112 protein-coding genes are annotated in these 113,262 nt (G+C 71.5%); 81 read left to right on the forward strand and 31 right to left on the reverse strand.

All coding sequences use genetic code 11. The features are described 5' to 3' along the window. The first annotated feature begins 153 nt into the window (after positions 1-153). From HHX30_RS27705 to truA, 38 genes are all read left to right on the forward strand, one after another. On the forward strand, positions 154-4,029 hold the full coding sequence (locus tag HHX30_RS27705) for a DNA-directed RNA polymerase subunit beta' (protein ID WP_169985147.1): 3,876 nt from the start codon (positions 154-156) through the stop codon (positions 4,027-4,029). Between the two features lie 572 nt (positions 4,030-4,601). Next, positions 4,602-4,976, forward strand: a complete 375-nt coding sequence (gene rpsL, locus HHX30_RS27710; RefSeq protein WP_030508316.1) for a 30S ribosomal protein S12 — start codon at positions 4,602-4,604, stop codon at positions 4,974-4,976. 1 nt (position 4,977) lies between these two features. Then, a complete protein-coding gene (gene rpsG / locus HHX30_RS27715) occupies positions 4,978-5,448 on the forward strand; it encodes a 30S ribosomal protein S7 (protein WP_142616379.1) in 471 nt (156 codons plus the stop codon). 84 nt (positions 5,449-5,532) lie between these two features. Then, positions 5,533-7,581: an elongation factor G gene (gene fusA / locus HHX30_RS27720; protein WP_211592653.1), complete on the forward strand. Its 2,049-nt coding sequence runs from the start codon at positions 5,533-5,535 to the stop codon at positions 7,579-7,581. Positions 7,582-7,751: 170 nt separating this feature from the next. After that, complete coding sequence (tuf, locus tag HHX30_RS27725; RefSeq protein ID WP_169985150.1) at positions 7,752-8,945, forward strand: elongation factor Tu; 1,194 nt, start codon at positions 7,752-7,754, stop codon at positions 8,943-8,945. A 245-nt stretch (positions 8,946-9,190) separates the two neighbouring features. Further along, positions 9,191-9,499 (forward strand): 30S ribosomal protein S10, encoded by a 309-nt coding sequence (gene rpsJ, locus HHX30_RS27730; RefSeq protein WP_012887830.1) that lies wholly within the window; start codon positions 9,191-9,193, stop codon positions 9,497-9,499. A 13-nt stretch (positions 9,500-9,512) separates the two neighbouring features. Further along, positions 9,513-10,169, forward strand: coding sequence for a 50S ribosomal protein L3 (gene rplC / locus HHX30_RS27735; protein ID WP_169985152.1), 657 nt, complete (start codon positions 9,513-9,515; stop codon positions 10,167-10,169). Continuing rightward, positions 10,166-10,816: a 50S ribosomal protein L4 gene (gene rplD, locus HHX30_RS27740; protein ID WP_169985154.1), complete on the forward strand. Its 651-nt coding sequence runs from the start codon at positions 10,166-10,168 to the stop codon at positions 10,814-10,816. The genes rplC and rplD overlap by 4 nt, the downstream gene beginning before the upstream one ends. Next, on the forward strand, positions 10,816-11,118 hold the full coding sequence (rplW, locus tag HHX30_RS27745; protein WP_139573662.1) for a 50S ribosomal protein L23: 303 nt from the start codon (positions 10,816-10,818) through the stop codon (positions 11,116-11,118). The genes rplD and rplW overlap by 1 nt, the downstream gene beginning before the upstream one ends. A 130-nt stretch (positions 11,119-11,248) precedes the next feature. Then, the gene (gene rplB, locus HHX30_RS27750) at positions 11,249-12,085 is read left to right on the forward strand and encodes a 50S ribosomal protein L2 (RefSeq protein ID WP_169985156.1); all 837 of its coding nucleotides are present in this window, start codon (positions 11,249-11,251) and stop codon (positions 12,083-12,085) included. Between the two features lie 11 nt (positions 12,086-12,096). After that, positions 12,097-12,375, forward strand: coding sequence for a 30S ribosomal protein S19 (rpsS, locus tag HHX30_RS27755; RefSeq protein ID WP_055506384.1), 279 nt, complete (start codon positions 12,097-12,099; stop codon positions 12,373-12,375). 33 nt (positions 12,376-12,408) lie between these two features. Continuing rightward, positions 12,409-12,762, forward strand: coding sequence for a 50S ribosomal protein L22 (gene rplV / locus HHX30_RS27760; RefSeq protein ID WP_036328517.1), 354 nt, complete (start codon positions 12,409-12,411; stop codon positions 12,760-12,762). Beyond that, a complete protein-coding gene (gene rpsC, locus HHX30_RS27765) occupies positions 12,762-13,610 on the forward strand; it encodes a 30S ribosomal protein S3 (RefSeq protein WP_169985158.1) in 849 nt (282 codons plus the stop codon). The genes rplV and rpsC overlap by 1 nt, the downstream gene beginning before the upstream one ends. A 2-nt stretch (positions 13,611-13,612) precedes the next feature. Next, entirely contained in the window at positions 13,613-14,032 is a 420-nt protein-coding gene (gene rplP / locus HHX30_RS27770) for a 50S ribosomal protein L16 (RefSeq protein WP_030508327.1), read from the forward strand. Continuing rightward, complete coding sequence (gene rpmC, locus HHX30_RS27775; RefSeq protein ID WP_169985159.1) at positions 14,032-14,268, forward strand: 50S ribosomal protein L29; 237 nt, start codon at positions 14,032-14,034, stop codon at positions 14,266-14,268. Before rplP ends, rpmC begins: the two co-directional genes overlap by 1 nt. Beyond that, a complete protein-coding gene (gene rpsQ / locus HHX30_RS27780) occupies positions 14,261-14,545 on the forward strand; it encodes a 30S ribosomal protein S17 (RefSeq protein WP_169985161.1) in 285 nt (94 codons plus the stop codon). Before rpmC ends, rpsQ begins: the two co-directional genes overlap by 8 nt. Positions 14,546-14,734: 189 nt before the next feature. Continuing rightward, on the forward strand, positions 14,735-15,103 hold the full coding sequence (rplN, locus tag HHX30_RS27785) for a 50S ribosomal protein L14 (RefSeq protein WP_030508330.1): 369 nt from the start codon (positions 14,735-14,737) through the stop codon (positions 15,101-15,103). A gap of 8 nt (positions 15,104-15,111) precedes the next feature. Beyond that, positions 15,112-15,411, forward strand: coding sequence for a 50S ribosomal protein L24 (gene rplX / locus HHX30_RS27790; protein WP_249350538.1), 300 nt, complete (start codon positions 15,112-15,114; stop codon positions 15,409-15,411). After that, positions 15,411-15,980 (forward strand): 50S ribosomal protein L5, encoded by a 570-nt coding sequence (gene rplE / locus HHX30_RS27795; protein ID WP_169985165.1) that lies wholly within the window; start codon positions 15,411-15,413, stop codon positions 15,978-15,980. The genes rplX and rplE overlap by 1 nt, the downstream gene beginning before the upstream one ends. 2 nt (positions 15,981-15,982) lie before the next feature. After that, positions 15,983-16,168, forward strand: a complete 186-nt coding sequence (locus tag HHX30_RS27800) for a type Z 30S ribosomal protein S14 (protein ID WP_030451489.1) — start codon at positions 15,983-15,985, stop codon at positions 16,166-16,168. A 110-nt stretch (positions 16,169-16,278) separates the two neighbouring features. After that, complete coding sequence (rpsH, locus tag HHX30_RS27805) at positions 16,279-16,677, forward strand: 30S ribosomal protein S8 (protein WP_111699902.1); 399 nt, start codon at positions 16,279-16,281, stop codon at positions 16,675-16,677. An 18-nt stretch (positions 16,678-16,695) separates the two neighbouring features. Next, entirely contained in the window at positions 16,696-17,238 is a 543-nt protein-coding gene (rplF, locus tag HHX30_RS27810) for a 50S ribosomal protein L6 (RefSeq protein ID WP_169985166.1), read from the forward strand. A gap of 2 nt (positions 17,239-17,240) precedes the next feature. After that, positions 17,241-17,624 (forward strand): 50S ribosomal protein L18, encoded by a 384-nt coding sequence (gene rplR / locus HHX30_RS27815; RefSeq protein WP_169985168.1) that lies wholly within the window; start codon positions 17,241-17,243, stop codon positions 17,622-17,624. A gap of 64 nt (positions 17,625-17,688) precedes the next feature. Beyond that, positions 17,689-18,321 (forward strand): 30S ribosomal protein S5, encoded by a 633-nt coding sequence (gene rpsE, locus HHX30_RS27820; RefSeq protein ID WP_030508336.1) that lies wholly within the window; start codon positions 17,689-17,691, stop codon positions 18,319-18,321. A 2-nt stretch (positions 18,322-18,323) separates the two neighbouring features. Further along, complete coding sequence (gene rpmD / locus HHX30_RS27825) at positions 18,324-18,506, forward strand: 50S ribosomal protein L30 (protein WP_169985170.1); 183 nt, start codon at positions 18,324-18,326, stop codon at positions 18,504-18,506. Positions 18,507-18,508: 2 nt separating this feature from the next. Further along, on the forward strand, positions 18,509-18,964 hold the full coding sequence (gene rplO / locus HHX30_RS27830) for a 50S ribosomal protein L15 (protein WP_169985172.1): 456 nt from the start codon (positions 18,509-18,511) through the stop codon (positions 18,962-18,964). A 182-nt stretch (positions 18,965-19,146) separates the two neighbouring features. Continuing rightward, on the forward strand, positions 19,147-20,454 hold the full coding sequence (gene secY, locus HHX30_RS27835) for a preprotein translocase subunit SecY (protein ID WP_169985174.1): 1,308 nt from the start codon (positions 19,147-19,149) through the stop codon (positions 20,452-20,454). Further along, positions 20,454-21,107 carry an adenylate kinase gene (locus tag HHX30_RS27840; protein WP_169985176.1) on the forward strand — a complete coding sequence of 218 codons (654 nt, stop codon included), beginning with the start codon at positions 20,454-20,456 and terminating at the stop codon, positions 21,105-21,107. Before secY ends, HHX30_RS27840 begins: the two co-directional genes overlap by 1 nt. Before the next feature lie 86 nt (positions 21,108-21,193). After that, positions 21,194-22,021 (forward strand): type I methionyl aminopeptidase, encoded by an 828-nt coding sequence (gene map, locus HHX30_RS27845; protein WP_169985178.1) that lies wholly within the window; start codon positions 21,194-21,196, stop codon positions 22,019-22,021. 69 nt (positions 22,022-22,090) lie between these two features. Beyond that, on the forward strand, positions 22,091-22,543 hold the full coding sequence (locus HHX30_RS27850; protein WP_169985180.1) for a DUF1707 domain-containing protein: 453 nt from the start codon (positions 22,091-22,093) through the stop codon (positions 22,541-22,543). Between the two features lie 416 nt (positions 22,544-22,959). Next, positions 22,960-23,181 (forward strand): translation initiation factor IF-1, encoded by a 222-nt coding sequence (gene infA, locus HHX30_RS27855; protein ID WP_030508344.1) that lies wholly within the window; start codon positions 22,960-22,962, stop codon positions 23,179-23,181. Positions 23,182-23,227: 46 nt separating this feature from the next. Next, positions 23,228-23,341 (forward strand): 50S ribosomal protein L36, encoded by a 114-nt coding sequence (rpmJ, locus tag HHX30_RS27860; protein ID WP_003956441.1) that lies wholly within the window; start codon positions 23,228-23,230, stop codon positions 23,339-23,341. A 224-nt stretch (positions 23,342-23,565) separates the two neighbouring features. Continuing rightward, a complete protein-coding gene (gene rpsM, locus HHX30_RS27865; protein WP_169951815.1) occupies positions 23,566-23,946 on the forward strand; it encodes a 30S ribosomal protein S13 in 381 nt (126 codons plus the stop codon). Positions 23,947-23,980: 34 nt separating this feature from the next. Continuing rightward, the gene (rpsK, locus tag HHX30_RS27870; protein ID WP_020542285.1) at positions 23,981-24,385 is read left to right on the forward strand and encodes a 30S ribosomal protein S11; all 405 of its coding nucleotides are present in this window, start codon (positions 23,981-23,983) and stop codon (positions 24,383-24,385) included. A gap of 20 nt (positions 24,386-24,405) precedes the next feature. Next, entirely contained in the window at positions 24,406-25,032 is a 627-nt protein-coding gene (gene rpsD / locus HHX30_RS27875) for a 30S ribosomal protein S4 (protein WP_142563118.1), read from the forward strand. Positions 25,033-25,187: 155 nt separating this feature from the next. Next, a complete protein-coding gene (locus HHX30_RS27880) occupies positions 25,188-26,204 on the forward strand; it encodes a DNA-directed RNA polymerase subunit alpha (RefSeq protein WP_030508347.1) in 1,017 nt (338 codons plus the stop codon). Between the two features lie 147 nt (positions 26,205-26,351). Beyond that, positions 26,352-26,882, forward strand: coding sequence for a 50S ribosomal protein L17 (gene rplQ, locus HHX30_RS27885; RefSeq protein WP_169985182.1), 531 nt, complete (start codon positions 26,352-26,354; stop codon positions 26,880-26,882). A gap of 82 nt (positions 26,883-26,964) precedes the next feature. After that, entirely contained in the window at positions 26,965-27,855 is an 891-nt protein-coding gene (gene truA / locus HHX30_RS27890) for a tRNA pseudouridine(38-40) synthase TruA (RefSeq protein ID WP_169985183.1), read from the forward strand. Between the two features lie 214 nt (positions 27,856-28,069). Here the strand turns inward: truA and HHX30_RS27895 are convergent, their stop codons facing one another. The 3 genes from HHX30_RS27895 to HHX30_RS27905 form a co-directional block, all read right to left on the reverse strand. After that, the gene (locus HHX30_RS27895) at positions 28,070-31,681 is read right to left on the reverse strand and encodes a hypothetical protein (protein ID WP_169985185.1); all 3,612 of its coding nucleotides are present in this window, start codon (positions 31,679-31,681) and stop codon (positions 28,070-28,072) included. Between the two features lie 106 nt (positions 31,682-31,787). Continuing rightward, positions 31,788-32,969, reverse strand: a complete 1,182-nt coding sequence (locus tag HHX30_RS27900; RefSeq protein ID WP_169985187.1) for a hypothetical protein — start codon at positions 32,967-32,969, stop codon at positions 31,788-31,790. A gap of 41 nt (positions 32,970-33,010) precedes the next feature. Then, positions 33,011-33,736, reverse strand: a complete 726-nt coding sequence (locus tag HHX30_RS27905; RefSeq protein WP_169985189.1) for a CAP domain-containing protein — start codon at positions 33,734-33,736, stop codon at positions 33,011-33,013. A gap of 338 nt (positions 33,737-34,074) precedes the next feature. Here HHX30_RS27905 and rplM point away from each other — a divergent pair, with 338 nt between their 5' ends. The 6 genes from rplM (at position 34,075) to HHX30_RS27935 (ending at position 41,136) form a co-directional block, all read left to right on the forward strand. Beyond that, on the forward strand, positions 34,075-34,518 hold the full coding sequence (gene rplM / locus HHX30_RS27910; protein ID WP_030508353.1) for a 50S ribosomal protein L13: 444 nt from the start codon (positions 34,075-34,077) through the stop codon (positions 34,516-34,518). A gap of 30 nt (positions 34,519-34,548) precedes the next feature. Further along, positions 34,549-35,070, forward strand: a complete 522-nt coding sequence (rpsI, locus tag HHX30_RS27915; protein ID WP_169985190.1) for a 30S ribosomal protein S9 — start codon at positions 34,549-34,551, stop codon at positions 35,068-35,070. Beyond that, complete coding sequence (gene glmM, locus HHX30_RS27920; RefSeq protein ID WP_169985192.1) at positions 35,070-36,455, forward strand: phosphoglucosamine mutase; 1,386 nt, start codon at positions 35,070-35,072, stop codon at positions 36,453-36,455. The genes rpsI and glmM overlap by 1 nt, the downstream gene beginning before the upstream one ends. 105 nt (positions 36,456-36,560) lie before the next feature. Then, positions 36,561-39,368, forward strand: a complete 2,808-nt coding sequence (locus tag HHX30_RS27925; RefSeq protein ID WP_169985193.1) for a LuxR family transcriptional regulator — start codon at positions 36,561-36,563, stop codon at positions 39,366-39,368. A 97-nt stretch (positions 39,369-39,465) separates the two neighbouring features. Beyond that, complete coding sequence (locus tag HHX30_RS27930) at positions 39,466-40,056, forward strand: sugar O-acetyltransferase (protein ID WP_169985195.1); 591 nt, start codon at positions 39,466-39,468, stop codon at positions 40,054-40,056. Between the two features lie 234 nt (positions 40,057-40,290). Next, entirely contained in the window at positions 40,291-41,136 is an 846-nt protein-coding gene (locus tag HHX30_RS27935) for an alpha/beta hydrolase (protein ID WP_169985197.1), read from the forward strand. Between the two features lie 45 nt (positions 41,137-41,181). Here the strand turns inward: HHX30_RS27935 and HHX30_RS42860 are convergent, their stop codons facing one another. From HHX30_RS42860 to HHX30_RS27950, 4 genes are all read right to left on the reverse strand, one after another. Then, a complete protein-coding gene (locus tag HHX30_RS42860; RefSeq protein ID WP_283246904.1) occupies positions 41,182-41,304 on the reverse strand; it encodes a hypothetical protein in 123 nt (40 codons plus the stop codon). Positions 41,305-41,350: 46 nt separating this feature from the next. Then, positions 41,351-41,587 (reverse strand): hypothetical protein, encoded by a 237-nt coding sequence (locus HHX30_RS40900; protein ID WP_211592634.1) that lies wholly within the window; start codon positions 41,585-41,587, stop codon positions 41,351-41,353. Positions 41,588-41,601: 14 nt separating this feature from the next. Further along, positions 41,602-42,945: an AAA family ATPase gene (locus HHX30_RS27945; protein WP_169985198.1), complete on the reverse strand. Its 1,344-nt coding sequence runs from the start codon at positions 42,943-42,945 to the stop codon at positions 41,602-41,604. A 201-nt stretch (positions 42,946-43,146) separates the two neighbouring features. After that, entirely contained in the window at positions 43,147-43,935 is a 789-nt protein-coding gene (locus HHX30_RS27950) for an AraC family transcriptional regulator (RefSeq protein WP_249350525.1), read from the reverse strand. Between the two features lie 30 nt (positions 43,936-43,965). Here HHX30_RS27950 and HHX30_RS27955 point away from each other — a divergent pair, with 30 nt between their 5' ends. Beyond that, entirely contained in the window at positions 43,966-44,214 is a 249-nt protein-coding gene (locus HHX30_RS27955; RefSeq protein WP_211592697.1) for a putative quinol monooxygenase, read from the forward strand. A gap of 49 nt (positions 44,215-44,263) precedes the next feature. After that, complete coding sequence (locus tag HHX30_RS27960) at positions 44,264-45,229, forward strand: alpha/beta hydrolase (RefSeq protein ID WP_169985200.1); 966 nt, start codon at positions 44,264-44,266, stop codon at positions 45,227-45,229. On the opposite strand, the gene HHX30_RS27965 is transcribed toward HHX30_RS27960, so the two are convergent. The 6 genes from HHX30_RS27965 to coaA form a co-directional block, all read right to left on the reverse strand. Further along, a complete protein-coding gene (locus HHX30_RS27965) occupies positions 45,226-45,942 on the reverse strand; it encodes an ABC transporter permease (protein ID WP_169985202.1) in 717 nt (238 codons plus the stop codon). The two genes, HHX30_RS27960 and HHX30_RS27965, sit on opposite strands and share 4 nt — an antisense overlap. Beyond that, positions 45,939-46,892 (reverse strand): ABC transporter ATP-binding protein, encoded by a 954-nt coding sequence (locus HHX30_RS27970; protein WP_310742199.1) that lies wholly within the window; start codon positions 46,890-46,892, stop codon positions 45,939-45,941. The genes HHX30_RS27965 and HHX30_RS27970 overlap by 4 nt, the downstream gene beginning before the upstream one ends. Next, positions 46,889-47,755, reverse strand: a complete 867-nt coding sequence (locus HHX30_RS27975) for an ABC transporter permease (RefSeq protein ID WP_169985203.1) — start codon at positions 47,753-47,755, stop codon at positions 46,889-46,891. Before HHX30_RS27975 ends, HHX30_RS27970 begins: the two co-directional genes overlap by 4 nt. Then, positions 47,752-48,678, reverse strand: coding sequence for an ABC transporter ATP-binding protein (locus tag HHX30_RS27980; protein WP_169985204.1), 927 nt, complete (start codon positions 48,676-48,678; stop codon positions 47,752-47,754). Before HHX30_RS27980 ends, HHX30_RS27975 begins: the two co-directional genes overlap by 4 nt. Before the next feature lie 76 nt (positions 48,679-48,754). Further along, a complete protein-coding gene (locus HHX30_RS27985) occupies positions 48,755-49,690 on the reverse strand; it encodes a DUF389 domain-containing protein (protein WP_169985205.1) in 936 nt (311 codons plus the stop codon). Between the two features lie 9 nt (positions 49,691-49,699). Beyond that, positions 49,700-50,641 (reverse strand): type I pantothenate kinase, encoded by a 942-nt coding sequence (gene coaA / locus HHX30_RS27990; protein WP_169985206.1) that lies wholly within the window; start codon positions 50,639-50,641, stop codon positions 49,700-49,702. Positions 50,642-50,746: 105 nt separating this feature from the next. Here coaA and HHX30_RS27995 point away from each other — a divergent pair, with 105 nt between their 5' ends. From HHX30_RS27995 to tsaD, 10 genes are all read left to right on the forward strand, one after another. Beyond that, positions 50,747-51,097, forward strand: a complete 351-nt coding sequence (locus HHX30_RS27995; protein WP_310742200.1) for a holo-ACP synthase — start codon at positions 50,747-50,749, stop codon at positions 51,095-51,097. 134 nt (positions 51,098-51,231) lie between these two features. Beyond that, the gene (locus tag HHX30_RS28000) at positions 51,232-52,734 is read left to right on the forward strand and encodes an NAD(P)H-hydrate dehydratase (RefSeq protein ID WP_169985208.1); all 1,503 of its coding nucleotides are present in this window, start codon (positions 51,232-51,234) and stop codon (positions 52,732-52,734) included. A 54-nt stretch (positions 52,735-52,788) separates the two neighbouring features. Continuing rightward, positions 52,789-53,934, forward strand: a complete 1,146-nt coding sequence (gene alr, locus HHX30_RS28005) for an alanine racemase (RefSeq protein ID WP_169985209.1) — start codon at positions 52,789-52,791, stop codon at positions 53,932-53,934. 24 nt (positions 53,935-53,958) lie between these two features. Next, positions 53,959-55,011 (forward strand): alpha/beta fold hydrolase, encoded by a 1,053-nt coding sequence (locus HHX30_RS28010; RefSeq protein ID WP_169985210.1) that lies wholly within the window; start codon positions 53,959-53,961, stop codon positions 55,009-55,011. Next, positions 55,008-55,469 carry a tRNA (adenosine(37)-N6)-threonylcarbamoyltransferase complex ATPase subunit type 1 TsaE gene (gene tsaE, locus HHX30_RS28015; RefSeq protein ID WP_169985212.1) on the forward strand — a complete coding sequence of 154 codons (462 nt, stop codon included), beginning with the start codon at positions 55,008-55,010 and terminating at the stop codon, positions 55,467-55,469. Before HHX30_RS28010 ends, tsaE begins: the two co-directional genes overlap by 4 nt. 224 nt (positions 55,470-55,693) lie before the next feature. Next, the gene (locus tag HHX30_RS28020) at positions 55,694-56,335 is read left to right on the forward strand and encodes a hypothetical protein (RefSeq protein ID WP_169985214.1); all 642 of its coding nucleotides are present in this window, start codon (positions 55,694-55,696) and stop codon (positions 56,333-56,335) included. Positions 56,336-56,337: 2 nt separating this feature from the next. Then, positions 56,338-56,892 (forward strand): class F sortase, encoded by a 555-nt coding sequence (locus HHX30_RS28025; RefSeq protein WP_169985216.1) that lies wholly within the window; start codon positions 56,338-56,340, stop codon positions 56,890-56,892. Positions 56,893-56,968: 76 nt separating this feature from the next. Beyond that, positions 56,969-57,691 (forward strand): tRNA (adenosine(37)-N6)-threonylcarbamoyltransferase complex dimerization subunit type 1 TsaB, encoded by a 723-nt coding sequence (gene tsaB / locus HHX30_RS28030; RefSeq protein WP_169985218.1) that lies wholly within the window; start codon positions 56,969-56,971, stop codon positions 57,689-57,691. 19 nt (positions 57,692-57,710) lie between these two features. Then, positions 57,711-58,187, forward strand: coding sequence for a ribosomal protein S18-alanine N-acetyltransferase (gene rimI / locus HHX30_RS28035; RefSeq protein ID WP_396705553.1), 477 nt, complete (start codon positions 57,711-57,713; stop codon positions 58,185-58,187). 133 nt (positions 58,188-58,320) lie between these two features. Further along, positions 58,321-59,358 carry a tRNA (adenosine(37)-N6)-threonylcarbamoyltransferase complex transferase subunit TsaD gene (tsaD, locus tag HHX30_RS28040; protein ID WP_169985220.1) on the forward strand — a complete coding sequence of 346 codons (1,038 nt, stop codon included), beginning with the start codon at positions 58,321-58,323 and terminating at the stop codon, positions 59,356-59,358. Positions 59,359-59,394: 36 nt separating this feature from the next. Here the strand turns inward: tsaD and HHX30_RS28045 are convergent, their stop codons facing one another. The 3 genes from HHX30_RS28045 to HHX30_RS28055 form a co-directional block, all read right to left on the reverse strand. Further along, on the reverse strand, positions 59,395-60,417 hold the full coding sequence (locus HHX30_RS28045; RefSeq protein ID WP_169985222.1) for a hypothetical protein: 1,023 nt from the start codon (positions 60,415-60,417) through the stop codon (positions 59,395-59,397). Between the two features lie 157 nt (positions 60,418-60,574). Next, positions 60,575-61,768 carry a THUMP-like domain-containing protein gene (locus tag HHX30_RS28050; protein ID WP_311922893.1) on the reverse strand — a complete coding sequence of 398 codons (1,194 nt, stop codon included), beginning with the start codon at positions 61,766-61,768 and terminating at the stop codon, positions 60,575-60,577. Positions 61,769-61,909: 141 nt separating this feature from the next. Then, positions 61,910-62,488, reverse strand: coding sequence for a MarR family winged helix-turn-helix transcriptional regulator (locus tag HHX30_RS28055; protein WP_169985224.1), 579 nt, complete (start codon positions 62,486-62,488; stop codon positions 61,910-61,912). Between the two features lie 139 nt (positions 62,489-62,627). On the opposite strand from HHX30_RS28055, the gene HHX30_RS28060 reads away from it, so the two are divergent. From HHX30_RS28060 to HHX30_RS28080, 5 genes are all read left to right on the forward strand, one after another. Further along, positions 62,628-63,470 (forward strand): NAD-dependent epimerase/dehydratase family protein, encoded by an 843-nt coding sequence (locus HHX30_RS28060; RefSeq protein ID WP_169985226.1) that lies wholly within the window; start codon positions 62,628-62,630, stop codon positions 63,468-63,470. Positions 63,471-63,637: 167 nt separating this feature from the next. Then, positions 63,638-63,952, forward strand: a complete 315-nt coding sequence (gene groES, locus HHX30_RS28065) for a co-chaperone GroES (protein WP_111699864.1) — start codon at positions 63,638-63,640, stop codon at positions 63,950-63,952. Positions 63,953-64,018: 66 nt separating this feature from the next. After that, positions 64,019-65,644 carry a chaperonin GroEL gene (groL, locus tag HHX30_RS28070; RefSeq protein ID WP_169985228.1) on the forward strand — a complete coding sequence of 542 codons (1,626 nt, stop codon included), beginning with the start codon at positions 64,019-64,021 and terminating at the stop codon, positions 65,642-65,644. 353 nt (positions 65,645-65,997) lie between these two features. Next, positions 65,998-66,624: a sigma-70 family RNA polymerase sigma factor gene (locus tag HHX30_RS28075; protein ID WP_169985453.1), complete on the forward strand. Its 627-nt coding sequence runs from the start codon at positions 65,998-66,000 to the stop codon at positions 66,622-66,624. Next, positions 66,621-66,836, forward strand: a complete 216-nt coding sequence (locus HHX30_RS28080; RefSeq protein WP_169985230.1) for a hypothetical protein — start codon at positions 66,621-66,623, stop codon at positions 66,834-66,836. Before HHX30_RS28075 ends, HHX30_RS28080 begins: the two co-directional genes overlap by 4 nt. Here HHX30_RS28080 and HHX30_RS28085 read toward each other — a convergent pair. Together HHX30_RS28085 and HHX30_RS28090 are read right to left on the reverse strand one after the other, a co-directional pair. Further along, the gene (locus HHX30_RS28085) at positions 66,797-67,174 is read right to left on the reverse strand and encodes a DUF5319 domain-containing protein (RefSeq protein WP_169951881.1); all 378 of its coding nucleotides are present in this window, start codon (positions 67,172-67,174) and stop codon (positions 66,797-66,799) included. The two genes, HHX30_RS28080 and HHX30_RS28085, sit on opposite strands and share 40 nt — an antisense overlap. A gap of 143 nt (positions 67,175-67,317) precedes the next feature. Continuing rightward, positions 67,318-68,322 carry a LuxR family transcriptional regulator gene (locus HHX30_RS28090; RefSeq protein WP_169985232.1) on the reverse strand — a complete coding sequence of 335 codons (1,005 nt, stop codon included), beginning with the start codon at positions 68,320-68,322 and terminating at the stop codon, positions 67,318-67,320. A 579-nt stretch (positions 68,323-68,901) separates the two neighbouring features. On the opposite strand from HHX30_RS28090, the gene guaB reads away from it, so the two are divergent. Both guaB and HHX30_RS28100 read left to right on the forward strand, forming a co-directional pair. Continuing rightward, complete coding sequence (gene guaB / locus HHX30_RS28095; RefSeq protein ID WP_169985234.1) at positions 68,902-70,383, forward strand: IMP dehydrogenase; 1,482 nt, start codon at positions 68,902-68,904, stop codon at positions 70,381-70,383. 33 nt (positions 70,384-70,416) lie between these two features. Further along, a complete protein-coding gene (locus tag HHX30_RS28100; RefSeq protein WP_169985236.1) occupies positions 70,417-71,535 on the forward strand; it encodes a GuaB3 family IMP dehydrogenase-related protein in 1,119 nt (372 codons plus the stop codon). 90 nt (positions 71,536-71,625) lie between these two features. Here the strand turns inward: HHX30_RS28100 and HHX30_RS28105 are convergent, their stop codons facing one another. Then, positions 71,626-72,288 (reverse strand): response regulator transcription factor, encoded by a 663-nt coding sequence (locus HHX30_RS28105; protein ID WP_169985238.1) that lies wholly within the window; start codon positions 72,286-72,288, stop codon positions 71,626-71,628. Continuing rightward, positions 72,285-73,400, reverse strand: coding sequence for a sensor histidine kinase (locus HHX30_RS28110; RefSeq protein WP_169985240.1), 1,116 nt, complete (start codon positions 73,398-73,400; stop codon positions 72,285-72,287). Before HHX30_RS28110 ends, HHX30_RS28105 begins: the two co-directional genes overlap by 4 nt. 218 nt (positions 73,401-73,618) lie before the next feature. Here HHX30_RS28110 and HHX30_RS28115 point away from each other — a divergent pair, with 218 nt between their 5' ends. Then, positions 73,619-74,041 carry a DUF6223 family protein gene (locus HHX30_RS28115; RefSeq protein WP_169985242.1) on the forward strand — a complete coding sequence of 141 codons (423 nt, stop codon included), beginning with the start codon at positions 73,619-73,621 and terminating at the stop codon, positions 74,039-74,041. Positions 74,042-74,069: 28 nt separating this feature from the next. Here the strand turns inward: HHX30_RS28115 and HHX30_RS28120 are convergent, their stop codons facing one another. After that, positions 74,070-75,089 carry a LysR family transcriptional regulator gene (locus HHX30_RS28120; protein ID WP_169985244.1) on the reverse strand — a complete coding sequence of 340 codons (1,020 nt, stop codon included), beginning with the start codon at positions 75,087-75,089 and terminating at the stop codon, positions 74,070-74,072. 71 nt (positions 75,090-75,160) lie between these two features. Here HHX30_RS28120 and HHX30_RS28125 point away from each other — a divergent pair, with 71 nt between their 5' ends. Next, positions 75,161-76,219 (forward strand): SDR family oxidoreductase, encoded by a 1,059-nt coding sequence (locus HHX30_RS28125; protein ID WP_169985245.1) that lies wholly within the window; start codon positions 75,161-75,163, stop codon positions 76,217-76,219. Between the two features lie 79 nt (positions 76,220-76,298). Here the strand turns inward: HHX30_RS28125 and nagA are convergent, their stop codons facing one another. After that, on the reverse strand, positions 76,299-77,447 hold the full coding sequence (nagA, locus tag HHX30_RS28130; RefSeq protein WP_169985247.1) for an N-acetylglucosamine-6-phosphate deacetylase: 1,149 nt from the start codon (positions 77,445-77,447) through the stop codon (positions 76,299-76,301). Positions 77,448-77,616: 169 nt separating this feature from the next. On the opposite strand from nagA, the gene HHX30_RS28135 reads away from it, so the two are divergent. Beyond that, positions 77,617-78,363 (forward strand): class I SAM-dependent methyltransferase, encoded by a 747-nt coding sequence (locus HHX30_RS28135; RefSeq protein WP_169985249.1) that lies wholly within the window; start codon positions 77,617-77,619, stop codon positions 78,361-78,363. A 110-nt stretch (positions 78,364-78,473) separates the two neighbouring features. Continuing rightward, a complete protein-coding gene (locus HHX30_RS28140; protein ID WP_169985251.1) occupies positions 78,474-80,234 on the forward strand; it encodes a glycerol-3-phosphate dehydrogenase/oxidase in 1,761 nt (586 codons plus the stop codon). An 18-nt stretch (positions 80,235-80,252) separates the two neighbouring features. On the opposite strand, the gene HHX30_RS28145 is transcribed toward HHX30_RS28140, so the two are convergent. Together HHX30_RS28145 and HHX30_RS28150 are read right to left on the reverse strand one after the other, a co-directional pair. Beyond that, entirely contained in the window at positions 80,253-81,731 is a 1,479-nt protein-coding gene (locus HHX30_RS28145) for an ATP-binding protein (RefSeq protein WP_211592638.1), read from the reverse strand. A gap of 62 nt (positions 81,732-81,793) precedes the next feature. After that, positions 81,794-83,734 (reverse strand): beta-propeller domain-containing protein, encoded by a 1,941-nt coding sequence (locus HHX30_RS28150; RefSeq protein ID WP_169985253.1) that lies wholly within the window; start codon positions 83,732-83,734, stop codon positions 81,794-81,796. 116 nt (positions 83,735-83,850) lie between these two features. On the opposite strand from HHX30_RS28150, the gene HHX30_RS28155 reads away from it, so the two are divergent. The 7 genes from HHX30_RS28155 to HHX30_RS28185 all read left to right on the forward strand — a co-directional run bounded on the left by HHX30_RS28155 (position 83,851) and on the right by HHX30_RS28185 (position 92,458). Then, positions 83,851-84,444: a TetR/AcrR family transcriptional regulator gene (locus HHX30_RS28155; RefSeq protein WP_169985255.1), complete on the forward strand. Its 594-nt coding sequence runs from the start codon at positions 83,851-83,853 to the stop codon at positions 84,442-84,444. Next, positions 84,441-85,292, forward strand: coding sequence for an alpha/beta fold hydrolase (locus HHX30_RS28160; RefSeq protein WP_169985257.1), 852 nt, complete (start codon positions 84,441-84,443; stop codon positions 85,290-85,292). The genes HHX30_RS28155 and HHX30_RS28160 overlap by 4 nt, the downstream gene beginning before the upstream one ends. Before the next feature lie 63 nt (positions 85,293-85,355). Then, a complete protein-coding gene (locus HHX30_RS28165; protein WP_169985259.1) occupies positions 85,356-86,912 on the forward strand; it encodes a succinic semialdehyde dehydrogenase in 1,557 nt (518 codons plus the stop codon). 13 nt (positions 86,913-86,925) lie between these two features. Next, positions 86,926-88,644 carry a GMC oxidoreductase gene (locus tag HHX30_RS28170; RefSeq protein ID WP_169985261.1) on the forward strand — a complete coding sequence of 573 codons (1,719 nt, stop codon included), beginning with the start codon at positions 86,926-86,928 and terminating at the stop codon, positions 88,642-88,644. Between the two features lie 56 nt (positions 88,645-88,700). After that, positions 88,701-89,585 carry an SAM-dependent methyltransferase gene (locus tag HHX30_RS28175; protein ID WP_169985263.1) on the forward strand — a complete coding sequence of 295 codons (885 nt, stop codon included), beginning with the start codon at positions 88,701-88,703 and terminating at the stop codon, positions 89,583-89,585. Positions 89,586-89,627: 42 nt separating this feature from the next. Further along, on the forward strand, positions 89,628-91,175 hold the full coding sequence (gene guaA / locus HHX30_RS28180) for a glutamine-hydrolyzing GMP synthase (protein ID WP_169985265.1): 1,548 nt from the start codon (positions 89,628-89,630) through the stop codon (positions 91,173-91,175). Positions 91,176-91,237: 62 nt separating this feature from the next. Further along, positions 91,238-92,458 carry an acyltransferase gene (locus HHX30_RS28185; RefSeq protein ID WP_311922894.1) on the forward strand — a complete coding sequence of 407 codons (1,221 nt, stop codon included), beginning with the start codon at positions 91,238-91,240 and terminating at the stop codon, positions 92,456-92,458. Here HHX30_RS28185 and HHX30_RS28190 read toward each other — a convergent pair. Continuing rightward, positions 92,397-93,134, reverse strand: coding sequence for a polysaccharide deacetylase family protein (locus tag HHX30_RS28190; RefSeq protein WP_169985267.1), 738 nt, complete (start codon positions 93,132-93,134; stop codon positions 92,397-92,399). The two genes, HHX30_RS28185 and HHX30_RS28190, sit on opposite strands and share 62 nt — an antisense overlap. A gap of 219 nt (positions 93,135-93,353) precedes the next feature. On the opposite strand from HHX30_RS28190, the gene HHX30_RS28195 reads away from it, so the two are divergent. The 3 genes from HHX30_RS28195 (at position 93,354) to HHX30_RS28205 (ending at position 100,442) form a co-directional block, all read left to right on the forward strand. Further along, the gene (locus tag HHX30_RS28195) at positions 93,354-95,285 is read left to right on the forward strand and encodes a glycosyltransferase family 2 protein (protein WP_169985269.1); all 1,932 of its coding nucleotides are present in this window, start codon (positions 93,354-93,356) and stop codon (positions 95,283-95,285) included. Next, positions 95,282-97,003 carry a glycosyltransferase family 2 protein gene (locus HHX30_RS28200; protein WP_169985271.1) on the forward strand — a complete coding sequence of 574 codons (1,722 nt, stop codon included), beginning with the start codon at positions 95,282-95,284 and terminating at the stop codon, positions 97,001-97,003. Before HHX30_RS28195 ends, HHX30_RS28200 begins: the two co-directional genes overlap by 4 nt. Before the next feature lie 76 nt (positions 97,004-97,079). After that, positions 97,080-100,442, forward strand: a complete 3,363-nt coding sequence (locus HHX30_RS28205; protein ID WP_169985273.1) for a glycosyltransferase — start codon at positions 97,080-97,082, stop codon at positions 100,440-100,442. A 23-nt stretch (positions 100,443-100,465) separates the two neighbouring features. Here HHX30_RS28205 and HHX30_RS43445 read toward each other — a convergent pair whose 3' ends face one another. After that, positions 100,466-100,702, reverse strand: coding sequence for a DUF3592 domain-containing protein (locus HHX30_RS43445; RefSeq protein WP_311922899.1), 237 nt, complete (start codon positions 100,700-100,702; stop codon positions 100,466-100,468). A gap of 10 nt (positions 100,703-100,712) precedes the next feature. Further along, positions 100,713-101,555, reverse strand: coding sequence for a hypothetical protein (locus tag HHX30_RS43450; protein ID WP_169985277.1), 843 nt, complete (start codon positions 101,553-101,555; stop codon positions 100,713-100,715). A 126-nt stretch (positions 101,556-101,681) separates the two neighbouring features. On the opposite strand from HHX30_RS43450, the gene HHX30_RS28220 reads away from it, so the two are divergent. Together HHX30_RS28220 and HHX30_RS28225 are read left to right on the forward strand one after the other, a co-directional pair. Further along, on the forward strand, positions 101,682-104,609 hold the full coding sequence (locus tag HHX30_RS28220) for a bifunctional glycosyltransferase family 2 protein/CDP-glycerol:glycerophosphate glycerophosphotransferase (RefSeq protein ID WP_169985279.1): 2,928 nt from the start codon (positions 101,682-101,684) through the stop codon (positions 104,607-104,609). A 110-nt stretch (positions 104,610-104,719) separates the two neighbouring features. Further along, positions 104,720-106,270 (forward strand): glycosyltransferase family 39 protein, encoded by a 1,551-nt coding sequence (locus HHX30_RS28225; RefSeq protein WP_169985280.1) that lies wholly within the window; start codon positions 104,720-104,722, stop codon positions 106,268-106,270. Here the strand turns inward: HHX30_RS28225 and HHX30_RS28230 are convergent. Then, positions 106,237-107,817 carry a stealth family protein gene (locus HHX30_RS28230; protein ID WP_169985281.1) on the reverse strand — a complete coding sequence of 527 codons (1,581 nt, stop codon included), beginning with the start codon at positions 107,815-107,817 and terminating at the stop codon, positions 106,237-106,239. The genes HHX30_RS28225 and HHX30_RS28230 overlap by 34 nt on opposite strands. Positions 107,818-107,972: 155 nt before the next feature. Here HHX30_RS28230 and HHX30_RS28235 point away from each other — a divergent pair, with 155 nt between their 5' ends. Together HHX30_RS28235 and HHX30_RS28240 are read left to right on the forward strand one after the other, a co-directional pair. After that, positions 107,973-108,863 carry a CDP-alcohol phosphatidyltransferase family protein gene (locus tag HHX30_RS28235; RefSeq protein ID WP_169985282.1) on the forward strand — a complete coding sequence of 297 codons (891 nt, stop codon included), beginning with the start codon at positions 107,973-107,975 and terminating at the stop codon, positions 108,861-108,863. A gap of 125 nt (positions 108,864-108,988) precedes the next feature. Continuing rightward, positions 108,989-110,029, forward strand: coding sequence for a sulfotransferase (locus HHX30_RS28240; RefSeq protein ID WP_169985284.1), 1,041 nt, complete (start codon positions 108,989-108,991; stop codon positions 110,027-110,029). A gap of 12 nt (positions 110,030-110,041) precedes the next feature. Here HHX30_RS28240 and HHX30_RS28245 read toward each other — a convergent pair whose 3' ends face one another. The 3 genes from HHX30_RS28245 to HHX30_RS28255 form a co-directional block, all read right to left on the reverse strand. Further along, positions 110,042-111,136, reverse strand: coding sequence for a LacI family DNA-binding transcriptional regulator (locus HHX30_RS28245; RefSeq protein ID WP_169985286.1), 1,095 nt, complete (start codon positions 111,134-111,136; stop codon positions 110,042-110,044). Positions 111,137-111,148: 12 nt separating this feature from the next. After that, positions 111,149-112,048 carry a PfkB family carbohydrate kinase gene (locus HHX30_RS28250; RefSeq protein WP_169985287.1) on the reverse strand — a complete coding sequence of 300 codons (900 nt, stop codon included), beginning with the start codon at positions 112,046-112,048 and terminating at the stop codon, positions 111,149-111,151. A 100-nt stretch (positions 112,049-112,148) separates the two neighbouring features. Continuing rightward, complete coding sequence (locus tag HHX30_RS28255; protein WP_249350530.1) at positions 112,149-113,153, reverse strand: SIS domain-containing protein; 1,005 nt, start codon at positions 113,151-113,153, stop codon at positions 112,149-112,151. Between the last annotated feature and the right edge of the window lie 109 nt (positions 113,154-113,262).

The raw sequence follows: 113,262 nt of genomic DNA on the forward strand, positions 1-113,262 counted from the left end.
AGGTTCTCTCCAGCGACGGCATGTCGATCGAGATGAGGGATACCGACGAGGACGTCTTCCGCGCGGCGGAGGAGCTCGGCATCGACCTGTCCCGGCGCCCCCACGAGGGCGCGATGACCGTCGACGAGGTCTGATTCAAAAGGGGATTATCTAGTGCTCGACGTCAACTTCTTCGACGAGCTGCGCATCGGCCTCGCGACCGCCGACGACATCAGGCAGTGGTCGCACGGCGAGGTGAAGAAGCCGGAGACCATCAACTACCGGACCCTCAAGCCGGAAAAGGACGGGCTCTTCTGCGAGAAGATCTTTGGTCCGACCCGGGACTGGGAGTGCTACTGCGGCAAGTACAAGCGCGTCCGCTTCAAGGGCATCATCTGTGAGCGCTGTGGCGTCGAGGTCACGCGCGCCAAGGTGCGCCGCGAGCGGATGGGCCACATCGAGCTGGCCGCGCCGGTCACCCACATCTGGTACTTCAAGGGTGTCCCGTCGCGCCTCGGTTACCTGCTCGACCTCGCCCCGAAGGACCTGGAGAAGGTCATCTACTTCGCGGCGTACATGATCACGCATGTCGACTTCGAGATGCGTGACCGTGACCTGCCCTCGCTGGAGGCGAAGATCTCCGTCGAGCGGCAGCACATCGAGCAGCGCCGTGACGCCGACATCGAGGCCCGGCAGAAGAAGCTCGAGGCCGACCTGGCCGAGCTGGAGGCCGCCGGCGCCAAGGGCGACGCCCGCCGCAAGGTGCGCGAGGGCGCCGACCGTGAGATGCGCCAGCTCCGCGACCGGGCCCAGCGCGAGCTGGACCGGCTCGAGGAGGTCTGGAGCCGCTTCAAGAACCTCAAGGTCCAGGACCTGGAGGGCGACGAGCTGCTCTACCGCGAGATGCGCGACCGGTTCGGCCGCTACTTCCGCGGCGGCATGGGCGCCCAGGCCATCCAGGAGCGGCTGGCCAGCTTCGACCTGGAGGCCGAGGCGGAGAACCTGCGGGAGACCATCCGCAGCGGCAAGGGCCAGAAGAAGGCCCGCGCCCTCAAGCGGCTCAAGGTCGTCGCGGCGTTCCTCAACACCCGCAACTCGCCGAGCGGCATGGTCCTCGACTGCATCCCGGTGATCCCGCCGGACCTGCGGCCGATGGTCCAGCTCGACGGTGGCCGCTTCGCCACCTCGGACCTGAACGACCTGTACCGCCGGGTCATCAACCGGAACAACCGCCTCAAGCGTCTGCTCGACCTCGGCGCGCCCGAGATCATCGTGAACAACGAGAAGCGGATGCTCCAGGAGGCCGTCGACGCCCTGTTCGACAACGGCCGCCGCGGCCGCCCGGTCACGGGCCCCGGCAACCGTCCGCTGAAGTCCCTCAGCGACATGCTGAAGGGTAAGCAGGGTCGTTTCCGGCAGAACCTGCTCGGCAAGCGTGTCGACTACTCCGGCCGTTCGGTCATCGTCGTCGGCCCGCAGCTCAAGCTCCACCAGTGCGGCCTGCCCAAGCAGATGGCGCTGGAGCTGTTCAAGCCGTTCGTGATGAAGCGCCTGGTCGATCTCAACCACGCGCAGAACATCAAGTCCGCCAAGCGGATGGTCGAGCGGTCCAAGCCGGTCGTGTGGGACGTGCTCGAAGAGGTCATCACCGAGCACCCGGTGCTGCTCAACCGCGCGCCCACCCTGCACCGCCTGGGCATCCAGGCCTTCGAGCCGCAGCTGGTCGAGGGCAAGGCCATCCAGATCCACCCGCTCGTCTGCACCGCGTTCAACGCGGACTTCGACGGCGACCAGATGGCGGTGCACCTGCCGCTGTCGGCCGAGGCCCAGGCCGAGGCGCGGATCCTGATGCTGTCCACCAACAACATCCTCAAGCCGGCGGACGGCAAGCCGGTGACGATGCCCACCCAGGACATGGTCATCGGTCTGTACTGGCTGACCACCCAGAAGGAGGGTGGCCTGGGCGAGGGCCGGGTGTTCACCACGGTGTCGGAGGCCCTCATGGCCCACGACCGCCACGAGCTGGACATCCAGGCCAAGATCCAGGTCCGCCTCAAGGACGTCCCGCCGCCGCGCGGCTGGGAGGCCCCCGAGGGCTGGGAGACCGGCGACCCGATCCGGCTGGAGACCACGCTGGGCCGGTGCCTGTTCAACCAGACGCTGCCCGCCAACTACCCCTTCGTGAACTACCAGGTCGGCAAGAAGCAGCTCTCGGCGATCGTCAACGAGCTGGCCGAGCGGTACCCGAAGGTGGAGGTGGCCAACGCGCTCGACTCGCTGAAGGACGCCGGCTTCTACTGGGCGACCCGCGCCGGTGTCACGATCTCCATCGAGGACGTCGTGGCGCCGCCGAACAAGGCCGCCATCATGGAGTCGTACGAGAAGCGTGCCGACAAGGTCCAGCGGGAGTACGACCGCGGTCTGATCACCGACGAGGAGCGCCGTCAGGAGCTCATCGAGATCTGGACCCACGCGACGGCGGACGTCGAGACCGACATGGTCAACGCGTTCCCGGCGACCAACCCGGTCTGGATGATGGTCAACTCCGGCGCCCGCGGTAACCGCATGCAGGTGCGGCAGATCGCCGGCATCCGCGGCCTGGTGTCCAACACCAAGGGTGAGACGATCCCGCGGCCGATCAAGTCCTCGTTCCGCGAGGGCCTGTCGGTGCTGGAGTACTTCATCTCGACCCACGGCCAGCGGAAGGGTCTGGCGGACACCGCTCTGCGGACCGCCGACTCCGGTTACCTGACCCGTCGTCTGGTCGACGTCGCGCAGGACGTCATCGTGCGTGAGATCGACTGCGGCACCGACCGGGCCGTCCCGCTGCACGTCGGCGAGCGCGACCCGCAGGGCAACCTGGTCAAGGCCGAGAACGCCGAGAGCAACGTGCACGGCCGCATCCTGGCCGAGGACGTCGAGGTGGACGGCAAGCTCGTCGCGTCGGCGGGCGTCGACATCAACGACGACGTGGTCACGGCGCTGGTGAACGCCGGCATCGAGACCGTCAGGACCCGCAGCACGCTCGTCTGCGAGGCCAAGATCGGTGTCTGCGCGACCTGCTACGGCCGCTCCCTGGCCACCGGCAAGCTGGTGGACGTCGGCGAGGCCGTCGGCATCATCGCGGCCCAGTCGATCGGTGAGCCCGGCACCCAGCTGACCATGCGTACCTTCCACACCGGTGGTGTGGCGGGCGCCGACATCACCCACGGTCTGCCGCGTGTGCAGGAGCTGTTCGAGGCGCGCATCCCCAAGGGTGTCGCCCCGATCAGCGAGGTCGCCGGCCGCGTCCGGATCGACGAGACCGACAAGACCCGCAAGATCGTCATCACTCCGGACGACGGCTCCGAGGAGGTCGCCTACCCGGTGTCGATGCGGTCGCGGCTGCTGGTCTCTGAGGGGCAGCACGTGGACGTCGGCCAGCTTCTGGTCGCCGGTGCGCGCAACCCGAACGAGGTCCTGCGCATCCTCGGCCCGCGTGCCGTCCAGCTCCACCTGGTGGACGAGGTGCAGCAGGTCTACCGCTCGCAGGGTGTGTCGATCCACGACAAGCACATCGAGGTCATCGTCCGGCAGATGCTCAAGCGCGTGAACGTGCTGGAGTCCGGCGACACCGAGCTGCTGCCCGGCGAGCTGGTCGAGCGGCCGCGCTTCGAGGCGATCAACCGTCAGACCGTGGCGGAGGGCGGCCAGCCGGCCGCCGGCCGTCCGGTCCTGATGGGCATCACCAAGGCCTCGCTGGCCACCGAGTCGTGGCTGTCGGCGGCGTCCTTCCAGGAGACGACGCGAGTTCTCACCGACGCGGCGATCCACGCCAAGTCGGACTCGCTGCTCGGCCTCAAGGAGAACGTCATCATCGGTAAGCTCATCCCGGCCGGTACGGGCATGCCCCAGTACCGCAACATCCGGGTGGAGCCGACCGAGGAGGCCAAGGCCGCGATGTACACGGTCGGCGGCTACGACGGCTCGGCGGCGGACTACACCTTCGGCTCGGGCAGCGGCGAGGCCGTCCCGCTGGAGGAGTACGACTTCGGCCAGTACGGCCGTTGACATGTCGCCGCGGTGAGCGATCGCCGCGGCGGTGAACGCACGGAAGCGGCCCGGGGCATCTCGCCCCGGGCCGCTTCCCGTTGTCCACGCTCCGGGTGCAGGCGTGGTCTCCGGCGGCACGGGGCGGGGACGGCGCCGAAAGTGTGAGAAGCCGCTCGTGGGAGCGGTATGATAGGGGGCCGAGTCCTTCGGCGGTCCGGCTCGGGCCGGCGGCGAAGCGGCACGTCAGGACAGCGGGGCGCGTCCCTCCGGGGCGTCCTCCTCTGTTTTGACGTGTTGTACGGGGGCGGGTAGGCTTTACCTTCGTGCCCGTCTGTGGGCTCGCATGCGTGCGCTCAAATACCGCTTTTCGATGAGGAAAGCGTGTGGGGGGCGCCGTGTGACTCCTCCAGATCGACCGGGTCCGCCCGGGTGTGCTCTGACAAGAGCGCGACACGCCCGAGCGCGTGGGTCGAAGGGGATGGAAAACCAGCAGGTCATGACACCGGCAGTACCTGCAAGCCTGTGAGAGGCGGCATCGCCACCTCGATCGGGTCCTACGTATCACCGGCTAGGCACGAAACGGAGACGCGGTGCCCACCATTCAGCAGTTGGTCCGGAAGGGCCGGCAGGACAAGGTCAGCAAGACCAAGACTCCTGCCCTCAAGGGGAGCCCGCAGCGGCGCGGCGTTTGCACCCGCGTTTACACGACGACCCCCAAGAAGCCCAACTCGGCGCTGCGCAAGGTGGCCCGTGTTCGGCTCACCAACGGCATCGAGGTCACGGCTTACATCCCCGGGGTGGGCCACAACCTCCAGGAGCACTCGATGGTGCTCGTGCGTGGTGGTCGTGTGAAGGACCTGCCGGGTGTTCGCTACAAGATCATCCGTGGTTCGCTGGACACCCAGGCTGTCCGCAACCGCAAGCAGGCCCGCAGCCGCTACGGCGCGAAGAAGGAGAAGAGCTGACATGCCGCGCAAGGGTTCCCCTGGCCGCCGCCAGCTGGTCGCTGACCCGGTGCACAACTCGCCGCTGGTCACCGCGCTCATCAACAAGGTTCTCCTGGACGGCAAGCGCTCCCTCGCGCAGTCGATCGTCTACGGCGCCCTCGAGGGCTGCAGGGAGAAGACCGGCAACGACCCGGTCGTCACCCTCAAGCGCGCTCTCGACAACGTCCGCCCGACGCTCGAGGTGAAGAGCCGCCGCGTCGGTGGCGCCACCTACCAGGTGCCGGTCGAGGTCAAGGCCTCGCGCAGCACCACGCTGGCGCTGCGGTGGATCGTCCAGTACTCCCGGGCGCGCCGCGAGAAGACCATGACCGAGCGGCTCATGAACGAGCTGCTCGACGCGAGCAACGGCCTCGGCGCCAGCGTCAAGCGGCGCGAGGACACGCACAAGATGGCCGAGTCCAACAAGGCCTTCGCGCACTACCGCTGGTAGTGAGCACCGACGACGAGTTAAGGACGCGAAGAAGTGGCCACCACGACCGCTCTTGACCTGGCCAGGGTCCGCAACATCGGGATCATGGCCCACATCGACGCGGGCAAGACCACGACGACTGAGCGCATCCTGTTCTACACCGGCATCAACTACAAGCTGGGTGAGGTCCATGAGGGCGCTGCCACCATGGACTGGATGGAGCAGGAGCAGGAGCGCGGCATCACCATCACGTCTGCCGCCACCACCTGCAGCTGGCTTGATCACACGATCAACATCATCGACACGCCCGGACACGTGGACTTCACCATCGAGGTCGAGCGGTCGCTGCGTGTTCTCGACGGCGCGGTCGCGGTGTTCGATGGCGTCGCCGGCGTGGAGCCGCAGTCGGAGACGGTCTGGCGCCAGGCCGACCGGTACGGCGTGCCCCGCATCTGCTTCGTGAACAAGATGGACCGGGTCGGTGCGGAGTTCCACCGCTGCGTCGACATGATGATCAGCCGGCTGGGTTCCACCCCGGTGGTCATCCAGCTTCCCTGGGGCGTCGAGGCCGACTTCAAGGGCGTCATCGACCTGGTGAAGATGAAGGGCCTGCTCTGGAGCGCCGAGGCGGCCAAGGGCGAGATGTACGACACCGTCGACATCCCGGCCGACCACGCCGACGCGGCCCGCGAGTGGCGCGACAAGCTGGTCGAGACGGTCGCCGAGAACGACGACGAGCTCATGGAGCTCTTCCTGGAGGGTGTCGAGCCCACCGAGGAGCAGCTCGTCGCGGCCATCCGCCGGGCGACGGTCGCCGGCGCGATCAACCCGGTCCTGTGTGGCACCGCGTTCAAGAACAAGGGCGTGCAGCCCCTGCTCGACGCGATCGTCGCCTATCTCCCCGCCCCCACCGACATCCCGGCCTTCAAGGGCCACGCGGTGGGCAACGAGGAGGAGATCGTCGAGCGTCACGCGGACCCGAACGAGCCTTTCGCGGCGCTGGCGTTCAAGATCATGAGCGACCCGCACCTGGGCAAGCTCACCTACATCCGCGTCTACTCCGGAACGCTCGAGACCGGCACCACCGTGGTGAACTCGGTCAAGGGCAAGAAGGAGCGGATCGGCAAGATCTACCAGATGCACGCGAACAAGCGCGAGGAGCGCCCGTCCGCGACCGCTGGTCAGATCGTGGCCGTCATGGGCCTGAAGGACACCACCACCGGCGACACTCTGTCGGACCCGGTCAAGCAGGTCGTCCTCGAGTCGATGACGTTCCCCGCGCCGGTCATCAACGTCGCGATCGAGCCCAAGACCAAGGGCGACCAGGAGAAGCTGGGCACCGCGATCCAGCGGCTGGCCGAGGAGGACCCGTCCTTCCAGGTCCGCCGGGACGAGGAGACCGGCCAGACGGTCATCTGGGGTATGGGCGAGCTCCACCTGGAGATCCTCGTCGACCGGATGCGCCGCGAGTTCAAGGTCGAGGCGAACGTCGGCCGCCCGCAGGTCGCCTACCGCGAGACCATTCGCCGCAAGGTGGAGAAGGTCGAGTACACGCACAAGAAGCAGACCGGTGGTTCCGGCCAGTTCGCTCGCGTGATCATCAACCTGGAGCCGCTGGGCGAGGGCAACGACGGTTACGAGTTCGAGAACAAGGTCACCGGTGGCCGCATCCCGCGGGAGTACATCCCGTCCGTGGACGCGGGCGCGCAGGAGGCGGCCGAGTTCGGCGTGCTCGCCGGCTACCCGATGGTCGGCGTCAAGGTCACGCTGCAGGACGGTGCCTTCCACGAGGTCGACTCGTCGGAAATGGCCTTCAAGATCGCCGGCTCGATGGCCTTCAAGGAGGCCGCGCGCAAGGCGGACGCCGTACTCCTCGAGCCGATGATGGCCGTCGAGGTCACCACGCCCGAGGACTACATGGGAGACGTCATCGGCGACCTCAACGGTCGTCGCGGACAGATCCAGGCAATGGACGAACGGTCCGGCGCCCGTGTCATCAGGGCGCTCGTTCCGCTCTCCGAGATGTTCGGCTACGTGGGCGACCTGCGCAGCCGCACTCAGGGGCGGGCGAGCTACAGCATGCAGTTCGACTCCTACGCGGAGGTGCCCCCGGGCATCGCCAAGGAGATCGTCGCGAAGGCTCGGGGCGAATAGTTCCGCACCACTGTGGCGGGGCGCCGTAGAGATGGTCGCCCCGTAGCCAGAGGGGCTCGGGACGAAAAAGTTCCGCTCGCTGTAAGGTGGGGCGCTCTCGGGCGCCCCGCCGTACAGAGCCTGAGGTAGAAGACGCAAGTCAAGTCAGAAATCTCTAAGGAGACAGACCAGTGGCCAAGGCCAAGTTCGAGCGGAACAAGCCGCACGTGAACATCGGCACCATTGGGCACATCGACCACGGCAAGACCACTCTGACCGCGGCGATCACCAAGGTGCTTCACGACCGTTTCCCGCAGCTCAACGAGGCGACCCCGTTCGACAAGATCGACAAGGCGCCCGAGGAGAAGGCTCGCGGAATCACCATCTCCATCGCGCATGTCGAGTACCAGACCGAGAAGCGCCACTACGCCCACGTGGACTGCCCCGGTCACGCCGACTACGTGAAGAACATGATCACCGGTGCCGCCCAGATGGACGGCGCGATCCTGGTGGTCGCGGCGACCGACGGTCCGATGCCGCAGACGAAGGAGCACGTCCTCCTGGCCCGCCAGGTCGGCGTCCCCTACATCGTCGTGGCCCTCAACAAGGCCGACATGGTCGACGACGAGGAGATCCTGGAGCTCGTCGAGCTCGAGGTCCGCGAGCTGCTGTCCGCCCAGGAGTTCCCGGGCGACGACCTGCCGGTCGTGCGCGTATCGGCGCTCAAGGCGCTCGAGGGCGACGAGAAGTGGGGCGACTCGATCATCGAGCTCATGAACGCCGTGGACGAGAACGTCCCCGAGCCCGTTCGTGACACCGACAAGCCCTTCCTCATGCCGATCGAGGACGTGTTCTCGATCACCGGACGCGGCACCGTCGTCACCGGCCGTATCGAGCGCGGCATCGTCAAGGTCAACGAGACCGTCGACATCATCGGCATCAAGGAGAAGAGCACCACGACGACCGTCACCGGCGTCGAGATGTTCCGCAAGCTCCTTGACGAGGGCCAGGCCGGTGACAACGTCGGTCTGCTCCTGCGCGGCATCAAGCGCGAGGACGTCGAGCGCGGCCAGTGTGTCATCAAGCCGGGCACGACCACCCCGCACACCGAGTTCGAGGCGCAGGTCTACATCCTGTCCAAGGACGAGGGCGGCCGCCACACGCCGTTCTTCAACAACTACCGGCCGCAGTTCTACTTCCGTACGACTGACGTGACCGGTGTCGTGAACCTGCCGGAGGGCACCGAGATGGTCATGCCCGGTGACAACACCGAGATGACCGTCCAGCTCATCCAGCCGATCGCGATGGAGGAAGGCCTCAAGTTCGCGATCCGCGAGGGTGGCCGCACCGTCGGCGCCGGTCGCGTGACGAAGGTCATCAAGTAGCAGCACCGCTGGGCGGCGGTCGGGTCCACGAGGGCCTGACCGCCGCACCGCGCAGGGGCCGGAGACGACCCCCCACGAACGACGAGACCGTGATCTCGCAGTGCTTTCGGCCGCACTTCGACCGAAGCCACTGCCAGATCACGGAACACCGGACGGGATCCGGACGTCGGCCTCGTGGAAACCGACCTGCGGCAACAGGCCGCGTGAAGCTTTATAGGACGACAGCGAAGGACACCGAGGCCATTATGGCGGGACAGAAGATCCGCATCCGGCTTAAGGCGTATGACCACGAGGTCATCGACAGCTCGGCCAAGAAGATCGTCGAGACGGTGACGCGGACCGGCGCCAAGGTCGCTGGCCCGGTGCCGCTGCCGACCGAGAAGAACGTGTACTGCGTCATCCGGTCGCCGCACAAGTACAAGGACAGCCGCGAGCACTTCGAAATGCGTACGCACAAGCGGCTGATTGACATCATCGACCCGACGCCGAAGACGGTCGACTCGCTCATGCGTCTCGACCTTCCCGCCGGCGTGGACATCTCGATCAAGCTTTAAGGAACGCACTGACATGGCTAAGCAGATCAAGGGCGTCCTGGGCAAGAAGCTCGGCATGACCCAGGTCTTCGATGAGGCGAACCGGGTGATCCCGGTCACCGTCGTCGAGGCCGGTCCGTGCGTGGTGACCCGGGTCCGCACTCCGGAGAAGGACGGCTACTCCGCCGTCCAGCTCGGCTACGGGCAGATCGACCCGCGCAAGGTGAACAAGCCCCTGGGCGACTACCTGCGCAAGCACGACATCACCCCGCGCCGCTACTTCACCGAGGTACGCACCGACGACGCCTCCGAGTACACGGTCGGCCAGGAGCTCCTCGCCGACACCTTCGAGGCCGGCCAGTACGTCGACGTCACTGGCAAGAGCAAGGGCAAGGGCTTCGCCGGTGTCATGAAGCGCCACAACTTCCGTGGTCTGGGCGCTTCGCACGGTACCCAGCGCAAGCACCGCTCCCCGGGTTCCATCGGTGGCTGCGCCACCCCGGGCCGCGTCTTCAAGGGCCTGCGTATGGCCGGCCGGATGGGCAACGTCCGCACGACGGTCCAGAGCCTCAAGGTGCACGCCGTGGACGCCGAGAAGGGCCTCATCCTGATCAAGGGTGCGATCCCCGGCGCCAACGGCAGCCTGGTCCTCCTCCGCACCGCTGCCAAGAAGGGGGTTGCTGCGAAGTGACCACGACCATTGACGTCCTCGACGCCAGCGGCGCCAAGGCGGGGACCGTCGACCTCCCCGAGGAGGTCTTCGGCGCCAAGGTCAACGTCCCGCTGATCCACCAGGTGGTCGTCGCCCAGCTCGCCGCGCGCCGGCAGGGCACCCACGCCACCAAGACCCGCGGCAACGTCTCCGGCGGCGGCAAGAAGCCGTACCGGCAGAAGGGCACCGGCCGTGCGCGCCAGGGTTCGACCCGCGCTCCGCAGTTCGCCGGTGGTGGCGTCGTCCACGGCCCGCAGCCGCGCTCGTACGAGCAGCGGACGCCCAAGAAGATGAAGGCGGCGGCCCTCAAGGGCGCGCTGTCCGACCGCGCCGGCGGCGGCCGCGTCCACGTGGTGAGCAGCCTGGTCACGGGTGACACGCCCAAGACCAAGGCCGCCCTGGAGGCGCTGCGGAAGATCACGCAGGCCCGCAGCGTTCTCGTCGTGGTCGACGAGAACGACGAGGTCACCTGGCTCAGCCTGCGCAACGCGCCCGAGGTCCACCTGCTGGACGCGGGACAGCTGAACACCTACGACGTGCTGTGCCACGACGACCTGGTCTTCACCCGTGAGGCCTACGACCAGGTCGTGGCCCGGCTGGCGAACAGCGGGAAGGAAGAGGCCTGATGCAGAAGATCGCCGACCCGCGCGACATCATCCTCAAGCCGATCGTCTCCGAGAAGAGCTACGGCCTGATCGATGAGCACAACAAGTACACGTTCCTGGTGCGCAAGGGTGCCAACAAGACGCAGGTGAAGATCGCCGTCGAGCAGATCTTCGGTGTCAAGGTGACCGGCGTGAACACGATCAACCGCCAGGGCAAGCGCAAGCGGACCAAGCACGGCTACGGCCAGCGCCCGACCACGAAGCGCGCGATCGTGAGCCTGGCCGAGGGTGAGCGGATCGACATCTTCGGTCAGATCGGCTAGCACCTGCCGCAGCGGGGAGAGGGGCCCCTCGCCACCGTGCGAGGGACCGGCCCCGAGGAAGAAAGCACCGGGGGGACCGCCGTGAGGCGGACCCCGACCGGTACGAACCGACGAAGGATGAACGAAAAAGATGGGCATCCGTAAGTACAAGCCGACGACTCCGGGTCGGCGCGGCGCGAGCGTCTCGGACTTCGCCGAGATCACGCGCAGCACGCCGGAGAAGTCGCTGCTTGCCCCACTGCACAGCAAGGGCGGCCGTAACGTCCACGGCCGGGTGACCGCCCGGCACCAGGGAGGCGGGCACAAGCGCGCCTACCGGATCATCGACTTCCGCCGCCACGACAAGGACGGGATCCCGGCCAAGGTCGCGCACATCGAGTACGACCCGAACCGCACCTCCCGCATCGCGCTGCTGCACTACGCCGACGGCGAGAAGCGCTACATCCTCGCCCCGGCCGGCCTCAAGCAGGGGGACCGGGTCGAGAACGGCCCCACGGCCGACATCAAGCCGGGCAACTGCCTGCCGCTGCGCAACATCCCGACCGGTACCTTCATCCACGCGGTGGAGCTTCGCCCCGGTGGCGGCGCCAAGCTCGGCCGCAGCGCCGGCGCGCAGATCCAGCTGCTCGCCAAGGAGGGCATGTACGCGACCCTGCGTATGCCGTCCGGAGAAATGCGCCAGGTCGACGTGCGCTGCCGGGCCTCGGTGGGCCAGGTGGGCAACGCCGAGCAGTCCAACATCAGCATCGGCAAGGCCGGCCGCAACCGCTGGAAGGGCAAGCGCCCCACGGTCCGCGGTGTCGCCATGAACCCGGTCGACCACCCGCACGGTGGTGGTGAGGGCAAGACCTCCGGTGGTCGCCACCCGGTGAACCCGAAGGGCAAGCCCGAGGGCCGCACGCGGCAGCCGAACAAGCCGAGCGACCGGCTGATCATCCGTCGTCGGAGCAAGAGGAAGAAGCGGTAGGAGCAGCCGATATGCCACGTAGTCTTAAGAAGGGTCCCTTCGTGGACGACCACCTGCAGAAGAAGGTGGACGCCCAGAACGAGAAGGGCACCAAGAACGTCATCAAGACGTGGTCGCGGCGCTCCATGATCGTGCCCGACATGATCGGCCACACGATCGCCGTGCACGACGGCCGCAAGCACGTTCCGGTGTTCGTCACCGATTCGATGATCGGCCACAAGCTCGGTGAGTTCGCCCCCACGCGGACGTTCCGCAGCCACGTCAAGGAAGACCGCCGCAGCCGGCGGTAAGCGCCTTCAAGCCAGCAGTTAGAGGAGAAAGCGATGGAAGCCAGGGCACAGGCGCGGTACGCGCGCCACACGCCCCGGAAGGCCCGCCGTGTGGTGGACCTCATTCGCGGGCTGCCCGCTTCGGAGGCGCAGGCCGTGCTGCAGTTCGCTCCCCAGTCGGCGAGCGAGACCGTCTACAAGGTGCTCTCGAGCGCGATCGCGAACGCTGAGCACAACTTCAAGCTCGACCGGGACACGCTCTTCGTGAGCCGGGCGTGGGTCGACGAGGGCCCGACGCTCAAGCGCTTCCGCCCGCGTGCCCAGGGTCGTGCCTATCGGATCAACAAGCGGACGAGCCACATCACCGTGATCGTGGAGTCCCGCGAGCCGAAGGGAAGGACCCGCTAGTGGGCCAGAAGGTTAACCCGCACGGGTTCCGCCTCGGCATCACGACCGACTTCAAGAGCCGGTGGTACGCCGACAAGCTGTACAAGTCGTACGTCGCCGAGGACGTGGCGATCCGTCGCATGCTGCAGAAGGGCATGGAGCGGGCCGGCATCTCCAAGGTCGAGATCGAGCGCACGACCGACCGCGTCCAGGTCGACATCCACACCGCCCGGCCGGGCATCGTCATCGGCCGTCGCGGCGCCGAGGCCGACCGCATCCGCGGCGACCTGGAGAAGCTGACCAAGAAGCAGGTCCAGCTGAACATCCTCGAGGTGAAGAACCCCGAGATCGACGCGCAGCTCGTCGCGCAGGGCGTGGCCGAGCAGCTGTCCAGCCGCGTCTCGTTCCGCCGTGCCATGCGTAAGGCCATGCAGTCCGCCATGAAGAGCGGGGCCAAGGGCATCCGTGTCCAGTGCTCCGGCCGTCTCGGCGGCGCCGAGATGTCGCGCTCGGAGTTCTACCGCGAGGGCCGCGTGCCCCTGCACACGCTCCGGGCCGACGTGGACTTCGGCTTCTACGAGGCCCGCACCACCTTCGGCCGCATCGGCGTGAAGGTGTGGATCTACAAGGGCGAGGCCCCGACCAGCCGCTCCGAGCGGGAGGCGGCCGCGGCCGGCGCCCGTGCGAGCCAGCGTCGTGAGCGTGACGACCGTCGCGGTGGTGCGGGCGAGCGTCCGCGTCGTGGCGGCGGCGACCGTCCCCGTCGTGGTGGGGCGGGTCGTCCCGACCGCGCCCCCAGGACCGAGGCGGCCGCGCAGGCCGCCCCCGAGACCGGCCCGGCGGAGCAGCCGGGTGCTGAAGGGAGCTGACCATGCTGATCCCGCGCAGGGTCAAGCACCGCAAGCAGCACCGGCCCGACCGCAGCGGCGCCGCCAAGGGCGGCACCCGGGTCGTCTTCGGCGAGTTCGGCATTCAGGCGCTTGAGCACTCCTACGTGACCAACCGCCAGATCGAGGCCGCACGTATCGCCATGACCCGGCACATCCGCCGTGGCGGCAAGGTGTGGATCAACATCTTCCCGGACCGCCCCCTGACGAAGAAGCCGGCCGAGACCCGCATGGGTTCCGGTAAGGGCTCTCCGGAGTGGTGGATCGCCAATGTCAAGCCCGGCCGTGTCATGTTCGAGCTGTCCGGTGTCGCCGAGCCCGTGGCCCGCGAGGCCATGCGGCGCGCGATGCACAAGCTCCCCATGAAGTGCCGTTTCGTCAAGCGTGAAGTGGGTGAGGCGTGATGGCTAAGGGTCTGACCGCCGCGGAGCTGCGAGTCGAGGACCAGGAGGTCCTGGTCCAGAAGCTGAAGGAAGCCAAGGAGGAGCTGTTCAACCTCCGCTTCCAGGCGGCGACCGGGCAGCTGGAGAGCCACGGGCGGCTGCGCGCCGTCCGCCACGAGATCGCCCGCATCTACACCGTGATGCGCGAGCGCGAGCTCGGAATCGTCACGGTCGAGAAGGAGCCGAGCGATGTCTGAAGCAACCGAGACCCCGACCACTGAGACGCGGAACTACCGCAAGACCCGTGAGGGCCTGGTCGTCAGCGACAAGATGGACAAGACCGTCGTCGTCGCCGTCGAGGACCGCGTCAAGCACCCGCTGTACGGCAAGGTCATCCGCCGTACGACGAAGTACAAGGCCCACGACGAGCAGAACTCCTGCGGCGTCGGCGACCGCGTCCTCCTGATGGAGACCCGGCCGCTGTCGGCCACCAAGCGGTGGCGAGTCGTCGAGATCCTCGAGAAGGCCAAGTAACCTCACTTAGACGCGCCTCGTGGGGGGTGGGAGACCGCCCCCCACGACGGTGTCCAAGGGGCGGGGCCGGCTGTCGGCCCCGTCCGCCAGCGGCGGCGGTCGTACGGCTGTCGCCGAGGGAAAAAGACCACATCAGTTCGGCCAGGCTCACCACCAGGGTGAGAACCGGCACGACACACAGGAGTAGACGTGATCCAGCAGGAGTCGCGGCTCAAGGTCGCCGACAACACGGGTGCGAAGGAAATCCTTTGCATCCGCGTGCTCGGTGGCTCGGGTCGGCGCTACGCGGGAATCGGCGACATCATCGTGGGCACGGTGAAGGACGCCATTCCCGGCGGAGGCGTTAAGAAAGGCGACGTTGTCAAGGCTGTCGTGGTGCGCACCGTGAAGGAGCGCCGCCGCCCCGACGGCTCCTACATCCGCTTCGACGAGAACGCCGCCGTCATCATCAAGGACAGCGGCGACCCCCGGGGCACCCGCATCTTCGGCCCGGTGGGCCGTGAACTGCGCGACAAGAAGTTCATGCGCATCATCTCGCTCGCGCCGGAGGTGCTGTGATGCCGAAGCTGCACGTGAAGAAGGGTGACCTCGTCCAGGTCATCGCGGGCAAGGACAAGGGCGCCAAGGGCCGGATCATCGCCGCCTACCCGCGCGATGAGCGCGTGGTGGTCGAGGGCGTCAACATGATCAAGAAGCACTCCAAGGTCACCAACCAGGGACCGCGCGGCGCCAAGGAAGGCGGCGTGCAGACCATGGAGGCTCCCATCCACGTGAGCAACGTCAAGAAGCTCAAGGATGACGAGAAGAAGCCCGAGAAGAAGGCCGCCGCGAAGGGCGACGCCGAGGCGACGGGTGAGGACAACTGATGACCGCGACCACTGAAGAGCGGACTCTTCCGCGCCTCAAGCAGCGCTACCGCGAGGAGATCATCGCGAAGCTGCGCGAGGAGTTCGGCATCGAGAACATCATGCAGGTGCCCACGATCACCAAGATCAAGGTGAACATGGGCGTCGGCGAGGCCGCCCGCGACTCGAAGCTCATCGAGGGCGCCGTGCGCGACCTCACCGCCATCACCGGCCAGAAGCCGGCCGTCGCCCGCGCCCGCAAGTCCATCGCGCAGTTCAAGCTGCGCGAGGGCATGCCGATCGGTGCGCACGTGACGCTGCGCGGCGACCGCATGTGGGAGTTCCTCGACCGTCTGCTGTCCCTGGCGCTGCCGCGTATCCGGGACTTCCGCGGCCTGTCGCCGAAGCAGTTCGACGGCAACGGCAACTACACCTTCGGCCTCACCGAGCAGGTCATGTTCCACGAGGTCGACCAGGACAAGGTCGACCGGCAGCGGGGCATGGACATCACGGTCGTGACCACCGCGAAGAACGACGAGCAGGGCCGGGCGCTGCTGAAGCTCCTCGGATTCCCCTTCAAGGAGGCCTGATCATGGCGAAGACGTCGCTGAAGGTCAAGGCAGCGCGCAAGCAGAAGTTCGAGGTCCGGGCGTACACTCGGTGTTCCCGCTGCGGCCGTCCCCGCGCTGTCTACCGCAAGTTCGGGCTGTGCCGCGTGTGCTTCCGCGAGATGGCGCACCGGGGCGAGCTGCCCGGCATCACCAAGTCGAGCTGGTAAGCCCTCGCGGGCCAGCCGTACAGAAGTCTTATCAACCGGGCGCTGACCACAGCGCCCACGACCGCACCGAAGGTCCCATCGGGAAACCGCGGTGAGGAAGGCCACCGGCCATGACGATGACCGACCCGATCGCAGACATGCTGACGCGTCTGCGGAACGCGAACTCGGCCTATCACGACACCGTGAGCATGCCTTACTCGAAGATCAAGGCACACATCGCGGAGATCCTCCAGCAGGAGGGCTACATCCAGGGCTGGAGCGTCGAGGACGCGAAGGTCGGCAAGAACCTCGTGATGGAGCTGAAGTTCGGCCCCACCCGCGAGCGCTCCATCGCCGGCCTGCGCCGGGTGTCGAAGCCCGGTCTGCGGGTCTACGCAAAGAAGGACAACCTGCCCCGCGTTCTGGGCGGCTTGGGCGTCGCGATCATCTCGACGTCCGGCGGTCTGATGACGGACCGGCAGGCGAGCAAGCGTGGAGTGGGCGGGGAAGTCCTCGCCTACGTCTGGTAACGAGGGGAGGAACTCAGCATGTCGCGAATCGGACGGCTGCCCATCCCCGTACCGGCGGGTGTCGACATCACGATCGACGGCCGGGCGGTCCAGGTCAAGGGGCCCAAGGGCACGCTCACTCACACGGTCGCCGAGCCCATCGAGGTCTCGCGTGGCGAGGACGGCAACATCGCCGTCACCCGCCCGAACGACGAGAACAAGGTTCGTGCGCTGCACGGCCTGTCGCGCACGCTCATCGCCAACATGGTGGCGGGTGTCACGCAGGGCTACACGAAGACGCTGGAGATCGTCGGCGTCGGTTACCGCGTCGCGGCCAAGGGCCCGACGCAGCTGGAGTTCTCGCTGGGCTTCAGCCACCCGGTGATCATCGACGCGCCTGAGGGCGTCTCCTTCCGTGTCGAGAAGCCGACCCTGTTCCACGTGGACGGCATCGACAAGCAGAAGGTCGGCGAGGTCGCCGCGAACATCAGGAAGCTGCGCAAGCCGGACCCGTACAAGGGCAAGGGTGTGCGCTACCAGGGCGAGGTTATCCGCCGCAAGGTCGGAAAGGCTGGTAAGTAGGCATGGCTGGAAAGGCTGCGTACGGCAAGCACACGGCCGCCCGCACGGTCTCCCGGGCCCGCCGGCACAACCGCGTCCGCAAGAACGTGTTCGGCACGACCGAGCGTCCGCGTCTGGTCGTCAACCGGTCCACGCGTCACCTGTTCGTGCAGATCGTCGACGACACCCAGGGCCACACGCTGGTGAGCGCCTCCACCATGGACGCCTCCCTGCGCGGCGCCGAGGGTGACAAGACCGAGAAGGCGAAGAAGGTCGGCGAGCTTCTCGCTCAGCGGGCCAAGACCGCCGGGATCACCGCTGTCGTGTTCGACCGCGGTGGCAACCGCTACGCGGGGCGGATCGCCGCTCTCGCGGACAGCGCCCGTGAAGGCGGGCTGGAGTTCTGATGGCTCCGGTCCGAGGGTCGCGCCTCATGACCCGTCCCAAGAGCAACGAGAAGAGGAACCACTGATGGCTGCAGCTCCGCGTCGCGGTGCCGGCGGCGGTGGCGAGCGGCGTGACCGTCGTGATGACCGCCGCGGTGGCGCCGCAGACAAGGGCGTCTCGTACATCGAGCGCGTCGTAAAGATCAACCGAGTGGCCAAGGTCGTCCAGGGCGGCCGGCGCTTCAGCTTCACCGCGCTGGTCATCGTCGGCGACGGCAACGGCCTCGTCGGGGTCGGCTACGGCAAGGCCAAGGAGGTGCCTGCGGCGATCGCCAAGGGCGTCGAGGAGGCCAAGAAGCACTTCTTCAAGGTCCCGCGCATCCAGGGCACCATCCCGCACCCGGTGCAGGGCGAGGACGCCGCCGGCGTCGTCCTCCTGCGTCCGGCCTCGCCCGGTACGGGCGTCATCGCGGGCGGCCCGGTTCGCGCGGTCCTGGAGTGCGCCGGGATCCACGACGTGCTGTCCAAGTCGCTCGGCTCGGACAACCCGATCAACATCGTGCACGCCACCGTGGCGGCTCTCAAGGGCCTCAGCAGGCCCGAGGAGATCGCGGCCCGTCGTGGCCTGCCGATCGAGGACGTCGCTCCCAAGGCCATGCTGAAGGCTCGCGCCGAGGGTCTGGCCGAGGCCGCGGCTGCCGCGAAGGCGGTGAGCTAGCGATGGCTCGCCTGAAGATCACCCAGACCCGGTCCAAGATCGGCGGCCAGCAGAACCAGCGTGACTCGCTGCGTTCGCTGGGCCTGAAGCGAATCGGCGACGTGGTCGTCAAGGAGGACCGTCCCGAGATCCGGGGCATGGTCGCCAAGGTGTCGCACCTCGTCGTTGTTGAGGAGGTCGACTAGTCATGACCGAGAACGCTCCGCTCAAGATCCACGACCTCCGTCCGGCCCCCGGCTCCAACAAGGCCAAGACCCGCAAGGGCCGTGGCGAGGGCTCCAAGGGCAAGACGGCCGGCCGTGGCACCAAGGGCACCCGGGCCCGTACGGCAGTGATGCCGGGCTTCGAGGGTGGCCAGGTCCCGCTCCAGCGGCGGCTGCCGAAGCTGAAGGGCTTCTCCAACGCCCTGTTCAAGACGACCTACCAGGTCGTCAACCTGGACAGGCTCGGGGAGCTGTTCCCCCAGGGCGGCGACGTCACGCTCGACGACCTGGTGGCCAAGGGTGCGGTCCGCAAGAACCAGCCCGTGAAGGTGCTGGGCACCGGCGACATCTCCGTGGCGGTGAACGTGCAGGCGCACGCCTTCTCCGCCAGCGCGAAGGAGAAGATCGCCGCTGCCGGTGGCTCGGTTTCCGAGCTGTAGGCATGACGCTCCACGAGGCGCGGAGGTTCGTTATGAGCCTCCGCGCCCGTAGTGCGTTAGAGTTCGCCTGGCACGAGGCTCTGGCCCGTGTCTGACCAAGCACTCTGGCAGAAAGACATGTCGATGGACGCCTTGCGGGCCATCGCCGACCGTAACCGCGTCACTGGCGCGCAGGAGGGACCGTGCTGACCGCGATAACCCGGGCGTTCCGGACGCCGGACCTGCGCAAGAAGCTGCTCTTCACATTGGGCATCATCGTGCTGTTCCGGCTTGGCTCGGTGCTTCCCACTCCGGGCGTCAACGCCCAGAACGTGGCCCTGTGTCTAGAGCAGGCCCAGGCGGGAGACGCCGGCAACATCTACGGGATGGTGCAGCTCTTCAGCGGCGGCGCCCTGTTGAAACTTTCAGTGTTCGCGCTCGGCATCATGCCGTACATCACCGCGAGCATCATCCTGCAGCTGCTGACGGTGGTGATCCCCCGGCTGGAGGCCCTCAAGAAGGAGGGCCAGTCGGGAACGGCGAAGATCACGCAGTACACACGTTATCTGACCATCGGGCTGTCGGTGCTCCAGTCGACGGCCTTCGTCGCGCTGGCCCGCAGCGGGCAGCTCTTCCCCAGCTGTAACGAGCAGGTCCTGCTGAGCCAGGAGGTCTTCCCGCTCGTGACCATGGTCATCACGATGACCGCCGGTACGGCTGTGATCATGTGGCTGGGCGAGCTCGTCACCGACCGCGGCGTCGGCAACGGCATGTCGATCCTGATCTTCACTCAGGTCATCGCGGTGTTCCCGTCCGAGCTGGTGAACATCTACCGGCTCAGCCCCTTCAAGTTCGTCATCGTGATGATCGTCGGTGTCGTGATGATCGGCGTCGTCGTCTTCATCGAGCAGGCGCAGCGCCGCATCCCGGTGCAGTACGCCAAGCGGATGGTCGGCCGGCGGATGTACGGCGGCACCTCGACCTACATCCCGCTCAAGGTGAACCAGGCCGGCATCATCCCGGTCATCTTCGCCTCGTCGCTGCTGTACCTGCCGCAGCTTATGGTGACGCTGTTCGGCAACAGTCAGAACCCCAACGTCGTCGTCGACTGGCTTGCCCAGTACCTGGTCAGGGGCGACCATCCGGTCTACATGGCCACGTTCTTCCTGATGATCGTCTTCTTCACCTACTTCTACGTGTCCATCACTTTCAACCCCGCTGAAGTGGCTGACAACATGAAGAAGTACGGTGGGTTCATCCCGGGCATCCGCCCGGGCCGGCCGACCGCTGAGTACCTGAGCTACGTGCTCAACAGGCTCACGGCCACAGGTGCTCCGTATCTGGGTTTGATCTCGCTCATCCCGATCATCGCACTGGGGGTGGCCGGGGCGAGCCAGAACTTCCCGTTCGGAGGGACCAGCATTCTGATCATGGTTGGTGTTGGTCTGGACACGGTCAAGCAGATCGAGAGCCAGCTTCAGCAGCGCAACTACGAGGGCTTCCTGAGATAGTGCGCGTCGTCCTGGTTGGGCCCCCCGGAGCGGGTAAGGGGACGCAGGCCCAGTTCATCGCATCGCACCTGTCGATCCCGAAAATCTCGACAGGCGACATCTTCCGTGCCAACGTCTCCGGCGGCACGGAGCTCGGCAAACTTGCCAAGGAGTACATGGACCGCGGTGACCTCGTCCCCGACGAGGTGACCGTGGCCATGGTCCGCGACCGGTTGTCGGAGGATGACGCGCAGGAGGGCTTCCTCCTGGACGGCTTTCCCCGCAACGTGCCCCAGGCCGAGGTCCTCAAGAAGATGCTGGCCGAGTTCGGCACAGCGCTCGACGTGGTCCTCAACCTGGTCGTCGAGGACGACGAGGTCGTACGCCGCCTGGCCGGGCGCCGTACGTGCCGTTCCTGCGGCAAGGTGTGGCATGTGCTGTTCGACCCGCCTGCGGTGGAGGGCGTCTGCGACGCCTGCGGCGGGGAGCTCTTCCAGCGGGACGACGACCGCGAGGAGACCATCAGGCGGCGCCTGGAGGTCTACCAGGAGCAGACGTCGCCGCTCATCTCGTTCTACGCCGACGAGGGCATCCTGCAGGGGGTCGACGCGACCGGGCCGGTCGAGGAGATCACCCAGCGGGCGATGTCGGCGCTGCGACGGTTCGCCGACTGAACCATTACCGCGGCCGGGAACGCCACTCCACTCCATGGGGTGGCGTTCAGGCTTATATGGGACAATTTCGAGAGGGGGTGTATTGCGTGTTCAAGAAGAACCGGCACGGAATCCAGATCAAGAGCGCGGAGCAACTGGAGAAGATGCGCGCGGCCGGCCTGGTCGTCGGCCGGACGCTGGAGTTGCTCCGGACGTCGGTCCGGCCCGGGATGACGCCGCTCGACCTCGACGCCATCGCCGAGGAGGCGATCCGGAGCGAGGGCGCGATCCCGTCGTTCAAGGGTTACCAGGGCTTCCCCGCCACGATCTGCGCTTCCGTGAACGACGAGGTCGTCCACGGCATCCCCACCGACCGCCGCGCGCTGCGCGAGGGCGACATCATCTCCATCGACTGCGGCGCGATCCTCGACGGGTGGCACGGAGACTCGGCGATCACCGTCGGGATCGGGGAGGTGGACCCCAAGCTGACCGAGCTCATGCGGGTGACCGAGGAGGCCATGTGGCGGGGCATCGCCGCCCTGCGGGCCGGCGGGCACCTGAGCGACATCGGCCACCAGATCGAGCAGTACGTGCGGTCTCAGGGCCGCTACGGCATCCCCCAGGAGTACGGCGGGCACGGCATCGGCACCGAGATGCACATGGACCCCTGGGTGGCCAACCACGGCCGTCCGGGGCGCGGCCCCCGCTTCGAGGTGGGCATGTGTTTCGCGATCGAGCCGATGGTGAACCTCGGCACCGATCGGACCAAGGTGCTGGCCGACGACTGGACGGTCGTCACCCTCGACGGCCGCGCGTCCGCCCACTTCGAGCACAGCGTCGCGGTGACGGAGAACGGCCCGCTGGTCCTCACCGCGCTCGACGGAGGCGCCTCCCGCTTCTCCGGCGCCGGGGCCGAGGCGGGGGAGACCGCCTGACGGCTCCGCCCGTCCTGGCGGCACCTGCACCATAATGGTCATATCGCTCGAACAGCCGGGGAGATGGTGATGGCTGCAGCGCCGGAGATGCGGGCCTCGGACGGCGACCGGGACCGGGTCGCCGCGGCGCTGCGCGAGCACGTGGCCGAAGGCAGGCTCACCCTCGACGAGTTCAACGAGCGGCTGGAGCAGGTCTACCAGAGCCGTACGTACGGGGAACTGGCCACGCTCACCTCCGACCTGCCCGGCATCGACCTGAACCGCCTGCCGGCCGCCGTCGAGCCCGCGCGGGGGTCCCGGCCGGCCCGGCGTGACGCGAAGGCGCGGGCCGGTCTGCGGGCCGCCTGGTCCGCCTGGGCCGGCGCCAGCGGCGTGAACTGGATGATCTGGCTCATCGTCGGCCTGTCCTCCGGGCACTTCGTCTATCCGTGGCCGCTCTGGGTGATGGGCCCCTGGGGCGTCATCCTCCTCGTCAGCACGATCGCCGGCACGGCCGGGCAGTCCCGGGGACGCGACACCTGAGCGTTCTTTACCGGAGGGCCGCCGTCGCGGCAGCCGCGGGCGGGTAGATGTCCGGTGTCGCGACGTACGGCACCACTCGGGCCGTGCCCCCGCGGTGATCAGGCCGCACCCGCCCCGTCCCGGCATTTCGGCGGTGCCGGGCGGGCGGGTGTGGTGGTTCCCCCTCCTCCACGCGATCCGTCGGCGTGGGATTGGCCGTCGGCCTCCGCCGGGGGTACCCTGTGATCTGGTTGTGTCGGGACCCCTGCCGTCGTTTCGCAATTCGGCCCGGGTTGTCGTACACTCCTTTGTCGGTTCACTATGACCTTTGCGCCTAGGCGGCCTTGGCTGGTCGCCGCTCTCTGTAAGCGCCCGAAGGTCGCGGCTGCTTAGTGTTCCGAAGCCTCTGACGATCCGATCTGTGAAACGCGAGGGCCATGGCCAAGAAAGACGGCGCCATCGAGATTGAGGGCACTGTTATTGAGTCGCTCCCGAACGCAATGTTCCGGGTGCAGCTCGACAACGGTCACAAGGTCCTGGCCCACATCAGCGGGCGGATGCGAATGCACTACATCAGGATCCTGCCCGATGACCGGGTGGTCGTGGAGCTGAGCCCCTACGACCTGAGCCGCGGACGGATCGTCTACCGGTACAAGTAGCCCGCCCCGCCAGCGGGACGGGCCGTATGCGGAACGAATAAGGACTATGAAGGTCAAGCCGAGCGTCAAGAAGATCTGCGACAAGTGCAAGGTGATTCGCCGACACGGTCGCGTCATGGTGATCTGCGACAACCTGCGCCACAAGCAGCGCCAGGGCTGAGCCCAGCTCTCAGTACGTCGCCACCAGGCCCCTGCTGAGTCCGTCCATGTGACGGGCTCCACCCGCGTGAGGGCCGGAACAACGAAGTCGCGTCACACACCCGCGCAGGCGGCGCAAGCCGTACCACGCGGGAGACCCCCGGTCGGAGGCCGGGGCCCTCGCCCGGGCATGGGAGGGGAAGTGTGGCGCAAGACCTCCGCCACACTGAAGGAGAATGCCCGACCATGGCCCGCCTGGTTGGCGTCGACCTCCCCCGCGACAAGCGGCTGGAGATCGCTCTCACCTACGTTTTCGGAATCGGCCGCACCCGCGCCAAGGAGATCCTTGACGCGACCGGCATCAGCCCCGATCTGCGCGTCCACCAGCTCACGGACGCCGAACTCGTCCCGATGCGTGACTTCATCGAGGCGAACTACAAGATCGAGGGCGACCTTCGCCGCGAGATTCAGGCCGATATCCGCCGCAAGATCGAGATCGGCTGCTACCAGGGCATCCGGCACCGCAAGGGGCTGCCTGTCCACGGTCAGCGGACGCAGACGAACGCGCGCACCCGCAAGGGGAAGAAGAAGACCGTGGCCGGCAAGAAGAAGCCGGGCAAGAAGTAGTCCTTAGCAGCCACTGCCAGGAGATAGCGCTTAAATGCCGCCGAAGAGCCGCCAGGGCGCACCGAAGAAGGTGCGCCGCAAGGAAAAGAAGAACGTCGCTCACGGGCACGCCCACATCAAGAGCACGTTCAACAACACCATCGTTTCGATCACCGACCCGAACGGGAACGTGATCTCCTGGGCCAGCGCCGGCCACGTCGGGTTCAAGGGCTCCCGCAAGTCCACCCCGTTCGCCGCCCAGATGGCTGCCGAGAACGCCGCCCGCCGCGCCATGGAGCACGGCATGCGGAAGGTCGACGTCTTCGTCAAGGGCCCCGGCTCCGGCCGTGAGACCGCGATCCGTTCGCTGCAGGCGACCGGCCTCGAGGTCGGGTCCATCCAGGACGTGACCCCGGTTCCGCACAACGGCTGCCGTCCGCCCAAGCGCCGTCGCGTCTGAGCTCAGGAGAGTAGAGAGAAATGGCTCGTTACACGGGTCCGGACTGCAAGCTCTGCCGCCGCGAGAAGACCAAGCTCTTCCTCAAGGGCAAGAAGTGCGAGTCCGCCAAGTGCCCCATCGAGATCCGCCCGTACCCGCCGGGTGAGCACGGCCGCGGCCGTCCGAAGGAGTCGGAGTACCAGCTCCAGCTTCGTGAGAAGCAGAAGACCCGCCGCATCTACGGCGTCCTCGAGAAGCAGTTCCACAACTACTACGAGGAAGCCAACCGCAAGGCCGGCAAGACCGGTGAGAACCTCCTCCAGATCCTGGAGAGCCGTCTCGACAACGTGGTCTACCGCGCCGGCTTCGCCGAGTCGCGTGACGCGGCCCGCCAGCAGGTGCGCCACGGCCACTTCCTCGTGAACGGCAAGAAGGTCGACATCCCGTCGTACCGCGTCCGCGAGCACGACATCATCGAGGTCCGCGAGAAGTCGCGCAACCTGCTTCCGTACGAGGTGGCCCGCGCGACCGCCGGCGACAAGACCGTCCCGGCCTGGCTGGGCGTCTCCGCCGAGAACATGCGCATCCTCGTGCACCAGCTCCCGGTCCGCCAGCAGATCGACACGCTGGTCCAGGAGCAGCTGATCGTCGAGCTCTACTCCAAGTAGTAGGGCCCCGGCATTTAATGACGCCGTACGGCCGGTACACTCCCGGCCGTACGGCATCATGGTTGTAGGCGAGCGACGTCAAATAGCGGGCGTCGCCGTAACCCAGGGACCCCTCGTCCACGGTGGCGGGGCCGTCCCGGATCCAGGAGATCCAGATGCTCATCGCACAGCGCCCGAGCCTCCAGGAGGAGTCGCTCGAGGAGCACCGGTCCAGGTTCATCATCGAGCCGCTCGAGCCGGGCTTCGGCTACACCATCGGCAACTCGCTGCGGCGCACGCTGCTGTCCTCCATCCCGGGGGCGGCGGTCACCAGCATCCGCATCGAGGGCGTGCTCCACGAGTTCTCGACCGTGCCCGGGGTCAAGGAAGACGTCACCGACATCATCCTGAACCTCAAGTCGCTGGTCGTCTCCTCCGAGCACGACGAGCCCGTGGTCATGTACCTGCGCAAGCAGGGCCCCGGTGAGGTCACCGCCGCCGACATCGCGCCTCCGGCCGGTGTCGAGGTGCACAATCCCGACCTGCACATCGCCACGCTGAACGGCAAGGCGAAGCTGGAGATGGAGCTGACCGTCGAGCGCGGCCGCGGCTACGTCTCCGCCGCGCAGAACAAGCAGCCGGGTCAGGAGATCGGCCGGATTCCGATCGACTCGATCTACTCTCCGGTGCTCAAGGTCACCTACAAGGTCGAGGCCACCCGTGTCGAGCAGCGCACGGACTTCGACCGCCTCATCCTCGACGTCGAGACCAAGCCGTCCATGAAGCCCCGCGACGCGGTGGCCTCGGCCGGCAAGACCCTGGTCGAGCTGTTCGGCCTGGCCCGCGAGCTCAACGTGGAGGCCGAGGGCATCGACATCGGCCCGTCGCCGACGGACGCGGCTCTCGCGGCCGACCTGGCGCTGCCGATCGAGGAGCTCAACCTCACCGTCCGTTCGTACAACTGCCTCAAGCGCGAGGGCATCCACACCGTGGGTGAGCTCGTCGCCCGCAGCGAGCAGGACCTGCTGGACATCCGCAACTTCGGCGCCAAGTCGATCGAAGAGGTCAAGCAGAAGCTGCACGAGATGGGCCTGGCTCTCAAGGACTCCCCGCCCGGGTTCGACCCCTCCGCCGTCGCCGGCGGCGGGTACGACGACGAGGACGGCGGGTTCATCGAGACCGAGCAGTACTGATCGCCCGTTCTTCGAGCGACGCACCACCGTCTCGTGCCGCCCTCCGGGGCGGCATGAGGCGGCGATGACAAGTCACGACCGGTACGCCGGTCGGCCCGACCCCGGTACCTGACACGGCCGGAGCGGGTTATCCATGAGGAGCATGAAATGCCCAAGCCCACCAAGGGCGCCCGTCTCGGCGGCAGCCCGTCCCACGAGCGGCTGATCTTGGCGAACCTCGCCACGGCGCTGTTCCAGAACGGCCGGATCACCACCACCGAGGCCAAGGCCCGGCGACTCCGTCCGCTCGCGGAGAAGCTGATCACCAAGGCGAAGAAGGGCGACATCCACAACCGTCGCCAGGTGCTGACCGTCGTCCGCGACAAGGGCGTCGTCCACCACCTCTTCACCGAGATCGCCCCGACGTACGCCGAGCGTCCCGGTGGCTACACCCGGATCACCAAGCTCGGCCCGCGTAAGGGCGACGCTGCCCCCATGGCGGTCATCGAGCTGGTGACCGAGCAGCTGAACCCGGTCCGGGTCTCCCGCTCGGCTCCGGCCGCGCCCGCCGCCGAGGCCGCTCCGGCCCCCGCGGAGGTCGAGGAGACGCCGGCGGCGCAGGACGAGGCCGCCGAGAGCACCACCGCCGAGGCCTCCGAGGCCGCCCCGGCGGAGGGCGACAAGAAGGACGAGGCCTGATCCCAGGCTCCGTGAGCGGGCTCAGCTTCCCTTCGGGGGACGCTGGGCCCGCTCTTCGTTTGTGCACCGTACGAGGGATGTCGTGAGGCGAGAACTGCGGCTGAGGCTGGACCTGGGCTACGACGGGACGGACTTCTCGGGCTGGGCGCGCCAGCCCGGGCGGCGGACCGTGCAGGGGGAGATCGAGGACGCGCTCGGCCGGGTCCTGCGCCTGGACGCCCCGCCGCCGCTCACGGTCGCGGGCCGCACCGACGCCGGCGTCCACGCGAGGGGACAGGTGGCGCACGCCGACGTTCCGCTCGCCGCGCTGGCCGCCGCCGTCTCCGGGCGCGCCCCCGTCCCGGCGGAGCCGGAGGAGGCGTGGGAGGAGCGCGGCGCTGAGTGGCTCGCTGCGCTGACGAGGCGGCTGGCCGGCGTGCTGCCCCCCGACGTGCGGGTGCACGCCGTCAGCGTGGCCCCAGAGGGCTTCGACGCCCGGTTCTCCGCGCTGTCGAGGCGGTACGGCTACCGGGTGGCCGACGCCCCCGGCGGCGTCGACCCGCTGAGGCGGCGCGAGGTGCTGTGGTACGCCCGTCCGCTGGACGTGGACCTGCTGAACGCGGCCGCCGCCCGGCTGCTGGGCGAGCACGACTTCGCCGCCTTCTGCCGCAGGCGCGAGGGCGCGACCACGATCCGCGAGTTGCAGCGGCTCGACTGGGTAAGGGGCGAGGACGGAATCCTCCTCGCGACGGTGGTCGCCGACGCGTTCTGCCACTCGATGGTCCGGGCGCTGGTCGGGTCGCTGCTGACCGTCGGGGAGGGCAGGCGGCCGGTCGAGTGGCCGGTCGAGGTGCTGGCGAGAGCCGTACGGGATTCGGGCGTGCACGTCGCGCCCGCGCACGGTCTCACGCTGGAGGAGGTGCGCTACCCCGGGCCGGAGGAACTGGCGCGGCGGGCCGCCGCCACCCGCCGGGTGCGCACGCTGAGCCGCTGACCGTCGGCCGAGGGATCGGCGGGGTCGCCCCGCGGCATTCACCCCACAGCGCGCCGTGCCAAGGGCCGCTGCGCCATGTGCGCCCTTGGGGTGCCGAGCGCCGTATCCGTGCGCTGAGCCGCCGACGCCGCGCCGCGCGACGACGCTGCGCCGCCGCGACGACGCCGCGCCGCGGCGGCGCGCGGCCTCCCGCCGGGGCCGCGCGCCGGGATCGTCAGCGGCTCGCGCGCTTTTCGATCACCTTCGCCGTGTTGTCGCGGAAGGCGCCGCTGACCGGCCCGAGGTTCGCGTCGTCCGTCTGCGGCGTGTGCCCATCCGCGTAGGTGGCGTAGCTGAACACGATGTAGCGTCCCCACACCATGCCCGCGGCGTAGCCGCCGGAGATCGACACCTTGTCCGCGCCGCTCTTCTTGTCGCCGTCGAGGCCGCGGAACCACACGTTCGTACCGAGATTCTTCGTCTGGTCCACGGCGAGGGCCTCGGTCTTGCCGGGGAGCACGGCGATGCCCGTGGTCACGGCGTACTGGCGTTTGCCGTCGACGTACGTCGCCCTGAGCACCCTGCGGCACTGCTGCTCGGTGAGGGCCTGCGCGAACGCGCCCGCCGCCGCCTTGCCGCAGTCGTCGGTCACGTCGACCTTGACCCGGCGGTACGTCCGCCCGGCCAGCGTCACCTTCTCGTCCGGGAACGCCTCTTCCGGCTTGAGGGTCTTGGGGTCGGTCTGCTCCGAGTCGAGGATCGCGGAGGCGACCGTGGAACTCGGCTGCGGCTCGTCGGAGGGGGGCGCGGTGGTGGCCGCCGGTGTGCGGGCGGCCTGGTCGCCGCCCGGTTCGCCGGAGTAGGCGAAGTAGGCGGCGGTGCCGATCGCCCCCACGACGACCGCCGCTCCGGCGGCCATCAGGATCCGCTTGGCCTTCCCGCCGGACGGGGAAGTGCCGGTGGGCCCCAGCGTCGCCGGGAGGTTGCCCTGGGGGGACAGGCCGCCGGGGGTGGACGGATCCGGCCCGAATCCGGGCGGAGGCGCCGGCTTGCCCGCCTTGGCGGGCGTCACCGGCGTGAACGCGAACGGGGTCTCGTCGGTCGGCTGCGAGGGCGAACCGGTCGTGGGAGAGGTTGTCGCCATCTGTCCTGAATTGGGGGTAGGGGAGTCCGCCCCGTTGGCGCCGTCGCTCGCGGACGGGCCCGTGGGCGGCGTGTCGGATGACGCCGCGCCCGGGGGCACGGCGAATGGCGGGACATCCGCGAAGGACGCCTCGGACGGTGCCTGGGACGCCGTGTCGGCCGGCGTCTCGTCCTGTGTCCCCAGTGGTGTCCCGGACGGTGCGCTGTCCTGCGCCTGACTCGGGGCGCTCGGTGTGTGCGGGGGCGGCGGCGGGAGCAGCGGCTGTGTCGTCCTGTCGGGGGACGCGGGCTGCGGCTCGCCGTGCGCGGTGCTCGGCTCGGGGTACGCGGGATGGCGGTCCGGCTCGTGTGGTGCGCCGGGCGCGTGGAACCCCTCGGCCGGCGTCGCCGCATGGGTGATCTCGGCCCCGAATCCCGCGGGCGGTCCCGCAGGGCCCGGCGGGGGAGGATACGGCCCCGGCGCGCCCGGTGGCGGGACGCTCATTCCGGGCACGTCTCGCGGCGAATCGCCAGGTCCGGGCGCGTCCGTCCCCGTGGGCCCCTCGGACGCCCACTCCGTGGGAGCGGCGAGCGGCTCCCCACCCGGCCGCGCGTACGGGTTGGGGTCGGCCCCGGCTTCGGGGTGCCGGGTGGAGATGTCCGCGCTCGCGCCGCCCGGGAGCGGCTGCCCGGCGGACTCGCCGGTCCCGCCGGTTCCCCCGCCGGTAGGCGTACCGGCGTGATGCGGGGCGTCGGCGGGCGCGCCGGGGTGTCCGGGCGCGTCGCCCGGCGTTCCGCCGGACGGGGCCGCGGACGCCTGCGCGGTGCCGTGCTCGTTCTGGTAGGTGTCCACCGGGGGCCAGGAGGTGCCCGCGGGCAGCTCTCCCTGGGGATACGGCTCGCCCGGCAGCCGTGGCGGCCACACGGGGACGTCGCCGGGCTCCCCGGGACGGATCTGGTCCGGGGACGCGGCCCCCTGCGCGTGCGCCTGCGTGCCGGGGGGCTGCGGACCGGGCGGGAGCGGCGCCTGCGACGGGTCCGCCGCCGGATATCCCTGGTGGGGCGCCTGCGCCTGGGACCACGCCTCCCCTGCGGGCGGCTGCCCCGCGGCGGGGGCGGGCCCCCATTCGGGGAACGACGGCACGCCGGGCGCCGTTTCAGCGGGCGGGGCGGACTGTGGGGCCCCCGCGTTCTGCTGATCCGGGCCGTAGGGCGCCGGTGCCGTGGGGGTGCCGCCGTGGTGCGGCCAGGCGGACCCGGCGGGGTCCTGCCACGGCTGCCCGGGGGATCCGCCGTACGGCGTTTCCGCGCCGGTCTGTCCCTGGGGGCCCGTGTCGTACGGCGAGGGGGACCCGCCGAAGGCACCGGGAGCGGCCGGTTCGCCGGACGGCGGAGCCGGCCACGTGGTGGGGCCGGTGTCACCCGTCGCGGCCGGTGCGGGGCCCTGCTGCCACTGCGACTCGTCGCCCGAGTGGGGCCAGGAGCTCACGCCGGGCTGTGCGCCGTACTGCGGAACGGGCTGTGCACCGGGCTGTGCACCGGGCTGCGCACCGTATTGTGCGCCGGGCTCGCCGCCCGGGGCGGGCCACATGTGCGGGGCGCCGGGCGGGGGTGGCTCCTGCTGCCAGGGCTGGGGGGCCGCGCCCACGGGCGGTTCCCAGGCAGGCCCCGCGGGGCCGGGCGGCTGCCATGCCTGTGGGTTCGCGCCGGGCGGCGGCTGCCAGGCCGGGTTGGCTCCGTCCGCCGGAGGCTGCCAGGCGTGCGGCCCGGAGCCGTACGCGGACTGCTGCGGGGGCGGGGGAGTCTGCGGGTACGCGGGGCCGCCCGCGCTCTGGCCTGGCTGCCAGGACGGCGGCCCGGGCTGCCAGGAGGGTGCGCCGGGACCCGGTGCGCCCTCCCAACGTGGGGCGTTCGGATCCGCCGGCGGATGTCCGTAGGGGGCGGTGGGGCCGGCCCCCGCGCCAGGGCCCTCCTGCGCCCGGCCCACGGCCTCCGGAGCGGCCGGGGGCTGCCAGGACACCACTCCCTGGCCTTCGGGCTGCCAGGAGGGCGCTCCGGGACCCGGCGCCTGCTCCCATCGGGGGGCGTTCGGATCGGCCGGGGGCTGCCAGGGGGGTCCGGCCGGAGCGGGCGGCTGCCATGCGGGCGGGCCGTATCCCGGCTGCCGCTGGTCGCCCTGGCCGGGCTGTGGCTGGTCGCCCTGGCCGGGCTGCGGCTGCCACGTGTGGACACCCTGGCCCTCCGGCGGCTGCCAGGCGTGCGGTCCGGAGCCGTACGCGGGCTGTGGCGGCACGGCGCCGGGATACGGCTCGCCGGGCGCGGGCGAGCCGAGGCCCTCGTCGCCGGGCGGGCGCGGCGCGGGAAGGGGCCTGGCGTCCCCCGGCACACCGGAGGAGGGCGGCGGGGGACCGTACGCGGGAACGGCCCGGAATCTGTTGGTGCTCTCCGGGTCGTCGGCGGCCGGTTCCGGCGCCCTGAGACCGCCGGGGAGGCCATACCTGGTCGGGTAGGGAACGGCGGGCGGCGCGGGCCGGTCCGCCGCGCCGGCGGCGTCCTGGGCCCAAGCCGTGCCGTCGTCCGCGGGGGACTGCCCGGACCCGGGCGCCGGGGTCTGCCCGAAGCTCGGGGGTGGCGTCGGAGGTGTCGCCGAGCCCTCGGCGTCCGCCTCACGGTGGGCCCACGCCGTTTCGTGTTCGTGCTCGGAGCCGGAATCCTTGCCACGCATAGCCGGAAGCGTAACGGCGCGGGCGCGATCGGCGTGCCCCTATGGGCGTTTCGGTCCGTGCCGCCCCAGCTCGCCCACCGGCTCCCACCTCAGCGAACGCCTGGCCTCAGCTGGGGCCACCGGTCAGCGAGCGGGTGTCGAGGGCAGGGAAAACAGTCGCGTCGGTGACGTCCACCGCGGCCTGGTAGAGCCGCTTCTGCTCGGTCTTGGTCGGTTTGTGGCCGTCCTTGAACTGGAACCAGAGCAGCACCGCGTAGTGGCCGTGGGTCCAGCCGCCCGCGTACGCCTCGCCCGTGCCGAGGTGCTTGCTGGCCTCGTCCTTGCCCGGCAGCGGCTTGAGGTAGTCCTTGCGCTCGCCGCCGCCTCCGGCGGAGGCGACCTTCTTCGCCGAGGCGGAGGTCCGCAGGTTGGCGACGCCCACGGTGCCGATGATCGTGCCCTTGGCGTCCGCGAAGCTCGCCCGCAGAAGCTGCGTGCATCCGCCCGCTTTGAGCGCCTTTGTGATTTTGTCGCCGGTGACGCCGTCCGCGCATTTCTTCTCCCTGCGCACGACCGTGCGGACGTACGACCGCTTGTCCTTGAGGAATTTGCGCTTGGGGAACAACTCGCCGAGTGACAGCGGGCTTTTGTCGGTCGCCCGGGAGCCCGTGTAGCCGTACTTGCCGGAAGGGCCCTCGGAGACGAGCGGGGTGGACCGCTTGGTGGGCGCCGGAGCGGCCGCCGGCGGCTTCTCGTTGCTCGCGGCGTACCACAGGCCGGTGAACAGCGCTCCGATCAGGGCCAGCAGGCCGAGGCCGAGGGCCCAGGGGCGTCGCCACCAGGGGCCCTTCACGTCGGGATCCCACACCGGCTCCGGCGGCGCGGGCACCCGCGGCGCGGTGGGCTGCCGCCGCGCGTCCCAGCCGTCACCCGGCTGACCGGGCGGGGGCGGGTAGGGGCCCGGGCCCGACGCGAGCTCCTCCACGCGGTGCGGGCCCTCCTGCTCATACGGCCCGCGTCCGGCGTACGGCGGCTGCTCGGGCCGATAGGGCTGGTAGGGGGCCTGCTCGCGTTCGTACGGCGACTGCTCGCGTTCATATGGCGATTGCTCGCGGGCGTACGGCGACGGCTCGCGCTGGTAGGGCGGCTGCTCGCGTTGGTAGGGCGGCTGGCCCCCGCCGTACGGGGGCGCGTCGCGACGGCCGGCGAGGGGCGAGTCGTCCCCGCCGGAGTACGGAGGCAGGTCCCGCCTGCGGGGGTCCGGAGGCTGGTGCGGCGGAGGTGGTTGCTGGTCGCCGGGGTAACCCATGGCGCTGAGATTAGTCGGCGTTTCGGACAGACGACGAAGGGTCAGGAATACCCGAAGTCCTCGGTCCACCACGGGCCGCCGTCCCCCGTGCTCACGCCGACCCCGGTCGCGACCAGGCGGCAGTCGAGCAGCGTGGCACGGTCGCTCCGCCCGGCCATCCAGCCGCGTACGACCGCCGCGGCGGTCTGGTAGCCCCTCGCGATCGTTTCGGCTCCGCCCTGGGAGTAGCCCGCCGCGCCCATGCGGTCCCAGGGAGTGGCGCCGCCGGGCGAGCTGTGCCGGAACAGGCCGCTCGACGCCATCTCCGCCGAATGCGCGCGGGCGGACTCCACGAGGCGGGGGTCCACACGCAGGGGACGGCAGCCGTGCTTGCGGCGCTCGGCGTTGACCAGGCGCACGACCTCGGCCTCCATCGAGGCGGCCCGCATCGCGTCGGCGTCGTACGCGCCGCCGCCTCCGTCCGCCCCGGGGGTGAGGACGCTGTACGGCGAGCCGCCGCCGGAGCCGTCGATCACCGTGGAGGGCGGCTGTTCCTTGCGGGGCCTTTGCTGCGGCACCTCCCCGGGGGTGACCGGAGCCACAGTGCGCAGGACGTGGTCGAGGGCGGGCCGGTCGCGCGGCACCGCGCCCGGCGCGCTCGCGCGGGGCGACAGGGACGGCTCCGACTTACGGAGATAAACCTCGTCGACCTCGCCCGACCCGGCGCTCATCCGGCCGATCACGACGCCGGTGAGCAGAATGGCCACGGCGCACGCCAGCAGACCCATCTGAGTCCCCCGCAGGGGGCCACGGAAGGTGTGATTTTTGTGAGGGGTCTGCCACATACCGCAGTCAAATATAGGGATCCTCGCCATGGGGATGAAGGGGCGTTTGGGTATGGATTTGATGAACGTTCAAATGTGTCGTTCCAATGAGGCCCCCCTCTCGCTGTTTTGACCGGACGGCATCGGGTCGGTAGTCTGCTAGTTCGTTGTGTGTGGATCGGTCTGTCCGCAGACCGGTGCACGGCGCGTCCGGCGCCTTCTCCCGTACATGTGGAGACGGAGGTTGTCGCCGTGCCTGCGCAACCTACCGAGAGTTCACATTTCCGACAGAAGGCACTGCCGTGCGCACGTTCTCACCGAAGCCCAACGACGTCGAACGTCAGTGGTACGTCATCGACGCGACCGACGTCGTGCTCGGCCGGCTGGCCAGCCAGGTGGCGACCCTGCTCCGCGGGAAGCACAAGCCGATCTTCGCCCCGCATGTCGACACGGGTGACTTCGTCATCGTCATCAACGCCGACAAGATCGCCCTGAGCGGCAACAAGCTCGAGCAGAAGAAGGCGTACCGCCACTCGGGTTACCCCGGCGGTCTGCGCGCCGTCTCCTACGGCGAGCTCATGGAGAAGCGTCCGGACCGGGCCGTGGAGAAGGCCGTCCGGGGCATGCTTCCCAAGAACGCTCTCGGCCGGAAGATGGCCAAGAAGCTCAAGGTGTACGCCGGTGGCGAGCACCCGCACCAGGCCCAGCAGCCGGTGCCCTTCCAGATCACCCAGATCGCCCAGTAATCGCGAGCCAGGAAAGTTAAGAGGAGAACCGTGGCCGAGCCCACCGGTATCGAGACGCTCGTCGAGGGCGAGCCGGAAGACTACACCGCGGAGGAGTTCCCCTCCGAGTACACCACCGAGTCGGCCCCCGCCGGCGACGGCGCCGTCCGCAAGCCCGTCACCACGGGCAACTCGTACGGCACCGGCCGCCGCAAGGAGGCCATCGCCCGGGTCCGCATCGTGCCGGGCACCGGCAAGTGGACGATCAACGGCCGCTCGCTGGACAGCTACTTCCCGAACAAGGTCCACCAGCAGCTGATCAACGAGCCGTTCGTCGTGCTCGGCGCCGAGGACGCGTTCGACGTCATCGCCCGCATCGACGGCGGCGGCGTGACCGGCCAGGCCGGCGCGCTGCGCATGGGCCTGTCCCGCGCGCTCGCCGCGCTGGACGCCGAGGTCAACCGCCCGCCGCTGAAGAAGGCCGGCTTCCTCACCCGTGACGCCCGCGCCACGGAGCGGAAGAAGTACGGCCTCAAGAAGGCCCGCAAGGCTCCTCAGTACAGCAAGCGTTAATGTCGGGGGAGCCCGTAGGCGCCTCCTCACGGGGGCGCCTCTTCGGCACCGACGGGGTACGTGGGGTCGCCGGGCGCGACCTCACCGCGGAGCTGGCCATGGACCTGTCCGTGGCCGCCGCGCACGTGCTCGGCGATGCCGGGGCGTTCCACGCCAGCGTCGGGCGGCGCGGCCGCCCGATCGCCGTCGTAGGCCGGGACCCGCGGGCTTCAGGTGAATTCCTGGAGGCCGCCGTGGTCGCCGGCCTCGCGTCGTCAGGCGTGGACGTCCTGCGGCTCGGCGTGCTGCCCACCCCGGCGGTCGCGTACCTGACCAACGCGCTGGGCGCCGACCTCGGCGTCATGCTCTCCGCGTCGCACAACCCCGCGCCGGACAACGGCATCAAGTTCTTCACCCGCGGCGGCTACAAGCTGCCCGACGCGGTGGAGAACGAGATCGAGCAACGGCTCGGGGAGAAGTGGGACCGCCCGGTGGGCGCGTCCGTCGGCCGGGTCCGGGAGGCGTACGGCGAGGCCGACCGGTACGTCGCACACCTGCTGACCACCCTGCCCCACGGCCTCGACGGGTTGCGCGTCGTCATCGACTGCGCGCACGGCGCCGCGCACATGGTCGCCCCGGAGGCGCTGCTGCGCGCCGGCGCGACCGTGGAGACCATCGGCGCCGCCCCGGACGGGTTGAACATCAACGACGGGGTGGGCTCGACCCACCTGACGCCCCTGCGGGAGGCCGTCGTCGCGCGCGGCGCCGACCTGGGCATCGCCTACGACGGCGACGCCGACCGCTGCCTCGCGGTCACGGGTACGGGCGAGGAGGTCGACGGCGACCAGATCATGGCGATCCTGGCCCTGTCGATGCAGGCCGACGGACGCCTCGCCAAGGACACGGTCGTGGCGACGGTCATGTCCAACCTGGGGTTCAAGATCGCCATGCGGGAGGCCGGCCTGTCCGTGGTGGAGACCGCGGTCGGCGACCGGTACGTCCTGGAGGCGATGCAGGACGGCGGCTACAACCTGGGCGGCGAGCAGTCCGGTCACGTGATCATGCTGGATCACGCCACGACCGGGGACGGCCTGCTCACCTCGCTGCACCTGATGGCCGAGGTGGCCCGGCAGGGCCGCTCCCTCGCCGACCTCGCCTCGGTGATGACGAAGCTGCCGCAGGTGCTCGTCAACGTCCGGGACGTGGCGAAGTCGAAGGCGTCCGCGCCCGCACTGCGGGCGGCGGTGGCCGAGGCCGAGGCGGAGCTCGGGCAGACCGGCCGCGTGCTGATCCGGCCGAGCGGAACCGAGCCCATGATCCGGGTCATGGTCGAGGCCGAGTCGCACGACCAGGCCAGGGCCGTGGCGGACCGCCTCGCGGAGGTCGTCCGCACGGTCTGCGTCTGACGCCGCACGCGTCACGACTCCTGAGGACCCCGCCAGGCGCGTGCCCGGCGGGGTTCCTTATTGGAAGCCCTTCTCAATTGCGCAATGTGGGCGTAACACTGGTGCATGTCTTGTTTGACCGGTGTTCGGTCGGATGCGTTAAGAGGCCGTGAAAGGGAATCGGACGCGCTGCGCGCACTGACGGACCGGGCCCGAACCGGTGCGGGCGGATGCCTGCTCCTCCTCGGCGGACCGGGTGCGGGAAAGACCGCGTTGCTCGACCTCGCCGCCGCGCACGCGGCCACCGGCACCCCCGGCGAGCCGGGGTTCCTCGTGCTCCGCACCCAGGGCGTCGCAGGTGAGACCCACCTGCCGTACGCCGGGCTGCACGCGCTGCTCCGGCCGATCGCCGACCGGCTGGACACGCCGGCGGCCGATACGCGGGTGCTCGCCGAGGCGCTGCGGACCGGCGCGGCCGCGGGCGGCCTGGCGCTGCCGGCCGCGCTGCTGCGGCTCCTGCAGGCCGCCGGGCGCCCGGTGCTGGTGTGTGCCGACGACCTCCAGTGGCTCGACGCCCCAAGCCGGGAGGCGATCTGCTTCGTGGCCCGCCGGGTGGGGACGATCCCCGTCGCCGTGCTGCTGGCCTCCGCGCAGCCCGGCGCCGCCCCCGGCGACCTGCCGCCGCTGCCGCTCGCCCCGCTCGACGAGAGGGCGTCGCGGCAGGTGCTCGACGATCTCGTCCCCGAAGGCCTGCCGGGAGACCTGCGTACGGCACTGGTCCGGGCGGCCCGGGGCAACCCGCTCGCGCTGGTGGAACTCACCGGCTCGCTGACCGACGAGCACCGCAAGGGCGCGGCGCCGCCGCCCGAGACGCCGCCGCGCGGCGGCCGCCTGTGGCGGGCGTACGCCGATCGGCTCCGCGGCCTGCCCGCCGACACCGCCGACCTCGTCCTGCTGATCGCGGCCGATCCCGGCATCGACGCGGTCACGTTGACGCGGGCGGCGGACGCGCGGTCCGGGCTGGCGGCCCTGGAGGCGGCGGAGGCCGCGGACGTCGTGGTCGAATGGCCGGACGGCGGCTTCGACCTCGCCGACCCGCTCCTGCGCCACGTGGCCTACGCCGAGGCGTCCCTCGCCCGGCGGCGGGCCGTCCACCGCCTGCTCGCGGGCCTTCTCGGCGATGTTTCCGGCGATGTTTCCGGCGGTGCCATCGGTGGGGAGCGCCGGCGGCTGCGGCGGGCGTGGCACCGCGCCGCCGCCCTCGACGGTTCCGCGCGGGAGCTTGCCGAGGAGCTCGTACGGGCACTGGCGGAGGCGCCGAAGGCGACGTCGGCGGCCTTCCCGGAACCGTTCCGCGTCCTCGAACGGGCGGCCGAGCTCACCGGGCACGGCGAGGCCAAGGCCGCACGGCTGGCGGCCGCCGCCCAGCACGCCTGGCAGGCGGGACAGCCGCAGCGGGCGAGGTCGCTGCTGTCCAGGATCGACACGCTCGCGGCCGGCGCCGAGGTGCGCGGCCGGGCCGAGCTGCTCAGGGGCAGCCTGGAGCTGCGGGCGGGCAAGACCGACAGCGCCTGCGACACGCTGCTCGCCGCCGCGGAGCGGCTGCTGCGCACCGACCGCGAGCAGGCCGTACGCGCGCTGGTCCGGGCGGGTGAGGCGAGTTACCTGGCGGGGGACAACCGGCGGTTCCTGACGATCGCCCGGCGGGCCGAGACGCTGCGGCGGCCCGACGACGACCACGTCACGCGCATGGCGCTGGAGTATCTCGGGGGCATGGCCGCGACGTTCCGCGGCAGGCATCGGGAGGCGACCGCCTTCCTGCGCCGCGTCGCCACCGGGGTGATGGCGCCGCCCTCGGCCGGCAGTCCCTCGGCGCTCGTGTGGGGCGGCGTGGCGAACCTCCTGCTCGGCAACGGCGCCGCCGCGCTCACCCTGACCTCCCGGGCGGTCGAGCTCGCGCGTGCCCACGGCGCGGTCGCCCGCATGCCGCAGATGCTGGAGATCCTCATCCAGGCCCAGCAGTGGATGGGCCGTTACGACGCGGTGGCGGCCAACGCCATGGACGGCCTGCGCCTGGCGCAGGAGACGGGCCGTGCCGTCAGCGGCGCGCAGCACCTGGCCTGGCTCGCCTTCACCGCCGCCGTCGAGGGCGACGAGGAGACGTGCGCCCTGCGGGCGGCGCGCGCCGTCGAACTGGCCGCAGCCCACGGCGTCAGCGTGGCCGAGGCGCTCGGCACGCTCGCGCTGGCCCATCTGGACGTCGCGGCCAACCGCCACGCCGACGCCGTGAACCGCCTGCGCGCAGTGGCCCGCACGGGAGACCCCCTCGTCGTACGGGTGATGGCGACGCCGTTGCTCGTCGAGAGCGCCGTGCGGACGGGGGACGTCGCGCAGGCGCGGGACGCGCTGGTCGTGCTGGAACGCTGGGTGGACAGCACCCGCGACCCCGACCGGCTGGCGCTGGCGGCCCGATGCCACGCGCTGCTGGCGCCCCCGGACGAGGCCGGGGAGCGTTTCGCCCAGGCGCTGGAACTGCACCGGCAGGGGTCGTGCGCGTTCGAGACCGCGCGCACGCGGCTGTTGTACGGCGGCATGCTCCGGCGGTCGCGCCGCCCGGGCGCCGCCCGTGAACACCTGCACGGCGCGCTGGAGACGTTCGAACGGTACGGCGCCCGCCTGTGGAGCGCGCACGCCCGTGCGGAGCTGCGGGCGGCGGGGGAGTCGGTGCGGCCCACGGGCTCTCGTTCGGAGGCCGGCCGGCTGCTCACGGCTCAGCAGTTCCAGATCGCCACCCTGGTGGCGGAGGGCGCGACGAACCGGGAGGTGGCGGCCCGGCTGTTCATCAGCCCGCGAACGGTGGAGCACCACCTGAGGAACATCTTCGCCAGGCTCGGCGTGCGCTCCCGGGTCGAACTGGCCCGACTGCTGCCGTGAACCGGCCGTTGGAACCCGTGATATCCAGTTCTTCCCAACGCCCGCCCCCGGGACCGGGTGTCCCAAGGGCCTACCGACGATGAGCAAGGATCACGCAGTGACGCTTGACGCCCAGCGCGCGCATATTCTCTCGGGCCGGATGTACAACGACCTCACCGACGAACTCATCGAGGCACGCCGGCGCGCCGTGCTGCTGACCACCGAATACAACAACAGTTTCGGGCAGCCGCAGCACGACCGTGAGGTGATCCTGCGCCGCCTGCTGCGCCAGGTCGGACAGGACTGCCACTTCGAGCCGACATTCCGCTGCGAGTTCGGTTTCAACATCAGCATCGGTGACCACTTCTACGCCAACTTCGACTGCGTCATGCTCGACGGCGGGGGCATCACCATCGGCCACCACGTGCTCTTCGGTCCCCGCGTCGGCATCTACACCAGCAACCACGCCATCGACGCCGCGGAACGCGCGGCCGGCGCCTGCTACGCCAAGCCGGTGACGATCGGAGATCACGTCTGGATCGGCGGCGACGTCACCATCAACCAGGGCGTGACGATCGGCGACAACTCGATCATCGGTTCCGGCAGCGTGGTCACCCGCCCGATCCCCTCCGGCGTCATCGCCGTCGGCTCCCCCGCCCGGGTGCTGCGCACGATCACCGAGGCGGACAAGAGCGGCTACCGGCCCTGACCTCCAGAACCGGCTTCTGGTGAGCGCCTTCTGGGCCAGTGGTTCGTCGGGGCCCGTGGTCGGCGGGGACCGGTGATTACACCGATGCGCGCACGGGCCTGACGGCGCGACAGTGGCGGCAGGTCAGACCGTTCGCGGGAACCGGCCCGCGTGCCGTTCCCACTCCTACCCCCCAAGGAGTGCACCGACGTGCCGACACACCCCCCAACCCCATTCCCGCACCGGACATCCTCCATGGTCACGACGCTGGCGCTCGTCGTGCTGCTCGCGCTGGCCGGCGGTCTGCTCACCGCTCCCGCCGCCCACGCCGCCGTACACGGCCCGGACCCGACGGACGCGCTCCTCGAGGCGTCGCGCGGGCCGTACGCGACCGCGCAGACCGACGTGTCGTCGTTGTCCGTGAGCGGCTTCGGCGGCGGAACCATCTACTACCCGACCACCACGTCCGAGGGGACGTTCGGCGGCGTGGCCATCGCCCCCGGCTACACGGCCGACAAGTCCAGCCTCGCCTGGCTGGCCGCCCGGCTCGCCTCGCACGGCTTCGTGGTGTTCAACATCGACACGCTGACGCGGCTCGACCAGCCCGACAGCCGCGGCCGGCAACTGCTGGCCGCGCTCGACTACCTGACCCAGCGCAGCTCGGTCCGCGGCCGGGTGGACGCGACCAGGCTCGGCGTCATGGGCCACTCGATGGGCGGCGGCGGCACGCTAGAGGCCGTCGACGACCGGCCGTCCCTGCGGGCCGCGGTCCCGCTGACCCCGTGGAACCTCGACAAGACCTGGTCGGACGTCCGGACGCCCACGCTGATCATCGGCGCCGAGGCCGACACCGTCGCGCCGGTCGCCTCGCACTCCGTGCCCTTCTACACCAGCCTGCCCTCGTCGCTCGACAAGGCGTACCTGGAGCTGAACGGTGCCACCCACTTCGCGCCGAACACGACCAACACCACCATCGGCAAGTACGCCGTGGCCTGGATGAAGCGGTTCGTCGACGACGACATCCGCTACGACCGCTTCCTGTGCCCCGGCCCCGGCAGGAGCCTGGCCGTCGAGGAGTACCGCAGCACCTGCCCCTTCTGACACACCTCATGACGGCGGCCGCCCCCCAGCGGCCGCCGTCTCGAGTCATTCGTGCGCTTTGAGCTGCCCGTCGAGCGTCCATATCCCGACTTCGACGCCGGCTACGCGTCGCCTGTACATCTCCCGCTCGGTCAGGATGCACAGGTCGCCGAGGCCGAGCCCGCTCATCGCGTGATCCGCCAGCCCGATCCCCGTGCCACCGCCTCCGAGGAGTTCACGCAGAAAGGGTTCGCCCCACTCCACCGTGTGGCAGCACCCAGGGGGCTTCACCTCTGATGACCAGGTCGAGGAGCGCATGGAGCTTCTTCGCTCGATCCCGCCGGTCGTGTCCGTTGCCGAGCTGCGCGATGTATCGCTTCAGCCGCAGCTCCTCAACGGTCTTCCGCTGATGCTGGTTCTTGCCCGGTACGTCGAGGAGGTTGCAGAGAATCGACGTGTCCACGAACTCCACACGGCGAGCCATGATCACCCGATCCCCATAAGGCGGTCGAACTCGGAGAAGTCGCTGCGCCGCTCCTCGCTGAGCAGACCCGCGGTCACGACGGACCCCAGATCGCCCTGCGCCATCAGCCGGGGATACCCGTCCAACTCGGGCAGGGGGGTGAGCGTCGACTCCTGTGTTTCCGGGTCCCGCGAACAGACGACCACTGACTTGTGATCCTCGGCGGACAGCCCCGACAGCAGTGCGGGACTGTGAGTGGTGAACAGCACCTGAGCTCCGTCGTCCTTGACCGCCCTGCGTACGAGTTCGAGGGCCTTTCCTGCCTGTGAGGGATGCAGGCCGTTCTCCAACTCCTCGATCACGACGGTCACGGAGCGTTCGCGGTCCGGCATGCCGCCCAGATCCACATCCCGGCCATGAGTGATCAGGGTCGTCGCGATGGCCATGAAACGCAGGAGACCGTCGCTCATCTCCCGGGCGGGGGTGATGGCCCGGCCCTCGCGCAGCGCGAGCATGACGTCGTTCAGTTCGGACCGGACAACCTCGATGCCCGTCACCTCGTGTTCCACGAGATCGCGGACGAGCTCGACCAACTGGGCGAACTGATCAGGATCGCGCTCCGCCATCTGGCCAATGACGGCCGAGAGGTTCTCGCCGGTGCGCCGCAGCCGCACGTCGCGCCCCGGTACGTACTGCCGCATGAGATGGGGGACGGGATCGAGATGGAAGACGCCCTGAAGGGCTTCCAGCATGTCCTCCGCCGCCTGGACCACATGGCGTTCTGTTTCGGTGTCCTGGGCCAGCCGGAGCGGAAGCTGCGTCGTGAGCAGTCGGGTCGCACGGAAGGACGCCACTGGGCCACGTCCCCGGGTTCCCCGGTACCACGTGGCGTCGATGCTCCCGCTTCCCGGTGCCGGGTCACGGGTCGTCAGTAGTTTGTGCCAGATTTTGGAGGAGGGGTCCTTCGTGTTGCGCACTCTGCCGGACACGCCCGTTAGCGTCTCGCTGAGGATCTCCGGTTCCGGTCGTACCCGCACGGTCACATCGAGATCGATGAGAGCGTAGCCGCTGCCGGCCTGCTCGAGCGACACGACCGTGCAGCCAAGACGGAAGCGGTCGGTTCCGTGTGGGGGACAGCCCTCGATTCCTCCCCGGAGCGGCCCCTCGTCCCCTCGGCGGCTGTCGAGGGCCTCCACGAGGTCAGCCCCCGTCGCCAGCCGGGAGAGCACCTCCAGCCCGTCGAGGGCGTTGGACTTGCCGCTGCTGTTGCGCCCGATGAGCACGGTCATGCCGCCCAACCCCATCACCGAAGCACTGCGGAACGACTTGAACTCAGTGAGGCGGAGTTGCGCCAGGCGCGGTCTCATGTGTTCCACCGTAGCGACACTAAGGGGCGTCAGAGAGCGCGTCCGTGCCCCGCATCCGGCCGCGTGCCGAGTTCGGCGAGGCTGTCGGTCGTGGGGACGTCTTTGGTGGGGTTTGCCTCCGCCTGATCCAGGATCTCGCCCGGACCCGGCCGGCGTGCGTTCGCGATCGGCTTGGCGAGCGGGTACTCCTGCAGCGACCGGTCAGGGAAGGACGCCTGCGGGGTCGCGGACGCTCCGGCGCAGGCGCGCGGCGTCCTGGCTTGGAGGTGCGCCGAACTGGCGGCGGTACTCCCGGCTGAACTGTGACGGGTTGTCATAGCCGACGCGGTGGCCGACTCCGGTGACGTCGCCCGGGTGGGTGGCGAGCAGCAGCCGGGCCTCCTGCAGCCGGATCTGCTTCTGGAACCGGATGGGGCTCATCGCGGTCACCGCGTGGAAGTTGCGGTAGAAGGCGGACACGCTCATGCCGGACAGCCGCGCCAGGTCCTCGACCCGGAAGGGCTGCGCGTAGTGCTCGCGGATCCAGCGCACGGCCCGGGAGACATGGCTGAGGCCGCTGTCGGCGAGGCCGAGCTGGCGAACCGTCGCGCCCTGCTCGCCGGTGATCAGGCGCCACAGGATCTCGCGCTTGACCAGCGGGGCCAGCACGGCCCGGTCGCGGGGCTCGTCGAGCAGGCGCAGTAGCCGGACCACCGCGTCGAGCAGAGCAACCGGAGCGTCGCTGACGACGATCCCCGGCGCCGCGCCCCCACCGGTGGGGGGAGTGTCTCCGGGCGCGGCCCGCAGCAGCAACTCGGCGACGGCGGGCGGTTCCAGGACGAGACCGAAGCCCAGCGCCGGCCGCTCGGGATCCGCCTGGGTGAACTGCCCGGTGACCGGCAGGTCGACCGAGGCGACCAGGTACTGCCCGGCGCCGTACTCGAAGATCCGGTCACCGAGCGCGAGCCGTTTGGCGCCCTGGGCGATGACCGCCAGCACGGTGCCGGACATCGAGGGCGCCGGCGGGTCCGACCGGTCGACGTGCTGCTGACCGGCCTGGACGAGGGGAGCCCCGGCGCGAGCGAGCACTGCGTCGTCTACCTGGTCTCGCGTTCCGCGTCCGATCCCGACGTCGTCCATGTCATCGAGGGCTGGACCAGCGAGGAGGACCATCACCGGATCTTCGCCGGCGAGGCCGCCCAGGACATCGTGGCGCGGATCGGCGGACTGCTGGCCAAGGAGTCCGAGTACGCCGACCACGTCCCGGTGCGCGGCAAGGCCGCGTTCTGACCCCGCCGATCGCTCAGCAACCCTCCCTCCCCTACGAAAGGCAGTGACCATGACCCCGGCACGCCCCGGCCTGGACCCCGAACTGCGTGAGCTGCTGGCCGGCATGCCTCTCATGTCCCAGCTCGACCAGGAAGTGCTCGCGCAACTGCGCCGGCTCCCGTCGACACCAATCGAGCCCCTCCTCGCACACCGGCAGGTCGACCGGCACGAGGTCATCGTGCCCGCCGCGGACGGCACCCCCATCCCCATGTCGATCTTCAAGACCGCGGACGCCGTCGCCGCGCCCTGCGTCTACTGGATGCACGGGGGCGGAATGGTCATGGGCGACCGCTTCTCGCAGATCGACATCCCGCTTGAGTGGCTCGACCGGTTCGGCGCGGTCGTGGTCTCCGTGGAGTATCGGCTCGCACCGGAGGCCACCGGGACCGCCCTGGTCGACGACTGCTACCAGGGCCTGCTCTGGATCGCCGAGCACTCCGCCGAACTGGGCATCGATCCCGCCAGGATCGTCGTCGCGGGCGCCAGTGCGGGCGGCGGCCTCGCCGCCGGCGTCACGTTGCTGGCCCGAGACCGCGGCGCCCCGCCGATCGCCGCGCAGATGCTGATCTGCCCGATGCTCGACCACCGCAACACCAGCACGTCGAGCCGCCAGTTCTCGGGCGGTCCCGGCGTCTGGACCCGCGAGATGAACGAGTTCGGATGGCGCTGCGTCCTCGGCGACCTCACCGGCGACGAGGTGCCCCCGTACGTCTCGCCCGCGCTGGCGGACGAACTGTCGGGCCTGCCGGCCACCTACATCGACACCGGCTCCGCCGAGGTCTTCCGCGACGAGGACGCCGACTACGCCACCCGCATCTGGGCGGCCGGCGGCCAGGCGGAGCTGCACGTCTGGGCGGGCGGCTGCCACGGATTCGACGCCCTGTATCCGCAGGCGCGGATCTCGGCCACGGCTCGCCGGACGCGCACCGACTGGCTCGCCCGAGTGCTGCGCCCGGATTTCACGAACGGGAGCTAGTCGTCGCCGGTGAGGGACAGGGAGCGCAGGCGCTGGCCGGTCCAGACGACGGCGCCGACCGTGACGAGGACCACCGCCGGTACGGCGAAGCCGAGTGTCACCTCGCTGGAGAAGAACGGCGAGGAGGAGATCTGGTCGGCGAGCGACTGGGCCCACTGCTGGATGGAGAACTTCCGCGCGCCGGGCACGTAGCCGCCGACCACGCCCTCCCACAGGAGGGCGTAGATGACGCCGACCGCGACCGCGTGGCGGGTGAGCACACCCAGCAGCAGGAACACCGCGGCGTACGCGATGCCGCCGAACAGCGCCCCGAGGGTGAAGCCGGTCGCGACGCCCGACTCCGAGCCGGTCAGGAGATAGGCGGCGGCGAAGGTCGAGACGGCCGCGAACACCGCGACGAGGGAGGCGGCGACCACGAACTTCGTCACCGCGATCACCGGCCGGGAGATCGGCTTGGACAGCAGGTGGATGATCGTGCCGTCCTCGATCTCCGGGGCGATCACGCCCGTCCCGGCGATCAGCCCGAGCAGCGGCAGCATCGTGCCGATCGCGAAGCTCTTCATCAGGGTCACGGCGGTCTGCTCGTCGTGGCCGTTGATCAGTCTCAGCAGCGCGGCGAGCGCGACCAGCGCGACCGGCAGCAGGATCAGCAGCCAGATCCGCTTGCGCCCGAGCATGGCCCGGTAGGTGATGTCCGCCACCACCGTGTTCATCGCGCGCCTCCGGAGATCAGATAGGAGAAGACGCTTTCCAGGTCCTCGTCGGTGGGGGAGACCTGCCACAGACGCACGCCGAGGTCGCGCGCGATCCGGGGCAGGAGCGCGGTGAAGCGCGCATGGTCGGTCACCTGCACCTCGACGCCCTGCTCGGCCAGGGTGACCGCACTGGAGGCGGGGTCGGAGATGAGGGCGGCGGCCAGGCGCCGGTCGTCGCTCGACCTGACCCGGAACAGGTGCGGCCGGTCGGCCATGCGCCGCCGGATCTCGCGGTAGTCCCCGGACGCCGCGTGCCGCCCGGCGACCAGGACCTCGATGTGGTGGGCCACCCGCTCGACCTCTTCGAGGATGTGCGAGCTGAACAGGATGGTCCGGCCGTCCTCGCCCATGCGGCGGACGAGGTCCATGAGGTGGAGCCGCTGCCGGGGGTCCATGCCGTTGAACGGCTCGTCCAGGAGCAGCACCTGGGGGTCGTGGACGAGGGCGGCGGCGACCTTCACACGCTGCCGCATGCCCTTCGAGTACGTCTCGATGCGACGGCCGGAGGCGTCCGTCATCTCCACCAGGTCGAGGGCCCTGCGGGCCGCGTCGGCGGGCGAGGGCAGACCGTGCAGCCGGGCGGACGAGAGCACGAACTGCCATCCGGTGAGGAAGCCGTACACGGCCTCCTTCTCGGGGACCAGGCCGATCTGCCGGTAGATCTCGTGGTTGTGCCAGATCTGCCGGCCGTCGAGGGTCGCCGTGCCGCTGGACGGCGCGAGGAACCCGGCCATCATGTGCAGCAACGTCGACTTGCCCGCGCCGTTCGGCCCGAGCAGGCCGGTGACGCCGGGCCCGATCGTCATCGTGACGTCGTTGACCGCGACGACGTTGCCGTACCAGCGGGACACCTGGGCGAGTTCGAGTACGCCCTGCCGGGTGGCCACGGGAGAGCTTGTGGTGGTCACGACGCCGCCTTCCGGTAACGGAGGAGTACGCCCGTCACGGCCAGGGCGATCACGGCCAGCAGGATCGCGCACGACGCGATGCCCGACGGATAGCCCTCGCCGGTGGCCGGTGCGGTGCCGAACAGCGCCGACTGGACGCTGTCGACGAGGAAGAACGGGTTGAGGAGCAGCGCCCACGGCGCGACGGAGTCGCGGCCGGACACCGACAGCACTGCGAAGAAGGTGGTGGAGACGGCTGCGGTGAACATGAAGAACGCGATCACCACCGCGACGCCGAGCCCGCGGCGCGGGGTGAACGACGCCAGGGCGATGCTCACGGTGGACAGCAGCAGCGCGAAGAGCACGGCGCCGCCCAGCGCGCCCAGGTAGTCGCCGGTGTGCGGCGGTCCGGGCAGGTCCACCAGCAGTTCGCCGACGAACTGGATGGTGAGCGGCACGGCCAGCAGGCCGAACAGCGCGATCGCCAGCGCGGTCAGCTTCGCCAGGACGTAGTCGGTGACGGTCAGCGGGCGGGACAGGTACAGCGGCAGCACGCGGAAGCGCAGATCCGGCGCGACCAGGTACGGCGACTGCGCGGCGAGGAAGACCGCGATCACCGCCTGCATGAAGATCGCGTATCCCGGATAGGGCATGACGTACTGCTTGGCGAGCGCCATCACGCCGATCGACACGACCGTCGGCATCAGCATGATCGCGACCAGCAGCAGCGGCATGATCTTGGCGCGGGTCGTGCGGCCGAGCCCGAACACGCCGCGCAGGCTCTGCACGCCGAGGGCGAGCGTCGCCCGGCCGCGCCCCAGCCGTACGCCGTCGTAGTGGCGGTATCCGATGTCGTGGATGACCGCGGTCGGCTCTGTCGTCATGCCACCGGCTCCTTGAAGACGTCCTCGATGCGGCCCCGGCGCTGTTCCAGCCGCAGGAGGCTGAGGCCGAGGTCGCAGACGGCGTCGCGTACGGCGTCGTAGGTGCGGCCGGGGTCGTCCGCGGCCACCTGGACCGTCAGCAGCCTGCCCTGCGCCGCGACCGTCTCGCCGCCGGCGGTGAGGCGTTCGGCCAGCCGCTGCTGCCCCTCCTCGACCTCTACCGCGATGGTCTGCTCGGCCCGGGTGAACTCCCGGATCGCCGACGAGCGCAGCAGACGCCCGCCGTCGATGACGATGACGTGGTCGCACACCCGCTCCAGCTCGCCGAGAAGGTGGGAGGTGACCAGCACGTTGATGCCGAACTCGGTGCCGATGCGCCGGATCAGCGCGAGCATCTCGTCGCGGCCCTGCGGGTCGAGCCCGTTGGTGGGTTCGTCCAGGAAGACCAGCTTCGGGTCGTGGACGAGGGCCTGGGCGAGTTTGACCCGCTGCCGCATGCCCGTGGAGTAGCCGCCCATCGGGCGGTAGCGCTCCTCGTCCAGCCCGACGTGGCGCAGGGTGTCGGCGGCACGCTCACGGGCGGCCGTGCGCGGCAGCCCGGACATCTGGGCCATGTGCACCACGAACTCGGTGGCGGACATGTCCGGGGGCAGGCAGTCGTGTTCGGGCATGTAGCCGACGGCCCGCCGGATCTCGAAGCCCTGCGTGGCCGTGTCGAGGCCGAGCACCGAGGCACTCCCCGAGTTCGGGGAGAGCAGGCCGAGCAGAATCTTGATCAGCGTCGACTTGCCCGCGCCGTTGGCGCCCACCAGGCCGGTCACGCCGGTGCCGCCCGCGACCGTGAGGTCGTCGAGCGCCGTGACGCGGGGGAAGCGCTTGGTCAGCCCCTCGGTCGCGAAGCATGGGGTCGCGCTCGCAGTCATGATCCGACCCTACTGGGCAGGCGAGCGCCGGACCTCCGCCTGATGGAGGAACCCGTCTACGTCTCAGGTATGCCTGTCACGTCCGTCCCCCACCTCCGGCGTACCGGTTCCACAGGGAGCGCTGGAGGAACAGCGTCAGCGCGCCGGCGACGACCATGCCCGTGATGTTGACGAGGAGCTGCAGCGCCGAGCCGCCGACCTCGTCCCAGCGTGAGAGCGCCAGGGCAACGGCCATGTAGCCGGCCGCCGGGACGGTCGTGACGGAGATGAAGACGCCCACCAGTGCAGAGGACTTGCCCGCCGTGATCGACAGCACGCCCGCGGCGCCGGCGAGCAGCGCCACGATGAACGACCACCGGTCGGGCGTCACGATGAAGCGCACCTCGTCGTGGTGCCGCAGGGTGTCGGGGGAGATCCAGCCGAGGCCGCGCGCGACGAGGGCGCAGGCCAGGGTGACGGCGACCGCGGACGCGAAGCCGGTCGCGAGCGCGCGGGAGGCCGTCCCGACGAGTCGCCACCGGCGGCGCAGCAGGCCGAAGGAGACGGCGGCCACCGCGCCGAACTCCGGCCCGAGGACCATCGCGCCGACGATCAGGATCTGCGACGGGATCAGCACGCCGATCGCGGCGATCTGCGTGGCGATGACGAGGAACGCCAGGAACGCCCAGGTGATACGGCTGTCGAGGGCCACCCGCTGCTCGAATTGGTCCCACACCACGGCGTCGTCGCCCTCTCCGGGGGCCTGCTCCTCCGCCTCGGCGGCGCCTCGGGAGATGGACAGCTCGATGTCCTCGGCCGTGATCGAGCCGTCCCGTTCCAGGCCGAGCGCCTTGAGCTCGTCGATGACCGCGTCGGCGGCCTCCCTGGCGACGTCGGCGAGCACGACGTCGCCCTCCGGCCGCCTCGCCGCCCCGCGGAGGAGCACGACGTTGGTGACGCCCGGCGTGCGGTCGAAGACCTCGACGACCTGGCCGGTCCGCTGGAACGGGGCGATGACCCGCAGATGCAGCACGGCTGCATCCTAGGTTCGGCGCAGCCGTACCCCCCGGACGGAGTGGCCGGAGCCCTTGTGGAGGATCAGGCCGGCCCGGTGGCGGGTGGGGGCGATGTTCTCCACCAGGTTGCGCTCGTTGACGTCCCGCCAGACGTCCTCGGCGAACGCGGTCGCCTCCTCGTGCGACAGCTCCGCGATGTGCCGGAAGTAGGACTTCGGGTCGGAGAAGGCCGTACGGCGCAGCTTGTGGAAGCGCTCCACGTACCAGGTGCGGATGTCCTCCATGCGCGCGTCGACGTAGATGGAGAAGTCGAAGTAGTCGTAGACCGCCAGGGCGTCCGGCGGCGCGGGCTGCAGGACGTTGAGCCCCTCGACGATGAGGATGTCCGGCCGGTCCACCGTCTGCGCCGCGCCCGGCACGATGTCGTACTCCAGATGGCTGTAGACCGGCGCCTCCACCGAGGGGCGGCCCGCCTTCACGTCGGCCACGAAGCTCACCAGCGCCCGCCGGTCGTAGCTCTCCGGGAAGCCCTTGCGGTGCATGATCCCGCGCTCTTCGAGCACCTTGTTGGGATACAGGAAGCTGTCGGTGGTGATCAGATCGACCCGTGGGTGCTCGGGCCAGCGGGCGAGCAGCGTGTGCAGCAGCCGCGCCGTGGTCGACTTGCCGACCGCGACGCTGCCCGCGATGCCCAGCACGTACGGCGGGGGCGCGTCCTGCTCGCCGAGGAACGCGCCGACGGCCGCGCCGCGCTGCCGCGAACCCGTGAAGTGCAGGTTCAGCAGCCGGGTGAGCGGCAGATAGATGTCGGTCACCTCGGACAGGTCGATCGGGTCATGGACGCCGCGAAGCTCCTCCAACTCCGCCTCGGTGAGCGTGAGCGGTGTGTTCTTGCGCAGGTCAGCCCACTGCTCGCGGCTCAGCTCGACGTACGCGTCCCCATCTGCCACGACGGCAAGCGTAGCCATGGCGTCCCGGCGGCCCCACGCGGGGTGTGCACAGGCTGTGGACAAAAATCGATGGATTACTTCGGCGCGCGACGGGGAAGGGTTAAAGGCCCGTACGCTGGCGGTGTGATCGTGGGCATCGGGGTGGACGTGGTCGAGGTGGCGCGCCTGGGCGCGGCGCTGGAGCGCACCCCCGGCCTGCGGCGCCGCCTGTTCACCGAGGCCGAGGCCGCGCTGGCGCTGGAGTCGCTGGCCGCACGCTTCGCCGCCAAGGAGGCCGTGGCCAAGGCCCTCGGGGTCCCGCCGGGGCTGCGGCACCTCGACGCGGAGGTCGTGCTCGGCGGGCGCGGCCGTCCCGAGCTGAGGATCACGGGCCGGGCGGCCGAGGTGGCCCGCGACCTCGGCGTACGCAGGTGGCACGTCTCCCTGTCCCACGACGGCGGGGTGGCGGTCGCCTACGTCGTCGCCGAGTCCTGAGCAGGGTCCTGAGCCGAGTCCCGAGCAGATCCCGAGCGGCACGGCCCGATCCCATGGAAACGGCGCCGTTCGTGCCCGCCACCGTGGGCGTGCGGTGATCGCCTTCGCCGTCGCGGCAGGCTACCGTCGGACCCATGCGGACCGCCTACACCTCCGAACAGATCCGCGCCGCCGAGCACGCGCTGATGGCGAGGCTCCCCGAGGGGACGCTGATGGACAGGGCCGCCGCCGGACTCGCCGCGGTCTGCGCGCACCTGCTCGCCGGCTCCCGCGGCCGGGTGTACGGCTCCCGCGTGGCGCTGCTCGTCGGCGGCGGCGACAACGGCGGGGACGCCCTGTACGCCGGCGCCCGGCTGGCGCGCAGGGGAGCGCGGGTGGAGGCCGTCCTCGCCGGTTCGCGCGCCCATCAGGGCGGTCTGGCCGCGCTGCGGGAGGCGGGCGGCCGGGCGCACCCGTACGACACCGCGCGGGCGCGCGAGCTGCTCGCCGGCGCCGACCTCGTGATGGACGGCCTCGTCGGAATCGGGGGCGGCGGGGCGCTGCGGGAGCCGTACGGGACGCTCGCGGAGCTGACCGCCGGGGCCGCCGGCCTGGTCGTCGCGGTCGACGTGCCCAGCGGGGTGGACGCGAGCAGCGGACGGGTCGACGGAGCGGCCGTCCGCGCGCACATGACGGTGACGTTCGGCGCGTACAAGGCCGGTCTGCTCGTCGACCCGGGAGCCGCGCACGCGGGCGCGGTCGAGCTGGTGGACATCGGCCTCGGGCCCTTCCTGCCGGATCCCGAGGTGGCCGCGCTGACCGGCGACGACGTGGCCGACATGCTGCCCCGCCCCGGCGCGGAGAGCGACAAGTACCGGCGGGGCGTGGTGGGGATCGCCGCGGGCAGCGACAGGTACACCGGGGCCGCCGTGCTCTCGGTCGGCGGCGCGGTGCGCGCCGGCGCGGGGTTGGTGCGCTTCGCGAGTTCGGCGGAGCCGGTTCGGCTGGTCAGGGCCCGGTGGCCGGAGGCCGTCACGACCGTGCTCGACCCGTCGCTGGTGCTGAAGAGCTCGCTGGACGAGGTCGGGCGCGTGCAGGCGTGGGTGCTCGGCCCCGGCCTCGGGACCGGCCCGGAGGCACACGCGGTGGCCCGAGCCGTGCTGTCCACCGGCGTGCCGGTGCTGGTGGACGCCGACGGGCTGACGCTCCTCGCCAAGGACCGCACGCTGCTGCGCCGGGCCGCCCCCACCGTGCTCACGCCGCACGCGGGGGAGCTGTCGCGGCTGCTCGGCGTGCCGCGCGAGCGCGTCGAGGCCGGGCGGCTCGAACACGTACGGCGGGCCGCCGCGGAGCTGGGCGCGACGGTGCTGCTCAAGGGCTCGACCACGCTCGTCGCCGAGGAACACCGGCCGGTGCGGGTCAACACGACGGGGACGCCCTGGCTGGCCACGGGCGGCACCGGCGACGTCCTGTCGGGCATCGCCGGCGCCCTGCTCGCCGCCGGGATGACGGGCTACGACGCGGCCTCGTGCGCGGCGTACGTCCACGGGCTGGCGGCGCGGATCGCCGCCGGGGGCGGCGCCACGGGAGGCGGGCAGGCGCCGATCGCCGCCCTCGACGTCGCCCAGACGCTCCCCGAGGCCCTTCGTATGCTCTGACGTGCGGCGTCAGGATGGGCGCATCCACCCGGGTCCACCTGACACACTGGAAAAATGAGCTTCTCGACGGTGCACTCCGCCACCCCGGCCGAGGCACGCGTGGACCTGTCCGCCATCCGGCACAACGTCCGGCTGCTCGCCGGGCAGGCCTCCGGCGCCGATCTCATGGCGGTCGTCAAGGCCGACGCGTACGGTCACGGCGCGCTGCCCGTGGCGCAGGCATGCCTGGAGGCGGGCGCGACCCGTCTCGGCACGGCCTTCGTCCGCGAGGCGCTTGCGCTGCGCGAGGCGGGTGTCACCGCGCCGATCCTGTCGTGGCTCATCACGCCGGGAGAGCCGCTGGACGCCGCGTTGCTCGCGGACGTCGAACTGTCCGCCGGCGCGACGTGGGTCGTCGACGACATCGTCGCGGCCGCCCGGCGCACCGGTCGTACGGCCCGGGTGCACCTGAAGGCCGACACCGGCAACTCCCGGGGCGGCGCCACCGTCGCCGACTGGCCGTCGCTGGTCGAGCACGCGCTCGCCGCGCGGGCGACCGGGGCGATCGAGATCGCCGGCCTGTGGTCGCACCTCGCGTGCGCCGACATCCCGGGCCATCCGTCCATCGCGCGCCAGCTCGCGACGTTCGAGGAGGCGGTCGCCGTCGCCGGCAAGGCCGGTGTGCCGGACGACGCGGCCCGCCACATCGCCAACTCCGCCGCCGCCCTCACGCTGCCGCAGGCGAGGTACGACATGGTGCGCCCGGGCATCGCGGTCTACGGTTTGAGCCCGGTCCCCGAGCTCGGCGACTTCGGGCTGCGCCCCGCCATGACGCTGACGGCCCGGCTCGCGCACGTCAAGCGGGTCCCCCCCGGCTCCGGTGTGTCGTACGGGCACCTGTACGTCACCGAGCGGGAGACCACGCTTGGCCTCGTCCCTCTCGGGTATGCGGACGGCATCGCGCGAAACGCGACCAACCAGGCGGAGGTGCTGGCGGCGGGGAGCCGGCGGCGGATCGCCGGCCGGGTGTGCATGGACCAGTTCGTCATCGACCTCGGTGACGATCCGGTGGAATCGGGGGACGAGGTGATCCTTTTCGGACCCGGGGACCACGGTGAGCCGACCTGTCAGGATTGGGCGGATTCCCTGGGCACGATTAACTATGAGATCGTGACGAGGATCGGATCCCGCGTGCCTCGCGTCCACCTGGACGAACGCTGAGCCGCGGCTGCGAGGAGGGCAGGCATGGGCACACGTCGCAAGGTCGGGATCGCCGGAGCGGTCTTCGGCGCGGCGTCGGCGGGGGTGGCCGCGGCCACGCTCGCCAAGAGGTACGCCGTCGGCCGCATCCGCCTGCGGCCGGACCTGGAGGCGAGTGAGCCCTTCGGCGAGCTACGTGGCCGCCAGGTGACGCTCACGACCTCGGACGGCGTGGAAATCCATGCCGAGATCGACGGTGTGGAGGACGCGCCGCTGACGGTCGTGCTGTGCCACGGCTACTGCCTCTCCTCGGACTCCTGGCACTACCAGCGGCGCGACCTGCGCGACTCCTATCGGCTGGTGCTGTGGGACCAGCGCTGCCACGGCCTGTCGGCCCGCGCCCCGGCGAGCGACTGCACCATCGAGCGCCTCGGCGAGGACCTCGCGCTCGTCCTCGACAAGCTCGTCCCCGGGCCGTGTGTGGTCGTGGGCCACTCCATGGGCGGCATGACGATCATGGCGCTGGCGGAGCGGCGGCCCGAGCTGTTCGGGGACAAGATCCGCGGCGTGTCGCTGATCGCGACCTCGGCGGGCAAGCTCGCCGAGCTCACCCTGGGCCTGCCCGCCCTGGTCTCCAAGCTCGTCAACCTCGCTGTGCCGCCCGCCGTGTCGGTCATGCGCAGGAGCGGCGCGCTGGTCGACCGGGGTCGGCAGGCCGGCACCGACCTGTCGTTCCTGGCGCTGCGCCACCTCGGGTTCGGCGATTCCAAGAACGTCAGCCCGACCGTCGTGGACTTCGTCGAGTCGATGATCAGGGCCACCCCCTCCGAGGTGATCGCCGACTTCTATCCGGCGCTGATGTCGCACGACAAGCTCACCGCGCTCGACGTGCTCAACAAGGTGCCCACCGCGATAATCGTCGGGGAGCGCGACTGGCTGACGCCGATCGACCACAGCAGGGCGATGGCGGCGGCCGCGCCGACCGCGCAGCTCACCACCGTGCCGGAGACGTCGCATCTCGTGCAGCTCGAACGGCCCGACACGGTGAACGAGGCGCTGCGCGAGCTGCTGAAGAGAGCCGAGAGGGGAAACACGTGACCACGGCTGAGTTCCGGGCCGCGACCGCCGAGGAGACGCGGGCGCTGGGCGCGCGGCTGGCCGCGCTGCTCGGTCCCGGGGATCTGGTCGTGCTGAGCGGGCCGCTGGGCGCGGGGAAGACGACGCTGGTGCAGGGCGTCGCGGAGGGTCTGAAGGTGCGCGGGCCGATCACGTCCCCGACGTTCGTGATCGCCCGGGTCCACCCGTCCCTGTCCGGCGGGCCCGCGCTCGTGCACGCCGACGCCTACCGCCTGGGCGGCACGCTCGAGGTGGACGACCTCGACCTCGACGCCTCGCTGGCGGAGTCGGTCACCGTGGTCGAGTGGGGCGAGGGCCTGGTCGAGGGCCTGTCGGAGGACCGCCTGGAGATCCACGTCGAGCGGGGCACCGAGGGCGAGGAGCGCCGCGTACGGGTGACGGGCGTGGGCTCGCGCTGGTCCGAGCTCTCCCTCGCCTGAAACGTCCTCCGCGAGCACGCATAAAGGCCGCAATCTGGGCTCTGACGTGCGGATGAGGACCTGTGGGGACAAGTCGGGCGTCGCCCGCGCACGATCCAGACCGGTCCGCCGCACATCCTTGACGCCTGTCCGCACACCTGTGGATCATCGGACGAAGGAAGATCCTCGGCCATGAGTCGGCAAGGATTTTCTGGGTAAGGGACCGGCGTGGAAGAGGTGTGCCGTTGAGCAGGATCACGCAGGTCGCCGTCGCGGGAGCCTTACTGTTCGGCGCGCTGGGCTGCACGGCGTCGGCCGAGACGGTTTCCGCCGACCCGACGATGACGCTGACCCCGGCCCTGCCGTCGCCGATCGTCTCGGTCAAGCGACAGGACGTGCGGGTGGAGGTCGATCCCAAGCGCGTCGTCGGCGGGTCGACCAAGAGCATCCACATCACCGCCAGGTGCCCGCTGCCCCAGGGTGGCACCGACTACCGGGCGACCGCCCGCTCCGACGCCTTCACCGGGCTCGTGACGCTGGTGGCCCCGGCGCCGCCGTCGGCCACCCCCGGTGCCGCGGCCGTGCCGATGGTGCGCGGCAGCGCGACCATCAGGGCCGGAGCCAAGGCGGGCGGCTACCGCGTGCAGGTGCGTTGCGAGGCCACCAACGACGTCGGCAGCGCGTCGTTCAGGGTCGTCGCGCCGGAGCCGGACCGCACCGAGGACCACACGAGGATTCCCACCCGGGCGCCGCACGCGGGCGGCGGCGGCACGGCGGCCGGGGGCCCCACGGACGACTCAGGCCTGCCGACCGGCGTCACCGTCGTCGTGCTCCTGGCCGTGCTCGGCGTCGGCATCGGCGTGGCCCGCAGGCGCTCCGGAGCCTGACCTTGGCGCTGTCCACCCGGGGGGTGATCATCGCCGGGGTGGTCACCGGGCTCGTGTTCGCCGCGGTCGCCGGCGGCAAGGGGGAGACGGACCGGCCCGCCGCCAGGTCCTCCGTCGTCCCCAAGCGCATCGACATCCCTGCGCTGCGTCTCAAGGCACCCCTGATGAAGCTCGGCCTGTCCGGCGAGGGCGACGTCGAACTGCCGCCGTTCGACAAGCCGTCCACCGCGGGCTGGTACACGGGCAGCGCCGTGCCGGGTGACCCCGGCGCCTCCGTGATCATCGGTCATGTGGACACCAAGACCGCCCCCGCCGTGTTCTACCGGCTGCGCGACCTGCGCGAGGGCGCGGTCGTGAAGGTGGTGCGCAGCGACGGCAAGACCGCCTCCTACCGGGTCGACTCCGTGGAGCGCGTGCCGAAGGACGACTTCCCGGCCGAGCGCGTCTACACCGAGGACGGCCTGCGCCTGATCACCTGCGGCGGCGACTTCGACTGGTCCCGGCACGAGTACCGCGACAACGTCATCGTCTACGCCTCCCTGATCCGCGACGCCTGACATCGGGGCCGGAAGGAGCGGCGGAATGGCCCGGGTGTGGTCGTCCGCCTCCGCACAGCGACTACGCTTGACCTTCGTGCTTGTCTTGGCCTTCGACACCGCCACTCCCGCCGTCACCGCCGCGCTGCACGACGGCGAGCGTGTGGTGGCAGAGACGACGACGATCGACGCGCGGCGGCACGGGGAGCTTCTGGCGCCCGCCGTCGAGCATGTCCTGCGCGAGTCCGGTGTGACGCTCAAGGACGTCACCGCCATCGTCGCGGGGACCGGCCCCGGGCCGTACACCGGTTTGCGGGTCGGCCTGATGACCGCGACCGCGCTGGCCCTGACCGCCGGTGTGCCGGCGTTCGGGGTATGCACGCTCGACGCCCTCGCCTACGCCGCGCGGGAGAGCGGGCCGTTCCTCGTCGCGACCGACGCGCGCCGCAAGGAAGTCTTCTGGGCGCGGTACGGCGACCCGCGCACGCGGCTCGACGGGCCGCGCGTGGACCGGCCGCACGACCTGCCCGCGGAGCTGCCCGTGATCGGCGCCGGCGGCGCCATGTACGCCGACGTCATCGGCCCCGGCCGGGTGCGCGGTCCCGAGCATCCCTCGGCCGGAGCGCTCGCCGCCCTGGCGGCCGAGCACCTCGCGACGCTGAGCGAGGAGGAGGCGGCGGAGATCGCCCGGGTGCCCGAGGGACGCGTGGACTCGGTCGAGAAGGCGCGGGAGCTGGCCGTGCTCGGCCCGCCGCGGCCCATCTACCTGCGGCGTCCCGACGCGCAGGTGCCCGGGGCGCCGAAGCGGGTGACGGCGTGACCCGCCGCGGGGACACACCGTGAGACAGGCCGAGGCCGTCCTGCGCCAGATGACCCATGAGGACGTGCCCGCCGTGATGGAGATCGAGCGGACCACGTTCCCCGCGGACGCCTGGAGCGAGGCCATGATGCGCGGCGAGCTGGCCGACCAGCCGCGCACCCGCCACTACGTCGTCGCCGAGGTGGGCGACCGCGTCGTGGGGTACGCGGGGCTGGCGGCGGCGGGCGACCAGGCCGACGTCCAGACGATCGCCGTTCTTGCCGGCCACCGGCGCGCCGGCATCGGGACCGCGCTGATGGACGCGCTGCTCGCCGAGGCCGTACGGCGCGGCATGGCCTCGGTGTTCCTGGAGGTGCGCGCCGACAACCCGCCCGCGCAGGCGATGTACGAGCGGTTCGGCTTCCGGCGCCTGGGACTGCGACGGCGCTACTACGACGACGGGACCGACGCCATCACGATGGTGAAGGACCTCGGGCCACAACCCGAGAGCAACTGAGCGAGCCGGAGGAGCGCGCCGGTGTCCGGACTGAGGAGCCGTGCGGGAGCGAAGCGACCAAGCGGTGACGAGGGAAGACAGCGGTTGACGCTCCGATGGGCGAAGCGGGAAACACGAGAGATGAGGGGCGAGCATGAGCGGGCATGACGAGCCGATCGTGCTGGGGATCGAGACGTCCTGCGACGAGACGGGCGTGGGCATCGTCCGGGGGCACACGCTGCTGGCCAACACCATCGCCTCCAGCATGGACGAGCACGCCCGCTTCGGCGGCGTGGTGCCGGAGGTGGCCTCGCGGGCCCATCTCGAGGCGATGACGCCCACGGTCGAGAGCGCGCTGGCCGCCGCGGGGCTGCGGTTCTCCGACATCGACGCGGTCGCGGTCACCGCGGGCCCGGGCCTCGCGGGGGCGCTGCTCGTCGGCGTGGCCGCCGCCAAGGCTTACGCGCTGGGGCTCGGCGTCCCGCTCTACGGGGTCAACCACCTCGCCGCGCACGTCGCCGTGGACCAGCTGGAGCACGGCCCGCTGCCCAAGCCCTCGATCGCGCTGCTGGTCTCGGGCGGGCACTCCTCGCTGCTCCTGGTGCCCGACGTGGCGCAGGACGTGATCTCGCTCGGGTCCACCGTGGACGACGCGGCCGGGGAGGCGTTCGACAAGGTGGCCCGGGTGCTCGGCCTGCCGTTCCCGGGCGGGCCGTACATCGACAGGGCCGCCCGCGAGGGATCGGGCACGGCGGTGGCGTTCCCCCGCGGCAAGTACGACGACGGAACCCTCGACTTCTCCTTCTCGGGCCTGAAGACGGCCGTGGCGCGGTGGGTGGAGGCGCGCGAGGCGGCGGGCGAGCCGGTGCCCGTGGCCGACGTCGCCGCGTCGTTCCAGGAGGCGGTCGTGGACGTGCTCACCCGCAAGGCCCTGCAGGCGTGCGCCCGCTACGACGTGAAGGACCTGCTGATCGGGGGCGGCGTGGCCGCCAACTCCCGGCTGCGGGCGCTGGCCCAGGAGCGTTGCGACGCCGCCGGGGTGCGCCTGCGGGTGCCGCGGCCCGGTCTGTGCACCGACAACGGCGCGATGGTGGCGGCGCTCGGCGCCGACCTGGTGTCGGCGGGCGTCACACCCTCCACCCTGCAGATACCGGCCGACTCGTCGCTCCCGATCACCGTCGTCAACGTCTGATCGCGCAAGCCCGCGGCGCCCCGGGGGAGCCGGTGCTCAGTCGGTGTGGCCGCGGGCGGGACGCAGGAGGACCTCGGCGAGCGCCAGCATGGTCTCCTCCAGCGCGGCGAGACGCCGGGCCACGTCGCCCCTGGCCGGTTCCATGGCGCGGGTGACCGCGTCCGAGACGGTCTCGGCGATCTGCTCACGATCCGGCCTGCCGCGCACCGCCTCGGCGAGGGGCGCCACGGCCCCCGCCGTCAGCGTGAGATCGGCGTTCATGCCCGCGATGGTGGTGCTCATCTCGTCCACGCCGGCGGCGACGTCCCCGACGCCGGCGCTCAGCCCGGCGACCGTCGCGTTCATGCCGTCCACGGCGGCGCCCAGCCCCGCCACGGTGGAGTTCGCGCCGTCCACGGCGGCGCCGAGCGCGGTCACCGTGGCGTCCATGCCCTCGACGGTGTGACCGAGACCGGCCACCGTGCCGCGGAGCTCTCCGATGCCGAGATCGGCGGGCAGGCTCCCGACACGCTCGCCGACCGTCTCGACGCCGCTCCGCACCGCCTCGACCCGGCCGCCGACCGAGTCGAGCCGTTCGACGACCACGGCCTCCAGGTGCTCGGTGCGCTCGGTGAGCGCGGCGATGGCCTTGTCGAGCCGGGTGAAACGCCCGGCGGCGGCCTCCATGCTCCCCTGGAACTTGCCGAGCCGGTGCGCGAAGTCGGTCATGCGGTCGGCGAGGCCCTGGGTCCGTCCGCCGGCCTCGTCCACGTGGTCGCGCAGCAGTTCCACGTGCTGGGCCAGTCCCTCGGCCCAGGCGGGCGGTCTGGCGTTCATGTCGTCGAGCCGCTGGGTGATCGCCTCGAGGGCCGCGCCGAGGCCGCCCAGCTCGCGCTCGCGCACCTCGCGGAGGAGCCACTCCATGCCCTCCAGCCGCTGGCGGATCTCGTCGAGCACGGCGCCCTGCGTCCGCTGCTCGTAGACGTGGTCCTGCGCCGCACGGGCGAGCAGTTCGCGCATCCGGTCGGAGATGGCGGTCTGGCTGCCCGCCTGGAGGAGGTTGTGGCTGGAATGCTCCACCGAGAATGCTCCTTCACTCGCCGAAACGTCGGTTCGGCCCGGTCTCGCGCAGGATGAACGAACAGGCGGCACGCCCGACGGCCAACTTTAGGCCCTGACCCGCGGTCATCAGGGGTGGAATGAGAAAGGCGCCAGTTGCCGGTGAATTACTCCGGTTTCACGCGTCGTCGCTGGTCACGGGCTGGCAAAGCAGGGCGAACGGCCGCTCTCCGATGCGAGTCAGGACAATCACCAGGGAATTGTCGCCGGAAAGCCGCAAATCCTTGCGCAGCCGTTCCACGTCGACGGCGGACCCGCGTTTCTTGATCGTGACCGCGCCGACGCGCCGTTCGCGCAACGCCGCTCGCAGCCGTTTGAGCGAGAACGGCATGACGTCCGTCACCTCGTAGCAGGACGTCCACTCCGTGCGTACGAGACGATCGCTCGTGATGTAGGCGATCTGCGGATCGACGAGGCGGCCGGACACGAGGGCGGCGACCTCGGCGACCAGGTGGGCCCGCACCGCGGCGCCGTCGGGCTCGTAGAGGTAGCGGCTCACCGGCCCGGTCTCCGCCTCGGCGCCGGAGGCCGTGAGCGTGGCGCCGGACGGCAGCAGGGTGGCGCGCCGGCCGCCCGTCCCCATCCCGGTCCAGATCGCCGCCTCCTTCACCTCGCCGCGATACGACACCCACTCGGCCTCGGCGCCCTCCGGGATGAACTCGTACGGGATGCCGGGGGCCACCTTCAGACAGGCCGCCGGGGCGCGGGCCACCAGGTCGAGCACGACCGGCCAGGTGGGGGAGTACGCCATCGGGTCGAAGGTCCGTCCCCGCGCCCCACGCCTGGCGGGATCGGCGAACAGCAGGCCGTAGCCGCCGGGGTCGGCCAGCGCGGCGTCGCCCGTACGGACGCCGGCCAGGGAGGACAGGCCGAGCGCCGCCGCGTTGGCGCGGGCGACCTCCACGGTCAGCGGGTCGAGGTCCACGGCGTCCACGGCGCAGCCCGCCCGCGCCAGTGCGAGGAGATCGCCGCCGATCCCGCAGCAGACGTCGAGCACGGCGGGGCCGCCCGCAGGACCGCCGGTGGCCCGGATCCGGGCGGCGCGGTGTGCGGCGACCTCGGGGCGTGTGGCCTGCTCCAGCCCGTGCGGGGTGAAGTACATGACGGCGGCGTCGGGGCCGAACTTGGCCTCGGCCCGCCGCCGCAGCGACGCCTGGGTGAGCGCCGCCGCCGCCAGGTCGGCCGGATGACCGCGGCGCAGCGCGCTCGCGGCGGCTACCGGATCGGCGCCGCCGGCGAGTATCGTCACGGCCTCGTCCAGGGCCCCGCGCCCGGCGGGCGTGAGCAGCATGCGGAAGGCGTCCAGGTCCACGCCCGCGACGCTACCGCCTGCCCGGCGCGTACGTCGGCCGCGGACGTCGCCCTGTGGACGACCGCCGGAGCGGACGACGGCGGGGGCGGCGCCGGGACGGCCGGAGCCGGCGGAACGGCAAGGCGCGCGGGTCGTGCCCGGTCAGCAGGGGCGGACGTCGCCGAGCGAGGCGAGCAGCTTGCAGAGCAGCCCGGACAGCTGGGCCCGGTCCTCGTCGGTGAGGCCGGCCAGCAGCCGCTCCTCGTTGGCCACGTGACCCGCCAGCAGGGCGTCGACCACCGCCCGGCCCTCGTCGGTGAGGGTGATCAGGACCATGCGGCGGTTGGACGGTGAGACCTCCCGGCGCACCAGTTCCTTGGCGACGAGGCGGTCCACCCGGTTGGTGAGCGCCGCCGAACTGACCATCGCGGCGGTGGCGAGGTCGCTCATGCAGAGCCGGTGATCGGGATTGGACCGGAAGAGAGTCGCGAGCACGTCGAACTCCCACGGTTCCAGGTCATGTTCGGAGAAGTACTCCTTGATGCCCTTCTCCAGCAGCCGGGACGCGCGGGAGATCCGCCCGGCCACCCCCATCGCCGTACAGTCCACGTCCGGGCGCACCCGGGCCCACTGGCTGAGGATCTGGTCGACGGCGTCGTTGCCGGTGGCGCCGGTGCACGTGTCTTCGCCGGTGGTGTCTTCGCCGGTGCAGGTGGTGTCGTCCACGAGGGTGTCGTTCATAGCGCGCGCGGCCTGGGTCCTCCGCCGCTCCTCCTCCACCGGCCATCGTAACCGAAGCTTCGACGTTGAAATATGGACGGGGCATGCGCTACCGTCTGCGTCGAACAGTAAAGCATCGAAATGTTCGAGGTGGAAGAGAATGAAGGTCCTGCTGCTCGGCGCGACGGGGTACATCGGATCGGTGCTGGCGGAGCGCCTCGCCGAACACGGCCATGAGGTCGTCGCGCTCGTCCGTCCGAAGGCGCGCGACGCCGCCGTACCCGGCGAGGTGCGCCACGGCGACATCCACGAGCCCGAGACGCTCCGCGCGGCGGTGACGCCGGACATCGACGTCGTCGTGCACGCCGCCAACCCCGTCGGAGACGAGGCGGTGGACGTCGCGGCGATCGAGGCGCTGGCCGGCGGTGGCGCGCGGCTCGTCTACACCAGCGGCGTCTGGGTGCTCGGCACCACCACGGAGGCGGCGGGCGAGGACGCGCCGCCGAACCCCATCACCCTGTCCGGCTACCGGCCGCGGGTGGAGGGGCTGGTGCGGGACGCGGGCGGCGTCGTCGTCAGGCCCGGCATCGTGTACGGCCGGGGCGGCGGCATCCCCGGGCTGCTCGCCTCCCCCGAGGGGGAGGACGGGCGGTACGTCCACGCGGGCGGCCCGGCCCCGACCTGGCCGGCCGTCCACGTCGACGACCTGGCGGACCTGCTCGTGCTCGCGATCGAGAAGGCCGAGCCGGGGAGCCTCTTCCACGGTGTCGCCGAGGAGGCGGTGAGCGTCGCCGACGTCGCGGCGGCGGCCGGCCGTACGGGGAAGGCGGTGCCGTGGCCGATCGGCGAGGCGAGCGAGGTGCTCGGCCGTCCGTTCGCCGAGGGCCTGGCCCTGAGCCAGGTGGTGAGCGGCGACCTCGCCAGGAAGGTCCTCGGATGGCAGCCGAGCCGCCCGGGCATCGTCGACGACGTGCGCTCCGGCTCGTACGCCTCCCGCGTCTGACCTGCGATGCCGGTTCGTGTTGACTGTCACGCGCCACTTGCATACTGTTTCGTGTTGGCACTCTGCCATTGAGAGTGCCAACAGCGACGAGACAGGTCTGACACCCGCGACGGCAGGCCGCTGGTCGCCTCTTCAGCTCATTCATCGCAATCTGAAGGGGAGGTCCGATCGTGACGACCGCCACCAAGGTTCCCGTTAAGCCGCTCGGCGACCGCATCGTGGTCCAGCCGCTTGAGGCCGAGCAGACCACCGCCTCCGGCCTGGTCATCCCGGACACCGCCAAGGAGAAGCCGCAGGAGGGCCGCGTCCTCGCTGTGGGTCCGGGCAACTGGGACGAGGACGGCGAGAAGCGCATTCCGCTCGACGTCAAGGAGGGCGACGTCGTCCTCTACAGCAAGTACGGCGGCACCGAGGTCAAGTACGGCGGCGAGGAGTACCTGGTGCTCTCGGCCCGTGACGTGCTCGCCATCATCGAGAAGTAGGCCGCGTCGGCCAGTGGAGCCCCGGGACACGCGCCCGGGGCTCCGCGCGCTCACAAGGAGACCTGAATGCCGAAGATCCTGGAGTTCGAAGAGGACGCGCGGCGCGCTCTCGAGCGTGGTGTCAACGCTCTCGCCGACGCCGTCAAGGTGACGCTCGGCCCCCGTGGCCGCAATGTCGTCATCGACAAGAAGTTCGGTGCCCCGACGATCACGAACGACGGTGTGACCATCGCTCGCGAGGTCGAGCTGGACAAGCCGTACGAGAACCTGGGCGCCCAGCTCGCCAAGGAAGTGGCGACCAAGACCAACGACATCGCGGGTGACGGCACCACCACCGCGACCGTCCTGGCCCAGGCCATGGTCCGCGAGGGCCTGCGCAACGTCGCGGCCGGCGCGCAGCCGCTGGGCCTCAAGCGCGGCATCGACAAGGCCGCCCAGGCCGTCAGCGAGCGGCTGCTCGGCAGCGCCCGCCACGTCGAGGACAAGAAGGAGATCGCCAACGTCGCCACGATCTCCGCACAGGACGCGAAGATCGGCGGCCTGATCGCCGAGGCGTTCGACAAGGTGGGCAAGGACGGTGTCATCACCGTCGAGGAGTCCAACGCGATGGGCCTGGAGCTGGAGTTCACCGAGGGCCTCCAGTTCGACAAGGGCTACCTGTCGCACTACATGGTGACCGACTCCGAGCGCATGGAGGCGGTCCTCGAGGACCCCTACATCCTCATCACCCAGGGCAAGATCTCCTCCATCGCGGACTTCCTGCCGCTGCTGGAGAAGGTCGCCCAGAGCAAGCGCCAGCTCCTGGTCATCGCCGAGGACGTCGAGGGCGAGGCCCTGGCCGTCCTGGTGACCAACAAGATCCGGGGCACCTTCACCTCGGTGGCCGTCAAGGCCCCCGGCTTCGGCGACCGCCGCAAGGCCATGCTGCAGGACATCGCCATCCTCACCGGTGGCCAGGTCGTCAGCGAGGAGATCGGCCTCAAGCTGGAGCACGTCGGCCTCGAGGTGCTCGGCACGGCCCGCCGCGTCGTGGTCAACAAGGACACCACCACGATCGTGGACGGCGCCGGCGACGCGCAGGCGATCGAGGACCGCGTCCGCGAGATCAAGGTCGCGATCGAGCAGTCCGACTCCGACTGGGACCGCGAGAAGCTCCAGGAGCGTCTCGCGAAGCTGGCGGGTGGCGTGTGCGTGCTGCGCGTCGGCGCCGCGACCGAGGTGGAGCTGAAGGAGAAGAAGCACCGCCTCGAGGACGCGATCTCCGCGACCCGCGCCGCGATCGAGGAGGGCATCGTCTCCGGCGGTGGCTCCGCGCTCGTGCACGTGTCCAAGGAGCTCGACGACCTGGGCCTGACGGGCGACGAGGCCACCGGCGTCTCGATCGTCCGCAAGGCGCTGATCGAGCCCGCCCGCTGGATCGCCGAGAACGCGGGCCTGGAGGGCTACGTCGTCACCACCAAGATCGCCGCGCTGAACGCCGGTGAGGGCCTCAACGCCGCCACCGGTGAGTACGGCGACCTGGTGGCCCAGGGCGTCATCGACCCCGTCAAGGTGACCCGCTCGGCCGTGCAGAACGCCGCGTCCATCGCCGGCATGCTGCTCACCACCGAGGCCCTCGTCGTGGACAAGCCCGAGGAGGAGGCTCCGGCCGCCAACGGCGGTCACGGCCACGGTCACGGTCACGGCCACTGATCGAGGCCGGGCGGCCCTCCCGGCCGCAGGCCCCGTAGCATCCCGCGCCCCGCGCCCGCCCGTAAGGGCGGACCGCGGGGCGCACCGCTTTTCCTGCCTCCTGCCCGTTCCGCGCGCTCGGGACGGCCGCCGGGGCCGAAGCCGGGGCCGAAGCCGGGCCGCGGGCAATGGCAACGACCGGCATACTTCTTTTTCCCTGTCAAGCCGTCAGGCATATATATGTTGTTTTGGGCATTACGGTTGGAATGTTCCAACGGGCGAGTGGTCAAATGATTACGGACCGTTATCGACGCGTCAATGTGACCAATCCGTAGCCGTTAACCATGACGACATCAACGATCGCGACGGGCATCATGCCTAACGTGACCGAGGGATGCGTCGCCGACGCCGCAACTGGGGTAAGGCTTGCGACGAGATCGGATGAGTCCGACCTCAGGGAACTGACCAGCCTTGCCGTACAGGGAGATCGCACCGCGATCGAATCACTGCTGGGACATCTGCGCCCGATGGTGGTCCGGTACTGCAGGGCTCGACTGGGCAGGGTGTCCGGTCAATACCACATCGCCGACGACGTGGCCCAGGAGGTGTGCATCGCGGTGCTGTCGGCGCTGCCGCGCTACCGCGACATGGGCCGTCCGTTCGCGTCGTTCGTCTTCGGCATCGCCTCCCACAAGGTCGCCGACGCCCTGCGGAGTTCGGTCCGCTCGGCCGTGCCGACGCAGGACCTGCCGGACGGGCCCGACGAGGGCCCCGGGCCGGAGGAGACGGTGGTGCGCTACATCGAGGCGCAGCACGCCAGGGACCTGCTGTCCCGGCTCCCGGACACCCAGCGCGAGCTCCTCATTCTGCGGGTGGTCTCGGGCCTGTCCGCCGAGGAGACGGGTAATGTACTCGGCATGTCACCGGGTGCCGTCCGGGTCGCGCAGCATCGCGCGCTGGCGAGGCTCCGGCAACTGGCCGAGTTGGAGTCGATTGCGTGACCACGAAACGTCGTCGTACGGCCCGCCATCTGCGGTCGTACGGCGATGCCGACGTGGAGGGCGACGTAATGCGGACGGACGCCGTCCTCGACGCGCTCGCCCGCCGCGAGCCGGTCGGCGGCACGGACGCCGCCGTCCGGTTGCTGGGCGCGCTCGTGGTCGACGTGGACAGTCAGCGGCTCTCCTCCGTGTCGATCACGCCGTCCACGTAGCCCCGGGCGTACTCCCAGCTGACGTAGTCGGCCGGATCGGGCTGGTAGGCCGGCTCGTGGACCTGCGGCCGGCCGTTGTCGATCATCTGGCGCAGGTTGCCGCGCAGCAGGTCCCAGTCGAAGTAGTGCTGCTCGCCGCACTCCGGGCAGTCGAGGACCAGCCCGAGCACGCCCTGGGGTTCGAGCAGGGAACGGAAGACCTCCACGTCGGCGAGATCGGTCAGCGCCTCGTCGCGCTCGGCGAGCGTCAGCGGCTCCACGTCGTCGGGCGTGCCAAGCTCCGCCGCGGGGTCGTTGGGGTCATCCGCGAACGGGTCGCGGGGGACGTCTTCCAGCACGCATCCCACCTTATGACCACCGCCCCCTCCACGAGGATAAGTGCGCTTCATCTGCTCGTCGGGCCGTGGCCCTGGACTTCGGTGTCACAGCCTCGGCGGCACGAACCTCGGTGACACAGGCCTCGGTGACATGGACCCGGGCGTCACAGCCAGCCCCGGCGGGCGGCCTCCACCCCCGCCTGGAACCGGGACTGCGCCCCGAGCTCCGACATCGCCTCGGCGAACCTGGCCCGCACCGTGCGCACGGACACCCCGAGGTGGCGGGCGACGGCATCGTCGGACAGGCCGTGGGCGGCCAGCCGTAGCACCTGCAGCACGCTGCTGTGCGGGGAGATCGGCGCGGCCCGGGCCCACAACTCCTCGAACAGCGCCCGCAGCGCCCCCACCGCCACCGGAGCGTGGACCAGGTAGCAGTTGTAGGAGTGCTCGGGCAGCGGGACGCCCCACTCGGCGGGCAGCCCCGCGGCGCCGTCGCCCAGCGCGAAGAACCAGCTCGGCACCGCGTCGAGGGCACGCAGCCTCGCGCCCGCGGCGGAGAGCCGCCCGCACACCTCCCGTACGGCGGGCGAGGTCAAGGCGTCGAGCGCCACGACCATCCGCAGGCGCAGGATGCCGTCGGCGGCGGCCTGGAGCCACTGGCCGCCATATCCGTCCGCGAACCGGGCCATGGTCCGGTGGTCCGGCACGGCCATGACCAGCTCGGCGGGGGGCGCCTGCAGCGCGAGGCCGATCACGCTCTCGCACAGCTCGTCCGCACCGCTCATCGGCTCGACCGAGAACCGGCCGCTGCGCCAGTCGCGGCCGGCGTCGTAGTGATGGGCCAGGCGTCCGGCCGCGGCGAGCACCTCGTCGATCTGGCGGGTCTCCCTGGCCATGCGGTCCAGTCTCTCGGCCACCAGCCGTCCGATCGCCGCGGCCGGATGCCGCGCGAGGAACTCCTCCCGCCGCCGGTTCACCGCGCCGAGCCGTACGAGCTCGTCCAGGCCGTCGAGCACGTCCTCGGCGGGCCGGCCGACCGCCTCGGCCAGCTCCGTCAGCGTGGCGCGGTGCAGCCGCAGCATGGCGGTGTAGAGGGCCGCCTGGTCGGGGGAGAGCCCCAGGCTTTCGAGGGGGCCGGTCTGTGGATCGGCGTTGCGCGTCGTACTCATGCTCGCTCCGTCGGTGGTCACGCTGGTCGCACAGCGCTGATCACATTGCAGATCACATTGGCCGCAGTGGTCGCACCGGTCGCATTGGCCGCGCTGGTCCATCGGGCGAAAACGTTTCCCGGCGTCCGGCGCCCCGACTTCCGCCTCATCTCGCCTCGCTCCGCGTGAGAATAGCGCGGCTTTTCCTTGTTGTCCGTCCTGTTCACACATTCGGCCCGGTTGGATGTGGCGGCTTTTGTATGGATGTGAGGGATCGCATTTTGTTTCGGTCGCAGTTTCGAAAGCGCGAAATGCATCTTTGTGCAGTTGCACGTTACGCCATTGCGCATGGACGCTGTGTGACGCATCCTTGACTCAGCGTTAGCCGGGAACGCCGCGTCTGCCGGGCGCGGAGGGGGGCTCGACGGCGTGGCGGGCGCGACGCGCGGAAGTGGGGGGACCGGAAGCCGGTCCCCCCACTTTTGTGCCGTCCCTCTTGACAGGTCTGCCGGATGCGGTTTGGGGCGGCCACTAGACTGACCTCGGGTCTGGCGAGGGACCCACGCGCGAGGGACCCACAGCGCAGGAGGGGTGCAGCAGATGGCCAAGTTCACCGAACCGGGACTCACGTTCGACGACGTGCTCCTCGTTCCCGCCTATTCGGACCTGCAACCGGGGGAGGCCGACACGGCGACGCGGCTGTCCCGGAGCATCACCCTGCGGATCCCGCTGGTGTCGGCCGCGATGGACACGGTCACCGAGGCGCGCATGGCGGTCGCCATGGCGCGGCAGGGCGGCATCGGCATCCTGCACCGCAACCTCTCGATCGAGGAGCAGGCGCAGCAGGTCGACCTGGTCAAGCGGTCCGAGGCGGGGATGGTCACCAACCCCGTGACCTGCTCACCCGAGGACACCCTCGCCGACGTCGAGCGGCTGTGCGCCACCTACCGGATCTCCGGGGTCCCGGTCACCGACGCGGACGGCGTGCTCGTGGGCATCGTCACCAACCGGGACATGCGGTTCGAGAGCGACCAGAGCCGGGCCGTGCGCGACGTCATGACCCCGATGCCGCTGGTCACCGCGCCGGTGGGCGTCGACCGCGACGAGGCGTTCCGGCTGCTGCGGCAGAACAAGGTCGAGAAGCTCCCGCTCGTGGACGAGGCCGGTCGCCTGCAGGGCCTCATCACGGTCAAGGACTTCACCAAGAGCGAGCAGTACCCGATCGCGACCAAGGACGCCGACGGCCGCCTCATGGTCGGCGCGGCCGTGGGCGTCGCCGGCGACGCCGAGGAGCGCGCCATGACGCTGATCGAGGCGGGTGCGGACGTCATCATCGTCGACACCGCGCACGGGCACTCGCGGGGCGTGTGCGACATGATCGCCAAGATCAAGGCCAACGGCCGGGTCGACGTCATCGGCGGCAACGTCGCCACCCGCGCGGGCGCGCAGGCACTGGTCGACGCCGGCGCCGACGCGGTCAAGGTGGGCGTCGGGCCCGGCTCCATCTGCACCACCCGGGTCGTCGCGGGCGTGGGCGCCCCGCAGCTCACCGCCATCTACGAGGCGGCGCTGGCGTGCGGTCCCGCGGGCGTCCCCGTCATCGGCGACGGCGGCCTGCAGTACTCGGGCGACATCGCCAAGGCGCTGGCCGCCGGGGCCGACACGGTCATGCTGGGCTCGCTGCTGGCCGGCTGCGAGGAGTCGCCCGGCGAGCTGATCTTCATCAACGGCAAGCAGTTCAAGTCGTACCGGGGCATGGGCTCGCTGGGCGCGGTGCGCAACCGCGAGCGCGGCGGCGCGTCGTTCAGCAAGGACAGGTACGCGCAGGCCGAGGTGTCCGGGGAGGACAAGTACATCCCCGAGGGCATCGAGGGCCAGGTGCCCTACCGCGGCCCGGTCGCGGCGGTGGCCCATCAGCTGGTCGGCGGTCTTCGGCAGGGCATGTGGTACACCGGCTCCCGGACGATCCAGGAGCTGCACGAGAAGGCGCAGCTCATGCCGATCACGGCGGCCGGGCTCAAGGAGAGCCACCCGCATGACATCCAGATGACGGTCGAGGCCCCGAACTACCACGGGCGATAGTTCGTACCGGAAGAAACGGAAAGAACAGGCGATATGACACAGGTGGAGATCGGGCGCGGCAAGAGCGGACGGCGTGCCTACGCGCTGGACGAGATCGGCATCGTGCCCTCCCGGCGCACCCGCGACCCGGAGGAGGTGTCGATCTCCTGGCAGATCGACGCCTACCGGTTCGACTCTCCGCTCGTGGCGAGCCCGATGGACAGCGTCGTGTCGCCGCAGACGGCCATCGAGATCGGGCGCCTGGGCGGACTCGGCGTGCTCGACCTCGAAGGGCTCTGGACCCGCTACGAGGACCCGGCGTCGCTGCTGGAAGAGGTGGCCACCCTCGACCGGGAGGCCGCGACCCGGCGGCTGCAGGAGATCTACACCGCGCCCATCAGGGACGAGCTGATCGGCCGGCGCATCGAGGAGATCCGCGCCGCCGGCGTCACCACCGCCGTACGGCTGTCGCCGCAGCGCACCGTGCAGCACCACAAGGCCGTGATCGACGCGGGCGTGGACATCTTCGTGATCCGCGGCACCACGGTCTCCGCGGAGCACGTGTCGGGCCGGGCCGAGCCGCTCAACCTCAAGCAGTTCATCTACGAGCTCGACGTCCCGGTCATCGTGGGCGGCTGCGCGACGTACACGGCTGCGCTGCACCTCATGCGGACCGGCGCGGCCGGCGTGCTGGTCGGCTTCGGCGGCGGCGCCTCGCACACCACCCGCAACGTGCTGGGCGTGGTCGTGCCGATGGCCACCGCGATCTCCGACGTGGCCGCGGCCCGCCGCGACTACATGGACGAGTCGGGCGGCCGGTACGTCCACGTCATCGCCGACGGCGGCATGGGCGGCTCCGGCGACATCGCCAAGGCGATCGCCTGCGGCGCCGACGCCGTCATGGTGGGCTCGCCGCTCGCGCGGGCCAGCGAGGCCCCCGGCCGCGGGTTCCACTGGGGATCGGAGGCCCACCACCCCGAGCTGCCGCGCGGCAAGCGGGTCGAGTTCGGCACGATCGGCACGCTGAAGGAGATCCTGCACGGCCCGTCGTCGCTGGCCGACGGCTCGATGAACCTGCTCGGCGCGCTGCGCCGCACGATGGCCACGGCCGGATACTCCGACCTCAAGGAGTTCCAGCGCGTCGAGGTGGTCGTCGCCCCGCCGCAGCGCTGAGCCGTCACCCGGAGCGGGGCGTGGCCCCGCTCCGGACATTCGGCCCCCGCTCAGGGCACCCGGCTCCCGTACAGGACACCGGGCGCCGCGTCAGCGGCCGCGCGGGGTCACCAGGCCGGACTCGTAGGCGAAGACCACGAGCTGCGCGCGGTCACGGGCGTGAAGCTTGGCCATGGCCCGGTTGATGTGGGTTTTCGCGGTCATCGGGCTGATCATCATGCGGTCGGCGATCTGGTCGTTGGACAGGCCGTGGGCGACCAGGGCCACGGCCTCGCGTTCGCGGTTGGTCAGTTCCTCCAGCTCCACGTCGGCGTCCGTCTGTAGCGGCTGGGTGACGTACCGGTCGATCAGCTTGCGGGTGATCGACGGTGCGAGCAGGGCGTCGCCGCGCGCGGCGACGCGGACGGCGTGCAGGAAGTCTTCCGGCACGATGTCCTTGACGAGGAAGCCGGCGGCGCCGGCGCGCAACGCGTTGAAGACGTACTCGTCCAGGCCGTAGTTGGTCAGGATGACGACGTGCACCCCGGCCAGGGCCGGGTCCGCGGCGATACGCCGGGTCGCCTCGATGCCGTCGACGACCGGCATCTGGATGTCGATGAGAGCGACGTCGGGCAGGTGTTCCCTGACCAGGGCCAGGCCCTCCATCCCGTCGCCGGCCTCGGCGACCACCTCGATGTCGTCTTCGAGGTCGAGAAGCGCGCGGAATCCGCTGCGAAGGAGCGGCTGGTCGTCGACCAGCAGGACCCGGATCACGGCGTCCGATCCACCGGGAGTTCGGCGTGCACGGTGAAGCCGCCCTCGCCGCGCGGCTCCGCGCGCAGGTGACCGCCGAGGGCGGTGACCCGTTCGCGCATGCCGAGCAGTCCGACGCCGGGCATTGGCGCGGTGCCGGGCGTGGCCTTTCCGTCGTCGTCGACCCGTACGACCAGGGCGCCCGGACGGTAGTCGATCCGGACCGCCGCGGTGGTGGCGGACGCGTGCCGGGCGATGTTGGTCAGTGACTCCTGGACGATCCGGTACGCGGTCCGGTCCACCGCGGCCGGCACGTCGTCGCGGTGTCCCTCGATCGTCAGGGTCGCGTCGAGGCCGGTCGTCCGGGCCCGTCGCACCAGTTCCGGGACGTGGTCGAGCCCGTGCGCCGGGTTCTCGCCGTCGTCACGCAGCGCCTCGAGGGTCGCCCGCAGTTCGCGAGCCGCCTCACGGCCGGCCTCCCGGATCGCCAGCAGGGACTCCGGCACCTGTTCACCCCGCTTGCGTGCCACGTGCACGGCGACCTCCGCCTGCACCTTGATGACCGAGATCTGGTGGGTCAGCGAGTCGTGCAGCTCCCGCGCGATGTGCAGCCGCTCCTCGTCGGCCCGGCGCCGCGCGGTCTCCTCACGGGTGCGCTCGGCCTCCTCCGCCCGGCGCTCGGCCTGCCGCAGCGCCTCACCCGCGGCGCCGGCGGCGATCAGCCAGGCCAGTTCGAGGGCGCCGCGGGCCTGCGCGAGCGCCGCGCCCGTGTCGTGCAGGCCCGACGCCAGGGCCGCGAGGGCGAGAGCGGCCGGCATCGTCACACTCGCCGCCACCGTGACGGCGCGGTGTCCCGCCCGCATCGCGGCGTACACCGCGAACAGGTACGCGACGGCGGGCACGTCGAAACCGGCCGCCTGGTAACCCACCGCGCACAGCCCGGTGACGGCCAGGACGGGAACCGGCGCCCTGCGGCCCGCGGCCAGTGCCAGGCCGCCGGCCGCCAGCAGCGTGTAGCCGACCGGATCGAGGTCGGTCGCCTGGTGCTGCTTGGACAGCCCGGTGACCAGCAGCGTCGCCGCCACGCAGACGGCGATCGCCCAGTCTCTGACACCGGACCGGACTGTCCTCATGCGCGCACCCTAGCCGGATGCCGGCGCGGGAGGCTCCTCCGCGCGGATGATCGGTCGCCTACCGCGTCCGCGGTACTTCCACCGCTCCTGCGGCCTCCGCGGCAGCCGGGTGCGGCGTCGGCGGCAGCGCCGATCGCCCGCTCGCGGCGGACGACCGGCGGCGGGTCCGGCGGACATGCTCGGGTGACGTCCCGTCGTACGAGGAGAAAGAGCACCTCATGCCCGTCCGTCACCTGTTCGCCGCCGCCTCGACCGCCCTGCTCGGATATGCCGGTCGGGCCACGCCGTCGGCGGCGCATCTCCTGGTCCAGCCGGCCGGCGTCGGCGCCTACACCATGACCGCCGGACGTCTCTGGGCCCTTGCGGCCATGCTGCTGGGGCTGGTCGGCGTGGTCGTCGGCGGGCTGGCTCTGGCCCGCGCCGCCGGCCGTATCGGTATCGGCGACGCGAGAAGCGGGGCCGTCGTGGCCCTGGTGGCCGGGCTGGCCGGCACGGTCATCGGCGGGCTGGTCGTGGCCGCCGCCGACGGTGGTCCCGGCACGGGCTACGGAATAGTCGGGGGCTACCTCGCCCTGGTGGTGGGGCCGGTCGGCGCGGTCGTCGGCGGGCTGGCCCTGACCCGCGTCCGACGCACCGGCTGACCGGCCGATAGCCGTCCACGGGGGGTCCTCAGCGAAGGGCGCGTACGTGGGTGGGCACCAGGCACGCCGCACGCCCGAGCGTCGCGATGAAGGCGGCGGCGAGGGGATCGGGACGGCCCCGCGTGTAGGCCGTCATGACGCGCTCCACGGGCGGCCGGGGCCACAGCACGCGTCCGTCGAAGTGGGGCGGGATGACGTTGGCGGGCACCAGGGTGGGACCCAGCCCGGCGGCGGCGAGGACGGGCGCGGCGGCGGTCTGTTCGGTGCGTACGGCGGCCCGCGGCTGGAAACCGGCCGCCGCGCACGCCTGGTCGAGGATCTCGCCGAGCCCGTTGCCCGGCGCGAAGTGCACCCAGTCGCGGTCGGCCAGCGCCGTCAGGTCCACAGTGTCCGCGCCGTGCACAACCTCCGCGCCGTGCACAACCTCCGCGCCGTCCGCGCCGTCCGCGGCGTGCGCGCTGTCCGTGCCGTCGGTGCCGTCCCCGCCCTGGACGCCGTCGGTGCCGTGGCCCGGGCGGCCCGCCGGGTCGTCGGCGGGCAGCACGACGAGGAACGGTTCGGTGCCGAGCGGCGTGACCGGGCCGTCCCAGTCGCGCGGGGCCGGCCCGATCGCGAGGTCCGCCTGGCCGGCCAGCATCGCCTCGCGCAACTGCTCGGCGTGCGGATGCTCGAACAGCCTGACCCGTACGCCGGGATGCGAGCGCCGCCAGGCACGGAGCGCGGGCGGCAGCACGCCGAGGCTCACCGAATAGAGGGTCGCGACCTGGAGCTCCCCGGTCTCCAGGCCGCCGGCCTGTCGTGCCGCGCACCGCGCCCGCTCCGCGTCGGCCAGCGCGGCCCGGGCGTGCGGCAGCATCGCCCGGCCCATCGCGGTGAGCCGTACCGCTCGGGGGAGACGTTCGAGGAGCGGGCCGCCGATGTCGCGTTCGAGCGCCCGCACCTGGTGGGACAGCGCGGGCTGGGACACGTGGAGGAGTTCGGCCGCCCTGGTGAACGACCCCTCGTCCACGATCGTGACCAGGTATTCGAGCTGCCGCAGGCTTGCCATGAAGAAATGTTATTGGATGTGTGAAAGGCATGTCTTGGACTAATCACCGCTGCTTGCCCGAAGCTCGAGCCATGAACACGGACAACAAGGTCGCCCTTGTCGTCGGGGCGAACGGCGTCATCGGCCGCAACCTGATCGACCACCTCGTGGAGCTCGGAGACTGGGACGTGATCGGTCTGTCCCGCCGGGGCGGGGGCGACGCGGGCCGGGTCAGGCACATCGCCGTGGACCTGCTGAACGCCGACGACTGCCGGGAGCGGCTGCGCGGCCTCGACCGCGTCACGCACGTCTTCCACGCCGCCTACCAGGACCGGCCCACCTGGGCGGAGCTGGTGCCGCCCAACCTCGCCATGCTGGTCAACGTCGTCGAGGCCGTGGAGGCCGCCTCACCCGGCCTGCGCCACGTCAGCCTGATGCAGGGCTACAAGGTGTACGGCGCGCACCTCGGGCCGTTCAAGACACCCGCGCGGGAGGACGACCCCCACCACATGCCGCCGGAGTTCAACGTGGACCAGCAGAACTTCCTCGAAGAGCGCCAGAGGGGCAAGGCGTGGACCTGGTCCGCGCTGCGCCCCTCGGTGGTGTGCGGGTTCGCCCTCGGCAACCCGATGAACCTCGCGATGGTGATCGGGGTGTACGCGGCGATCTCCAAGGAACTGGGCCTGCCGCTGCGGTTCCCCGGCAGGCCCGGGGCGTACCGCACCCTGCTGGAGATGACCGACGCGACGCTGCTGGCGAAGGCCACGGTATGGGCGGCGACCAGTGAGGCGTGCGCCAACCAGGCGTTCAACATCAACAACGGCGATCTGTTCCGGTGGGAGGAGATGTGGCCGGAGATCGCCCGCTTCTTCGACCTGGAGGTGGCGCCGCCGCTGCACATGTCGCTGGCGGAGGTCATGGCGGACAAGGAGCCGCTGTGGGACGCGATGGTCGAGCGGCACGGCCTGGCGAAGCACTCCTACCAGGAGGTGTCCTCGTGGGCCTTCGGCGACGCGGTCTTCTCCTGGGACTACGACTTCATCGCCGACGGCTCGAAGGCGCGGCGGTTCGGTTTCCACGAGTTCGTCGACACCCGGAAGATGTTCCTGGACATCTTCGCCGGCTTCCGCCACCGCCGGATCATCCCCTGACCGCGCCGCGCCCCCACCGGTCCTCCGCCCGGCAGCGCCCGGGGCGGCACGGCACGGAGGGCGGTCCCGCGGCCGCCGGTCAGGGGTGGCGGACCCAGGCGCCGCGACGCATCACGCTGGCGACGTCCAGGTCGTCGCCGAGCACGACCAGATCGGCGTACTTGCCGACCGTGATCGAGCCGACCTCGCCGTCCAGGCCGAGGACACGGGCCGGGGTCAGGGAGGCCATGCGGGCGGCGTCCACCAGCGAGCGCCCGACCTCCCGCACCGTGCGGCGGAAGGCCACGTCCATCGTGAGCGTGCTGCCGGCGATCGAGCCCGGTTGCCCCGGGGTGTCGGAGGCGAGCCGGGCCACTCCGTCGACGACGTCGACGGTCATCGGGCCGAGCGGGTAGCGCCCGTCGCCCATGCCGGCGGCCGCCATGGCGTCGGTGATCAGCGCCGTACGGTCCGCGCCCGCCGCGTCCATGGCCAGGCGCAGCATGGCCGGGTGGACGTGGACCCCGTCGTTGATGAGTTCGACCGTCACCCGCTCGTCCTGCAGCAGGGCGGCGATCGGCCCGGGCGCGCGGTGGCCCAGCGAGGGCATCGCGTTGTAGAGGTGGGTCGCCACGCTCGCCCCCGCCTCGATGCCGTCGAGTGTCTGCTCGTAGGTGGCGTCGCTGTGACCGAGGGCGGCGACGATCCCCTCGGCGGCGGCGTCCCTGATCACGTCGAGCGCGTTCGGCAGTTCCGGGGCGATCGTCAGCATCCGCACGTGCCCGCGCCCGGCCTTGACCAGCGCACGGAACTCCGCCCGGTCCGGTTCGCGCAGCAGCGTGGGCTCGTGCGCGCCGCACCGCGACCGGGCGATGTACGGCCCCTCGAAGTGGATGCCGGCGACCAGGCCCTGCTCGCACAGGTCGGCGAGCGTCGCCGCGGCCCGCGTGAGCGTGTCGGGCGCGGCGGTGACCAGGCTGGCCATGAGGGTGGTCGTGCCGCGCCCGAGGTGGAAGGCGGCGACCTCGGCGGCGCTCGCGGGGTCGCCGTCGGGGAAGCTTCCGCCGGCGCCGCCGTGACTGTGGATGTCGACGAATCCGGGGACGACGGTGCGTCCGCCCAGGCCGAACCCGTCACGCGGCGCCTGCCCGCGCCCGATGTGGGTGATCCTGCCGTCCTCGATGGTCAGCCAGCCGTCGTGGACGCCGTCGGGAGTGACGACGCGGGCATCGGAGAGAGTCACGCTCATGCCGCCATCCTCGCGTGTGCGGCCCGCGCCCGCCGCTCCGGGTCCGGGCGCTCCCGCCGTACGGGGACGTCCCGATTTCAGCGGAAAGCGCTCATTAGTGCAATAAGTCCTCATAGTGGTGCGAATAGCAACCCTGTACATGGCAGCGAGCCAGAGGTAAGAACTTACGGTGGTGAATTCGCGGGCGAACTATGGTGTGGACGCCCCCGGCGTGCTGGCCGGACTGACACTGGGCGGCATCGCCGAACTGGCACTCGCCGCCGTGCTGTTCGGGGTCGGCCTGCCCGTCCCGGCCGTCGTGCTCCTCGTGGGCGGGATCGCGCTCGCCGCGGGTGCGGCGTTGTTCGCGCACACCACGCTTCGCGGCAAGTTCCGGGTCTGGGACGCCGAACTCGACCGGCTCGGGCTGAAGGGGGACGAGCAGGTCCTCGACCTGGGCTGCGGCCGGGGTCTGGTGCTGCTGAAGGCCGCCGGACGGCTTTCCGGCGCCGGCAGGGCCGTCGGCGTCGACCTGTGGGTGACGAAGGACCAGTCGGGCAACAGCCAGGACGCCACCACGGCCAACGCGCGCGCGGAAGGGGTCGCCGGCCGGGTGGACCTGGTCACCGGCGACATGCGTGACCTCCCGTTCGACGACGCCGCGTTCGACCTGGTCGTCTCCAGCCTCGCCGTGCACAACATCGTCCAGGAGGAGGGCCGTGCGGAGGCGGTGCGCGAGGCCTTCCGCGTGCTCAAACCGGGCGGTCTGCTGCGGATCGCCGACTTCCGCAACGCACACCGGTACGCGGAGGTGCTGACGGAGTGCGGCGCCGCCGACGTCGAGGTCTACGATCTCGGCTGGCGGTTCTGGTACGGCGGGCCGCACGCCCGTACGTCGATGGTCGCCTGCAGGCGCCCCGGTGTGGGGGAGAGGTGACCGACATTTCCGGAGATCCTTGGGAAAGGCGGCGGAAAGAGTGGATTCCCGGGTAGCTACTCATGGGTAGATTTACCCAGCAGAGGTGAAAGCGGTACAGAAGGAGCCCTATGACGGCGAGGATGGGCACGGCGCGACTCGGCCCGGCGGAACGCACCGCCGCCCTGGCGCGGATGGAGGCGCAGGAACTCGACGTGGTCGTGATCGGCGGCGGCGTGGTCGGCGCCGGCGTCGCGCTCGACGCCGTGACCCGAGGGCTCTCGGTGGGCCTCGTCGAGGCGCGCGACTTCGCCTCCGGCACGTCGTCCCGGTCCTCCAAGCTGATCCACGGGGGGCTGCGCTACCTGGAGCAGTTCAACTTCGACCTGGTCAGAGAGGCCCTGCGGGAGCGGGCCCTGCTGCTCAAGCGGATCGCGCCGCACCTGGTCAGGCCGGTGCCGTTCCTGTATCCGCTCACCCACGCGGGCTGGGAGCGGCCGTACATCGGCGCGGGGCTCGCGCTCTACGACACGCTCGGGCTGTCCTTCGGACTCACCCGGGGCGTGCCCGGGCACCGCCACCTGACCCGCCGCCAGGCCCTCCGGGTGGTCCCGTCGCTGCGGCGGTCGGCGTTCACCGGCGCCGTGCAGTACTGGGACGCCCAGGTGGACGACGCCCGCTACGTGATGACCACGCTGCGCACCGCCGCGACGTACGGCGCGCACGTCGCCTCGCGGGTGCAGGCGGTCGGCTTCCTCCGGGAGGGGGAGCGGGTCACCGGAGTGCGCGTGTGCGACCTGGAGACGGGCGCGGAGCTGGACGTGCGGGCCCGCCAGGTCGTCAACGCGACCGGCGTGTGGACCGACGACATCCAGCAGCTCGTCGGCGGCCGGGGGCAGATCCACGTGCGGGCGTCCAAGGGCATCCATCTCGTGGTGCCGCGCGACCGCATCCACTCCCGCAGCGGCCTGATCATGCGTACCGAGAAGTCCGTGCTGTTCGTCATCCCCTGGGGACGGCACTGGATCATCGGAACCACCGACACCCGCTGGAATCTGGACAAGGCCCACCCCGCCGCCTCCCGGGCGGACATCGACTACCTGCTCGACCGGGTCAACTCGGTGCTGTCGGTGCCGCTGACCAGGGACGACGTCGAGGGCGTGTACGCCGGGCTGCGGCCGCTGCTGGCTGGGGAGTCCGAGGAGACCTCCAAGCTCTCGCGCGAGCACGTCGTCGCCCACCCCGTGCCGGGGCTGGTCATGGTGGCCGGCGGCAAGTTCACGACGTACCGGGTCATGGCGGCCGACGCCGTGGACGCGGTCGCGCTCGGCCTCGACCAGCGCGTGCCGCCGTCGTGCACCGACCAGGTGCCGCTCGCCGGCGCCGAGGGCTACCAGGCCCTGTGGAACTCCCGCCATCGAATGGCGCGCGCCTCCGGGCTGCACGTGGCCAGGATCGAGCACCTGCTGGAGCGGTACGGCTCGCTCATCGACGAGGTGCTGGCGATCATCGAGCGCGACCCCTCGCTCGGCCGGCCCCTCGACGGCGCCGACGACTACCTGCGCGCGGAGATCGTGTACGCCGCGACGCACGAGGGCGCCCGGCACCTCAACGACGCGCTGACCCGGCGCACCCGCATCTCGATCGAGACCTTCCACCGGGGCACCGCAGTCGCCCGGGAGGCCGCCGAGCTCATGGCCGGCCCGCTCGACTGGGACGGCGAGCAGGTCAAGCGGGAGGTCGAGTACTACACCAAGCGGGTCGAGGCGGAGCGGGCCTCCCAGGAGCAGGACACCGACCAGGAGGCCGACGCCATCCGCCTCGGCGCGCCGGAGATCGTCCCCGTCGCGCCCCCGCGTGACCTCGCGAAGTCGCGGGGCACCGGGAACTGACCGTCAGCGGAAAGGGATTCACGCGCGGCCGTACAGTGCCGGCAGGTCCACGAGGAGGACGGCAGGGTCTCGCGCGGCCTCGGCCCGGAGGTCGTCGTCGAAGCCGGCTCCGCTGTAGCAGGCCAGTACGGTTCCGGAGGTGTCGTAGCCCTTCGCCGACAGCAGGTCGCGGGCCCGGCGAAGGCGCTCCAGATGGCGCATGCCCATGAGCTTGTCCCACTTGGCCTCGCCCAGGGACCTGACAGCCCGGGGCTCGCCGGGATAGGCGGGGCCGAGGACGGCCACGTCCACGTCGATCTGCGTCCTGGCCACGGGGTCGGCCACCGTGCCGGCCGCGACCTCGCCGATGCCGCCCTCGCCGAAGTGCTCCCGGCCGTGGCGCAACGCGTACTCCCGGCAGAGGGTCTCGAAGTGCGGCCCCATCACCTTCGACAGGAAGCGCTGACGGGAGCGCCGCCAGACTTCCTCGGCGAGGCCGAGGCCGAGGTCCGACCACTCCGGACGCATGATGGCCTGGTAGAAGGTGATGAGCGGCTCCGCGATCCGGTACCGCGTCCGTCCCGGCCGGAAGGCGTCCTTCTCCCTGACCAGCAGCCCGCAGTCCTCCAGGACGTTGAGCGGATGGGCGATGTCGGAGGACTTGTACCCGATGTGACCGGCGATGCCGCCCCAGGTGTCGTTCCCCGCCGCGACCGCGGAGAGAACCGAGTGGTAGAGGGCGGGGTCGCGGATGTCGGGCTCTTCCGCGAGCAGGTAGCGCCCTTCCCGGAAGAGCGACGTTCTCCGGTCGAGGACCGTATGGACCACCCATCGGTCGAAGTCCTCGACCGACTCCGGCCGGTCGCCCAGCACGAACTCGTCCCGATAGGCCGGGGTGCCGCCGACGACCGCGTGGAGCATCGCCGCCAGGCGAGGGTCGTCCTGCACGCCCCAGAACTCTGCGGCGTCCCGGTAGGACAGCGACTGGATCACGAGCTCCAGGCGGGCCCGGCCCCGTAGCGGCGCCTGTCCGGAGAGGATCTCGCCCATGACCGGCAACGCGGAGCCGCAGATCAGCACCCGCGCGTTGCTCGCGCCTCCGTGCGTGCGGCCGCGCAGGTCGATCTCCTGCTTGAGGATGGACGGCAGAGCCGGGTTCGCCTTCATCAGATACGGGAACTCGTCGATGATCAGCGGTTTCGGACCGTCTTCGGCCAGCGAGAAGAAGAAGGTGAGCGCGTCCCGCCAGTCCGCGAACGGGTAGCCGACCGGGGAGCCGGTGTGTCTGGCCAGGGCCATGCCGAACAGGCGGAGTAGCTCGATCTCCGTGCCTTCCGTCGCCTCGAAGTAGAAACCGCCGAGAGCCTCGGCGAGGTTCTTGAGCAGAAAGGTCTTTCCCTGCCTGCGGCGGCCGCTGACGACGCCGAAGGCCACCTGCGCCTGGGTGCCGGTCGCGAAGGAGGTCAGCGCCTCCCACTCCCCGTCCCGGTCGAAGATGTGTCCCGGTTTGGCCACCATGAGCGATCATCCCGTCACTGAAATACGGCTCGCTAGACCGTAATTCAGTGACGGGGACGTCGTCAGGCGAAGGGGATCCACGCCCGGTCGGCGAGCGTGGCCGCGTCGCTGACCTTGAGGCCGCCGTCGGACAGGGTCCACAGGTCGTCGCCGATGACGAGGGAACGGCGGATGCCCTGGTCGGCGGGGGCGAAGTCGCTCCTGGCGGGCTGCCGCGGGTGGCTGACGACGCCCAGCTTGGTGATCTCACGGTCGCCCACCCGCAGGGCGAGGGCCGCGCTGCCCGCGATCCCGCCGTCGGCCCAGTTCGCGAGCGGGAGCACGGCCAGCCCGGTGGCGGGCCAGTAGAGGAAGGCGTGCGGGTCCCACTCGGCCTCGGAGCCGGACTGCTCCTGGTGGAACCGCGACAGCACGGCGGGCGCGGCCGGGTCGGCGACGTCGAACAGCGAGATCTGCGTGCCGAGCATGCGGCCCTTCCCGCTCGCCTCCTGGCCGATGCCGATCAGCCGCCCCTCGCCCGCCGGGTGGAGATAGGCGGAGAAGCCGGTGATCTTCAACTCGCCGGTGACCTTCGGCGCGGCCGGGTCCCGCAGGTCCAGCGCGTACAGGGGGTCGGTCTGGCGGAACGTCACCACATAGCCGAGGCCGTCCATGAACCGGACCGAGTAGATCCGCTCGCCCCTGCCGAGGCCCGTCACCGAGCCGGTTTGTGCGAGTGTGCCGGCGTCGAGCACGTACACGCCGCTCTCGCTGCCGCCCGGGCTCGCGCCGAACACCTCCGCGCCGCTGGTCGTCGCCACCCGCAGGTGGCCGTCGTACTCCGACAGGGAGTACTGGTTCAGCAGCCGGCCCGGCACCGATCCGGAGGTGACGTAGCGCGGGGCGCCGGGGGCGGAGACGTCGAAGCGGTGCACCTCCGTGCGCTCGGGTGGCGCCTGGGGCGTGGCGGCCGAGGCGTCGGGGATCGGCACCACGTCGACCGGGCGGGCCGCCCACCAGCGGGGATTGCTGGTGACGTAGAGGCTGCCCGCGGTGCCGTACACGGTGTCGCCGTCGGCCGCGACCGCGATCGGGGTGAGTGAGCCGAACGGCGTGGCGGCGGCCAGGTCGATCGTGTGGACGGTCAGCATCGAGGTGCCGGTGAACTGCTCGGGGTGGCTGACCCGGTCGCAGCCGACCCGCTCGGTGCGGCTCGCGCCGCCGGACTCGACGTCGTACGACGGCAGCCACGCGTCGGCAGGGGCGGACAGCACGGCCTGACGGTTGCCTTCGAGCAGATCCTTGTCCGGCTCGTTCTGCTTCGGGGCCGGGAAGGCGATCGCCGGCTGGGACCGGACGACGAGCCGCACCGTGGAGCCGGTCTGCCGGGCGTCGACGTGCTGCCCCCGCACGGTCATCGCGCCGAGGACGCGCGGCTCGCCGGACAGGTCCACGAGCACGTATCTCGGGCCGCCGGGACCGACCCCGGTCTTGGCCGTCGCCCCGAACGGGATGATCCCGCCGCCCTGGAACAGCACGAGTGCGCGGTCGCCGTGGACCAGCAGGTCGGCCTGGGCCCACGACTGGTCCTCGGCGACGAGACGCAGCGTTCCGGTGACCTTCCGGCTCCTCGCGTCCACGACGCGCAGCACGCCTCTCGTGACCGTGATCACCCGATTGCCGTCGGTCTTGACCAGGTCGGGCTCGTCCACACCCGCCTCGTGCGTGTTCGTGGTCGAGTGCGACGGCTGCTCGGACGTCGCCTCCTTGGCGGCGGCGACGTCGGATCGGGCCGCGAAGAGCATGTTCTCCCCGAAGCCCCAGGGGGTCACGTTCCGCGCGGCCGCCTGCCGCAGCCCTTCGGTCAGCTCGTCACAGTCGGTGTAGGCGACGAGCCGCACCTTGCCGGTCAGGTCGGCCGGAGAGGGCGGGAAGTCCTGTGCCGTACGGCCGCCCGCGCAGCCCGTGGCTCCCGTGGCCAGCAGCGCGGCGAGAACGCCCGCCGTACGAATCGATGTCCTCATGCCCCCAAGACGGATCGGATTCCGCTCCGGTTCGACGTTCCTTCAGCCTTGGAGTCCAAGATACAATCTAGGGATATTAGGAAAGAGCTAATGTCCTTAGGAAGAGGGGCGGGCGCATGAGGCGGGCCGGGTTGACGGCGGATCGGGTGACGCTCGCCGGTGCCGAGCTGGCGGACGAGGCCGGGCTCGACCACGTGACCATGTCGGCGGTGGCGCGGCGGCTCGGGGTGAAGGACGCCAGTCTCTACGCGCACGTACGTAACCTGGAGGACCTGCGCGGGCGGATCGCGCTGCTGGCGGCGGACGAGAAGACCCTCCGCATCGCGGAGGCGATCGCCGGGCGGGCCGGGAAGGACGCGCTGGTCGCGTACGCGAACGCCTGGCGGCAGTACGCCCACGACCACCCGGGCCGATACATGGCGACGCAGATCCCGATACAGATCGATCCCGAGCTCGTGGCCCGGGCGCCCGGGCCACGACGCGCCGTCGAGCTGACCTACGGCATGCTGCGCGCCTACGCGCTGGCGGAACCCGACCTGACCGACGCGGTCCGGCTGATGCGCAGCACGCTGCACGGCTTCACGAGTCTCGAGGTCGCGGGCGGGTTCGCGCACGCGCGGCCGGCGGAGGACTCGTGGGTCCGCTGCCTCGACGCCCTGCACACCCTCCTTGAGCACTGGCCCCCGCGCGACGAAGGAGACCCCGCATGACCAGCCCGACCACCGGCCGCCTGCGCGTGGACGGCGCCACCCTGCACTACGAGGTGCGCGGCACGGGCCCGCTCCTGCTGCTGATCCCCGGCGGCACGGGCGGCGCGGCCGCCTACGACGGGGTCGCCGACGACCTGGCCGCCGATTACACGGTCGCGTCCTACGATCCGCGCGGCCTCACCCGCAGCCCTCTGGACGACCCGGAGGCCGAGCAGTCGGTCGCGTGGCACGCCGACGACGCGGTGCGGCTGCTGGACCTGCTGTCTCCGGGCGCGCCCGCCCGCGTGGCCGGCTGCAGCTCCGGCGCGATCGTCGCGCTGCACCTGCTCACCGCCCATCCCGAGCGCGTCGAACGCGTCGTGGCGCACGAGCCGCCGGTGGTCGAGGTGCTGCCGGACGCCGCCGAGCACCGGGCGCTGCTCGCCCGCGTCGGGGACACGTTCCGCCGGGAGGGGCTGATGCCCGCGGCCGCGGTGTTCGCGGCAGGTCTCAGGCGCCCCGGCGCCGGCCCAGCCGACGCCCCGGCCGGCTCCCGGGCGGCCACCGAGTTGCCACCACAGGCGGCGGCCCGAGCCGAGCGGACGATGGCGGACATGTCCTACTTCCTCGGGCGTATCGTGCCGAGCTTCATGGCGTACACGCCGGACGTGGCCCGCCTGGAGGCCCTGTCGGACCGGCTCGTGCTCGCGGCCGGAGCGGACTCGCGCGGTGAGCTGCCCTACCGCCCCGCCGCCTTCCTGGCCGAACGCTTCGGCACGGAGCTCGTCCACTTCCCCGGCGGGCACACGGGGCTCACCACGCATCCCGCGGAGTTCGGGAAGACGCTCCGCACGGTGCTGAGCGCGTAACCGCGGCGCGAGGGTGATTACTTACCGGTAGCCACGAGCGGAGCTCCGGAATATTCTTCCGCCATGGGTGCCATGAATCGGACGCTCGACGCGGCCGTGGTCGACCGGATCCTCACGCACGTCTCCTCGGAGGGCAAGACGCGGGAGATCCTCGCGCCGTTCACCGGCGAGGTCCTGGCCGAGGTCCCGATCTCCACCCCCGAGGACGTCCGGGCGGCGTACGCGAGGGCCAGGCAGGCGCAGGAGACCTGGGCGGCGCTGCCGGTCCGGGAGCGGATCAGGCCCTTCCTGCGGCTCCACGACGCGATGCTCGACCGCCGCCAGGAGTTGCTCGACATCGTGCAGTGGGAGACCGGCAAGGCGCGGCGCCACGCGTACGAGGAAGTGGCGGACGTGGCGGGCTGCACGCTCTACTACGCGCGGCGGGCACCCGGGCTGCTGGAGCCGCAGCGCAGGCAGGGCATCTTCCCGATCGCCACCCGGGCCACCGAGCTGCGCCATCCCAAGGGCACGGTCGCGGTGATCAGCCCGTGGAACTACCCGCTGGCCCTGGGCGTCACCGACGTGGTCCCCGCCTTGATCGCGGGCAACGCGGTCGTGCACAAGCCGGACATCCAGACCCCGCTGTCCACGCTGTGGACGATCGACCTGCTGGCCGAGCTGGGCATGCCGCGCGACATCTGGCAGGTCGTGCTCGGCGATCCGGAGGACATCGGCGACCCGCTGATCGACGGCGCCGACTACGTCGCGTTCACCGGCTCGACGCGCGGCGGGCGCAGGATCGCCGAGGAGGCGGCCAAGCGGCTCATCGGCTGCTCGCTGGAGCTCGGCGGCAAGAACCCGATGATCGTGCTCGACGACGCCGACCTCGACGTCGCCGCGCAGGGCGCGATCCGGGCCTGCTTCACCAACGCCGGGCAGCTGTGCATCTCGATCGAGCGGCTCTACGTGCACGAGGCCGTCGCCGGCGCCTTCCGCGACAAGTTCGTGCGGGCGGTGGAGAACATGAAGATCGGCCCAGGTCTCGACTGGGACCTGCAGATGGGCTCGCTCACCTCGCAGCGGCAGCTCGACGGGGTCACCGCGCACGTCGAGGACGCGGTCGCCAAGGGCGCCACGGTGCTGACGGGCGGCAGGCCGCGCCCCGACCTCGGCCCGTTCTTCTACGAGCCGACCGTCCTCGACGGCGTCGGTGAGGAGATGGCCGTCTGCCGGGACGAGACGTTCGGGCCGGTCGTGTCGCTCTACCGCTTCAGGGACGAGGACGAGGCGGTCCACGCGGCCAACGACACGGCGTACGGGCTGAACGCCTCGATCTGGACCGGGGACGTCGCGCGGGGCCGCCGTCTCGCCGCCCGGATCAAGGCGGGCACCGTCAACATCAACGAGGGGTACGGCTCGGCGTACGCGTCCTACGACGCGCCGATGGGCGGGATGAAGTCGTCCGGGCTCGGCCGCCGCCACGGGACCGAGGGCCTGCTGAGGTACACGGAGGTCCAGACGGTGGCGAGCCAGGCCACGTGGCTGGGCTTCGAGCCGATCCTCGGCATGACCTACGACAGGTACGCCGACACGCTCGCGGGGCTGCTCAAGACGATGAAGCGGCTGCACCTCAAGTGAGAAGGGCGGGGCGTTGGACTACGACGTCGCGGTGATCGGGTCGGGATTCGGCGGGAGCGTGGCCGCGCTGCGGCTCACCGAGAAGGGATACTCGGTCGGCGTCCTGGAGGCCGGCCGGCGGTTCGACGAGAAGACCTTCCCCAAGACCTCCTGGCGGGCCAGGGACTTCGTGTTCGCACCCGCGCTCGGCCTGAAGGGCATCCAGCGCTTCCACGTCCTGCGCGGGCCCAACGGGGTGATGGTGATGGCCGGCGCCGGGGTCGGGGGCGGCTCGCTCGTCTACGCCAACACCCTGTACGAGCCGCTCGACCCGTTCTTCGACGACCCGCAGTGGCGCCACATCACGGACTGGAAGGCCGAGCTCGCGCCGTACTACGACCAGGCCAGGCGGATGCTGGGCGTGGTGGAGAACCCGACGGTGACCGCCGCCGACGAGGTGATGAAGAAGGTCGCCGAGCGGATGGGCGTCGGCCACACCTTCCATCTCGCGCCGGTCGGGGTGTTCTTCGGCGAGCCCGGCGTGGAGGTCGGCGACCCGTACTTCGGCGGGGTGGGGCCGCGCCGCCGGGGCTGCACCGAGTGCGGCGAGTGCATGACCGGCTGCCGCCACGGCGCCAAGAACATGCTGATCAAGAACTACCTCTATCTGGCGGAGAAGGCCGGGGCGAGGGTCCATCCCGAGACCACCGTGACCGGCGTACGGCCGATCGAGGGCGGCTACGAGATCACGGTGAGGCGCACAGGACCGTTCGGCCGCACCCGGACGCTGACCGCCGGGCAGGTGGTCTTCGCCGCCGGCACGTACGGCACGCAGCACCTGCTCCACCGGCTCAGGGCGACGACGCTGCCGCGCCTGTCGGGCCGGCTGGGCGTGCTGACCCGGACGAACTCCGAGGCCCTCCTCGGCTTCGAGCGGCTCACGGCGAAGGGGGAGAAGCTCAACCGGGGCGTGGCGATCACCTCCTCGATCCATCCCGACCCCGAGACGCACATCGAGCCGGTCCGGTACGGCGACGGCTCCAACGCCATCGCCGCGCTGCGCACGCTGCTGGTCGACGGGGGCGGCCGGGTCCCGCGCTGGCTGAAGTTCCTCGGCGCGGCGTTGCGGCGGCCCCACCTGGTGCCTCGGCTGTTCAACCACCGCCGCTGGTCGGAGCGCACGATCATCGCCCTCGTCATGCAGGCCAAGGACAACTCGATCACGCTCTCGCTGAAGGGCGGCAGGCTGAAGGCGGGCCCGGGCCACGGCGAGCCGAACCCGACCTGGATCCCCGCCGGGCACGAGGCCGTCCGCCTGGCGGCCGAGGAGATCGACGGCCTTGCGGGCGGCTCCTGGCTCGACCTGTTCGACATCCCCGCCACCGCGCACTTCCTCGGCGGCTGCGCGATCGGCGACTCGCCCGAGACCGGCGTCATCGACCCCTACCACCGGGTCTACGGATACGAGGGGCTGCACATCGTGGACGGTTCGGCCGTGTCGGCCAACCTCGGCGTGAACCCCTCGCTCACGATCACGGCCCAGGCCGAGCGGGCGATGGCGCTGTGGCCCAACAAGGGCGAGCCCGACCCCCGGCCCGCCCTCGGCTCCCCGTACGCGCGGCAAACGCCGATCGCGCCCGTGCGGCCGGTCGTCCCGGCGTCCGCGCCGGGCGCGCTGCGCCTGCCCATCGTGGAGATCACCCACCGCGCGGCCCCCGGCTCCCCGCCCCCGGCAGAGCCCGCGCCCTCCTGATCCGGCATCCGATCGGCCCTATCGTCAAGATCTTCACGGCGGTTTACGCTCGACGCGTGCAGGCCGAGGGACCCAGCGGGACCGCGCTCCACACGGCGGCGGCACGCGCCGCGCACCTGGTCGTCGACGGCGAGCCGGTCGTCTTCCGCGATCCCCCGGCGTACGCCGTGCTCGGGGAGTGCGCGGCGGATCTGGTGGGCCTTCATCGCGCGATGGGCGACCATCCCGTGCTCGCCGGGCTGCGCGCGGCCGTCGTCACCCGGAGCCGCTACACCGAGGGGCGCCTGGCCGACGCCGTACGGCGGGGCGTCCGCCAGTACGTGATCCTCGGCGCGGGGCTGGACTCCTACGCCTGCCGGTCGGCCTCGGGGCCGGTGGAGGTCTTCGAGGTGGACCACCCGGCCACCCAGCGCTGGAAACGGGAGGCGTTGAAGCGGGCGGGCCTCCCGGCGCCGCCCCGCCTCACGTACGTCCCCATGGACCTGGAGGACGGCCGCGCGGTCGACCGGCTGGCCGCGCACGGCTTCGATCTCGCCCGGCCCGCGTTCGTGAGCTGGCTCGGCGTCACCGCGTATCTCACCCGTCAGGCCGTCGCCCGTACGCTGGCCGGGCTCGGCCGCCTCGCCCCCGGCAGCGAGATCGTCGTGGACCATCTGCTGCCCGAGGACCTGCGCGGCCCGCGCGCCCGGGCGTACGCCGAGACCCTGATGCCGCTGCTGGCCGAGCGCGGCGAGCCCTGGCAGACGTTCCTGAGCCCGGCGGAGGCGGCGGACCTGCTGGAGGAGCACGGCCTCGAGGTGATCGAGCAGGTGCCGGAGCGCGACGCCGTCGATCCGGCGTTCTGGGCGCGTTCCGACGCGCTGGCCTCCAGTGAGATCTCGGTGCTGACCCGCGCCCGCCCGCGCGGCACGGCCGGGCGGGACGCGTCACCGCGCCGATAGACTGGCGTTACCGCCTCGCTGCCTTCATGGGGGTCCTTTCCAGTGTCTGAGTTCGACACGGTCCTCGTCGTGGACTTCGGCGCGCAGTACGCGCAGCTGATCGCACGACGGGTGCGTGAGTGCCACGTCTACTCCGAGATCGTCCCGTCGACCATGCCGGTCCACGAGATGCTGGAGAAGAAGCCGAAGGCGATCATCCTGTCCGGCGGCCCGTCGTCGGTGTACGCCGAGGGCGCCCCGCCGGTCCCGGACGGCCTGTTCGAGACCGGGGTGCCGACCTTCGGCATCTGCTACGGCTTCCAGGCCATGGCCCGGGCGCTCGGCGGCGAGGTCGCCAGGACCGACTCCGCCGAGTTCGGCGGGACCGCGCTCCAGGTCCTCAGGGAGGGCCTGCTGTTCGCCGGGCTGCCCGTGGCGCAGACCGTCTGGATGTCGCACGGCGACTCCGTGGTCGGCGCCCCGGCCGGGTTCGCCGTCACCGCCTCCACCGACGCCACCCCGGTCGCGGCGATGGAGGACCCCTCCCGCGGCCTGTACGGCGTGCAGTTCCACCCCGAGGTGCTCCACTCCGAGCACGGGCAGCAGGTGCTCAAGCACTTCCTGGAGGCGGCCGGCTGCCGTCCCTCCTGGACCATGCTCAACATCGTCGAGGACGCCGTCGAGGCGGTGCGGGCCCAGATCGGTGACGGCCGGGCGATCTGCGGCCTGTCGGGCGGCGTCGACTCCGCGGTGGCCGCCGCGATCGTGCAGCGGGCCATCGGTGACCGGCTGACCTGCGTATTCGTCGACCACGGCCTGCTGCGCAAGGGCGAGGCCGAGCAGGTCGAGCGCGATTTCGTCGAGGCGACCGGCGTCAAGCTGCGCGTCGTGGACGCCTCGGAGCGCTTCCTCAAGGCGCTGTCCGGCGTCACCGACCCGGAGGAGAAGCGCAAGATCATCGGCCGGGAGTTCATCCGGGTCTTCGAGGACGAGGCACGCGCGATCATCGCCGACGGGCCGGTGGACTTCCTCGTGCAGGGCACGCTCTACCCGGACGTGGTCGAGTCGGGCGGCGGCACCGGCACCGCGAACATCAAGTCCCACCACAACGTGGGCGGGCTGCCCGAGGACCTCAAGTTCCAGCTGGTCGAGCCGCTGCGCACGCTCTTCAAAGACGAGGTGCGGCGGGCCGGCGAGGAGCTCGGCCTGCCCCCGGCGATGGTCTGGCGCCAGCCGTTCCCCGGCCCCGGTCTCGGCATCCGGATCATCGGCGAGGTCACCCGCGATCGCCTCGACCTGCTCCGCGAGGCCGACGCGATCGCCCGCGAGGAGCTCACCCGCGCCGGTCTCGACCGCGACATCTGGCAGTGCCCGGTCGTGCTGCTGGCCGACGTCCGCTCGGTCGGCGTGCAGGGTGACGGCCGCACCTACGGCCACCCCGTCGTCCTGCGGCCGGTGAGCTCCGAGGACGCCATGACCGCCGACTGGTCGCGGGTGCCGTACGACGTGCTGTCGCGCATCTCCACTCGGATCACCAACGAGGTCCGCGAGGTCAACCGGGTGGTCCTCGACGTGACGAGCAAGCCGCCGGGCACCATCGAGTGGGAGTAATCCGGGATCGATGAGTGGAGATCAACCGGATTGATCCCGGCCGTGCTGGATAGGGTATCGCGGTGATTGCCACTCAGCCCGTCACCGCTCGCTCCGGCGCCAAGGCCACCAGACTCGCCTGGCTCGACGCCCTGCGGGGGATCGGCGCGATGGCGGTGGTCGCCGAGCACGCGCTGCCCTGGCTGATGCCGTCGTTGCGCCCCTACTGGTTCAGCCTCGGCATGTACGGCGTGCTGGTCTTCTTCCTGGTCAGCGGGTACATCATCCCCGCGTCCCTGGAGAACAGGGGTGACGTCGGGGCGTTCTGGGTCAGCCGGGTCTTCCGGTTGTACCCGCTGTATCTGCTGGTGATCGCCCTCGTGCTCGCGATGGCGTTCTGGGTTCCGGTGCGGCAGGAGGTGCCCCGGCACCCCTCGGCCGTGGCCGCGCACGTGAGCATGCTGCTCGACGTCGTCCACACCGGCGCCCTCGCCGACCCGATGTGGACGCTGTCGTACGAGATGGTGTTCTACCTGCTGGTGACCGCGCTGTTCGTGGGCGGCGTACACCGGCGCAGCGGGACGCTGGCGATCGCCTTCGGCGTCGTGGCGGTGGGCGCCGGGCTGGTGCTGTCGGCGCCGCTGCTGCCGGGGCCGTGGCCCGCCGTCGCCACCGGTGTGCTGTTCGTCGCGGGCCTGGTCTGCCTGATCACCGGCCGGTTCCGGACCGTCGCGGCGTACGCGCTGGGCCTGATGGCGCTCGTGCTGCTCGTGTTCGGCAGCTTCGTGCCGTGGTTCGGCGCGGCGATCCTCGCGGTGATGTTCACGGGGACGGCGCTGTACCGGTGGGAGCGGGGGACGGCCGGGCTCGGCCCGGTCGTGGTCGCGGCGGCCCTGGTGGCCGCCGCGCCGGTGTGGTCGATGCAGGCGGGATGGTGGTGGGTGCAGCCCGACGTGTGGATCACCACGATGGTCCTCGCCGGCGGGACGTTCGCGCTCGGCATGGCGCTGCGCGGGCGGCGCGTCCCCGGCGTGCTGACCTGGCTCGGCCTGATCAGCTACTCGGTCTACCTGCTGCACCACCCGCTGCTCAAGTATCTGAACGTGCTCGCCGGCGACCTGCGGTCGCTCGCGCCGACCGGCCGGACGGCTCTCGCGCTCGGCTACCTCGTGGCGCTGCTCACGCTGAGCTGGCTCACCTACCGCTTCGTGGAGGCGCCGGCCCAGGCGCTGGGCCGCAGGATCATTCGACGGCGGCCGTCGTCACCGTCCCCGACCGGTCGGGATATACCTGTCCCGGGGTGAGCTCCCGGCCCTCCAGCAGCGTGGACACCGTCACGAAGCTGTAGCCCTCCGCGGTCAGCGTCTGGAGCACCTCGGGCATCGACTGCACGGTCTCCTTGACGGTCTCGTGCATCAGCACGACCTCGCCCTCGCCGGCCACGTCGAGGGCCCGGTCGGTGAGAAGGTCCACGTGCCGGTAGTCCTTGATGTAGTCCTTCGTGGCGGTCGTGCCGGGCACCTGGAGGAGCCCGAACTTGGCGGTGATCTCCTGCACTCCGCCGTTGCGCAGCCCGCCGGGGGCGCGGAAGAGCTTCGGAGCCTTGCCCGTCGTCTTCTGGATCAGCCGCTGGGCGTCGCCGATCTTCTTGTTGATCTGGGCGTACGTGAGCTCGGTCAGGTAGCTGGCGTCCCACGAGTGATTGCCGATCTCGTGGCCCGACTTGGCGATCAGCTGAGTGAGCTTCGGATGTTTCTTCACCTCCGTCCCGATGACGAAGAACGTCGCCTTCGCCTTGTATTGGGCGAGAGTCTTCAGCAACGTCTGGGTGTACGGGCCCGGACCGTCGTCGAAGGTCAGGGCGATGCACTTGTGGGTCGCGCAGTACGGCTCATCGGTCCCGCGAGCCTGCGCGGGAGTGGCGGTGGCCGCTGCGAGGGCGCACGCGACGGCCACAGGGATCAGGCGACGTACAGCCATGGGGATACTCCTCGGGAATCTATAACGCGGCATCGTAACGTGCTTCGCGGCACTTCCTCCTCGTCAGTCCGGTTCCGTACCGTCGGAAAACCCGCGTCCACCTGGGGCGGGAAGCGATTAAACCTTCGGCCAAGGAAGGGCCTAAGGCGGCCCCGTCACAAGCGGGGTTCGCGATGCTGGGCCGGTCGGAAGAGGAACCGGGCAGTGTGAGGAGGGCGGGTGACGCGAGCCGCCTCCCGTTCGGCGTGGGGGACGTGGATCGGGTTCGAGTCCTGTCCCGCGCTGCTCGGCCGCCTCGTCGAGGGCTTCACCGGTCCCTGGACACCGCTGGAGGACGTCCCCGTTCCCGCGCGGGCGGCGGGCGACGCGGACGCGAGCCCTGGCGCCGAACCCGCCCCGCCAAGCGCGGACGACGTCGGCCGGGCGCCGGACGGGACCGGTGCGATCGGATGCGTCGTGCTCGCCGTGCGGTCCCCTGCCGACCTGCGCAGGGCGGTGCCGCTGCGCGGCCTGCTGCCCACGGCCACGCGGGTGCGGATCGCCGTCGCCGACGTGCCGCCCTGGGCGGCCCAGCCCCTGCCGGCCGCCGCGCCGGGCGCCTGCTGGCGTCACCTGGCCGAGATACGGGTCGCCCGCCGCGGGCGCGGCTGGCACCTGGACGCCGCCTTCACCGAGCCCGTGCCGGCCGGCGACGTCGTGGCCCACGTGGCGCGCGGCCTGTTCGGCGCGTGCGAGGCGACCACTCCCGTCGCGGGGCTGGAGGGCGGCGGCACGGCCGACTGGCGGCCCGGCGACCCCAACGTGACGCTGGTGCCGCCCGGCGGGCCGGTGCCGGACCGCCGCGACGCCCCCGGCTGCGATCTGCCGCTGCGCCGGGCGCAGGCGGACGGCCCTCTGGTTGACGGCCCTCTGGTTGACGGTCCGATGCTTGACGGCCCGGTGGTGGACGGCCTGCTGCCGCCGCTGGACGAGGCCGTGGTCAACCCCATCGGGTTCCGCCGGCAGCCCTCGCGGGGGATGGCGGCGCTCGCCGCGCACCGGGACGGGTTCGCCGTCACCCTCGGCGCGGACAGGCTCGTACGCCTTCCGGCCTCGGGACGGGTCACGGACGTCGACGTCGCCCGCCTGCGGGACGTGCGCGGGATCGAGGTGCCCGCGATCGGCCCACAGGCAGGGGAGGGGCGGGCGAACGCGGTCGCCCGCGTCGTGGCCGCCCTCGCCGCCGCGGGGATCCCGGTGCTCGCCGCACCCGATCCCGCCCGCGACCGGGCGCTGGGCCCCCGCCTGGCCGCCGCGCTCGCGACCGTGACCGGCGAGGCCATCGCGTCCGATCTGCGCCGTGAGGAGCTGAGCATCCGCCTGCGCAGGGCCGCGCTGCGCGAGCACGGAGCCGCCGCCCGCTGGCGGGGTCTCGCCCTGGCCGCCGGCCTGCCGGTGCCGCCGGAGCCGCGGGTCTCGATCCTGCTGTGCACGCGCCGCCCGGAGATGGTGCCGTTCGCGGTCGAGCAGATGGAGCGCCAGCGCGGCGTGACCGCCGAGCTGATCGTGGGGCTGCACGGCTTCACGGCGAGGGAGACGGCGATCCCCCGCACGCGCCTGCCGCACACCGTGATCGAGGCTCCGGCCACGACGCCGTTCGGCGAGGTCCTGAACCGGATGGCGGCCGCCGCGTCCGGGTCGTACCTGACGAAGGTGGACGACGACGACTGGTACGGCCCCGACCACCTCGCCGACCTCCTGCTCGCCCGGCACTACAGCGGCGCCGACCTCGTCGGGACGGCGGCGGAGTTCGTCTACCTGGAGTCGCTCGACGTGACGATCAGGAGGTGCATCGGCACCGAGCGGTTCGCGCCGCTCGTGGCCGGGGGCACGATGCTGGTCACCCGGGCGGCGTTCGAGGCGGCCGGCGGATTCCGGCCGCTGGCGAGGACCGTGGACGGCCAGCTCCTGCAGGCGGTGGAGGCCGTCGGCGGCCGCGTCTACCGCACCCACGGTCTCGGCTACGTGCTGCGCCGCCGCAGCGCGTACGGCCACACCTGGCGCCAGCCCGTGCAGTCGTTCCTCGCGGCCTACCAGGAGCAGTGGCGCGGGCTGGTCTTCAACGAACTGATGGAGGACGGTGCCCCATGGCGGGCGGAGGTGAGGACGTGACGGGGGCTGTGCGCATCCCGCTCAACGACTACGGGGTGCTCGGGGAGCCGCCCGCGCCCGGGGAGTGGACTCCGACGCGGACGGTGAGCGTGGTGATCCCCGCCTACCGCGCGGAGCGCACGCTGCCGCTCACGCTGGCCGGCCTGGCCCGGCAGACCTACCCGGCCCACCTCATGGAGGTCGTGGTGGTGGACGACGGCGACCGGCCCATGGCGCCGCTGCCCGACTCGCCGGCCGGGCCGCTGCCGGAGCGGCTGCGGGTGGTCCGCCCGCGCGGCGGGGCGTGGGGCAGGGCGAGCGCCTGCGCGGCGGGGGCCGAGGCGGCGCAGGGAGAGGTGATCCTCTACCTGGACGCCGACCTCGTGCTGTTCCCCGAGCACGTGGAGGCCCAGATGCGCTGGCACCACCTGGCCGACTACCTGGTCGTGCTCGGGCATCTGCGGTTCGTGCCCGGCCTGGACGAGGTCCCGGCGAGCGAGGTGCTCGCGGCCGTCGAGGCGGGCGCGGTGCACAAGCTCTACGCCGACGAGGACGCCACGCCGCAGTGGACCGAGCGGCGCTGGGACCAGACCGACGACCTGCGGGTGGCCGGCTTCAACGCCTTCTCCGTCATGGTCGGGGCCACCGCGTCGCTGCCGGCCCGCCTGCTGCGCGCCGCCGGCGGGCTGGACGCCTCGCTGGTCCTCGGCGAGGACACCGAGCTCGGCTACCGGCTGGCCCAGGCGGGGGCCGTGTTCGTGCCCGACCGTCACAGCCGGTGCTGGCACCTCGGCCGGTCCACCGTCATGCGCCGGGAGACCGACGTGAAGCGGCACAACTGGCCCCACCTCGCCGAGCGCGTCCCGAGCTTCCGCTGGCTGCGCAGGCACCCCCACCGCTCCTATCTGGTGCCGTACGTCGACGTCGTGGTCGAGGTGGGGGACGCGTCGTTCGAGGAGATCAGGGCCACCGTCGACGCCGTGCTCGCCGGGCGCCTGCCCGACGTGCGGGTGACCGTCGTCGGGCCCTGGGGGCGGCTCGGCGGCGGGCGCCGGGACCCGCTCGGCGATCCATCCCTCGACCTGCGGCTGGTGCTCGCCTGCTACCAGGGCGAGCCGCGCGTGCGGTTCCGCGAGGCCGTGCCGGACGACTGCTTCCCCGTGCCGTTCCGTTTCCACTGCCCGCCGGGCTGGGTGCCCTCGCGCGGCACCATCGGGTCGGTCGTGAAGCACGCCGACCGGCAGCGGCTGGGCATCGTCTCGCTGGCGCTGGACGAGCGGAAGGACGGCCGCGTCGTCAGCGCCCGGCTGGAGCGCACCGCCGCGATGAGCCGTGCGCGGCGATGCGCCGGGCCGGGGGACGACCTCGACGACCTGGTCCACGAGATGTACGGCACGGTGTGGGACGCGGGCTCCACGTGGGGATTCCTGCCCGCCGCGCTCGCCGCGGCGACCGTGCCGCCGATGCCCGGCCGCGCGTGGACGGGCGCTCCGCGTGAGGCGGGCGCTCCGCGTGAGGCGGGCGCTTCGCGTGGGGTGACGGCTCCGCGTGCGGCGGGCACTCCGCGCATGCCTGCATCGCTCCGCTCGGTGCCGAAATCGCTCCGCTCCGTGCCGAAGTCCCTTCGCTCGCTGCCGAAATCACTCCGCTCACCGCTCGCCCGCTCGGTGCCCAATCCGCTGCGCCGCACCGCCCGGCTGCTCCGCAGGCGCCTGCGCGCGCTCGTGCGCCCGGCCTGAGCCCAGCGACCTCCGACCTCCGACCGCCGACCGCCGACCTCCGATCGCCGTTCCGCCGAACTCGCAAGGACCAGCCATGCCCCGCCTGAGCGTGATCGTCCCCATCTACGACGTGGAACCGTACCTCGCCGGATGCCTGGCCTCGGTCGCCGCGCAGACCTGGGAGGACGTCGAGGTCGTCATGGTCGACGACGGCTCGCCGGACGGCAGCGCCGGGATCGCCGCCGGCTTCGCGGCGCGGGACGGCCGATTCCGCCTGGTCCGCCAGGTCAACGCGGGGCTCGGCGCGGCACGCAACACGGGGGTGCGGCACGCGAGCGGGGACTACCTGATGTTCCTCGACAGCGACGACCTGCTGCCGGCGCACGCCCTCGAATACCTCATGGCGTCCCTGGAGCGTACGGGGTCGGACCTCGCCACGGGCAACGTGCTGCGCCTCGACGGGCGCGGCGCCCGTCAGTCGGCCATGCACCGGGCCGTGTTCGCCGACGCCGCCGCGGCGACCCACATCACCCGGACACGCACGCTCCTGCGCGACCGCCTGGTGACCAACAAGCTGTGGCGCCGCTCGTTCTGGGACGCCCACGGGTTCGCCTTCCCCGAAGGCGTGCTGTACGAGGACATCGCGGTGGCCCTGCGCGCCCACTTCCTGGCGCGGGCCGTGGACGTGCTGCCCGCGCCGGTCTACCTGTGGCGGCGGCGCGAGGGCGGCGGCCGTTCGATCACGCAGGACAAGACGCGGACGGCGCATCTGGAGGACCGGTTCGCCGCCGTCACCGAGGTCCGCCGCTTCCTGAGCGAGCACCACTTCACCGCGCACATCCACGCCTGGGACCACGCCGTCCTCGACGGCGACCTCACGAACTTCCTCGACGTCCTCGACCAGGGCCCCCCGGCGTTCCGGGAGCGCTTCCTCGACCTCGCCGGCCTCTACCTGGAGGACGTGGCGCCCCCCGTGCTCGACGGGCTGCCCGCCCTGCGGCGTCTGCAGTGGCATCTGGTGCGGCTGCGCCGCCAGGCCGACCTGCTGGAGGTCCTCGCCTGGGACCGGGAGGTGGAACCCGACCGGCGGCTCGTCCGCAGGATGGGCGGTCACCATCTGAACGTGCCCCTCGCACGTTCCGCCGAGATCCCCGCCGCCGTGACCAGGGCCAGGGACGAACTCGTCCCGCGCCACCGGATCGACGCCGTCCGGTGGGAGGACGGCGTGCTCGTGGTGGAGGGCCGCGCCGCACCGCCGTTCCTGCGGCCCACCCGGCGCGTCCACCAGCAGGTCTTCGCCACCCTCGTCCACGAGCGGACCGGACGGCGCGTCCGGGTGCCGGCCTCGGTCATCAGGACCCGGATCTCCGCGAAGTCGAAGGAGCGCGACTGGGGCGGCTTCCGGCTGGCGATCGACCCCGAGGCGCTGGCCAGGCCGGGCCGCCTCGGGCGGTGGCACGTGGAGCTGCGCGTGCTCCACCGGGGCGTCCTGCGGCGCGGGCGGCTGACCGATCCGCGCGCCGCCGCCTCGATCGCCGAGCAGGCGGGATACCGCGCCGTGGGCCCCGACCACTACGTCGCGCCGCTGCTCGGAGAGACCGGCGACCTCGTGCTCCGGGCCGAGCGGGAGACCGCCCGGGTCGTCACCCACGAGGTGCGAGACGGCCGCCTGCGTCTGGTGGGCCACGTCGTCAACGACCTCGGACCGAGTCCGCTGCTCCAGGTCACCCGGCGTCCCGGCGGCGTCCCCCGCACCTGTCCCGTGCACGTCGACCGGCGGACTTTCGAGGCCGTCGTCGACCTGCGCGACCTGCTGCCGGCGAGCCGGACCTCCGAGTTCCGGGAGGTCGTGCCGGCGGAGGTCGCCGCGCCCGAGGTCTGGTGGGAGGTCGCGGTGCGGGCCGCCGACGGCACGGTCACGCCGGTGACCCTCGCCGAGGACGTGCCCACCGGCCGCTACGGCCTGGCCGGCCGGGAGATGGTCGTGTTCCGGGACCGCACCGGCGGCCTGGTCCTGCGGGACCAGCCCGTCGCGGCGTACGCCGACCTCGCCGAGTGGCTGCCGGGCGGCGAGCTGCTCGTCGAGGGCGGCCTCGCCGTGCCGTACGAGATGTCGGCCCTGGTGGTGACCGCACTCAACCCCGTTCCCGGGCGCGGGGAGTGGCTGCTGCCGATCGAGGGCGCGGGAACCCGCTTCCGGGCACGGCTGACGCCCGAGCGGGTGGGCTCACCCGCCGGGCCGCTGCCGCTGCCACGCGGCCGGTACGCCCTGTCGATCCGGGCACGCGCCGCCGGGGGGAGCTGGGCGGACCTGCCGCTGGAGTTCGACACGGACGTGCCGGCGGCCCACCAGACGGCCCGCCGTACGTTCGGGATCGTCACGACGGGCCCCGGCCGGGCCCTGCTGACCGTGAGCGGCGACCTGACCGCCGACGAGCGCGGCAGGAAGGCGCAGCGGGCGCTGCGCACGACGGCCTATCCCCAGATGAGGGACAGGCCGTTTCGGGACGCCGTCCTGTTCGACGGCGGCGCGGGCACCCGATTCGGCGGCAGCCCGAGGGCCGTCTGCGAGGAACTGCGCCACCGGGGGATCGACCTGCCGTTGCTGTGGAACGTGCGGGACGGCCAGGTCGCCCTGCCGGGCGACGTCGAACCGGTGCGCACGCTGGGACGGGAGCACTACGAGGCCCTCGCCCGGTGCCGGTACGTCGTCACCGACGCGCCGCTGCCGCCGTGGTTCGAGCGCAGGCCCGGCCAGATGGTCGTGCAGACCTGGCAGGGCCCCCTGTACACGGGCAAGGACGCCCCCGGCGGCTTCGGGGCGGGTCAGTGGACCCATCTCGTCTCCCCGGGCCCGTGGTGGACGCCGCTGCTGCGGCGGACGCTCGGCTTCGACGGCGAGGTGCGGGAGACCGGCCTGCCGTGCGACGACCTGCTGACCGGTCCCGGCGCCCGCGAGCGCGCCGCCGAGGTGCGGCGCCGCCTCGGCCTGCCGGAGCCCGCCCGCGTCCTGCTGTACGTCGCGGGGGAGCACGACACACTCGACGCCGGGCGCCTGGCGGCCGGGCTCCCGGAGGACCATGTCCTGCTGGTCCGCCGTCCCTCGCGGCCCGGGCCGGACGACGCCCGCCTCCGGGACGTCACGGGCCATCCGGACCCGCATGAGCTGTACCTCGCCGCGGACGTCCTGGTCGCCGGGGACGTGACGGCGGTGTTCGACTTCGCCGTGACGGGGCGGCCGGTGCTCATGCACGCCGGCCGGCCGCAGGACCTGTGGCTGCTTCCCGAGGCGCCGGGGCCGGCGCTGCTGCGGGAGGGGGAGGTGCTCGACGCGGTCGCGCACCTCGACGAGGTCGCCGACAAGCACCGGGACGCGTACGCCGCGTTCCTGGCGCAATACCGCCCGCTGGCCGACGGGCAGGCCGCCCGCCGGGTGGTGGACGCCCTGTTCGGCTGACCGCCGCGATACGTGTGCCGCTGTCAAGTGACGGCGGCGACCAGCGCGACGAGGCCGATGGCGAGGAAGACGCAGCCTACGATCGCCAGTCCCACCGCTCCGGCCAGGCCACGCCCCGACGAGGTGTCCATCCGCGCCTTGCGCGGATCGTCCGGGTCGTACAGCACGGCGACCTGGCGGCCCGTGAGCCTGAAGATCTCGAAGGACCCGCCCTTGGTCTGGCCGAGGAATCTACCGGCCGCTCCCGAGCGCGGGAAGATCTGCCGGCGATCAGGGGTCGAAGACGTCGAGGGCGCCCATGGCGATCCTGGCCCGCACGTCGTCGACCGTCATCGACTGTCCCGAGACGCCGCGCACCAGCACCGGCCAGTGCGCCGCCGCGGCCTCCACCAGCTCGGCCGCCAGCGCCTGCGATCCCGGTGCCTCGAACACCTCCAGCAGCACGCAGGTGCAGGGGGCGTCTCCGAGTACGTCGCGGGTGACCGAGGCGGGGCCGGGCGGGGTCGCCCGGGCGTCGGCCAGCTGCACCCAGACCCGGGCGAGCCCGCGTTCGACAAGCGCGTCCGCGTCCTCGCCGCGGCCCGCGAGACCGCCCAGCGACCGGACGAGCCGTTCGACGTGCCGGGGCGTCACGTCATGGGGGAGCGCCATCGTCACGAGGGCGACCCGGCCGCGGCGCGCCGCGGCGGGGGACGGGTCGTGCCATTTCACGGCGTCGAAGAAGCCCGTCCGCCGATTCGCCAGCCGCCGGTGGAACCGCTGGACGGTGAGGATCTCACCGCCGAAGTCCCTGACGAGCAGCGGCCAGCGATCGGCGGCCGCCAGCACGATCTCGGCCGCGAGCCACTGGCTCCCGGGCTCGCTGGTCATCTCCAGGACCAGGGCGGACCGGGGCGGCAGGCCCAGCGCGGACGCGTACGCGGCCCGGAGATCCTCGTAGCGGAGCAGGCCCGGGTCGAGCCACGCCCGGACGGTTCCCCCGTCGCGTTCGAGGGCCGCGTCGTAGTAATCGGGCGAGCCCTCGCCGGCCTCGCAGCCCAGCGACTCGACCAGTTCTCGTACGTCGCCGGGCGTGATGTCCGCACCGAGAACGACGACGACGTTCCTCGACACCTGATCTCCTCCCCACCGCTCGGTGGACCTCCCCGCCCGGCTCGCGGGTCAAGAGGCCGCAAAGCGACGGTAAGGCAATGGGGATGGGCCGGGTGGCGTGCCGCCGCGCGTCGGCATCCTGACGGCGTGACGGTGCCTCCCAGCCTCTCGGTGGTCGTCCCCCTGCACGGCGGGGAGGAGCACGCCGAGGAGTGCCTCGAATCCCTGCGCGACCAGACCCTGGACGACCTGGAGGTGATCCTGGTCGGGCGCCCGCGCCTGCGCCCGCCCGACCACAGGTTCACGCTCCTCACGCTCGGCGACGGCGGCGACGACCTCGGCGTCACGCGCAACGCGGGCGCGGCCTTCGCCACCGGGCGCTACCTCGCCTTCGCCGACCCCGGCTCGGTCGTCCCCACGGACGCCTACCGCGCGCTGGTCGGCGCCCTCGACCACACCGGCTCCGACCTCGCCTGCGGCCGGATCCGCACCTGGACGCCGAACGCGCAGGACACGGCCCCGAAGGCCAAGGAGTTCCTGCGCACGCACATCACCCGGCATCCGAAGCTGCTGGACGACCCGCGGGCGGGCGGCACGGTGTTCCGCCGGGAGTTCTGGAACCGGCACGCCTTCGCCTTCCCGGCGGGACTGGGCGAGGACTTCCCGGTGACGATCCCCGCGCACGTGCTGTCCACCTCGGCCGACGTGCTCGGCAGCGTGGTCTGCCTGACGCGCGGGTCCCGGCCGCCCGCCGATCCCCTGTGCCGCCTGCGGGCGTCGCTGGAGGTGTCGGACCTGCTCGGCCGGCACGCGCCCGCGTTGCGCGCGGCGTACGACCTGCGGCTGGCCGAGGGGCCCGACTTCGAAGCGGTGCTGGACGCCGTACGCGACCGCGTTCCGGACGGGCTCGCCGAGGCCCTGGGCCGTCTGGACCCCGGCGCGGTCGAGCGGCTGCCGGTCCTGCGGCGACTCCAGATCCACTTCGCCGCGCAGGGCATGACCGGCGAACTGGCGGAGCTGCGGATGTTCGCCGCGTCGGAGATCAGGCACCGGGGCGTGCTCCGGCGGGGGCTGCGGCGCCGCCGCTGGTATCTCGACTACCCCTTCCGGCGCGACCCCCGGCTTCCACGCTCGCTGTTCGACGCCACCCGCGACCTGCGGCTCGTCGCCCGTGTGGACGACGTACGCCACACCGACGACAGGCTCGTCCTGGCCGGCCACGCGTACATCGCCCATCTGGACAGCGGGCGCAGCGGGATCGAGCTGTGGCTCCAGCGGGGGGAGGAGCGGCTCACCCTGCCGGTACGGCGGACCCGCAGGCCCGACGTCACCGCCGACTCCCGGCAGTCGGCCGCCTGCCACGACGACTCCGGGTTCGAGACCGTGGTCGCCCTCGACGCCCTGCCTCCCGGCAGGTGGGCGCTGCACGCGCGGGTCCGGGCGCGGGGCGTGACCCGGGCCGGGCGGGCGGCCGGGGGCGCGAGCGAGCGCGTTTTCGACGCCGGGGGCGTGCGCGTCAGCCTCACCCGCGACCGCGGGCTCACGCTCGGCCCGAGCGCCGCGGGCGGCCCCGGTCCCGATCCCGGCGGCCCTGGTCCCGATTCGGGCAGGGTGAGCGCGATCCGGTGGACGGAGTCCGGCGAGCTGATCCTGGAGGGGACGGGACGGTGCCCGTCCTGCCGGATCGTCCTCGAGTGCGGTACGGAGCGGCACGCGTGGCCCGTCCGCCGGGACGAGGCGGTGTGGACGGTCGCCGTCGGCGCGACGGCCGAGGGGCTTCCGCTCCGCAGCGGGACCTGGCGCGTGCTCGCCGTGTCACCGGAGGGCAGGGAAGATCGGGTGCGCCTGAGCCCGGCGCTGATCGCCGACCCGCCGCGGCCGCGTGTCACCGGGTTCCACGAGGTCTCCGTCCGCACCTCACGCGACGGCGACCTGAGCCTCGTGGTGCGTCCCGCGCTCGGCCCGCACGAGCGCGGGCCGTACGCGACGCGCAGGCGGCGGGCGGCGGCGCCGCGACGCACGGCCCTGCGGAACGCGGCGGTGTTCGACAGCTACGGCGGCGGACAGTACTCGTGCAACCCCCGGGCCGTCTCGGAGGAGCTGGCGCGCCGCCACCCGGACGTGGAGATCGTCTGGGTCACCCGGGACGGGCAGTTCGCGGTCCCGCCGGGCGTGCGCCTGGTCCTGTTCGGCTCGCGCGAGCACGAGGAGGCGCTGCGCACCAGCCGCTTCGTCGTGGCCAACCGGCGCACCCAGCCGGGGTGGTACCGCAAGCCGCGGGGACAGACGTTCGTGCAGACCTGGCACGGCACGCCGCTCAAACGGCTGGGGCTCGACCTGGAGGGCATGCCGTACGCGCGACGGGTGTCGCGCGAGGAACTGGCGCGGCAGGTGGCGACCTGGGACCTGCTGCTGTCGCCGAGCCCGTTCGCCACCGCGGCGCTGCGGGGGGCGTTCGGCTACGAGGGGGAGATCCTGGAGTCGGGTTACCCGCGCAACGACGTGCTCTTCGACCCCGCGCGCGCCCGCGAGGCGCGGCGGCGGCTGGGCCTGACCGGCGACCGGCGGGTCGTCCTGTACGCGCCGACGTGGCGGGACGACGAGGCCACCGGGCGGCTCGCGCTGGACCCGGTCCGGGCGGCCGGGGCGCTGGGCGACGACGACGTGCTGCTCGTGCGGGCGCATTACCTGGTGGCGCGGGACATGACGATCCCGGCCGGAGACCGCATCCACGATGTCTCGAAATTTCCAGACATGGCGGATCTCCTGGCCGCCGCGGACGTGCTCGTCACCGACTACTCGTCGGCCATGTTCGACTTCGCGTGCACCGGGAGGCCCATGGTGTTCCTCGCCCACGACCTGGAGCGCTACCGGGACGAGGTGCGCGGCTTCTACTTCGACTTCGAGGCCGAGGCCCCCGGGCCCGTCCTCAGGACCGGCGACGACGTGTTCGACGTGCTGCGCGGCGGCGACCTCGGACGGTTCGCGGAGCGCTACGAGCGCTTCGCCCGCAGGTACTGCCCCTGGGACGACGGGCACGCCTCGGCGCGCGTGGTCGCGCGCATGCGGTCATGACCCGCGCCTCCCGGCGCACCGCGCCGCGAGCGCCGCAGTCACCCCGGCAGCCCGGGTCACGTCCGGCCGAGGCGCCCGAACGGCCCGGGTGGCGGGACCGGCCGGGTGTCGTGACCGTCGTGCCCGCCGTCGTCGCGCTCGCCGCCGGGCTGTGGGACCTCGGCGGGCCGCCGCCGTGGCGGGACGAGGCGGCCACCGTCAGCGCGGCCGGCCGGACCCTTCCCCAGCTGGCGCACCTGCTGCAGTCGGTCGACGCCGTGCACGGCCTGTACTACGCGTTGACGCACGTCGTCGCGCATCTGTCCGGCACCGGCGAGGTGGCGCTGCGGATGCCGTCGGTCGTCGCGGGGGCGCTGGCCGCGGCCGGGACCGGCGCGCTCGGGCGCGCGCTCGGCTCCCCCCGCGTAGGCCTGTACGGCGGCGTGCTGCTCGCCCTCATGCCGATCTTCTCCAGGTACGTCCAGGAGGCCCGGCCGTACCCGATGGCGGCCGCGGCGGCCGTCGGGGCGACCCTGCTGTTCCTGCGCCTGCAGCGGTCGCCGACGTCGGGGGTCCTGGCGGCGTACGCGGCGGCGCTGACCGTGCTGGCCTATCTCAACCTGTTCGCGTTCCTGGTCGCGGGGGCGCACGGCGTCGCCCTGATCCTGTCCAGGGGACCGCTGCTCCGGTGGGCGTGCGCGGTGACGCCGGCACTGGCGGCCGTGGCGCCGCTGGCCTGGCTCGGCTCCCGGCAGAGCGCCCAGGTGGGCTGGATCTCCCGGCCGGAGGCGGCCGACGTGGGCAGGCTGGCCGTCCAGCTGTCCGGCGACCTCGGCGGGGCGACAGGACCGGGGGTGGCCCCGCTGACCTGGGCGCTCGCGCTCTTCGGCCTCGCCAGTGCCGCGGTCGCCGGCGTACGCCGGGCTCGCGCCGCGCGCGGTGTGGAGGAGCCCGCGGCATGTCAGGCGGAAAAGTCCCGCGCGGCGGACCCGGTCGGCCGGACGCCTGCCGGTGCGGCGGGCCCGGCCCCCTTGCCCGGCGGACACGGGGCGCTTGTGCGGCTGACGCTGCCGTGGCTGCTGGTGCCCGCGCTGGTGCTGCTCACGGTCTCCTGGACGGTCCATCCCGTGTACGTGTTCCGGTACGTCTTCTGCTGCGTCCCGGCGGCGGCGCTGCTCGCCGGGGCGGGCCTGGCCGCGCTGCCCCCCGGGCTCGCCGCCGCCGTGCTGGCCGCCTGGCTCGGCCTGTCGGTGCCCGGGCAGCTCGCCACACGGGGGCCGGACGGCAGGCAGGACGATCCACGGCCGGTCATGGCGCTGCTCGCGGCCGAGGCGAGGCCCGGGGACGGGGTGCTGTTCGTCCCCGCCAAGGTCAGGAAATACGCCGTGGTCTATCCATCGGTCTTCGGCAGGCTCAGTGACGTGGCGCTGGCCCGGTCACCCGAGCGGGACGGCAGCTTCCCGGGCCGCGAGGTGGGCCCCCGGGTGCTCGCCGCCCGGTTCGACGGGCTGCGCACGCTCTGGGTGGTCGGCCATACGGGCAAGAACGCGATGCCCGCCCGCCGGCGTGCCCTGGTCGCCCGTTCGTTCGCCCCGGCCGGCCGCTGGACCTTCCGCGGCCTGTTCGTGGACAGGTACGTACGGCCCGCTCACCGCTCGAACGGCGCCGGGGTGGGGAAGTAGGCCTCCAGGAAGCGCGCCAGCAGGGCGTCCTGCTCGACGGTGGTGGGCGCGGTGTCGTTGAGGCAGAACACGTCGTGCCTGCGCCGGGCGAGCATGCGGCGGAGCTTGGCGGGAGTCTTCGGCAGCGACAGGTCGACGTAGGTGTAGTCGACCGTGCCGGGGACCGCCCGCCCGCTCAGGTAGCCGTAGTAGTGCGCCAGCGAGGACACCACGGAGATGTCCCGCGACGTGCGGAACCTGCTGCGGGCGGTCGCCGCGAACTCCGCCGCGAACCGCTGCTCCAGCTCGTACATCAGCGACCGGCGCAGCGCGTACGGCACGTGCTTGAGCTTCTGTGTGATCGTGCGGCCGGTCAGGTCCTCCAGGATGCGCCGGTTGTTCATGCCGGCGGCGTGCACCGGCGACTCCTCGGTCTCCGGCACCCCGAAGGGCACGTGGACGGTGCTGGGGAAGAACCGGGTGATCCCGTTGCCCTCGAAGAAGGTCCGGGGAGGCAGCGGCCGTCCCAGGAAGAAGTCGTCGTTGAAGTACAGGAAGTGCTCGCTGAGCCCGTCGATGTGGTGCAGTTGCGTCTCGATGGCGTGGGAGTTGAACACCGGCAGCACCGACGGGTCGGTGAAGATCTCCTTGTGGTCGACCACCGCGACCATGGGGTGAGTGGTGTCGAGCCACGGCGGCGTCTGACCGTCGGTGACGATCCACACCCGGTTGATCCAGGGCGCGTACATCAGCAGCGAGCGCAGCGAATAGCGCAGCTCGTCCCTGCTGGTGAAACGCGCCTCCGTGGTCGCCATCTCGCTCAGCGGGCCGCCGGAGCGCTGCGCCTCGCCGCGCTCGGCCTGGTCGCGGCGCGCCCGCCAGGCCGGGTCGGCGCCGTCCACCCAGGTGTAGACGGCGTCGATCGGGAAGTCGATGTCGTCCAGCAGCCGCCGGACGAACTCGGGCCGGGTGCGGTAGGAGCGGGCCCGGCGGGCGGTGCACGCCAGCGGGGTGAACAGCTCCTCGCCGCCGTCCACCGAGGGGCCGTCGGCGGGCACGCGGTCGCAGGCGGGGTTCGGCCTCGGCGCGACCAGCTCGTCGCCCTCCCGGGCCCAGAACTCCAGGTCGCAGCCGTTCTCCGGGCCGAGTGTCAGCGTGCGCGAGGGGCTGGCGAAGTACATGGCCACCCGTACGACCCTGGCGTCGCCGAGCAGCGCCGCCGCCCGCCGCAGCGGGCGCATCCGGCCCGCGTCCGCCTGGCGCGCCCGCGACCCCTGCCTGCCGTACGGCTGCCGCGCCGCGAACAGCGGGTGGTCGCCGGCCGCGAGCGCGGCGAGCGCGCGCGTGCGCGAGTCCTCGGGCACGGCGACGACGGGCGGCCGGTTCGGCAGCGGCCGGACGCAGAAATACGGCACGCCCGCCCGGCTCAGCAGGGCGCACACCACGTCCAGCGTCTCGCGCTGGGCCTGCAGCGGACCCGCGTCCGGCCGGATGAGCGCGGCCCGTGGCGCGGGCTCCCATGACGGCAGCCGCCCCTGCAGCCGCCGGTACAACGTGACAACGGGCATGGTCTCCCCCTCGAACACGGACTGTAACCGATCGGCGACCGGATTGGCGGATGGTTTACGTAGACGGGGAAGACGGTCAAGAACCGGCAATGAGATGCCCTGCCTGTTACCGAAGAGCAGGCCAACGGCTACCCGTTGTAGTCATTCTTGCCTGCATGGGGGGCTTCACGCTGGACGACATACTCGCGACGCGCAAACCGAGAGACTCGTGGTGGACCGTCTTCATGGTCGATCCGCTCGCCTGCCGGCTCGCGCTGCTCGTGGCTAACCACACTCCGATCACACCGAACGGGCTGACCAGACTGTCCATGCTGATCGGCTTCGCCTCGGCGGCGGCCTTCGCGGAGGGCATGCTCGTCGCCGGGGCGGCACTGTTCTATCTCAGTTTCACGGTCGACTGCATGGACGGGAAGATCGCCAGGCTCAAGGGCACGGGGACGCCCTTCGGCCTGTGGCTCGACTACGTCGGCGACCGGCTGCGGGTGGTTTGCTGCGCCTTCGGGCTGGGGTTCGGGGAGTACGCCCGGACGGGCGATGCCGATGTGGCGCTCGCCGCCGTCGGCGTCGTCGTGCTCGACCTGTTCCGCTACATCAACGGCCCGCAGCTGAAGCGGGTCAAGGACGCCACCCGCGCGCTGGTGGAGGCGCGGCTGGAGGGGCAGTGCGTCCTCGCCGAGAGCGTCCTGCGGGCCAGGCCGAGGGCCGAGCTGGGGCGGGCCGCCGCGGAGTTCGGCCAGGTCGCCGACGACACCGGCACCACCGTGGTCGACCTGCAGAAGGCGTTCCACGCGCGCTTTCCCTGGTACGACAGGTTGCGCGTCTTCCTGGTGCGGCGGCGGGTGCGCACCCACGTCGTGAGCGGCATCGAGTTCCACGCCGCGGTCTTCGTCGTGGCCCCGCTGCTCGGACCCGCGGCCCTGGTGCCGGTCGCGGCCGTGGCCGGCGCGCTGTTGCTGGCGTTCGAGATGAGCCTGGTCTACCGCGTCTGGCTGGCGTCGCGCCAGGTGCCCCGCACCGCCGCCGAGAGACAGAAGATCCTCGTCTGACCGGCCATTCTCGGCCCGATCCACCAGCTCGTACGGCGTGACGCCGTAGGACCCGCGTCACGAGCCGCGCCCGGGGGAGGGCGGCGGCCTGGCGTCCGGAAATTTCACCACGGGGGAGAGAACTCATGCATTCGGACAGACCTGTCTTCGTCGTCGGCTGCCCGCGCTCCGGCACCACCATGCTGCAGCTCATGCTGCACTCGCATCCGCGCATCGCGGTCCCGCCCGAGACGCGGTTCCTCGTCCCGGCCTACTTCTCCCGCCGGGCGTACGGCGACATGCGGCTCGCCGACAACAGGCGCAAGCTGGCGACCTGGATCGCGGAGGGCCGCACCACGAAGTTCCACGAGCTCGGGCTGAGCCGCCCCGACTTCGTCCAGGCGGCCATGCTCGGCCCGGGCAGCTTCGGCTCGGTCGTCGGCATGGTCTTCAAGAGCTACGCCGAGCGCTTCGGCAAGCCGCGCTGGGGCGACAAGCGGCCCAGCTACTACCGGCACGTCGAGATGCTGATGCGGATGTTCCCCGACGCGCAGTTCGTCCACCTCGTCAGGGACGGCCGCGACTGCGTGGCCTCGCTCAAGCAGATGCCCTGGTACAAGGCGGACGCCGTGCACGCCATGGCCAACTGGGCCGAGGCGATCGACTTCGGCCGGCGGCACGCCCGCAAGCTGCCCGCCGACAGCTTCTACGAGCTGCGGTACGAGGACCTCACCGCCGACCCGGAGACCGAGCTGAAGAAGCTGTGCGTGTTCATCGGCGAGGACTACGACCCGGAGATGTGCGAGCCCCGTCACATGGCCGAGCTGGCCGTGCCCAAGCACAAGGTGTGGCACAGCAACACGCACGAGGAGGTGACCACCGCCCACTCGGGCAAGTGGGCCTCCCGGCTGGAGCCCTGGGAGATCTCGTTGTGCGAGGAGGTGCTCGGCGAGCGGCTCACGGCGTACGGCTACGAGCTGAGCGGCGCGCGCAAGGCCGACCGCGAGCACGTCGCGGCGTTCAAGGCGGCGGCGGTCAAGCGCCGCACGGCGCGGCTGCGCAAGTACAACCGCGACCGGCTCACCCGGCTGCGTGAGCCCGGCCCGATCGCGGCCCTGCTCACCGAGGGGCAGCGGCGCCTCGCCGGCCTCCCCCAGCAGCGCTCCGCCGAGCTGATCCCGCGCTGACCCTCACGGCGCCTACGCGGGTGGAGGGGCGACCGAGGAGCGCTCGATGAGACGGGAGCGCAGTGTGTGGGTCTGCCTGCCGGGCTCGGCCCCCCGCACGATGTCGAGGAGCACCTCGGCGGCCTTCGCGCCGAGATCGTGCACCGGCTGCTCGATCATCGTCAGCGGCGGGTCCATGACCGCCGCCCAGGCGCTGTCGTCGAAGCCGATGAGGGCGACGTCGCGCGGATAGGACAGCCCGGCGGCTCGCAGGGCGCGCAGGGCTCCCGTCACCGCCTCGGTCTCGGTGCAGAACAACGCGGTGATGCGGTCCGGCAGGGCGAGCATGCGTGCGACCTCCTCGGTCACCCGCTCCTCGACCTTCCGCCCGACCATCACCAGCTGGGGATCGAAGGGGATCCGGGCGTCGTCGAGCGCGTCGAGGTAGCCGCGCAGGCGCTCGCCGTCGGTCCACAGGTTGCGGGACGCCGCCGCCAGCAGCTCGCGCCGGGTCGCCGGCGGCTCCGGCACGGGCGGCCCCCACACGAACCCGATCCGCCGGTGCCCGGCCGCGATGAGCCGCTCGACCGCCTCGCGGGCGGCGTCGCGGTTGTCGATGACGACCGCGTCGAGGTCGAGCGAGGGGACCGCCCGGTCGACGAGGACGACCGGGACGCCGCGGTTCAGCGCCTCCTTGACGTGACCGACGTCCCGGCCGCTCAGCGCGGCCGAGGCGACGATGACGCCGTCGACGCGCTTGTCGATCAGCACGTTCATCGCGGCGACCTCCTCGTCGAGCTCCTCGTAGGTGCTCAGGACGATCGTGTCGAAGCCGCGGGCGCGGGAGGCGTCGCAGATCCCGCGCACCACTCCGGCGAAGAAGGGGTTGCCGATGTCGGCGACGATCACTCCGATGGTGTGGCTGACCCCGGTCGACATGCTGCGGGCCAGCGCGTTGGCGCGGTAACCGAGCTTCTCGGCCGCCTCCAGCACGCGCTTGCGCAGCTCCGGGCTGACATGCCCGTACCCGCCGAGCGTGCGGGCGGCGGTCGCCCGCCCGACACCCGCCTCGGCCGCCACCTCGGAGATCGTGGGCCGCCCGGCGGCCTGGCCCCGGTCAGCTGGCATGGGTGGCGTCCCTCACTTCTCGAGATCGCGGGATGGCGACATGGTAGCGACCACCGGCCGCCCGTGGCCGAAAGCGCCTTCGACCAGGCACTGGTCGTGGGCCGACCGCGCGCCGTCGCGCAGGGCGGTCGCGATCACGTCGCCGGCCGGCGCGGCGCCCGCGCGCCAGCCCGCGCGCAGCAGGGACACCGCGAACCCCGCGAGGAAGGCGTCGCCGCAGCCCATCGTGTCCACCATCAGCCGGGAGTCCTCCACGCGGACCGCCGCCGTGGTGAGGGGGACGCGGCCATCGTACGCGATCGCGCCCTCCTCGCCCCGGGTCGCCAGCGCGAGCGTCGCACCCCGCCGTACGACGTCGGCCAGGAGGACCCGCGTGGCGTCCTCGCCGAGGTGCGAGCACGACAGCAGGACGAGATCGGCGTGCGGGCAGACCCGGTCGAGGTACTCCGGCGTGCGGTACTCGTCCTCGCTGGACAGGTCGTAGCTCACCAGCGTGTCCAGCCGGGCCAGCTTCGGCAGCTCGCTCTCGCTGCCCGAGTACACGCTGGAGTGCACCAGGTCGAAGGAGGCGGCGTAGCGGAGGAGGCCGTCGTCGAGGACGATCGGCTCCCTGGTGGTGACGCCGCCGCCGTTCCAGCCGAGAAAGACCCGGTCGCCATCGTCGACGCGCAGGGTCGAGACGCCGCTCTCGCCGGCCCGTACGGCGCAGCGGTCGACGGCGACCCCCTGCGCGGCGATCGACTCGCGGATGAAGCCGCCGAGGTCGTCGTCGCCGAACACGCCCAGGTAGGCGGCGTCGGCGCCGAGGCGCCGGGCGTAGACGGCCACGTTCACGCTGTTGCCGCCGGGGTATTCGATGCCGCGGTCGAGGAACCGGTCGACGATGTTGTCGCCGAAGCCGAGGACTCTCATGGACTCTCCTTCAAGGCGGGCCCCCGCGTGGGGAACGCGGGGGCCCTGGGGGCGCGCGGCCGGCGCGGCGCCGTGAGCGGGGGATGGCGACGGATGACCGTCAGTAGTCCATGACGCGGTAGTAGCGGCGCAGTTCGAGGGAGTGGTCGCGCACCCTCTCCAGGTGCTTGCTCAGCCGGCCGGTCGCCACGTCCATGACCAGGGGCCCGAGCAGGCCGCGGAACTCGGGGCTGATCCCCTCGAGCGGGTAGTCCTTGGTGTCGAGGACCGTGACGTCCTTGGAGACGCGCCTGGCGAAGGCCGCCGCGCGGTCGGTCAGCGGCCGCCCCTCGTCCTCACCCTGGAAGACGAGGACGCTGGTGTCCTCCTCCAGCAGTTCGAGCGAGCCGTGGAAGAACTCCGCGCTGTGCACCCGCGTGGTGTGCAGCCACTGCATCTCCTCGAGGATGCACATGGAGTACAGGTAGGTGTACGACCACAGGTTGCCGCCGCCGATGAGGAAGTAGTAGCCCGTGTCCTTGTGCTCGTCGGCGAACTTCTCTGCGACGGGCTCGGTCTGCCTGGCCACCTTCAGCAGGATCCGCGGCAGGCCGCCGAGCTCGGCGGCGAGCTTCTCGTAGCCCTCGAACTCGCCCCGCCGGGACAGCAGCCGGGTCGTGAAGAGCAGCATCTGCGGGTCGAACGGCCACGCCTTGGGCTCGGTGATCAGCGCGGTGTCCACATTCAGGGCGACGGGCGACTCGGGGTAGCCGGTGATGCCGATCGTGTAGGCGCCCTTGGCCTTGCAGTACTCGATGGCCCGCACGGTGTCGTCGGTGGTGCCGGAGGCCGAGGTGAAGATCGCGACCGACCGCTCGCCCAGCGCCGCCTCGCCCGCGGCGATCAGCTCGGCCGCGATCACCGCGCGCACGTCGAAGGTGGAGCGCTGCCGGGCCAGCCGCTCGTACGGCCACATCTGGGCGTAGGTGCCGCCGGCGCCGACCAGGTAGAGGTTGTCGAATCCCTCGTCCACGAGCCGATCGACCAGTTCCTCGATCTGCGGCCGCAGCGCCACCGCGCTCGCCATCTGGGAGAGGAATTCCGGCTCGTTGAATCCGAGCATCATCGCGTCCTTTCGGGGATTGCCTGCGGACCGGGGCGCCCTGCTGCCTGATACCGGTATCACGCGGTGGTCACGCTGGCACACCTGACGGGCAGGCGTCAACAGGGAGACG

This window comes from Microbispora sp. H10836, from assembly GCF_012999525.1.
Classification (GTDB): Bacteria; Actinomycetota; Actinomycetes; order Streptosporangiales; family Streptosporangiaceae; genus Microbispora.

Excerpts from the sequence above, each read along its gene's own strand:
- rpsG (WP_142616379.1), top strand. The coding sequence starts at position 4,978 with ATGCCGCGCAAGGGTTCCCCTGGCCGCCGCCAGCTGGTCGCTGACCCG.
- fusA (WP_211592653.1), top strand. The coding sequence starts at position 5,533 with ATGGCCCACATCGACGCGGGCAAGACCACGACGACTGAGCGCATCCTG.
- rpsJ (WP_012887830.1), top strand. The coding sequence starts at position 9,191 with ATGGCGGGACAGAAGATCCGCATCCGGCTTAAGGCGTATGACCACGAG.
- rplC (WP_169985152.1), top strand. The coding sequence starts at position 9,513 with ATGGCTAAGCAGATCAAGGGCGTCCTGGGCAAGAAGCTCGGCATGACC.
- rplW (WP_139573662.1), top strand. The coding sequence starts at position 10,816 with ATGCAGAAGATCGCCGACCCGCGCGACATCATCCTCAAGCCGATCGTC.
- rplB (WP_169985156.1), top strand. The coding sequence starts at position 11,249 with ATGGGCATCCGTAAGTACAAGCCGACGACTCCGGGTCGGCGCGGCGCG.
- rpsS (WP_055506384.1), top strand. The coding sequence starts at position 12,097 with ATGCCACGTAGTCTTAAGAAGGGTCCCTTCGTGGACGACCACCTGCAG.
- rplV (WP_036328517.1), top strand. The coding sequence starts at position 12,409 with ATGGAAGCCAGGGCACAGGCGCGGTACGCGCGCCACACGCCCCGGAAG.
- rplP (WP_030508327.1), top strand. The coding sequence starts at position 13,613 with ATGCTGATCCCGCGCAGGGTCAAGCACCGCAAGCAGCACCGGCCCGAC.
- rpmC (WP_169985159.1), top strand. The coding sequence starts at position 14,032 with ATGGCTAAGGGTCTGACCGCCGCGGAGCTGCGAGTCGAGGACCAGGAG.
- rpsQ (WP_169985161.1), top strand. The coding sequence starts at position 14,261 with ATGTCTGAAGCAACCGAGACCCCGACCACTGAGACGCGGAACTACCGC.
- rplE (WP_169985165.1), top strand. The coding sequence starts at position 15,411 with ATGACCGCGACCACTGAAGAGCGGACTCTTCCGCGCCTCAAGCAGCGC.
- HHX30_RS27800 (WP_030451489.1), top strand. The coding sequence starts at position 15,983 with ATGGCGAAGACGTCGCTGAAGGTCAAGGCAGCGCGCAAGCAGAAGTTC.
- rpsH (WP_111699902.1), top strand. The coding sequence starts at position 16,279 with ATGACGATGACCGACCCGATCGCAGACATGCTGACGCGTCTGCGGAAC.
- rplF (WP_169985166.1), top strand. The coding sequence starts at position 16,696 with ATGTCGCGAATCGGACGGCTGCCCATCCCCGTACCGGCGGGTGTCGAC.
- rplR (WP_169985168.1), top strand. The coding sequence starts at position 17,241 with ATGGCTGGAAAGGCTGCGTACGGCAAGCACACGGCCGCCCGCACGGTC.
- rpsE (WP_030508336.1), top strand. The coding sequence starts at position 17,689 with ATGGCTGCAGCTCCGCGTCGCGGTGCCGGCGGCGGTGGCGAGCGGCGT.
- rpmD (WP_169985170.1), top strand. The coding sequence starts at position 18,324 with ATGGCTCGCCTGAAGATCACCCAGACCCGGTCCAAGATCGGCGGCCAG.
- rplO (WP_169985172.1), top strand. The coding sequence starts at position 18,509 with ATGACCGAGAACGCTCCGCTCAAGATCCACGACCTCCGTCCGGCCCCC.
- HHX30_RS27850 (WP_169985180.1), top strand. The coding sequence starts at position 22,091 with ATGGCTGCAGCGCCGGAGATGCGGGCCTCGGACGGCGACCGGGACCGG.
- infA (WP_030508344.1), top strand. The coding sequence starts at position 22,960 with ATGGCCAAGAAAGACGGCGCCATCGAGATTGAGGGCACTGTTATTGAG.
- rpmJ (WP_003956441.1), top strand. The coding sequence starts at position 23,228 with ATGAAGGTCAAGCCGAGCGTCAAGAAGATCTGCGACAAGTGCAAGGTG.
- rpsM (WP_169951815.1), top strand. The coding sequence starts at position 23,566 with ATGGCCCGCCTGGTTGGCGTCGACCTCCCCCGCGACAAGCGGCTGGAG.
- rpsK (WP_020542285.1), top strand. The coding sequence starts at position 23,981 with ATGCCGCCGAAGAGCCGCCAGGGCGCACCGAAGAAGGTGCGCCGCAAG.
- rpsD (WP_142563118.1), top strand. The coding sequence starts at position 24,406 with ATGGCTCGTTACACGGGTCCGGACTGCAAGCTCTGCCGCCGCGAGAAG.
- HHX30_RS27880 (WP_030508347.1), top strand. The coding sequence starts at position 25,188 with ATGCTCATCGCACAGCGCCCGAGCCTCCAGGAGGAGTCGCTCGAGGAG.
- rplQ (WP_169985182.1), top strand. The coding sequence starts at position 26,352 with ATGCCCAAGCCCACCAAGGGCGCCCGTCTCGGCGGCAGCCCGTCCCAC.
- HHX30_RS27895 (WP_169985185.1), bottom strand. The coding sequence starts at position 31,681 with ATGCGTGGCAAGGATTCCGGCTCCGAGCACGAACACGAAACGGCGTGG.
- HHX30_RS27900 (WP_169985187.1), bottom strand. The coding sequence starts at position 32,969 with ATGGGTTACCCCGGCGACCAGCAACCACCTCCGCCGCACCAGCCTCCG.
- HHX30_RS27905 (WP_169985189.1), bottom strand. The coding sequence starts at position 33,736 with ATGGGTCTGCTGGCGTGCGCCGTGGCCATTCTGCTCACCGGCGTCGTG.
- glmM (WP_169985192.1), top strand. The coding sequence starts at position 35,070 with ATGTCGGGGGAGCCCGTAGGCGCCTCCTCACGGGGGCGCCTCTTCGGC.
- HHX30_RS27925 (WP_169985193.1), top strand. The coding sequence starts at position 36,561 with ATGTCTTGTTTGACCGGTGTTCGGTCGGATGCGTTAAGAGGCCGTGAA.
- HHX30_RS27935 (WP_169985197.1), top strand. The coding sequence starts at position 40,291 with ATGGTCACGACGCTGGCGCTCGTCGTGCTGCTCGCGCTGGCCGGCGGT.
- HHX30_RS42860 (WP_283246904.1), bottom strand. The coding sequence starts at position 41,304 with ATGAGCGGGCTCGGCCTCGGCGACCTGTGCATCCTGACCGAGCGGGAG.
- HHX30_RS27945 (WP_169985198.1), bottom strand. The coding sequence starts at position 42,945 with ATGAGACCGCGCCTGGCGCAACTCCGCCTCACTGAGTTCAAGTCGTTC.
- HHX30_RS27950 (WP_249350525.1), bottom strand. The coding sequence starts at position 43,935 with ATGTCCGGCACCGTGCTGGCGGTCATCGCCCAGGGCGCCAAACGGCTC.
- HHX30_RS27960 (WP_169985200.1), top strand. The coding sequence starts at position 44,264 with ATGACCCCGGCACGCCCCGGCCTGGACCCCGAACTGCGTGAGCTGCTG.
- HHX30_RS27965 (WP_169985202.1), bottom strand. The coding sequence starts at position 45,942 with ATGAACACGGTGGTGGCGGACATCACCTACCGGGCCATGCTCGGGCGC.
- HHX30_RS27975 (WP_169985203.1), bottom strand. The coding sequence starts at position 47,755 with ATGACGACAGAGCCGACCGCGGTCATCCACGACATCGGATACCGCCAC.
- HHX30_RS27980 (WP_169985204.1), bottom strand. The coding sequence starts at position 48,678 with ATGACTGCGAGCGCGACCCCATGCTTCGCGACCGAGGGGCTGACCAAG.
- coaA (WP_169985206.1), bottom strand. The coding sequence starts at position 50,641 with ATGGCTACGCTTGCCGTCGTGGCAGATGGGGACGCGTACGTCGAGCTG.
- HHX30_RS28000 (WP_169985208.1), top strand. The coding sequence starts at position 51,232 with ATGCGGACCGCCTACACCTCCGAACAGATCCGCGCCGCCGAGCACGCG.
- alr (WP_169985209.1), top strand. The coding sequence starts at position 52,789 with ATGAGCTTCTCGACGGTGCACTCCGCCACCCCGGCCGAGGCACGCGTG.
- HHX30_RS28010 (WP_169985210.1), top strand. The coding sequence starts at position 53,959 with ATGGGCACACGTCGCAAGGTCGGGATCGCCGGAGCGGTCTTCGGCGCG.
- tsaD (WP_169985220.1), top strand. The coding sequence starts at position 58,321 with ATGAGCGGGCATGACGAGCCGATCGTGCTGGGGATCGAGACGTCCTGC.
- HHX30_RS28055 (WP_169985224.1), bottom strand. The coding sequence starts at position 62,488 with ATGAACGACACCCTCGTGGACGACACCACCTGCACCGGCGAAGACACC.
- HHX30_RS28060 (WP_169985226.1), top strand. The coding sequence starts at position 62,628 with ATGAAGGTCCTGCTGCTCGGCGCGACGGGGTACATCGGATCGGTGCTG.
- groL (WP_169985228.1), top strand. The coding sequence starts at position 64,019 with ATGCCGAAGATCCTGGAGTTCGAAGAGGACGCGCGGCGCGCTCTCGAG.
- HHX30_RS28075 (WP_169985453.1), top strand. The coding sequence starts at position 65,998 with ATGCCTAACGTGACCGAGGGATGCGTCGCCGACGCCGCAACTGGGGTA.
- HHX30_RS28090 (WP_169985232.1), bottom strand. The coding sequence starts at position 68,322 with ATGAGTACGACGCGCAACGCCGATCCACAGACCGGCCCCCTCGAAAGC.
- guaB (WP_169985234.1), top strand. The coding sequence starts at position 68,902 with ATGGCCAAGTTCACCGAACCGGGACTCACGTTCGACGACGTGCTCCTC.
- HHX30_RS28100 (WP_169985236.1), top strand. The coding sequence starts at position 70,417 with ATGACACAGGTGGAGATCGGGCGCGGCAAGAGCGGACGGCGTGCCTAC.
- HHX30_RS28110 (WP_169985240.1), bottom strand. The coding sequence starts at position 73,400 with ATGAGGACAGTCCGGTCCGGTGTCAGAGACTGGGCGATCGCCGTCTGC.
- HHX30_RS28115 (WP_169985242.1), top strand. The coding sequence starts at position 73,619 with ATGCCCGTCCGTCACCTGTTCGCCGCCGCCTCGACCGCCCTGCTCGGA.
- HHX30_RS28120 (WP_169985244.1), bottom strand. The coding sequence starts at position 75,089 with ATGGCAAGCCTGCGGCAGCTCGAATACCTGGTCACGATCGTGGACGAG.
- HHX30_RS28125 (WP_169985245.1), top strand. The coding sequence starts at position 75,161 with ATGAACACGGACAACAAGGTCGCCCTTGTCGTCGGGGCGAACGGCGTC.
- nagA (WP_169985247.1), bottom strand. The coding sequence starts at position 77,447 with ATGAGCGTGACTCTCTCCGATGCCCGCGTCGTCACTCCCGACGGCGTC.
- HHX30_RS28140 (WP_169985251.1), top strand. The coding sequence starts at position 78,474 with ATGACGGCGAGGATGGGCACGGCGCGACTCGGCCCGGCGGAACGCACC.
- HHX30_RS28145 (WP_211592638.1), bottom strand. The coding sequence starts at position 81,731 with ATGGTGGCCAAACCGGGACACATCTTCGACCGGGACGGGGAGTGGGAG.
- HHX30_RS28150 (WP_169985253.1), bottom strand. The coding sequence starts at position 83,734 with ATGAGGACATCGATTCGTACGGCGGGCGTTCTCGCCGCGCTGCTGGCC.
- HHX30_RS28155 (WP_169985255.1), top strand. The coding sequence starts at position 83,851 with ATGAGGCGGGCCGGGTTGACGGCGGATCGGGTGACGCTCGCCGGTGCC.
- HHX30_RS28160 (WP_169985257.1), top strand. The coding sequence starts at position 84,441 with ATGACCAGCCCGACCACCGGCCGCCTGCGCGTGGACGGCGCCACCCTG.
- HHX30_RS28165 (WP_169985259.1), top strand. The coding sequence starts at position 85,356 with ATGGGTGCCATGAATCGGACGCTCGACGCGGCCGTGGTCGACCGGATC.
- HHX30_RS28190 (WP_169985267.1), bottom strand. The coding sequence starts at position 93,134 with ATGGCTGTACGTCGCCTGATCCCTGTGGCCGTCGCGTGCGCCCTCGCA.
- HHX30_RS28205 (WP_169985273.1), top strand. The coding sequence starts at position 97,080 with ATGCCCCGCCTGAGCGTGATCGTCCCCATCTACGACGTGGAACCGTAC.
- HHX30_RS28230 (WP_169985281.1), bottom strand. The coding sequence starts at position 107,817 with ATGCCCGTTGTCACGTTGTACCGGCGGCTGCAGGGGCGGCTGCCGTCA.
- HHX30_RS28235 (WP_169985282.1), top strand. The coding sequence starts at position 107,973 with ATGGGGGGCTTCACGCTGGACGACATACTCGCGACGCGCAAACCGAGA.
- HHX30_RS28240 (WP_169985284.1), top strand. The coding sequence starts at position 108,989 with ATGCATTCGGACAGACCTGTCTTCGTCGTCGGCTGCCCGCGCTCCGGC.
- HHX30_RS28245 (WP_169985286.1), bottom strand. The coding sequence starts at position 111,136 with ATGCCAGCTGACCGGGGCCAGGCCGCCGGGCGGCCCACGATCTCCGAG.
- HHX30_RS28250 (WP_169985287.1), bottom strand. The coding sequence starts at position 112,048 with ATGAGAGTCCTCGGCTTCGGCGACAACATCGTCGACCGGTTCCTCGAC.
- HHX30_RS28255 (WP_249350530.1), bottom strand. The coding sequence starts at position 113,153 with ATGATGCTCGGATTCAACGAGCCGGAATTCCTCTCCCAGATGGCGAGC.